Origin of the sequence: Ruegeria atlantica (assembly GCF_013032505.1) — a bacterium.
Taxonomy (GTDB): domain Bacteria; phylum Pseudomonadota; class Alphaproteobacteria; order Rhodobacterales; family Rhodobacteraceae; genus Ruegeria; species Ruegeria atlantica_F.
Genome location: NZ_WQCG01000002.1, coordinates 921,888 through 1,013,170, shown reverse-complemented (window position 1 = coordinate 1,013,170; position 91,283 = coordinate 921,888). Strand labels below are relative to the sequence as shown.

Below are 91,283 nucleotides of genomic sequence, written 5' to 3'. Positions count from 1 at the left end.
AAATCACACCCTCAATAATAACAACTCCCATCAACGCTGCAGTGAACTAGGTTGCGGACAAGGTGTTTGCATATTCACTTCACGTCGTATCGAGGAATGCTGATGCTGGGTCGTTCAGGCTGAGCGATAGGGCGCCGGGGCACATCGCACATCTGCAAAACGTAAACTACAGAACCGGATCGTATGCCTTTGATTTAGCCCGCCAGATGCCGCAATGAAGAACCTGGCTCTGGCACCTGGTTGTCCTCATACATGAAAAGGACTAATTGAAGACCTTGGCTTGGAAGGATCGCTGAAGTCGGTGATTTTCTTATTTAGGATCGGTAAAACAACATGATAGATTTAAGTAAACTCCAGCCATTGCGACAAAGCCGCAACTACGAAATTTATCAGCATCCGATGGTTGAGTCCGCGCTACTAAAAGTCAGGATCGATGAACCCGTGCGCAATCACGCGATTCCTCGCTATGCCGAGAGACGCTATGGCAACCTTCGTCAGTGGAACCGTGAAGCGAACGAATACTTGGCTGCGCTGACGCGAGGCTGTCCCGAGATTGAACGCCTTGCACAATTCATGGGATATGCTGCGACATCTCGAGGACCAGCATTGGTCGTAGAAAAGATGACCGGACCGGATGGCGATTTGGCGCCGACACTGGAGTCCGAACGGGCGGCGTTGGGCGATGACTTGTCCGAGCGCAAAAAGTTGCACGGTGAATTCATGAAGCTCATGGACGACCTTGAGCGCGGCCGGATTATCGTGGGTGACCTGAGCTTTGATAACATTGTAAGGGCACAAGAGCGCAATGGAGAACTGGTCGTAATTGATGGCTTAGGTGAAAGGGTTTTGTTTCCGCTGACGCTGGTTTCCGACCTGGCATTCCGCAACTCTATCAAGCGTCGCAGGACACGTATGGGCCGTGCATTTGGTCTGGGCTAAAACAAGCGCTCATCGACAGTGGCGTCTATTCGGCCGCTGTTTATTAGCCACCTGCTGAGTAGACGTTTTCCAAGCTGCATCAAACAAAAACCTGTTGAAACCAATCAATTCGGCTGACCAAACGTTCAAGCCCTCGCGGCGTTAATCAAATCAAAGAATTTTTTTCGAACCTGGCCGAGCTTGCGGTCATTGTAACTGCGAAGCCACCTTCTCAGCGGAATGACCTGCTTTGACCCAAAACTGTCAATCCAAACCCATCGCCCAGATCCATTGGGCCTGGTTTGATAGACAAGATTGCCTGTGTTCTTGTTGCTAATGATGACTCGTTCGTCGGACAGTTGGTCGAAGTGCTTATTTAGATCATTCAAGTGCTGAGGCGTCAGACGATCTTCGGCGATCAATTGACCCAGACTTGGTGAAAGCTGCCCATCCGGATCAGAAATGCGTTCATACACCAAAGCCAGACCCTTGTCTGTCGGTGCGGTGCCGAAAACCCTACAGACAGGCATGGACTCTGGGCTGTCCTGATGGCGGACCATCAGAAAAAAGGCTTCGTCAAACTCACGCATAAAACCCTTGAAAGCGGTCGCTCGGCGAAACGCCCGGTCATACCACTTGTCGGTTACAAGCCTAGAACCAGCAACCATCGTATGCGGCTGCGGAATCTTTAACAGTAACCCCTTGTCAAAGGGGTGTTCATACACGAATTGCCTGTTTCCCTTCGCTATGACGGGACTATTTCCAAGTTCGAGCAGATTGGGGGTTTGTTGGCAGTTCATTTTTTCTGTCTAAGTGGATTCCAGACCAAAGCAAGTCGATAATTCGCCGTTGACTATGTTTCGTTGTCCGCTGAAAGCGACTTGGACCATTACGCTTGAATTACAACTGCTCAGACGCGCTTATCTTTAGTGTTACCGTGAACCAATGGAGTCACTGCTGTATTCATCGTGTGCCATTGATTTCAGTTCAGGGATCTAGGCCTCGACCACGCCGATGATCCGGTCGATCAACGCCACGGCTTGCGCCCGGCCCTAGGGTTGCGAAAACAGCTCTGGCAGGTTTTCCACCGCGCTCTCACGGTTCAGTGTTGCGAAAAGCGAGTGTTCACGAAGCGGAGTCTGTCAGTGTTCAACCGGCAGGCCTGAAAAGGGCAAGCCCTGGGCAAAGTCTTGCGATCACCAATTCACTGTCTCAGAGCGATAGGTGTGGTTGCTGGTCTCCAGCAGGATCAATATCCGTAAAACTGCCCCAGCCAGTTCGTTATGAATATTGCAAAGTTCCCGACGAACGCACAGATCTCGCCATCATTTCATGGGATCAATTGCCTAGACAAATCTTTCTGCGCATAAGAACCTGTGCCCAAACATAAACAGGGAGAAGATTGATGAAACTGATTACTGGCTCAGCTCTGGCCTTGCTTTTCTCAACAACCTCGGTGCTGGCTGCGGGCGACGGGACCTGCGCCAATGGTAAGACCCTCACAGAGGGCACCCTAACAATTGCGACAGGTAATCCGGCCTACTATCCTTGGGTTATGAATGACGCGCCCGAAAGCGGCGAAGGGTTCGAAGCCGCCGTTGCTTATGCCATCGCCGAGAAAATGGGTTTCGGCCAGGACAATGTCACTTGGGTCCGCACCAGTTTTGACGAGGCGATTCAGCCTGGCGCGAAGAACTTTGATTTTAACATGCAGCAATACTCGATTACCCCAGAGCGGGAGGAAATGGTTGACTTCAGCCTGCCATACTACACCTCGGCCATGGCAGTGCTGACCACGCAGAACGTTGTTGATTCCGGTGCCGAAGCGACGTTGGACGGCCTCAAGGCTTTGAAATGGGGGGCTGTTGCCACGACAACTGCAATCCCGATGCTCAACGATGTGATCCGGCCTTCGGGCGAACCGCTGCTTTACAACGACAATGCCGATGTAAACGCTGCCATCATGGCAGGTCAGATTGATGCGGCACTCTATGACTTGCCAACGGCTCTCTACCTGTCGGCGGTCGTGGTCGAAAACGGTGCGCTATTGGGCCAGTTCCCTCCGGGACAATCCGAAAGCCCAGACCAGTTTGGCCTATTGATGGAAGAAGGAAACGCGTTGAAGGAGTGCGTCAACGCCGCCATCACAGAGTTGACCGAAAGCGGCGAGCTTGCGGCGATAGAAGCGAAATGGCTGGCTGAGGCTACGGGCGTTCCGGTCATCGAGTAGATGGAAGAAACGTCATTGCAAGAAGACTCGGTTAAGCACTCTGCCAAGACGCCCACACGTCGCGAAATTTATGAAGCCGAAGTAAGGCGACGCTCAAATCGCATCGCGCTGATCTCAACGGTCAGCGTGGTTCTCTCCATCGTAGTCCTAGTCCCGCTCGCCCCAGGGTGGGAGGCCGTACAGCGCTCGTTCTTCAACGGCAGGGTCTTTGCCGAAACGTTTCCCGGATTGCTCGAAGCCTTTCTTATGAACGTGATGATTTTCGCTTGGTCTGCGCCGCTGATCGCGATCACAGGCCTTGCCATCGCGCTGTGTCGGGACACGCGTACGCCTGCGCTTTTCCCGCTGCGGCTATTCGGCATTGCCTATACTGACATTTTTCGCGGCTTGCCGGTTGTTCTTGTCATCTACATCATCGGATTTGGCGTGCCCGGCTTGGGCCTGCCAAGGCCTTGGAACAGCCCTTATATCTGGGGCACGCTGGCTCTGGTTCTGGTCTATTCGGCCTATGTGGCCGAGGTTATCCGCTCGGGTATTGACTCAATCCACCAGTCGCAACGATCCGCCGCGGCCTCGCTAGGGTTGAGCAATCAGGACACCATGCGCTTTGTTGTCCTGCCGCAGGCCATTCGAAACGTCGTTCCCGCCAATATGAACCTGTTCATTGCCTTGCAGAAGGACGTGGCGCTTTTGTCCTTTATTGGCCCGGTTGAGGTCTTCAGACAGGCAGGCGTATATAAGTCGCTCTATGCCAATTTCACACCTTATGTGGGTGCCGCGCTGATCTTTCTGGCATTGACCATACCTGCTACGCGATATGCGGATTACCTTATGAACAAGCAGAACAGGGCGCGCACATGACGGCGAAGTTATCCTTACGTGGGGTGCGCAAGCGGTTCGATGATCACGAAGTATGCAAAGGCATTGATCTGGATGTGGCTGAGGGCGAGATGGTGTGCCTGATCGGCGCTTCAGGCTCTGGCAAGTCCACACTTCTGCGTTGCATGAACCTTCTTGAACCTGTCGACGATGGGACGATATGGCTGGACGGGAAGGACATTTCTGAGCCGGGGCTGGACCCCCAACCCGTGCGTCAGCAAATCGGCATCGTTTTCCAGAGCTATAACCTCTTTCCTCATATGACAGCTGCAGAGAATGTAATGCTGGCCCCTCGTCGCGTTCGTGGGCTGAGCAGAGAAGACCTGCGCCCGCGTGTGACCCGGCTTTTCACACGTTTTGGACTAGGCAACCGGATGGAGCACTATCCAGACCAACTTTCAGGCGGTCAGCAACAGCGCGTCGCAATCATTCGTGCATTGGCGATGGAGCCGCAGATCATGCTGTTCGACGAAATTACAAGCGCGCTGGACCCTGAGCTGGTTGGCGAGGTTTTGGATGTGCTGAGGGACTTGCGAAAGCAGGGCATGACTATGGTGCTTGCCACCCACGAAATGGGTTTCGCACGGGAATTGGCAGACAAGGTTTGTTTCCTTGATGCCGGCCGCATCTTGGAGCAAGGCCCCCCCGAGGTGCTTTTTTCGCAACCACGCGAACCGCGCACTAAGGCCTTCCTGTCGCGCGTGTTGTGATATCGAATGGTCTTGCGGAGGCATGTAAAGGGAACATGTTCAGTGTGGTAGCCGCAGACCAATTCGATTTTCACCTGCGTTTCCACCCCAAGTCTAACGCGTGATAGGTGGCATCACCTATCTGAATTAATCAGTCCTTATCGCTGCGCCGCGAAGGTAAAGCAACTATTGGGGACTTCGGTTTCAAAACCCTGGTAGAAACAGTTTCGCGCTTGTTTTCTGGTTCCACGATGCCGCGGCCGGTGACCGCAAGCAACGCGACACCGACATGCGGTTTTGTCGGCACCGGTCATTGCCCCTAGTTGCTGTAATAATTGTTGGCATAGCTGCCGTATGAATAGCCATAGTGTTTGGCACTGCGCGCGTTGATCTGGCCCAGAACAAGTCCGGTCAGGCGCTGGTTGTCGGTGTGGAACAGCCGCATGGCCTCGGTAACATCTTGTTCCGAGGTAGCGTTCCACTTAACCGTCAGCAACACCGCATCTGCATTTCGCGCAATCAGGCGAGCGTCAGATACCAACAGCGTCGGCGGCGTATCGATCAAAATGATGTCGTAAATCTTACGCATCTCCTCCAGAAAGAGCCGGAACCGTTCCGAAGCGATTAAGTCCGCTGCATTCGCCGAAGTCTTCTCGCCTGCCAATACGTCGCAACCCAACAGGGGATCATTAAAGATCGCCTCTTGCGCACTTACATCACCTGCCAGAACCGAAACGATCCCCTTCTTCGGCGCCGCCATCAACTGCGCAGTCATGGTCAAGCGGCGGATGTCACCTTCAACCAGCAACACCTTTTTGCCGATGCCGACAAAGTTCTGTGCCAGTGCCATCGAATTTGTCGTCTTGCCTTCCTCTGGCAACGAAGATGTCATCACAACAACCTGCGGAGGACGGTCAACATTGGACAACATCAGCGACGTGCGTAAGTTGCGTACTGCCTCAGCAGTGGCGGAAGAAGGCTTGCTGACCAGATATTCCAGAACATTGCGACGCCCGCGCACGGGGAATACCGGGATTTGACCCAAAACACTGTATCCGGTCTTACGTTCCAACTCGTGCGCCGAGCGATAGCCCTTGCGCCTTGTCTCGTTCAGCAAAACGATGGCGGCACCGAGAACAACGCCAATAATGGCTGAGAAAGCAAGGATCAGTGATTTCTGCGGTTCCGAAGGATCGCTGGGGACCACAGCGCGGGACAGTTGACGGCTGTCCGCTTTCTGAATTCCTTCCTGGGCTGCGGTCTCTTTCAGGCGTGCCAGGAAATATTCATACAGCAACCGGACCGCTTCTGCCTCGCGTCCCAGCTGCTGCAGCATGATCAAGTCAGCATTTTGTAGCGCGATACGTTCGCCCAGCTCTTTAGATGATTGCGTCAAAGCCTGAACTTGCTGGGTCGCGCGCCTCACTTCAAGTTCTGAGCGCGCAAGCAGGCGCGCAAAAGCGGTATCGAAGGCGGCTTCACCTGTGTTGGATTCGTTGATCTGCGAGAATAAACGTTTCAACTGCGGGTCTTGACTGGCTTCGACCTGGGCAGCACGGGTATCAGCGGAATCAAGTGCTTCATATCGCGCCTGAGCAGTATCTCGGCTAGCTTCAGCCGAGATGCGGCGTTCGCGAATATCCTTAAGCTGAACTTCCTGCAGCTGAAGCGCCTCGGGCGAGATCAACGCTGTCGTTGCATTGAATTCATTGAACTGCGCTTCGGCAGTTTCCAACTCAACCTGCAACTCAGCCACACGCTCAGTCAGCCACGCGGTGGCCTGTTCGGTGGCTTCGAATTTCACTTCGATTTGGTTCAGGACGTAAAGCTCAACAATAGTGTCTGCTATCAAGGCTGATTTGCGCGCCTGTTCGGTCTCGACCGTGACCGTGAAGACCAAACTTTGCCGCACGTTGCTCACTGAAACCTTTCGGAGCAAGGCCGAAATCACACCGTCCCGAGTTTGCTGCTCGGCCAGATCCGCATGGATCTGTTCACGCCCATCTCCGAGCCCCATAACGGATTTGACAAACTGCTTTACCGCGTCTAGCGCAGATACTGGTTGAAGCGCGGTGTTAAACTCGGGGTCCGATACAAGATCCAGCTTGTCTACAACCTTGCCCATCAGGCCACGCGATTGAAGAACTTGAAGTTCTGAATTGACCTCAACCGTGTCTCCGGCCAATCCGCCCACTACACTTTGCAGATCAACAACGCTGGCTTGTTCGGTTTCCAAAATGACAACTGCCGTGGACCGGTACAGCGGATCAGAGGCTATAAAAGCGTAGTACGCGCCGCACACAATTGCAGCTGCGGTGCATAGAGCAATAATCCACTTATCGCGCCAGAATATTCCCGCCAATTCACCAAGGTTGATCGTGTTTTCTTCCGACGTGTCACTTATCGGGGAACGGCCGGATATACCCACCGCATCGTGTATCGGAGTCTGCTTCATTTCGAGCTAAAAGTCCCTGATGTCAAATGTTCGCAAAGCGCGCGCGTTTTCGCTCTCTATATCTCTGCGAAGCATAAATAAAGGTGCCAAAACGCTTTACATCCCACCCTTACAAACATGGCTGAAACTGACGTCTGGGGGATGCAGAATTTAGGCTTCTCGTCCTTCAACACAGGGCGAAAGGATCACAGTGCAGCCGTCCAAACCCTGTAACGCCCCTGCCCTGTTACCTCTCGGATCAGACCCCGGCTCATGAAGCGGTCGATATTGCGTTGCACCGCAGCACGAGAGGCTTGCGTCAAGTCTTCGGCAAGTGGTGCAGACACCATGGGCCATGCGGTCAGCGCGTCAATCAAACGCGGTGGTGTGCGTCCACTCAAGTCACTTGTCGCCTCGCGGGCGCGCTGATCCCAGGCACTGACACGGTCCAGATGCAACAAAGCGGCCAGGATCGCCTGCCCCACCCCCCTGATCCAGGCCGATAGTTTTTCCTGCGGCTCACCAACACCCCGCAGCGCACCCGGACCCGATAGCGCCAGTGGCATGAAGAATGCCCCACCCCGGCCCATCGACGCGGCATGACGGGCCGCAATGATCGCGGCTTCGGTGTCCTGGCCTACACCTTCCGACAGGGCGCGCCAGGCGTGAAAGCCAACAGCGGCTTGTGTAACAGGATGCAGGCCTTCCGCGTTTTGCATAACCTCGGCCAGATCGGCGACAGCCTCTGGAGTCTCTTCGATGCCTTGTGCCATGCGATCTAGAAATGCAGTCAGGCCATTGGCCCAGCCGCCGTCGGCCGGTCCCGCCCCAGAAGTCAGACGGCGCACGGCCCAGCCTGCCCGGAACATAGCCTGGACATCATCGCCGGTCGCACCGATCCGCAACCCAACCCAGAGAGCAAGCCGGTCGACACCAATTCGATCCCCGGTCCACCAGCCCAAATCCGACACATCCATCAGCGCCAGTCGGTGTCCCCACCCGGTCGGCCCTGCGCGCAAACGTTCGTCCAGCGCTCCGAACGTGACTGCCAGTTCGGCCAATTCACAAGACAAATCGGCCTGCGCCGCGCGCCAATCCCTTGGATCGAACAACAGGCGACGATCAACCACCGGACCAGGCGGCAAAAATTCGTCCGACGCCATACCTTCATCCGGTGGGAGGAACCAAAGATCATCATCCTCGGACGGGTCGGTATCATAGATGCTGGGTGGGCCGACTGAATCGTCGTCCTCGTCCGGGTCCGGCATCACAGGTTTCATTGTCATGACCGCTATATTTCGGACATTTCGCGGGGTTCACAAGACGTATTCCGCCCTGACCGCGGTCAACCCGCGAATGTTGTGGTCAGAATGTCCAGTTGCGGCTCCAGATCGGTCTGTTCACTGCTGCCGATCAGCATATAGCCGTATCCATCTTGCGCCCATGTCGCTGTCGCGACGCCACTTATCGCCGCAAGTTTGACATCCTTCGCCGGAGCGCCCTCGCCCTGCCGGATCACGCAAAACGCCAAAGGCTGACCCTGACTATCCGAAAAAACGACCTGAATCAGAGGCTTTCCCTTAAACGACAAAACCTGAGCGCGTTTCAACTCCAACCCGGGCAAAGCCTCAAGCGCGCCCTGGTTCAGAGACCGGCCGAGCTGTTCTTCGGCCTGTGCGAACTGCGCATTAAGCGTAACCGGAGAATTGTCCAGAGACGCAATCGTGTCGGGCGAATAAAGCGACTGATAGATCGCCGCCTGCTCGGCCCATCCCATTGGCTCGGGGCGTGTGGCCCAGAATGTTGCAGATACAGCCACGACCGCCACTGACGCAGCAACTGCCATCATTCGCCATAGACCGCCCGAGGTATTGGCCGTATCAACCGGGGCCGTTTCCGGCAATTCAATCTGCGGTGCATCAGTAGGAATATTTTCGAACACCGACTGAACCACCGGTGCCAGCGGGTCCAGCGTCATCAGGCGCTGTTCCAGCGCAAGATCGGTTTCAATCGCCGCTTCGATAGCGGCGGCATCGGCCGCATCCGCATTGCCTTCCAGATACGCCTTTAGCGTTTCGTCGGAAAACTTCATTTGCCACTCCGTCGAACGGCGTCTGCCGCATCATGCTGCATCACGTTTTTCAGTTTCTGCCGGGCGTTGGACAGCCGGCTCATGATAGTCCCGATTGGCACTTCCAGCAACGCGGCGGCTTCGCGGTAGCTGTATCCTTCAACGAACACAAGCATAACTGTCTCCCGCTGCGCTTCTGGCAGCTGCATCACTTGTGTAAACACCTCAGCGGCGAAAATATTCGTTTCTGAATCCGGTCCGGCCGAAATTAATTCGGCTTCGGGTGTAACGGACAGCGCCTGCGCTTTACGCACCGAACGTGCCCGAACCTCATTCAGCCAGATGGAACGGCAGATCGTCATCAGCCAACTGTCCAGCCGATCATACGATGTGACCTGATGATGACGCTCCAACGCGCGCAAACACGTCGATTGCAATAAATCATCGGCAACATCCGACGCTCCCGAAAGTGCAAGACCAAACCGCCAGACCCGTTTGGAATGCGTCTGGATTGCGCCGCGCACGGCCTGTTCGGAGGAAATATCGGGACTCATCGAATAAATCGCGACCTGTGTGTGTTTGTCATTCACGGACCGGGCCCGCGAGGTCAGGACTGACATAACCCGAGGAGGAAAGAAATGAAACTTCTGTTGAAGGCAGTCACGATTGCGTCGGCAATTGTTGCAACCCCGGTTCTGGCGCAAACTTGGACTCTGGACCCTGAAGGCTCGCATCTGGCCTATGGTTCGATCAAAAAAGACACCGTGGGTGAGGTGAACTCTTTTACAGGTATCTCCGGTCAGGTCGGATCCGACGGGAAAGCCGATATTAAAATTGACCTGTCATCGGTGGAAACCAATATCGACGTTCGCAATGAACGGATGATCGAATACGTGTTCCAAAAGGCGGGTACGGCATCACTAACGGCACAGTTCGACATGGCAGAGCTATCGGCCCTGAGCGTTGGTGAAACCACGACTGTCGACGTCGAGGCGATGCTTTCGCTGGCAGGCGCAGATGTTGAATTCGATACCGAGATGTTTGTGGCGCGCTTGTCTGAAACTGCAGTCATGGTTTCAACAAATGACATGGTGTTCATAAGCACAGAGGACGCAGGCGTGGATGCAGGCATAGACAAGCTGATGGAGTTGGCCGACCTGCCGGGTATCACCCGGACCGTACCTGTCACAGCACGCCTGATTTTCAATCTGGACGACAAAAAAGCCGAAGCTGAACCCGCTGCTGCGGTAGCAACCGCAGCCGTTTCAGTTGAGGGTGATGTCAAAGCTGGCAAGAAAGTCTTTCGCAAATGCAGTGCATGCCACAAGCTGGACGAAGACCGTCATACAGTGGGGCCGTCGCTTTACGGCATAATCGGTGCTACGGCCGGTCAGGCCGAAGGATTTAGGTTCTCAAAACAACTGCAAGAGTCCGGTATCGTCTGGACACCGGAAACCCTGACCACCTTTTTGGCGGATCCTAAGGGCGCAGTTCCAGGCAACAAGATGCAATTTCGCGGCTTGAAAAAGGAAGCCGATATCCTGAATGTCATTGCCTATTTGCGAGCCGAAACACAGGGATGAACCTGATCCCCGAGCAAAAGCGGGTTCCCTTTACGCGCACTGCCGCGTTATCCCTTGTCTCATCTCAGACAAGGGAGACGCAGCATGGGCGACATGGTTGAACTGACATTGGATGATATCCGGAACCTTAGCCTGTCCATCTTGGCCAAATCAGGATTTGGTCCGGAACATGCGGCAGCAATTGCCGATACGTTGACAACTTGTCAGGTCGACGATTGCCAATCTCATGGGCTGTTTCGCCTGTTCATGTGCAACGACACCATGAAAGCGGGCAAGATTGACGGGCATGTGACCCCAGTCGTTGCGCCGTCCGACAATGCCATTGTTCGCGTCGACGCGCGGGGGGGGATGTCGTTGCTGGCGTTCCGCGAAGCGTTGCCTGTACTAATCGAAAAGACCCGCACCCACGGTATCGCGGCAATGGCAATCAACAGATGTTTTCACTTTTCGGCGCTCTGGCCCGAGGTGGAACAATTATCCTCCGAAGGTCTGGCTGCCATGGCGATGGTGCCCAGCCACAGCTGGGTCGCACCAGCCGGAGGAACACGGGGTAGTTTGGGTACGAACCCCTTGGCATTCAGCTGGCCGCGTTTGGGAAAAGATCCATTCACGTTTGATTTTGCAACCAGCGCCTTTGCCCGCGGTGAGATTGAACTTTATCGCCGGGCGGGGAAACCCCTGCCCGAAGGCGTCGCCATAGACAAATATGGAAATCCGACCACTGATCCGCAGACCGCGATGGAGGGCGCGATGCTCACCTTCGGCAGTTACAAGGGCTCGGCCTTGTCGATCATGATCGAGTTGTTGGCCGGTCCTTTGATCGACGACCTGACCAGCCTGGAAAGCATGGAATTTGCGGAAGGCCAAGGCGGAGCGCCCTATCATGGCGAGGTCATTCTGGCGTTTGACCCCGCACAGTTCAGCGGTGGTCGTGCCGCAGCAAATAATGAGCGCGCCGAACGCTTGTTTGACGACATCGTCGATCAAGGCGCGCGTCTGCCGTCGCAAAGACGTTTCGAGGCGCGAGCGCGCAACACGACCCGCGGTTACGTTGAGATCGCAAAATCCCTGCGCGACGATTTGCTGGTTTTGGCCGAACAGCCTTAACGACTTCGATCTTCTCTTTCCCTTGGCGGTGCGGCTGGCTAAGAAGTTCGTCCCAAGTGAATTCAGGAGGCCCCTTTGGACCGCATCGCCCGCACCATCGCCACCGAAATCAACGCCCGTCCCGAACAGGTCGGTGCAGCGGTCAAATTGTTGGACGAAGGGGCCACGGTTCCGTTCGTGGCGCGGTACCGCAAAGAGGCGACGGGTGGGTTGGATGACACGCAGCTTCGAACTCTGTCGGAGCGCCTGACTTATTTGCGCGAATTGGAAGCGCGGCGCGAGACCATCCTGAGCTCGATCAAGGATCAGGGCAAGTTGACGGATGATCTGACGAAATCCATTGCACGAGCGGACACCAAAGCGCAATTGGAAGACATCTACCTGCCCTACAAACCCAAGCGTCGCACCAAAGCGATGATCGCACGCGAAAACGGCTTAGAGCCTCTTGCCGACGCAATTCTGCAAGACCGTTCAGCTGATCCCGAAGGGCTGGCAAAAAGTTACATCGGCGATGCGGTTCCCACGACAAAAGATGCGTTGAATGGCGCGCGGGACATAATCACTGAACGGCTGACCGAAAACGCCGCACTCCTGGGTGAATTGCGCGGCTTCATGCAGCGCGAGGCGTTGCTGTCCGCAAAAGTGATCGAGGGAAAACAGCAAGAGGGTGCAAAGTTCAGTGACTACTTCGATCACTCGGAGCTTTGGTCAAAGACCCCATCGCATCGCGCGCTGGCAATGTTGCGGGCATCGAAAGAGGGTATCGTAACGCTGGACATCGCCCCCGAACCCGAGGCTGGCGCTGCTCGCGCCGAAGCCATGGTGGCCGCTCATCTTCAAACGCGCAGCGATGCGCCGGGCGACAAATGGCTGCGAAAGGTTGCCGGCTGGACCTGGCGGGTAAAGCTGTCCCTTTCAATGATGGTCGAACTGATGTCCGAATTGCGCAGCCGCGCCCAGGACGAGGCAATTCTTGTTTTCTCTCGCAATCTCAAGGACTTACTGTTCTCAGCCCCTGCCGGAGCACGAGCCACATTGGGCTTGGACCCAGGGATTCGCACAGGCGTTAAAGCCGCTGTTGTTGATGGCACGGGAAAGGTGATTGCGACGGACACCCTGCACCCATTCCAACCCAAAAATGATTTGCGCGGATCACAGGCGGCGATCCTGAACCTGATCTCAACTCACAAGATTGAACTCATCGCAATCGGCAACGGCACGGCGAGCCGCGAAACCGAAAAAATGGTTGCTGACACCCTGAAGCTGTTACCGAAAACCGTCAAAGCCCCAACCAAGGTTGTAGTTTCCGAGGCCGGAGCTTCGGTCTATTCGGCATCAGAATTAGCGGCGCGTGAATTCCCGGATCTGGATGTATCGCTGCGGGGCGCTGTTTCGATTGCCCGGCGCTTACAGGATCCTTTGGCAGAGCTGGTAAAGATCGAACCGAAGTCCATCGGCGTCGGACAATACCAGCACGATGTTGACCAGCATCGCCTGTCACAGTCGCTGGCGTCGGTGATTGAGGATGTGGTGAATGCTGTGGGCGTAGATCTGAACACGGCTTCTGCCCCCCTCCTCTCACATGTTTCAGGTCTTGGGCCCGGGCTTGCAGAAGCCATTGTCACGCATCGTGATCTGAACGGGGCATTCCAGTCCCGCAGTCAGTTGCTGAGTGTCGCGCGCCTTGGACCGCGCGCTTACGAGCAATGCGCAGGCTTTTTGCGAATTCGGGACGGTGTGGAGCCTTTGGATGCGTCCTCGGTGCATCCAGAAGCCTACGATGTTGCGAAACGGATCGTATCCGCCTGTGGCCGGGATATCCGCCAAATCATGGGACATGATGGAGCGTTGAAGGGACTGCGTGTCGAACAGTTTGTGGATGAAGATTTTGGTCTTCCGACTGTACGGGACATTTTCTCAGAGTTGGAAAAGCCTGGTCGTGATCCACGCCCCAGTTTTGTTACTGCATCATTTACCGATGGGGTCGAAGAGATAACTGATCTGAAACCCGGAATGGCGCTGGAGGGGACGGTCACCAACGTCGCCGCGTTCGGCGCCTTTGTCGATGTCGGCGTTCATCAGGACGGCCTTGTCCATGTCAGTCAGCTTGCAGATCGATTTGTTAAAGACCCGCACGAGGTTGTAAAAACGGGTCAGGTGGTTAAGGTTACAGTTGTCGAGGTGGACGCGCAGCGCAAGCGCATTGGCCTCACCATGCGTAGGGATGGCGGGGCTTCGTCGCGTCAAAGAGACGTTGCTAAGGGCTCAGACAAACACTCCCGCCGCGCAAAAGAAAATAAAGCGCAATACGCAAAATCCAGCAATAATGCGCATCACAGCGCGCTTGGTGACGCTCTAAAATCAGCGTTAAAAAGACAGTAGTCTAATAAGGGCTATTCTGAGTCACCGATTATGTAAATGCGTCTGGTTCCAGTTCCTCCCAGAATTCAAAAATCTTTGTAGCGTTCAAGCCTGATCGCCACCCGTGAGCTCGGAAATGTTCTCGGTCGAGATCATTATCCAGGCCCGACAAGAACAATCGCTTGTCGGCGTCGCGTTGCGTTGGGTTTCGCCGCGAAACCAACTCCTCGACAATTTCCAACCGCCGTGCACGTTTGGTCCGCTCTGCAGCCCTCGCTTCATATTCCTTGTCCTGTAGCTCCAGTTCGGCAGCTCTGCGTTTTGCAGCTTCGATAACCGCTGGTTCAGGATCAACTGGCATTTCTTTTTCCGACACCTGATAATTGTCCCTCAAGGCAGCGGACAGAAAACCCAGGGTCGACTTTACGCCATCCTTTCCCTTGACGTAGTTCAGCTTTTCCCGAACGTAGTCCTCGCCATGCTCGGATATCCACTGACGCGCCAACCTGTCAGATACGCCCTGCTTACGCAGTGTTTTGTAAATCGTCAGATTGCGAACGCCATCTTCGTCATCAATCTCGAACATAGCTTTTTGCGGGTTCCCCTTAATCAAGAACCTAATGTCTGTGACTGTGCGTCCCTTTTTTTGAAACTCCGGCTCAATGAGAATGTCTGAGCTTTTATTCACTTCAGCGACGGCTGGTTTGATGATCTTGGCGTTAAGATGTTTGAAGCTACCATAATAGTCACTCCCGTCGACGCCCATAAGCTTTCTGAAGACGTCCAACGCCAACCACCCCGTCGAACCTGTCCGCACAAACCGATAGCAGTTCTCATATAGCGCTAAGCCGTGCCCAGAACTGAAATTTCGTTGGATCTGAACATTTATCAGGGCATAAATTTTCGGATCATAAAGCTTCTGTGCTAGAGCTGGTGAGTAGGCATATTCGCAAATACCATTTTTAAGCTTTGCAAAACTCAACAAGGACGAAACACCCCATTCTTGGCGCCCCTGCTCGTCCAACATATCCCATTCAGCAACCGTTTCGGCCAACGCACGCAGGCTTGCTCGCAAGGTGTCAAAGTCGTTTGAGTTGTAACCGACCATCATCGCCAGCGTTCGAGCGTCAATGGTATGGGTTTGCGCGGACGTCAATGCATCATACGCGTTCAGCAGCAACACGTTCGACAACTTGCGTTGTAGCAGTGTCAACTTGCCGCTGATGTGAATCGCCGCGACGTTCTTCTTTACGGTCTCACGGCGCAACGCGCCTGTGAGGCTATCCATATCTGTCTGTGTATCCGGCATGATTCTGCCTGGCTGCTCGTTTGCTTATTGATTGCATGATAGGTACCTGCGTTGCAATCAAATTTGGGTGCCCAAATACAGGATGGGTGCAATCCCGTGAACGGGTACCTTTCTAAACGGGCCCCAGAGTTATCCACAGAAACGCGTGATCTGAGATTCTTTCGAAGCGAAGGGAACGAAAAATTCCTCGCACTACCCCTTTAATTAGAGCCGTTTTCAGCGCGATTTGCGCCGTCCTGAGAATCGGCTCCCAGAAAACCGTAGCGCGGTACTACAGAACCTGTATTTGGGCACCTATGGACCTGCAAATAGGTACCCTAGATCCTGTAAGCGGTTACCTTTTGGTATATAAGTCTTTGTAATTATTATATTTTATGGACGTAAAGATTCTAAATATTACAAATAAACTAAACGATTTGTTGCGTTCTTTTCCATTAATTGTTCGAGTTTCGTGACGAAACCAGCTGTTGGTAGCAATTTCTGTGGAAAAACCGACGCTGAGGATAGCCACCCGTGCAAATGTTCGCTACATTCCGCCATATACGCTGGCAAAGCGAACATTATATGAGGCACCGACAGTGAATAAAACCAACCAACCTCCCCTGCCCCCTTACCTTAATCTCGATCCGGAAAGTGCAGCAGCCAAGTTACCTGACCCTATCGGAACTTCACGATTCGCCAAAGCAGCGACATTCTGCGCTAAAGGCCGGGAAGATTTAGCTCGGAGAGGTTATGCGCCGGACGGCGAGAAACGGTTGCGTCGTTTCTCCATCTGGGAGATCACTAAGTACCTAATTCCGGTAGCGCCTGCTCACCTGAGACGGGTTCTCAAAGCTAACCCAGACCTTCCTCAGGGAGAAGGAGAAGCAGGATCCAAATGGTTTACTCTTGAAGAAGTACTAACCCTCCGTAAGCACTTTGCTGCGGAAGGTGTTAGCACCAAGGAGTATTTACCATATCGCCCAGATGGCCTACCTGCCAAAGTGGTCTCAGTTGCGAACTTCAAAGGGGGTGTCGGTAAGACGTCAACCGCGGCACACCTGGCTATGTCTGCAGCGTTGGATGGTTACAAAGTTCTTGTCGTCGATTTGGACAGCCAGGGTTCAATGACATCAATTCTTGGCGGTAGGGTAACAGACGAGTGGCAAACCGTGTTTCCTCTTATAGCCAAAGATTACGCGAAGGCTGTTCAAGAAGAGAACCGCGTCAGACAGGTCGGTGGTCAGGCCGAAATTCCCTTAGATGAAACGCTGCAGGAAGCTTTAAAGACAACGCCAAATGATGTTATTCAGAAAACACATTGGCCTAATATCGACCTCATCGGTGCTCAATTGAATTTATACTGGGCCGAGTTCCAGATCCCGGTGTGGCGCATGGGGCTCAGAAGTTGGCCTTTGTGGGATGGTCTTACAAATTTTCTGGAGGATGAGGGTGTCCTCAACGATTATGATATCGTTTTCGTTGATACCCCTCCTGCACTTGGGTACCTAACAATTAACGCTTTGGCTGCTGCGGACATTCTTCTGGTCCCGCTAGGTGCGTCTTTCCTAGAGTTCGACTCAACGGGCAGGTTCTTCGACATGCTCTACACGACTTTTGCAAGCATAGAAGATGGAGAAAACGCTGCGCAACGGGCGGCTGGGTTACCAGAGTTGAAGTTCGAATGGGATGTAGTGCGGGCAATTATCACACGATTTGATGCGAGCCAGCAAACGGATATGGCCAACGTCATTCAGGCATACTTCGGAGATTTCATGAACGCCTACCGGCAGGACTTCACCGCTTTGGTCGGTCAGGCTGGAGAACAGGTAAACGGGATTTACGAGGCCGACTACCGCGATTTTAACCGCGAGACCTATGTTCGTGGGCGCGAAACTTTTGATCGCACCTATGCCGAGTTCAAAGAAGTTCTAATAGGTTGCTGGTGGCGTGATGCCCAAGTGGGAGGAGAGTCGAATGGCTAAACGTAGAAGACTTGCTGTTCCAAAAACAGAAGAATTGGAAGAGTTGGAGGCGGGTTTCGCGGCGAAACCTTCATTGAACCCTTTTGAAGGCACAGCATCGGCACCACCGATTGCTCAGGTGGCCGCTGAAGCTGCCAGCTTAAGCGGAATGACAACAGTCACGGATCGGGTCGAATTGGCCAAAGATCAAAACGACGCGGCACGTTGGCGGGACGCACAGGACGCTGGTTTGGTAGCTGAAATGCTGCCAATTGACTTGATTGATGCCGAGTATATCCGTCGGGATAGGATGGTCGAAGACGAAGAAGCTATGGCTGAACTCCTAGAGTCTCTTCGAAATAACGGGCTTCGAACCCCCATTGAGGTGACACGTGAAGGCGACGGCTTTGGTCTTATCTCTGGGTTCAGGCGTTTGGATGCATTTCGTCGACTGGCCAAGACCGATAGTCAGTTCGCGTCCATTCCGGCCTTCGTGCGGGGAATAGGGTCGGGGCAGGGGGCATACGTCTCGATGGTTGAGGAAAATGAGCTGCGCTCCAACCTCAGTCCCTATGAACGCGGGCGCATCGCAGTATTGGCTGTAGGGCAGGGTATCTTCGAGTCAACAGAGGCCGCAGTCGACGTTCTATTCGCGGCAGCCTCAAAGGCCAAAAGATCGAAAGTTCGCAGCTTTGCTATGGTCCATGAAGCGCTTGGTGATTTGCTGAAACATCCTGTCGCGCTTTCAGAAAAAGCGGGTTTGAAAATCGCTTCTGCGCTACGAGGAGGTGCTCAGACTAGACTTCGCCAGGCTCTTGCAGAAGCCGATGTAATGGACCCAAAGACTGAATGGGACGTTCTTGAAAACGCGATGAACTCGTCCCCATCGCCTGCGACCAAGAAGGCCCGTGGAGGGCGTCCGCAGCAAGTCAAACCGTTGATCCCGGTTAAGTTGGCCGGAGGCGGTACCATTCAGGCCGAGCTGTCACCAGATGAAGTTCGTATTCGGGTTCGTTTACCGGGAGTTTCTGAAGAGGATGCTCAGGAACTGATCGAACAAGTCGCGCGTCACCTTAGCTAATCTTGTTGCGAAACCGAGAACAGCAGCGGTTGTTGTCGGTTTTCACTCATAGTCTCCTTGTCGACCGGGTAGAACAGCTTCATGGATATCTATGTTGTGCGCAAAAGTACCATTTAATGATCATTGCGATTTTGGAGTGCATACTTTCCAAGGTTTGGCGCAAGCTGTTGAATAGGCCAGCGCCAGCCTAATTCTGGATACCAGGCTCAGACGCAAGCTTTGAGCATTGACGCTGGGGAATTCAGAGGGAAAATAGCTGCGGGTGTATTTCCGCTGAAAGTCAGCTCATGATTTCCGTCAAAAGTGCGCAGGGACCAGAAGATGTGTTCGGAATTGCCAATTTGTTTGGTTGATCTCCGTTAGCCAAAAATTAGGACGTGAAGATACCGACCTGTATGCCGCGCCTGAAAGACTACTGCTCCCTCGCGAGATTAACGTTACGCAATCTGGCCCTGCCATCGCTTCGCCCTCAGCAAAACGGATCTTAAGTATCTCCTCTCCGAACGTGGCCTGTCAGTAAATCGCGAAACAATTCAGAAATTGGCAAATCACCTTGGCCACCATTTTCCAGTTCCATCCGGCGAAAGAGGTCCGGAGCGGTCGACAAATGGTATCTCGATGAAGTGGTCCTCCTGATCCGTGGCGGGAACTGATGGCTCTTGCGGACGGTAAGAGCAAAAGGGGATGTACTCGATGCCCCCGTTGGCCAAAGCTGAAACGCGAGAAGTCAATGAACCGCTTTAAATCACCCGTTCATGCCCAGAGATGTCTTGCCGCTCACGATCAACTCGATACAGTTTTTAGCCTCCACCGCTGCCGATCCTCTAGCATCTCCTACTGCTACACGAGGACAGATGCGCTCGGCCTCTGGGATATAGATGCACCCCAAACGGCCGCCTGAATGGATTGGCTTCTAGTCCCGCAAAATTCGTTGCACATGAAACAAAGCCGTCTTATAGTTTCGTATGCAACTAGACTCCTTTTTCCCATATCGTCTCGCCGTGGCATCTGAGGCGTTCTCAAGAAAGCTGACTGAAGTTTACCAGCGCGAGTTTGGGTTATCGCGGGAGGAGTGGCGCCTGCTGTTTCTGCTTGCCAACGCCAAAAACCTGACTTCTCTTGAACTTACCCAACGCACTACTCTGGACAAGGTTCAGGTCAGCCGTGCGGCGCAGAGGCTCGACGATAAAGGTCTGATAACCCGCGCGATATCTGAAGAAGATCGCCGGATCAGGGTCTATCACTGTACGCCGGAAGGTCTCCGACAGTTCGAAAAGCTACTGCCACAAGTCGATGCTTGCGCGCAGGGGATGCTAAATTCTATGTCAGCCGAGGATCGAGCTGCACTTGATCGAGGCGTTACTGCGCTTCTCAAAGCCGCAACGGAAACATAGTAACCCTTCAGGCTCCGCCAAGGCCGTTCTGGCGCACTTTAATCCATCCTGAGTGCGGGGTGTAACCTTCCGATGCGGGCCACATTTTACTGTCTTAAGTGCGCCGGATGAGCGCCCTAGTCGTGTCATGGGGCGTCGGGCTGGTTTTCTGGTCGGGCAGCGTCAAATGCAGGATGCGCCAGAGCGCGCTCCTCAATCTCAAGAAGCCGGGGAAATGGGTTCATGTCGACGCCCCAGCGATGTGCGTTGTACAGCTGTGCGACAAGGCAGATATCGGCCAGGTCCGGTCTTTCGCCAAAACTGAAGGTGGAGTTCTCAGCCAAAAGCGCCTGGTAGGCATGGAATCCTTCGGTCATCCAATGCCGGAACCACTCGATACCGTCCTCGGCCGTAAGCCCGTAGCGGGTCTTCAGATGCGTGGTCACCTTAAGATTGTTAACCGGATGAATGTCCATTGCGATCGTATGGACGGCAGCCTGGACCTGAGCGCGTTTGAACGGATCTGCCGGTAGGAGTGGGGGGTCGGGTATGGTGGCGTCAAGATAGTCGATGATCGCAAGCGATTGGGTAAGCACACGGCCATCCTTGAGGGCCAGCGTAGGAACGCCCTTGCCGGGATTCAGCGCGACGTAATCCGGTGCGCGCTGTTCTCCGGCAACAAGGTCGACGGGGATCGTTTCGTAGGAAAAACCTTTGAGATTCAGCACGATCCGGACCCGGTAGGAGGTCGTTGAACGCCAATAGCTGTATAGTTTCATATCGCTTTTGTTCTATTGTTGACCGGTTCAGGTCCAGTAGAAGGTCGGTCCCCACGCCGGAATACCATCCGGCGCGGGCAGCCAGTCAGGCGGTTTTGTTGAGCTCTTTTGCGTGCAACCAATCGGCGTGTTTCGGAGCTTTCTTTGTTTTTGACCAATCCTCAAGCATCAGCCATTTTACTTCGTCCATGCGTTTCAGCATCACTTCTTCTTCCGGATCTGGGCAGGCCAATTCGATACGATGGCCGGAGGGATCGAAAAAGTAGATGGAATGGAAAATCGAATGGTCGGTCACGCCGAGCACTTCGACACCGTTTGCCTCCAGATGGTCTTTGAACTGAATTAGCGTTTCGCGATCTTTTACCTTAAAAGCGATGTGCTGCACCCAGATGGGGGTATTCGGGTCCCGGCCCATCTCTGGCTTGGTCGGCAACTCAAAAAACGCGAGCACATTTCCGTCGCCGGCATCCAGAAACAGATGCATGTAGGGGTCGGGTTCGTGCGTCGAAGGGACATGATCCTCGGCGATGGCCAGTATGAAGTCCATGTTCAACATCTTTCCATACCATTCGACCGTCTCTTTCGCGTCTTTGCAGCGGTAAGCAACGTGGTGGATCTTCTCTATTTTCATCGGTTTCTCCTTTCCGAGGGAGCGGTTTTTAGGGTCGGGGCGGCGCACGGGGCAGCCGTTCACATAAGCCCCACCAACCAGAGCGAAAGCGAGGGGACCAGGATGAGCAACGTCAGCCGCAGGATGTCCGCGATCCAGAAGGGCAGCACGCCGCGGAAGATGGTTCCGAGTGAAACATCCTGCAGTACACCCTTCAGTACGAAAACATTCATGCCCACTGGTGGTGTGATCAGACTGATTTCTGTGGCCACGACGACGACAATTGCGAACCAGATCAACGCGTTTTCCGGATCGAGAAGCAGTTCGTTTGCAAACTCAAGCTCGAACATCAACGGGTAGAAGACCGGCACCGTCAGAAGGATCATCGAAAGACTTTCCAGAACGCAGCCAAGCACCATGTACGTTGCGATGATAAACAGGATCACAGCCCAGACTGGTAACTCATTATCGATGATAAAACCCGACAGTGCATCCGGCAAACCGGCATAGTTGATAAAGTTAGTGAAAAGTTCTGCGCCGATGATGACAGCAAATATCATTGCCGTCGCTCGGATCGAATCCAGCGTGGCCGTGAAAAAGCCGCGCCATGTCATTGTCCTGAGGGCCAATGCAATCAGCACGGCTGCGCCTGCGCCCATCCCGGCGGCCTCGGTCGGAGTGAAGAAGCCACCATAAATGCCGACCATGATGAAAAGGAAGAGGCCCAACACGCAAAAGACACCCACGACGTCGGACCGGCTCATCGGTTCGGTGTTCTCTTCTTCCGGAGCCAGGGCGGGGTTGATCCGTACGGCCACCATAACCGCGCCAAGATAGAGCAGGACGCCAATGATGCCGGGCACGATTCCAGCGATGAAGAGCTTTGCGATATTGGTTTCGGTAAGCAGGCCATAAATGATCAGGATCACCGAGGGAGGGATCAGAATACCCAGCGTACCACCAGCGGCGATGGAACCTGTCGCCAGCCGATCATCATAACCAAAACGGCGCATGGAAGGCATTGCCACTTTTGACATCGTCGCTGCCGTGGCCAGCGACGAGCCGCAGACCGCAGAAAAGCCTCCGCAGGAAAAGACCGAGGCCATGGCTAGCCCGCCGCGCAATCTGCCAAAAAGCCGATCAGCACCTGCAAACAGGCCGTGAGCTACGCCTGAACCGGCCAATACGTTTCCCATGAAGATGAACAGAGGTATGACCGAAAGGGAATAAGACAAGGAAGTGTCAAAGGCCACTTGACCTGTCATAGCCCAGGCCGGTTCCCAGCCGCGCATGAAGGCGAAACCGAAGCCGCCAACGGCCGCCATTGCGAATGCAATGGGTACGCGCAGGAGAATGAGACCCAGAAGGATCGCAAAGCCGATCAGAGATTCAATCATGGCGCGCTCTCCAGGTGGTCTTTGTCAGTCTTGTGCTCGACGGGTGGCTGCAATCCACGCAGAAAAGCGATGAATGCCGAAACCATGCATGAAACGCCGGCCAGGTAACCGAATGGCGCCAACGGAATCTCTAGCGCATTGGTCACCGCGCCATCATGGGCCGCTTTGGCCGCATGGGTGAAAAGACGCCAGGCGAAGGTGGCCAGCAGCGCCGCGGAAAACAGGCCCGCAAAGGCCGACATGAGACGTTGGGCCTTACCTCCAAGCGCAAGATTCAGCAGGTCTACTTCGACATGCTCGCGGCGTTCTGTTGTAAGTGGCAGAGCCAGAAAAACTAGTGCTGCCAGCAGAATTTCAGTGAGTTCGAAGGCGCCGGAAAGCGGCGCGTTGAACAGGTAGCGGCCAACCACATCCACACAAGTGATGAGGACGATGCTGAACAGGATCAGCGCAGCTCCGACACCCAGCGATCTGTCGAGCAGCAATCCGATGTCCAGCCCCTCTTCGGGGGGCTGGTCGGGGAAACGATGGCGAAGCCGCTCCATTGATCAGAAGTCCACGCCAGCTTGCTTGCGCATTTCTTCCAGTGCTGCCGCCCCGTCATAGCCGTCCGCCGAGATGGCTTCTGACCACGCTGTTTCGGCATCTGCTGCCTGGGATTTGATCGCATCAACGACTTCGGCTGGCGCTTCGTAGATTTCGATCCCGGCCTTTTCGGCCGCGGCGCTGCCTTTCTCGTCTGCACCAACCCAAGCTTCGCCAACCAGTGTGGCAAAGGCTTCGCCGGAAATCGCCTCGATGGCCGCCTGATCCTCTTCTGAGATCTCGTTCCATTTGTCTTCGTTCATGACCATGAACCAAGTGGTGTTGTAGATGCCGCCGGGGACTTGCATCGTGTACTTGACGTCTTCGGTCAGCTTGAACGCAGCCAGAGCATCGTACGGGAACGTCACGCCGTCGATCACACCGCGCGATAGCTTTTCATAGACTTCGCCCGATGACATGAACAGCGTCGTAGAGCCGAGACCGGACATGAGATCCGAGATATAGCCGCCGGGTACGCGGATCTTCAGGCCTGCGAAATCGTCCGTTGTCTCGATCTTGCGGACATTGTTGTGCAACATGCCTGGGCCGTGCACAAAAAGCCCGAGAAGCTTGGTGCCTTCATGTTCTTTCTGCGCCTCCAGTGGGCCGGAATAGACATTCCAGAACGCCTTAGACCCGGCAACAGCGTCGTCACCGATGAACGAAAACTGCCCGATCCGAGAGCGGGTGAAACGGTCGTCGGTGGTGAATGAATGAAGGCCGTAGGTGATGTCGGCAATACCTTCGGCAGCCATGTCGTAATGCGCCGGAGGCGGGCCCATGGGCTTTGCAAGAACACGTACAGTTACGCGACCATCGGTGACTTCTTCCACCTGTTTGGCCCAGGGTTTGATCGCGTCAACCACGATTGGGTGGCGTGGCGGCAGCCAACTTGAAAGCGCCAGCTTGGTTTCGGCCGCGGCCGTTGTCGCGATGGACATTGCAACGGTTGCAATGCCGGCGAGCAGCATGGTGTTGCCCTTTAGTTTGATGTTCATGGTTTCCTCCCTTGGATTACGTGATGTCTGCGGTCCTCAGCGCCTGGCTCAGGACGTCGCGATCGCCGATATGGTTGGCCAAAATCAGAATTAAACGCGCGTTGATCGCATCGCTTTCTTCCTTGCTCTTGCCCTCGTGGGTGGCCAAAAGTTCGGCGTAGAAATCGTCAGTTCCGTCAATATTGGGGGTCAGGATCAGGTCGTTCATTGGTTTGCCTCCTTGCCAATGGCCCGGCGCAAGGCCGCGCGCATAAGGGGCTCGTTGAATTCTGCTCGACGGGCCGCGACATGCTGGTCGGGGCGGATCAGGTAGACTGCAGAAGTGGCTTCGCCGAGGTAGCGTTTCTTGAGTTGACCAGTCGGGTCGTCGCGGGTCGAGAGCGCCAGCCGACGCGCGACGACCCCATCTTCTTCCAGAACGTCCGGTGCTTCTGTATCGATTGTCAAAAGAATGAACTTGTCGCCAAGTTTAGAGAGCAGGAATTCGTCGCCTACAGGCGCATCAGGGCAGGGGGCCCCTGGCTGGGTCCGCTCGGGACCGCCCGCAAGTGCATCGGCTGAATTGAGCCGTGATCCACTGTAAACACAAGGGACCGAAAGCCTGCCCGAATTCACCATCGGTCGCGCGAATTCATAGGTTCCGCTCAGGCTTAGGACCGCATCGCGGAAAATCTGGCTGGTTTCAGATTTCGGTGTGATGAAATCGGTAGAGCGGGTGGAGTTCAGGATGTTCTCATCCGCGCCATGGATGCGTTCGTCGTTGTAAGTTTCAAGCAGGCTTTCCGGCGCTTTGCCTTGAATTACCAACCCCAGTTTCCAGCCGAGGTTGTCGACATCCTGCATACCGGAATTGGCGCCGCGCGCACCAAAGGGCGAAACCTGATGCGCTGCATCGCCGGCAAAAATCACCCGACCAGAACGGAAGCTTTCCATTCGTTTGCATTGGAATGTGTAGATCGAGGACCAGACCATTTCATAGTCCACGTCCCCCAGCATCGCATCCAACCGTCGGCGGATATTCTCTTCTTTCAGTTCTTCCTTTCGGTTCACATCCCAGCCAATCTGAAAATCGATCCGCCAGACGTCGTCGGGCTGCTTGTGCAAAAGGGCAGAGGCACCCGAACCGTGTGTCGGCTCGAACCAGAACCAGCGTTCGGTGGGAAAATTCAGATCGCCTTTCAGTTTGATATCGGCGATCAGAAAGCTGTCCTCGAAGACGCGGCCGCTGAAATCAAGTCCGAGCATCCCGCGCAGCGGTGAATTTGCACCATCACAACCGATCAGCCAATCGGCTTCCAGCGTATAGAGTCCGTCTGGTGTCATCACCGTCAAAACGACGTGATCATCGAGCACCTGGACCGTGTCGACACGGTTTTTACCGCGCAACTGGATCGGGGCACCCTCGTCTTGCAACTCGCGCAGGCGGTCGATCATATATTGTTCGAAATAAGGTTGTTGAAGGTTGATGAAGGCGGGGTATTTATGCCCGCCCTCCGGCAGCAGATTGAATTCGAACACTTTATCGTCGCGGTGGAAAACCTTGCCGAGATTCCAGACGACTCCCTTGTCGAGCATCGGCTCACCACAGCCATAGCGATCCGCGACTTCCAGGCACCGCTTTGCGAAACAGATGGCCCGGCTGCCCATGCCGATACCTTCATGGTCATCAAGAACCACGACAGGAACACCCTGACGGCCGAGGTCAAGCGCGGTGGCGATCCCGATCGGCCCCCCGCCCATGATTACAACCGGGTGGCGTACCGGTACGTCCAGGTTCTGATCCGGCGACTTTTCGTATGGATAGCTTTTGTAAGCCAGCTTGTAACGGTCATCGAACATCGAAGAATCCCCTCCCTTCAGGCGCTCAACCCTGCAGTTGCTCCCACATTTCCAAGTCGCGTTGCGCCGTCCAGATGCGCGGCGTGTCGATGCCGCGCGCCTCGTCATAAGCGCGCGCTACGTTGAACGGCAGGCAGTGTTCGTAGATGGCGTAGTCCGCGAATTTCGGGTCGCAGGCGTCCCGAACAGCGTCCCAGGCCTCTTTCAGAGTTCCACCGCGCGCCGCAACTTTCGCCGCGGGAAGATAGGTGCTCTCGACGAAGTCCCGGGTGGACTCGATTGCCGCCTCAACCATGTCTTTGCCGATCAGCGCATCCCCGCGACCCGGTGCAATGGCGTCAACATCGAATGCAGCGATATTGTCGAGCGTGCCGCCCCAATCGTTGAAATGACCGTCACCGCAGTAGCAGGCCGAATGGTATTCGACGATGTCACCGGTAAACATGACATTCTGGTCAGGGACATGAATAACAATGTCACCTGCAGTGTGGGCACGTCCGAGATGCATCAGGTCAACGCGCCGGTTGCCAAGATAAACGCTCATGCGATCCCTGAAGGTGGTCGTGGGCCAAGTCAGCCCCGGAATGCTTTCATGGCCTTCGAACAGGCGCGGGAAGCGCTGAAATTCACTGTCCCAGTCTTCCTGACCACGCTCAACAACCTGTCCCCGGGATGTTTCGGACATAAGTACTTGATCCGCACCGTAGGCCGAGGCGCCAAGAACACGAACTGCGTGATAGTGGGTCAGCGCCAGGTGCGTGATCGGTTTGTCGGTTACTTCACGGACTTTCTCGATCACCTTGTTTGCCAGCCGTGGCGTTGCCTGCGCTTCGACGATCATTACGCTGTCATCACCGATGATCACGCCGGAATTGGGATCTCCTTCGGCAGTAAAGGCCCATAACCCTTCACCCACCTCGGTGAAGCTGATCGTTTTTTCAACCAAATCTCCCTGAGATGCGAATGCCTTAGCCATTGTGTTCTCCCAAAGTAATTTGCTTGCGACTCATGTCGTTTCATTTGCAACGACTATCGTTACAAATGAAACTAATGTCAATGCTGTTTCGTTTTGGAGCCATCGGTTTGAACGCCTCACTCAGAGAACATTCCAGTAGGGTTTCGCGAAGTATCTGACCGAAAAACAAGTTTTTTAGTTCGAGGTTCTTTGGAAGCCAGTCGCGCCTGGCCATTATCGAGTTTGCCAGTACGTCGAGATGGCTGAGTAGTCGGTTCTTTCCCAGTTACCCAAGGGTCTCGTGACCTGAAGATCTTCGTCGGGCAAAACCGGAATAGAAACGCCGGTGGAAAATCTATATGTTTGCACAATGTGAGTCAGAGGTTACCTCAGGGTGTCAAAGGTCTGCGTCCACCCGCATCCAGAACCCAGCAGGTGGCGCCTTCAAACACGGCAGCTGTAAGGGCGTGGCCATAGCCTGCTCCTGTATCCAGATTGATACGGTTGCCGTGATGTTCCGGCTCGGCCACATGGGTGTGGCCGTGAACCACCAGCCAGGGGTGAGGGGCCTTGAAGTCCAGAAACTCGTCGCGGATCCAAATCATGTCGTCTGGGTCCTGCTGGTTCAGCGGAACGCCGGGCCGGATGCCAGCGTGAACAAATAGCAGATTGTCCTCCAAATGGCAGGGCAGCAGCCCCTGCAGAAAGTTGATATGGGCCTGCGGAACCGTCGCTTTGGCGCGGGCGTGGATCTGAAAGATGCGATTGCCCTCGACCACGTCGACCCTATAAGACTTCAACGTTTCGACCCCGCCGATCCGTGGATGCAGCCAATGATATCCAACAAGCAGCCGTGCGTCATTGCGAGGGTATTCCTCCAGAAACATCCCGCACATCTGGTCGTGATTGCCGCGCAGGAAGATCCAGTTTCGGCCTTCCATCTTTCCCTGATTCAGTAAGTCCAGAACCCCACGGCTGTCGGGGCCCCGGTCTGTATAATCACCGATAAAGATAATTCTTGCGTCCGGGCCGCCATCCTGTTCGATCCGCGCCAGCGCATCCTGCAGCATTTCGAGCTGCCCATGTATATCTCCGATGGCATATATGGGATCGGGCATCGCGTTCTTTCCGGTTCAGAGGCTGATCTTCGGACTATCTGGCCCAGTCGATCCTGAAATCTTCGCGGAAGGCGAAACGGACCAGGTGCGCCTCGATCACTTTTTGCCATCGGGCCAAATCACCACGCGGTCCCGTTTCAGCTTCGATTGACAGGCGTTCTGCTGTGGCCGTCAACGTAACCCGATCTCCGTCGGGAAACGCAACACGGCCCTGATTGTCATCGAATGAGACCTCAGCTTTGTGGGACCAGTGTTTACACAATTGCTTCAGGTACTTGCTGGCGGCATCGGTCTGGGCAGTGCCCGATACGCTCTGATCCGGCAAAAGGGCCAGGGCTGCATCCGCCGACGCGCGGACGGTCTTTGCGAACAGGACAACGTCAATATCGGTGGCCAGAAAGGTGACGCCCAGATCCAGACACTTGCGCTGCATTGCCGGATCCATCGTCAGAATACCTGCCGCCTTGCCCGATGCGATGATCCGTTTTAGCGCGTTAAGAACAGCAGCCTCGACCTCGGGGTGGGCGGCGTTGCCGATATGCCCCATATCGGCGGCCAGATCCGAGGGGCCTATGAAAACCCCGTCTACGCCGGAAGCCAGAATATCGTCCAACGCGTCCAGCCCGGCGCGATTTTCCACTTGCACCAGCAGGCAGATCTGATCGTCCGCGGTTTTCAGGTAGTCAGGGATTGCAGCAAAGTGCGAAGCGCGCGCCAGCGCCGAGCCGACACCGCGCACCCCATGCGGCGGGTATTGCACGGCGCGCACTAGATCGTGCGCCTGATCGCCGCTTTCGACCATCGGAACCAGAATATTCTGAACGCCGGCATCCAGATACTGCTTGATCATCCAGGTCTCGCCAATCGGGAGGCGCGCGACGGGTACGCTGCCAGAGCTTTCGATAACGCGCACCTGTTCCAAAACTGTGCGTAGGTCGTTCGGCGCGTGTTCCCCATCGACCAGCAGCCAGTCGAACCGAGCGGTTGCGGCGATTTCCGCCGCGTAGGCATCGGCCATTCCAATCCAACAGCCTATCTGAGGCTGCCCGGCGGCCAGCGCGGCCTTGAACGTACTCTTTGGCGCAGGCATCAGGGCGCTCCTTCAGGCAAAGTTGATATCGACCGATCCGAACGGGCCGAAATCCGCATGAATTTCCGTACCCTGCGGGCATTCGACGGGGCGGATGAAGCTGCCCGACAGGATCACCTGACCGGGTTCGATACTCTGGCCGTATTGCGCCATACGTCGAGCCAGCCAGACTACGCTTTCCACTGGGTCATTCAGCACGCCTGCGCCCAGACCGGTCTCTTCGACCTCGCCATTGCGGAATGTCAACGCGCCGACCCAGCGAAGGTCGAACGCATCACAGGCGTGACGCTCGTTACCCAAAACAATGCCCGCATTGGCGGCATTGTCACTGATGGTGTCAAAGACAGTGCGTGTTTTGCCGGTTTCGGGGTCTACTCTCTGAATTCGGGTGTCGAGAATTTCGATGGATGGGGCGACGTAATCTGTGGCTGCGAGTATATCCTCGCGGGTGACATGTTCACCGCCCACTGCCGACTTCAAGACAAAGGCGATTTCTGCTTCGATCCGAGGCTGGATGAAACGGCCTGCAGGCACAGTACTGCCGTTGTCGAACGCCATGTCATCAAACAGAATTCCGCTGTCGGGGATGTCGATGTTCAACGCATATTGCATTGCCTTCGAGGTCAGCCCGATTTTCCAGCCAATCACTTTGCGACCTTCGGCCAGCTTTTGTCGATAGATCGCGTTCTGTACCTCATAAGCGTCATCCATCCCCATTTCGGGGTGGCGCAGGGTAAGCAGTCCGATCTGTTCGCGCGTGCGCTCGGCCTTCAGCAAGTCCATGGCGGCGCGGGCGTGATCTTCGGGCGTCATACCTGCTCATCCTCAACGGTGTTGCGCAGGGTGCCGATCCCGTTGACCGAAACCTCGACGACGTCGCCCGGAGCCAGATACCTTGGCGGATCAAACCGCGCGCCTGCGCCGGTAGGCGTTCCGGTGACGATAATGTCGCCGGGCTGCAGCGTCATGAAGGTCGAGATGTATTCGATTTCGCGCCGGATCGGAAACATCATGCGGTTCAGCGTGTCGTCTTGGCGCAGTTCGCCATTTACGTGGGTCTGTATGCGGGCATCGTCCAGTTGTGCCGCATCAGTGAACGGCACCAGCCAGGGGCCAATGGCCCCGGAGTCATCCCAGTTCTTGCCCTGCGTGACGTTAAACTTGGCGTGCCGTACCCAGTCGCGGATAGTACCCTCGTTGCACAGTGTCAGCGCTGCAATGTGGTCATAGGCATCTTGCTGCGAAATCCGACGCCCGGCCTTTCCGATCACGATGGCCACCTCGCCCTCGTAATCCAGCGTGTGGTTTTCCGGCGGACGGATCAGCGGGCGGTTGTGACCGGTGAAACCGCTCGCAAAGCGTGGGAACAGCGACATGTATTTCGGCTGTGCGCTGCCATCCTTGTATTCCGCATTGCGGTCGGGAAAGTTCACTCCGACACAAAGGATGCGGCGGACATCCGGCATTACCATTTCATACGTGAACTCCGCGTGGGTCACTTCGCGGCCCTCTGATGCCCCGGCCAGTTTGTCAAAGTCGCCTGCGGCGATCACCTCATAGAGGCTGGCCTGATCAGGGAAAGCGTCGTTCAGTGCGATTGCGCCGTCATCGGTTATGGCACCGAAATAGGTTGCTCCTTTGGCGGTGTAAGTTGCAAAACGCATCAGGCCTCCTCGGCGGCGTCAATGCCACCCATGCAAAGATATTTCAGTTCCATGAAATCCTCGAGCCCGTGGCGCGATCCCTCGCGGCCCAAGCCGGACATCTTAACGCCGCCAAATGGCGCTTCGGCGGTTGAGATCAGGCCGGTATTGATCCCGACCATGCCATATTCCAGCGCCTCAGACACGCGCCAGACGCGGGCCAGATCACGAGAATAGAAATATGAGGCGAGGCCGAATTCAGTCTTGTTGGCCGCCGCGACGACCTCAGCTTCCGCGTCGAATTTGAACAGGGGTGCAACTGGGCCAAAGGTTTCTTCTGTGGCCACGGCCATCTCCGATGTTACGCCGGTCAGAATTGTGGGTTCAAAGAAGGTGCCGCCCAATTCGTGGGCCTTGCCGCCAAGGGTTACAGTTGCGCCTTTGGCCGTGGCGTCAGCGATATGTTCGGTCACTTTTTTCACGGCGGCCTGATCGATCAGGGGACCAAAAATGATGCCTTCGTCAAACCCGTTTCCAGTTGGCAGGGTCGCCACCTTCGCGGCCAGCTTTTCGGCAAAGGCGTCATACACACCGGCCTGCACATAAATGCGGTTGGCGCAGACGCAGGTCTGACCGTTATTGCGGAACTTGGCGATAACGGCGCCTTCGACGGCGGCATCCAGATCCGCATCGTCGAACACGATGAACGGCGCGTTGCCGCCCAGCTCCAACCCCAGTTTCTTGATCGTAGGTGCACATTGCGCATAAAGCAGCGCGCCGATCTCGGTCGATCCAGTAAAGGTCAGCTTCTGTACGATCTTGCTGGAGGTCATCTCTCCACCGATCCCGCGCGCTGATCCGGTCAGGACCGAGAACAGACCGTCCGGAAGACCCGCCCGCTCGGCCAGAATGGCGAGTGCGATGGCCGAGAAGGGCGTCTGGCTGGCAGGTTTCAGAACCATCGAACAGCCTGCGGCAAGGGCCGGGCCGGCCTTGCGGGTAATCATCGCATTGGGGAAGTTCCAAGGCGTGATCGCGGCCACGACTCCAATGGGCTGTTTTATTGTGACGATCCGCTTGTCCGGCGCATGGCCGGGCGTCACGTCGCCATAAGCTCGGCGTGCCTCTTCGGCGAACCATTCGATGAAACTGGCCCCATAAGCGATCTCACCTTTGGCTTCGGCCAGTGGTTTGCCCTGCTCGGCGGTTAGTATGGCGCCCAGATCGTCCTGATTTTCCATCATCAGGTCATACCAGCGCCGCAGAATCTGACTGCGCTCTTTTGCTGTGCGCGCGGCCCACGCCTTTTGAGCGGTCTGCGCTTCGGCGATGGCGGTGGCGGTTTCCTCAGCTCCCAGATTGGGGACTTTTCCAATCACTGCACCCGTGGCCGGATTGGTGACGTCGATCGTGTCTGTAACGTCGGTAATACTAATCCATCTGGTTCCCACTTTAGCTGCCTGAGCTAGCAAAGAAGGATCGTTGAGACAAAGCTCTGTCATTCCGGTGGTTCCTGTGTTTCGGTCTTAGACCGAAAAGCTAATATTTGCCTGTCCTGTTCCGGAGCTTCCGAAATAGGGCGTGTAAATATCGATTTCGCCTTGGTAGCTGCCCCAGCCCAGAGCTCCGAACAGCAGCGCCGTGTCGTTCATCGCGCATTCGCCGGTACACTTCTTGGCGTAGTCGGGCAGGAGTTCGAGGAATTCTTCAAATCGTCCTTGCTCCCACAGCTCCAGTACACGCAAGTCCATCTGACGGTTGAACTCGCCATTGACCGCATTCAACCCATCGACTGAGCGTTCGTTTGGAGTGAAATCGTGACTAAGTGAGCCCGACGCCAGGATCGAGACATTACGATCCGAACGCCGGATGCCTTCTGCGATGGCCTCGCCCCAGACACGGTTTTCGGCAATTGAGGAAAACTGGTTGACCGCCACCGGCAGCACCCGAGCATTGACGCCGTCGTTGATGAAATGCATCGGCAGCAGCGTACCGTATTCCATGCCCAGATCGGGCTGTGCATGCCCCAGTGCGCGTTCGCCGCGTTCCTTCATCACGTCCAGAATGCTGTTCGCAAGCTCTGGGTCACCGCGATAATCGAATTCCATATCTGCCAGCATATGCGGCAGCTCGTGGCTGATAAACCGGCCTTTGTGGTGTTGCTTGGCGTTCAGGTGAAAGCCCTGATTGGTGATCCAATGCGTGTCAAAAATGATGAACGTATCAACGCTGCGGTCAATCGCGTCCTGACGCAGGCGCGCGTATCCATCAATAGCAGGTTGCCGGATGCCTTTGTACTTGGGCATTGTGTGGGACATCCAGATGCTGGGCACATGCGTAATCTTGGCCGCTTGTACAATCTTTCCCATAACAATTCCTCCTTATTAAAGGTGTCGTCTAACCGCCTCGAAGGGAGAATTGGCGGTTGGACGACATTTGGTCAGACCCAAAGCGGGTTCTCTGAACCATAGGTGTTTGCGCGTATCCTAACTTAGTTCGATGTGCGGCCCACTGTTGGGATACCGTAGCTTCTGAGTTATTTGCCCAGCTGTACGATCTTGTGTTGGCCAGTAGCAAATCCGACGTGTTTCTGCTCCATGTAAAACTCGAACGACCAGTCGCCGCCGTCACGACCGATGCCAGAGGCCTTAACGCCGCCAAAAGGTGTCGGCAGGTGGCGGACGTTTTCCGAGTTCACCCAGATCATTCCAGCTTCGAGCTTGTCTGTAAAACGCAACGCGCGGGTCAGATCGTTGGTCCAAACGTAACCGGTTAGTCCATAAGGCGTGTCATTGGCGATCTGCAAGGCTTCTTCCTCGGTCGAAAAGGGGATGGAGGTGAGAACCGGGCCAAAGATCTCCTCGCGCGCGATGCGCATCTGGTTTGTGGCATTGGTGAACAGGGTCGGGCGAACGAAGTATCCCTCGTCACCCACTTTGGCGCCGCCGGCTGCCACGGTCGCACCATCCTCTTTGGCGATGTCGAAGTAACTGGTTACCTTGTTGTAGTGTTCCTCGGTCACGAGCGGGCCGATCTCGGTCGCCGGGTCCAGCGGGTGGCCGACCTTGATGTTGTTTACCCGTTCAATCAGTTTGGCCTCGAACTCTTCCTTGATCGTGTCATGGACCAGCAGGCGTGAAGAAGAGGTGCAGCGCTCGCCGTTGATTGAGTAGATCATGAAGATCACCGCATCCAGCGCCCGATCCAGATCGGCGTCATCAAAAACGATGACCGGGTTCTTGCCGCCAAGCTCCAGATGCATACGTTTGAGCGTATCGGCACCCTGTTTGGTGATGATCGACCCGGTGCGGCTTTCGCCGACAAAAGCGATGGCCTTGATCAGGGGGTGCTCGGTTAGCGCCTTGCCCGCATCAGGGCCAAACCCGTTGACCGTATTCAGCACTCCTTTGGGCAAGCCGGCCTCTTCGGCGATTTCTACGAGCAGACGCGCAGTAAGGGGGCTGTCCTCGGCCGGTTTATGAACCACAGTGCAACCGGCAGCCAGTGCCGGAGCTATTTTCCAAGTCGACAGCATGAACGGTGTGTTCCAAGGGGTGATCACGCCCACCGGGCCGATCGGCACGCGGGTGGTTATATTCATCAGCGTAGGCGACTTCAGATGCTGGCCATCGCGGGCCTGGACCACCTGATCGGCGAAATAGCGGAAGTTCTCGGCCCCGCGCAGTGCTGCTTTGGACATGAACCGCAGGGTTTGCCCTGTATCCCAGCATTCGCACAGGGCGATTTCCTCGGCGCGCGCCTCGATGGCTTCGGCTACGTTCAATAGGATGCGGCGACGCTGGGTTGCGGGCATGTCGCGCCAGTCGGCGAACGCGGCATGGGCGGCCTTGGCCGCAGTATCGATGTCATCGGCGGTACCATGCGCGACATCGCAAATCACTGATTTGTCTACCGGCGAGGTGGACTGGAACACGCCTGCACCGCCATCCCGATCCTCACCTGCGATGCGGTTCTTGATGCCCGTCTTTTTGAACCGCGCCAAGAATCCCGCTAGTTTCTCGATATTTGTGTCCAGTGCACTCATGCTTCAGGTCTCCTGCGTGGTCGCGCTCAAGTGTTCTCGGATCGTGCCGGTCTTGGGCGATAGATCTGGGTCGATGTCGCGCATCTCAAGCGAAAGCGCGATCGAGTATTGTGACAAGGCGGGTTCAAGATAAGCTTTGACTGCCGCAAAGATGCGCTGCGTGGCATCCTGCTTGACGTCATCGGGGCGGCCGCCACGCAGACGTATCGAGATATCGATAAAGCTATGGTCTGGGTTGCCGTCGGCGATCGCATAGTGGTCAGCACGCATTGCGCGAACACGAATGCCTGGCAGGGGGAAGGTGTCAATCTCCGCCGCCGTCGCGCGAATGCACTCGCACAAGCCACTCATGTCAACACGGTCGTCCAGATTGCTGGAATATTCGACGTGAAAATGCGGCATGCTTCCTCCTTTATTGTTAACATGTTTAGTAAATTGCGCTGCGCCCGTCAAGAGCTTGCTTTGTTAATCTTTGCAATTCCCGAATTGGGGCTCTAGAAGTCGGGCATGAACACTCAAAGCCACACCCAGAGCACCTCTCGATCCCTTCCGATTGCTTTGCTGCGCGCGCGCGAAACCGTTATGGCCCCGATCCGGGATATGCTGCAGGGCATTCAGCTGACTGAACAAAAATGGCGCATCCTGCGTGTTTTGGACGAATTGGGCGAAGTCGAACAAAGTGCCATTGCCAACGAGGCGTGTCTGCTGTTGCCTAGCCTGACGCGCATTCTGCGCACGATGGAGGCCGAAGGCCAGATCACCCGCCGTCAGGACAACCAGGACAAGCGTCGAACCATGGTGAAGATCACGGATGACGGGCGCCGGATTCTTGAGGATAACCTTGCGACCTCATTGGCGATCGCCAATAATATCGAGGCGCAGATGGGGCGCGAAAAGCTGAACCACCTGCTAGACCTGCTTGAGGAGTTGCAGGCCGTAAAAGTCTGACCCCGGCCTCTAAAGCCAGAGTCAGAACTGCGATCAAAGACTTGCCAAGCCGGTGTCGAGGGCCGACAGGATCTTGGAAACATCGTCAGATGTGATGATCAGAGGCGGCGACAGGATGATGTTGTTGCCCGAGACACGGACCATCACGCCATCTTCATAGGCCGCCTTCTGAACCTGCAAAGGCAGATGCTTGGCGATCGGTGCTTTGGTGGCGCGGTCTGACACCAGTTCCAGCGCGCACATCAGACCCTCGCCGCCGCGTACATCGCCAATCGCATCGTATTTCTCGGCCAGCTTTTTCAGACCGGCGAACAATTCATCCCCACGAGCGGACGCATTTTCCCAAACCCTTAGGCGGTTGATTTCCGACAGGGCCGCCAAAGCTGCTGCGGCGCCGACCGGGTGGCCGGAATAGGTATAACCCTGATCAACTGACGCCTTGCCTGTGGTGTCACTTTCAAACACCTCGGCGACTGCGCCCGAGATCATGGCCGCACCAAACGGGAAGTAACCATTTGTGATTGCCTTGGCGGTGGTCATGATGTCGGGCTGCACGCCCCAATGCCGGGCACCACTTTCGCTGCCGGTCCGGCCAAAGGCGGTGATAATCTCGTCCGATATCAGAAGAATGCCGTGTTTCGAGCAGACGTCGCGCACCATGGGCATGAAGCTTTTGTGCGGTGGGATCACACCACCGGCGCCAAGAACGGGTTCCATGATGAAAGCGGCGACGGTGTTCGCGCCCTGGAATGTTATTTCTGCTTCCAGCGCTTTGACGCAGAGCTGCGCCAGACGTTCGGGGTCGGTCTCATCAAACGGGTTTCGGTAAGTCCACGGAGCGGGCACATGGAAACAGCCTGGCATCATCGGCTCATAAGCTGCTCGGAACTTCTGGTTTCCATTTACCGAGGCGGCGGCGAAATGGGTGCCGTGATAGCCTTGTTTCAGGCTGATGAACTTAGTGCGCCCCTCCTGACCGCGTACTTTGTGATACTGCCGCGCCAGTTTCAGCGCGATCTCAACAGAATCTGAACCACCCGAAGTAAAGAACGCACGGGTCAACCCATCGGGGGCAAAAAACTGTGCCAACTCGTATGAAAGCTCAATTGCCTTGTCGTTGCTGGTGCCGCGAAAGGTCGAGTAATAGGGCAGGGCGTTCATCTGATCGGCGATGGCCTGTTTCACCGGATCACAGGAATAGCCCAGATTGACGTTCCAAAGACCGCCTACGGCGTCGATAGCCTTGTGCCCGTCAATATCGACGATGCTGACCCCTTCGCCTCCGGTCAGGATTGTAGGCGGGTTCTTCTGGCTGTCGGCAGGGTGCGCCATTGGATGCCAGAAATGTCGAGCGTTATTTTCCTTCAGAAAGTTGGAATCTTTCATTTCGGGGTTCTCCGGGTATTGAGTCCACTGCCTGTCACGGGTGGAATTCGGTTGGAAATGTCTCGGGTATCTGGCCGCCAAAATTTGCGGTCAGCGCATGCGTTAATGTGTGAAGCGAATTGAGGATTGCGGGCAGCCGTTCACGCGTGGCACGACTTTCGGGAACGGCAATCGCTATTGTTCCAATTGCGATTTGGTCAATGCCGAAGATGGGCGAGGCAAAGCCATAAACGCCATCCTCGTAGCTGCCATTGCTGTTGGCCCATCCCGCGCGACCGACCAGCTTGACGCGTTCGCGAATTGTATCCGGGTCGGTAAGGGTCTGGTCCGTATAGCGGGTAAGCGGATCAGAACCGAGATGGTCGAAAAGAAAAGTGGGGCCAAAGCTAAGCATGCACAGGCCCGATGCCGTGGCATTTATCGGGATGATCTCGGTCGGATCCAGGCTAACTCGCACGCTATGTTGCATTGCCTCGACCACAAGGGCGGTTTTGAGCGTGTCTTTTTCAAGGAGGGATAAGTGCAGGCTTTCTCCAACGGATTGCATCGCGGATCGCATCTGTGAACGGGCACCCTCCAAGCCAGGCTTGGCAATCTCGCGCAGCGCCGCCAAGCGCAGCGCCGCGGGGCCAATCATGTAGGACTTGGACATCGGATTCTGCTCGATCAATCCAAATTCTTCCAACGCCCGCAGATGCCTGAGTGTGGTTGCCTTGTTGGCTCCTGAAAGCCGAGAAAGTTGGCTCAGGCCGATCTCTGGCCGCGAGTTCGAAAAGTATTCTAACATTTTCAGGGCGTTAAGGGCGGTCCCCATTCTTCATACCTCCTTAGGCACACCATATACTTGACAGATACAATTTAACAAAGCAAGATATTTATTGTTAACACGGTTCAATAAATGAACCACGCACTGGGAGGTGTCAATGAAGAAATTTCTAGCAACCGCCGCCTTTGTAGCTTCTGCAACAGCTGCACTGGCCGAGTATCCCGAAAAGCCGGTTTCCTTTGTAGTTCCGTGGCCTCCGGGCGATCTGGAAGATGTTCTGACGCGGATGATCGCGGACGAATTCCAAGCGATGTACGGTGTTCCTGCGGCCGTGGTGAACAAGCCCGGCGGCGGCGGCGGCCCGTTTCCCGGTGCCGTAGAAGTGGCCACGGCCCCAGCGGACGGCTACACAATCGGATCGTTCGTAATTGGTGTGCCGGTTATTGGGCCGGAAATAGGCATCCCAGAACTTGACCCGAACCCGTTTGACCCCATCGGTATCTTTCTGACCTATCCTTTCGTGATTGCAGCAAGCAAAGACGCGCCTTTTTCGAACTGGGAAGAACTCGTGGCGCATGGCAAAGAAAACGACCTGGCGCTCGGACATTTTGGTTCGGTCTTGCCCCCAACTCAGGTGACTTTTGCAGCGGCGGTCAGCAGCGGTTTCGACTTCGCCAGCGAAGCTGCATTTGACGCGTTGGATTGCAACACATTGGCCTCAGGCGATGTGGATGTAATCAACACCACGCTTCAACTGGTGCTGCCCTGTCTAGATCAGGTGAATGTTCTGGCCAGCATCGGCGGCGAACGAATTTCACTGGTGCCGGACACACCTACGATCGTCGAACTTAACCCGGACCTGCCGCTGGCGCTTTGGAACGGTTTGTTCGTTCACAAGGACACACCCCCTGAAGCCCGCGAAAAGATCACTGCCGCCGCGCAAAAGGCACTGCAATCAGACAAGGCCAAGGCACTGGCTGAAGAAACCGGAGCGCTGATCTACTGGCAGGACCCGGATGCGTCCAACGCGCAGATTGAAACTGACAAAGCGTCCTTCGCAAAAATCGAAGAGATTTTGGGCGAATAAGGCTCAAACAGGGGCGCGAGACACGGTTTCGCGCTCTTTTTTCTGGGTGGGAGGAAGATGATGATCGCTAAGACACTACAGGACATGTTCAAAAGATATCGCCGTCCGGGCGATGTTGTTTTCGCAGTGCTGTTTTTAGCCTTCGCGGTTTTTCTCTTATCCCAGCTGGGTGACCAGACCAAGGTTGTCAAAAGGACCAAATGGTTCGCGCAACCGGGTCTGTGGCCTACGATTGCTGTCTGGTGCATGGTGGTGTTCGGGTTTCTACATTGGCTCAGTTCAGCCTTGTCCGACCGGATCAGCGGGCGCTGGACCGAGGTCGGGTTTTGGGCCCGGTCGTTCGAATATGTCGTTTATTTCCTGATTTATGTCCTGTTGGTGCCGCAGCTTGGCTATCTGCCGTCGACGATGCTGTTCGCGGTCTTTTTGACCCTGCGGGCCGGGTTCCGGGGGTCAGGCGCGGTCGGCATAGCAGCGTTATTCGGCTTCGTGGTTACGATCGTTTTCCGAGGCTTTCTTCAGGTCAAAATCCCTGCCGGAGCAATCTATGAATATCTTCCCGATTCCGTGCGCGCCTTTGCGCTGACCTACCTGTAAGGAGGGCGTCATGGAAACGCTTCTGTCCGGAGTTTCTATCCTGCTGCAATGGCAGGTCATTGTCGCCCTGCTGATCGGTTCGATCGGTGGCGTCATCATCGGTGCTTTGCCCGGCGTGGGTGCTGCGGTCGCCATCGCAATCCTTTTGCCGGCCACTTTTGCCTTTGAACCAATCGTGGGTCTGATCCTGTTGTTGGGCATCTACGGCTCGTCCATGTATGGCGGAGCCATTCCCGCAATCCTGATCAACACGCCGGGCACTGCCGTCAATGCGCTTACCACGTATGATGGTTATCCCATGACGAAACGAGGGCAGGGGCATCGTGCTCTGGCGTTGGCCTATTCGGCGTCATTCTTTGGCGGCGTCTTTGCGATTATCTGCCTGATGGTGTTGTCCCCCGTGCTGGCCCTGGTAGCCCCACATTTCGGAAGTCGCGAGATTTTTCTGGCCGCGCTGTTGGGTATCGTTCTGGTGGTACTGGCCCATCGGGGGCAGATCTTTGCAGCCGGGATGCTGGCGGCCTTCGGCGTTTTTCTGAATACTGTGGGACTGGAGCCGGTGAAATATACCCGCCGGTTCACCTTTGATCAAAGCTGGCTGGCGTCAGGCATCGATCTTATCGTTGTCGTGCTGGGCCTATTCGCGATCAGTCAGGCATTTCTGCTGTTGCTGGAAAAAAACCACGCGCCGGGCGACACGCATGTAAACGGCAACATGTTTGCTGGTCTGAAAGAACTGTTGGGCATCAAGCGTATCGCCACGGTATCGTCCAGCATTGGTGTGCTCATGGGAATGGTGCCCGGCACCGGCGAATTCACATCGCAGTTCCTGTCCTACACCTATGCCCAGAAAACCTCGAAAGAGCCGGAGAAATTTGGTGACGGATCGCCCGAAGGGCTGGTGGCGTCCGAGGCGGCGAACAACGCCGTCCCAGGGGCTGCGATGATCCCACTTTTGGCGCTTGGCATCCCGGGGGAAGCACTGACCGCGATGATGCTCTCGGTGTTTTATGTTCACAACGTGATCCCCGGGCCGCAGCTGTTCGAGACCCAGATGGATTTCGTTATGGCGTTATACATGGCGCTGATCCTGCTGAACGTGATCGTTCTGGTGTTCCTGCTGTTCTCGACCAATTTGCTGCTCAAGATCATTCAGATACCGACACGGTTCCTTGGGGTAATGATCCTGATCCTGGCGTTTGTCGGGGTGTACAGCCTGCGCAACTCGATCACAGATTGCGCGATTGCCGCCGGGTTCGGGGTGTTCGGCCTGATACTCAAACGGCTGGACCTGCCGATTGTTCCAATCATTCTGGGCATGGTTCTGGGCGGTATCATGGAGACCAAGCTGCGCAGCGCCATGGCGCGGGTAAAATCGCCACTGGACTTCATCGACCGCCCCATCGCGGCCATTCTTTTCGGGCTGATTGTGCTGATTGTGATCCTGCACTTCCGCACGTTGTACTTCGAATTCAAGAACAAACTACGACCAGAACCCAATTTGCCTGCAGTGGATTCTGACCATCCGAACCAGCAAGGATAAGCGACAAATGGATCAAATTTCCATCGATGCCCTGCGCAACGAATCTGTATCTGCTCTTACGCATCTGATTGACGGACAATGGCAGGCTTCGGCCGGGGGCGAAAACCTGGATGTGATCTCTCCCATAGATGGCAGCGTGTTGACCCAAATCGCCGCAGGAACCCCCGAGGATATGGAGCGGGCCATCGCGGCTGCCCGCGCAGCGTTCGAGGACGGCCGTTGGTCGCGTCAGGCCCCTGCCGCGCGTAAGAAGGTGCTGTTGAAACTGGCTGATCTGATCGAAAAACACGCGCTGGAGCTGGCAGTTCTAGGGGTGCGGGACAACGGCACGGAAATCAATATGGCCATGAAGGCCGAGCCGATGTCGGCGGCAGGCACATTCCGCTACTACGGCGAGGCAATTGACAAAATCTATGGCCAGATTGCACCCACAGCGGAAAACGTTCTGGGGCTTGTGCATCACGCGCCGGTAGGTGTTGTGGGCGCGATTGTGCCTTGGAACATGCCGATGATGATCGGCGCGTGGAAAGTCGCGCCTGCGCTGGCAGCTGGCAATTCGGTGGTTCTGAAACCGGCGGAATCAGCGTCTTTGACCCTTCTGCGTCTGGCGGAACTGGCGCTTGAGGCAGGTGTGCCGGACGGTGTTCTGAATGTTGTCACCGGCAAGGGCGGTGTCGTGGGAGAGACGCTGGCACTTTCGATGGATGTAGACGTCATGGTTTTCACCGGGTCCGGTGCGACGGGTCGGCGGCTGCTGGAATACTCGGCGCGCTCGAACCTGAAGCGGTGCTACTTGGAATTGGGCGGCAAGTCGCCCAACATCGTCTTTAACGATGCCCCCGATCTGGCGCAGGCGGCCAAGGTCTCTGCCGCAGGTATCTTCCGTAATTCAGGACAGATTTGCGTCGCAGGATCACGCCTGCTGGTGCAGGAGGATATCCACGAAGACTTCGTTGCCGAGATTGTTAAACATGCACAGGAATTCCGGGTTGGAGACCCGTTGGATCTGAACACCCAGATCGGTGCAGTGCACTCGTTGCCGGAACTGGAAAGCAATCTGGGTTTCGTTGCCAGGGCCGAAACAGAAGGTGCCGAGCGCCGCACCGGCGGCGAGCGTATCCTGACCGAAACCGGAGGCTACTACATGTCGCCCACGGTGATGAACGGGGTCAAACCCACCGACAATCTGTTCCGCAACGAGGTATTTGGCCCGGTTCTGGCCGTCACCCCATTCAAAGATGAGGACGAGGCCCTGCACCTTGCCAATGACAGCGACTATGGTCTGGCCGCTGGTGTCTGGACCGCGAACCTGAGCCGAGCTCATCGTATGGTGGCCGGCATCCGTTCGGGCGTGGTTCACGTCAATACCTACGGCGGTGCGGACGGTACAGTGCCTCTGGGTGGTGTAAAGCAGTCGGGCAATGGCCACGACAAGTCGTTGCACGCAATTGAGAAGTACTTCGATCTGAAAACGGCCTGGTTTCAGCTGTAAGACAAAGACCTGGGAGGAGAAGATAACCATGAGCAAAAAAACGATTTTGCTGATCGGCACCTATGACACCAAAGACCCCGAGATGCGGTACATCGAAGAATGCATCAAGGCGCAGGGTGGCAATGTGCTGACCATGGATGTCTCGGTTCTTGGAGACCCGTCTGCTGCTACAGACATTTCCAAACATGATGTGGCCGCGGCCGGTGGCATGACCATAGAAGAGGTGATTGCGCTCGGCGACGAAAACAAGGCTTTTCGTGTGATGTCGCAGGGCGCGGCAGTAGTTGTGGCACAGGTCTACGCCGAAGGCAGGTTCGACGCGATGCTGGCAACTGGTGGTACGATGGGTACTGATCTGGCGCTGGATTGCGCACAGGCTTTACCGATGGGTGTGCCAAAATACATCGTCTCGACCGTCAGCTTCTCACCGTTGATCCCACCGCATCGTTTGGCACCGGATATTCAGATGATCCTGTGGGCAGGCGGGCTTTATGGTATGAACTCGGTTTGCCGTTCATCGCTGAGCCAGGCGGCAGGCGCTGTGTTGGGCGCTGCCCGGGCCGTTCAGCGCCCGCTGCGTGATCGCCCGATGATCGGAATGACCTCGTTGGGTTCATCCTGTCTGCGATACATGAAAACTCTGAAACCCGCGTTGGAAGAACGGGGTTACGAAGTGGCTGTGTTCCATTCAACGGGCATGGGCGGCATGGCCTTCGAGAAACTTGCGGGTGAGGGTGCGTTCTGCTGTGTAATGGATTTCTGCATGCAAGAATTCGCCAACATGCTGGCAGGGTCATTGGTGTCTTCGGGACAGGACAGGCTGACAAATGCCGGGCGTGCGGGTGTGCCACAGATGGTGGCACCGGGCGCGCTGGATCTTTTGGATTTTGCCGGTTGGCAGGACATCCCCGATCAATATGCCGATCGCCCGTTCCATGAACATAACCGCCTGATCAAAAGCGCGGTGTTCAACGCAGAAGAGCGACGAGCGACCATCCGGGAAGTCGCTAACCGCTTGTCAGCGTCCGCTGCTCCGGCACATTTTTTTCTGCCCCTTGAAGGCATTGAGGAATGGGACCGAGTCGGAGGAGACGCCTACGATTCCGAGGCGCGTGAAGCCATGATAGATGAAGCTCGTCTTGTCATGCCGGCCGTAACGCCGGTGACCGAAGTCACGGCTCATATCAACGACGTGGCATTCGTTGACGCAGTTTTGGGCCAGTTCGACACATGGGTTGCTGAAGGTGTTGTTGAAAAAGGCAACATTCCCGAAGCTGTTTGACCAAGGCGGACGGCGGCTTTTCTGGAAGTCAGCGGCAAACTATGACTCGACATGGTTTTGTGGCGTAAAATTTTATTGGGGATCCACTGTTTGAATACAGGGTGGTCGCTGGTGAAGATGAGCGGTTGGTCCCGGACAAACTACAACCCAGGAACTGGCCTTAGCATAACACAGTATTGAAGCCGCGCTGATCGCTGTTGCACCAGTTAAGTGGTGAGAGGTTCAGTCATGCCGCCAAATCGCGCCCAGTCTCGAACTGTATGGCAGGAAAATTTGGTGTTTCCGTAACTGATCCTCCGATCTGCCGGGCCTTCCCAGCACGATAACCAGACGTTGGCTGAAACACTTTATCAAAACATGCTGCGCTGCCTCCGAGGTCAGCAAGGAGCCCAGGGCCACAGCCAGAATCGATGTCTGCGATGTGCAGATGAGGCTTTGTCAAAGCTTCGGCATCTGAACTGCAGCACAGAACAACGTTGGCTATGCTGGGAAATAATTCTGACGATTGCATTTAAATACGAACGTATTTAAATGTCGCTTTGAGGGATCATGGACCCTGTCAGAATATGGAAAAACGATGATGCAAACGACTGACCGAGAAAAATACCGCTCCGACAAAATCAATGAAGGGCGAAGGAAGTTCTTTGAAAACACTCTGCCATTTGGGCCGTGGTAGCAGGAATTACTGCGCTACCAACCGGCGCTTCTGCTGATACACCCAACGCCTCAATTGATCGAAAGGTGATCGAGCCATTGCCTTGGCAGGCAGGTTACGGCTTTGTCACAGGCAACGTGGTGTCGGGACCGCACCGCTCATTCTACATGGCAGGACAAGGTCCGACCGATGAGAATGGAGAAGTGCAGCACCCGAACAGTATCGCCGGTCAAATCAATCAGACGCTCGACAATATGGAAAAAGCGCTGTCAGCGGCCGGCATGGATTGGAGCAATCTAATAACCTTGAATGTTTTTACCACGGATATGCAGGAGTTCTTTGAGGTCTTTGAGGAGACGATCCATCAACGCGTGACGGTTGATGGTGGTGCGCGGTTTGGAGGCGCTCTGCTACAAATCTCTGGCTTTGCATTCCCGGGCATGAAGGTTGAACTTGTCGGTCATGCGGTGGGCGCCTAAGGGTTTCCAGATCCAAGAGAGCAATCCGACCGGGGCAAGTTCGCCCCCGGTCTTTTTGTCCATCTTCTTGATGATATCCGCCTGCATTTCTGGTGACATCAATATCCCCAAAACGTTATTAAGCGGGTGTTTCTGGAGGCAATCATCAATGGCAAGGCATCAAAAACTAAACAAGGATATGCTATTGGATGCGGCCGAAAAGCTGATCTTGGAAAAAGGCACTCATGCGCTTTCTATTGCTAATGTGGCGCAGATGGCTGGTGTTTCCAAGGGCGGTATTCAATCTAACTTCGGAACACGAGACAAGCTGATCTCAGATCTGCTGGAGCGTTGGGAAGCAACACTTCAAGAAGCAGTACAGCAAGTTCGGGCAGCGTCACCCTCCTCTACGAGCGAAGTCGAAATCCAAGTTCAGGCAACTCGATTGGCGTATGAGAACAAGCCCAAACATCACAGCGCTATGATGATCCTTGTCACGCAGAGCAATGACCTCAGGGCGCGATCACGTGATTGGTTCGACGGAAAACTTGCTATGGTTCAAACGAGCGAGGAACCCGGAAAAGGTCCAGAAGTCGCTTTGCTGATCAATCAAGCGTTGATAGCAATTAGGTCGCTGGGTTTTGTGTCGCTTGCCGATAAGGAATGGGACCAGCTGTTCAAAACAATAGACAAAAGTTAATTCTGTCGCCTCAAAACCGGCACATGTTCGTTGCGTATCTTGCTGTCCACGACGAGTAACCGCACGGGCGCAATATTGGTCAACGACAAATGCCCTGATTGATCGTCTGGATGTATTTACGTCTGAAGGTCGGTGAATTCAACGAGGCCAGGCTGGCAGACACCTCAACCCGACGTTGACCGGAGCACCTAAACTCAAAGTGCTGCACCGCCTCCGAGCTCGGCTTCGAGCCCGATATTCCCGATGCTGCACCACGCAAAAATGGCGGTTTCGCAGCAGAAGAGCACATGACCGGACTAATTCACGATCCTGATAATAAAACGGCCATCATCGCGTCATTTAACAACACTTTTAAAACGTCATCATTGTCTGCCGATAGAGCATCGGCGTCCACTGAAACACGACCAACGAACATTCCTGAGACGATGCTGAGTAACATCCCAGCCTTTTGATCAGCGTCGTTGCCGCCGATCAAAGCAGCAAGTTGCTTGACCATCGGGTTACCGAGCTTGTTGCGAATAACGTCGTGCGCTTCCTCGGAGCCGGAAGACTTGATAGCGATGATCATAGGATCAAAGTCATCCTTTGGATCAGCTTTTCCCAAAGCGATGTCGGCCAAGGTCGCAACCATCTCATTTGGTGACAAACCGCTAAGGGGGGCAAGATCAATGCATTCTTCCATGACAGCTTCGAATAAGCCGATCTTCGAGCCAAAGTAACGATTGATGAGCGCAGCATTGCACCCGGCATCTGACGCGATATTGCGTGTGCTTGCCGCCTCATACCCTATCCGCTGAAATTCTGTTCGCGCTGCATCAAGCAGAGCGTCTTTGGTTGCGGCTGGGTTGCGCTTCTTCGCGCTGGACTTGGTTGGTTGGTCTATTTCAATACTCAAGTAATCACCCGTTGACTTACCGTTGCGCGTCATTGTAATCACCCGATTACAACTAAAGCCCGCCAATTCCAAGTGAGCCAGCAAGATGTCAGATGAGATAAAAATTATCGATCATAGTGATCGTGTTGAAAGCCTGTTTGCCCCTTACCGCGACATTATTGGCGACGATTACCCAGCGTATCGGGGGCACGTGTATCGTGTGATCACCTATACAATGCATTTTCTCGAAGGTGATGAAGAGGCAAGACCCTTGGTCGAGACCGTATTTGTCTATCACGACATCGGCCTTTGGACAGAAAACGAGCTTGCCTATCTGGAACCGTCAGAAGAGCATGCCTTAGCAGACAACGATAAATTTGGCTGGGGGTTCGACCCTCACTTACTGCGGGACGCGATTCACTGGCATCACAAGGTTTTCCCCTATCGCGGGCCAAATCAGCGCGTCATAGAAGCCGTTCGCAAGGGCGATTGGATCGATGCAACCGATGGCAAAATTCGGAAAGGTTTGAGCAAGGCTCAGGTTAAGGCCGTGCAAGATGCAATCCCGAACTATGATTTCGGCAATGTACTCCAGAGGTTTGCGGGTGATCTCGGCGGAAACAAACTGAGTGGCAACCTACGTGTCTTGAGGCGCGTGTTTAAGTGGTAGTTGGGCGTGGGCGTCCGTGGTGAAAAAGACCAAAGAACGCTTCACATCAAACCGCCACCTCGTAATTCATTGTTTGGCACAGCAGGAGCGTTTTCGTCAGAGTTGCGGTGCACATAGCAAAGAGCGGGGACTGGTTTGGAGGCTCAAAAAAAATTTTTGAGAATTTAAAAGAAGATCTGAGATGTCATTCGCACTTCGATGACGGACTACTTGCCTGCGATCTTCTTGCAAATTCGTATGATGTCGTCTGCCTCATGTTGAGTAAGGCCAATTCGGGAAAAGACTTCAGATGAAATTCCGCAGCTTTTTATCCAGATGCTGCGCCCCGTTTCAGTTAGAGTGACAATCTTTTGACGCTCGTTCCCGTCCCGAGTTTCACGCCGTAACAGGTCTTTTTCTTCGAGGCGCCGCAGTAACGGCGTCATCGTCGCTCCGGAAACGTCAAGCCGTTTCGCCAAAGTAGAAATGGATACACCATCTTCTTCGGACAATGCCATCAAGACCAAGTACTGGGTGTAGGTCAGCCCCTGGGCCTTTAGAAGCATCTGATAATGCTGCTCTATTTTATGCGAGGCGGCGTAGACTGCGAAACACAATTGATTGTCCAGCCGAACATCTCCGCCGGTCTCTGACTTTTTCGTCTTGGACAAGGTGGCCACTCTCATTGGTTTGATCTTGTTGACTTTAGCACATGAAGTTTTTACTTGCAAATAATTAGGTAGCTAAGTAATAGCTAGCTAATAAAACGAAAGGAGGATGCAATGATCAGACGCAGCGTATTGACTATGGGCTTATGTTTGACGGCGACGAATGTTGTTGCTGAAGAAGACTTCGACTTTGAGAAGGGTTTCGCCGCCTTCGAAAACTTGTTTGGTGTGACTGAGGGTAAACGTCGCAACCACACCAAAGGATTTTGCGTTGAGGGCACGTTTGCGCCGGTAGATCAGGCAATCAAGGCATATTCCAACAGTCCTTTGTTCACTACTGAATCTTCGGTTATTGCACGAGTGTCGCATAAAGGTGGAAGGTCAGACCCGGCGGACAACAAATACGGGCTACTTGGGTTATCGATGGAGATCACGACGCCGGATGATGACTTGCACGTGATTGCCGTGAACACCGAACACTTCTTTCCGGTGCCGACGAGCGAAGCGTTCGTCGAACTTTTGCGTGCCAAGGCCACAGGAGCGGGAGCAACCAAGGCGTTTGCAGCGGCCAATCCTTCATTGAAGACCTACAGCGAGTATCATGGCGCGTTGGATAAGTCGCTTCGACCGCATGAGGGTACAACCTACTACAGCGTGAATTCTTTCCTTCTTGTGAACGACGCTGGTCAAGAAACTGCGATGCGGTTCTATTTCCGACCATCGGGGCAGGAGGGCATCGTTGTTGACGCACACCCCGACTTCTTCATCGAAAACATGCAAGCCAATATCGCCAGCGGGGGCGTGTCTTGGGATATGGTTATCGTTCTGGCTAACGCTGATGACGATGTCGAAGATCCCTCTGTTCAGTGGATCGGCGATCACACAGAAATCGTTGCGGCGCGCTTCACAGCGAATGCTGCGATGGCCGAGGCCCACGGGCGGTGTGACGAGATCAACTTTGACCCGCTGATCTTGAGCGAAGGCTTTGCGCCATCAAGTGATCCCATGTTGCAAGCGCGGTCGTTGATCTACGCACATGGTGTGGGAACGCGGTTGTCTGAAAAAGAATAACTTCGGTTCCGCTAATCCAGTGGATCAATTGATTTCCTGTGATGCTCTGCGCTGCCGGAAATACGTATTCTCAATGAGCAAAATGCATGGGCAATACAGCCTCTTTAAGAGGGTTTTCCCTGCCTGCTCGATAACTGACCAAGGAGAACGTCATGTCACAGGCAGTAAAGCTGATCGACGCATTGAATGGAACGTTTGGCCGTCATTATGGCTATCGCGCGTCACACGCAAAGGGGTTTACAGCACAGGGACGTTTCTGTCCTGCGGCGAAAGAGTCGAGAGTTCAGATCCCGATGTTGAACAATGAATGCAAGGTTACGGCGCGTTTTTCCGTTGGAGGTGGAAAGCCCGGCATCAGTGACAAAAGCCCCACGGTGCGTGGGATCGGACTGGAGATCAGAAAAGGATCGGAAGCTTGGGTTCTGACGCTAATTTCGTGCCCGGTTTTCTTTGCCAACTCTGCTGCACAATTCCGGACTTTTCTTGCTGCGCGTATTCCTGATCCGGACACCGGTGTTCCGGATCCGAAGTTGGTAGAAGTCTTTAATGAGGCAAACCCCAATACGGTGCCGCACCAACAATATTTGAAGTCTGTTGCGCCCTGCCGCTGTTATTCGTCCGAATGCTACCATTCCGGTCATGCCTATCGGTTTGATTTGAGTGGAAGGGATATCTTTGCCCGAATTCTGCTGGAGCCCGAGAGTGGGCGATTGGGGTTGACCAAGGAAGAGATGGAAACCCTCTCGGATGAATTCCTGCATGACAGGTTCCTGGAAAAGCTCTGCGATGGACCCGCCCGCTGGTCGTTGAAGTTGGTGATCGCGAACGACTCTGACAACGTGTCTGATCCGACTGTGCCGTGGGGTGGGGCACATACCACAGTTGATCTTGGGACAATTCAGGTTGAGCTACCGGATGATCGCGCAGAAAGCACCAAAAAGGTGTTCGACCCATCTCGCATGCCGGAAGGAGTTCGAGCGCCCCTAGATGGCGTTTTTTCCTTGCGAAGTGGAGCCTACGCGGAATCTGCGGCGAGGCGATCCGTCTAAGGGGCCGGTTGGGGTTCCTCAGGTGGGCTGGCGTCTCCTTTAATAGGTATTGACAATGCCTATTAAAGGAGACAAAACAGGAGCCTGAAATGGAGTAGATTCTGATGTCAGCTGCAACGGTTTCCAAACCACAGATGTTTGAAATTTCCGCCGAAGAAATAGGGATACTGGTTTGCAGGTTTTATGTGGAGGTAAGAGCACATCCCGATTTGGGACCTGTGTTCAATGAGGTCATTCAGGATTGGCAGGCACATGAAGAAAAGATCGCTTCGTTTTGGCGCGGTGCGATCCTAAGGGAACCTGGATATTCCGGAAATCCGATGCAGGTACATCTGGCGAATTCGGATGTTCTTCCTGAGCATTTCCCCATTTGGCTCGACCTGTTTGAGAAAACCGCGCATCAGGTTTTGCAGCCAGATACCGCCCAAGCTTTTACACATTTGGCCAACCGGATCGGTAAAGGTTTGACCTTTGGGATCGAAAACTTTCGTCGCGAGGCGGGTGCCCCTCCGGTGTTGTCATGACCATTTCGTTGTATTCAAAAGCGCAGGTCATTCCCGAGCCGCCGATCCAAGTCGTGAAGCGTTGGTTGCGAGCGGGGTGGTGCGATTTCAAAGCGAACATTGTTTATTCCCTATGTTATGGCGTCGCGCTTGTTCTGTTGGGATGGGTGTGTGTCGCGGGCCTTGTATTCAGTGGTCAAGGTTGGGTTCTGCTGCCACTTTTGGCTGGTGGCATGCTTGTTGGGCCCATTGCAACCGTTGGTTTGTATTCGATCGCGAGCGGTGACACTGGACCAACTGTAGCGAAAGGTCAGATTGCTCTGGTCGGCGCGATCCTCATGGTGTTTGCCCTGACTTGGATACGTGCCGCGACAATCATGTTCGCCATCGTATATGGTCTGCGCCCGTTCTCTGGCTTCGCTGATACTGTACTGCTGATGATCAGCACACCGTCGGGCTGGGCTTTGTTGATCTCTGGATCTTTGATCGGCGGATTGTTTGCGTCCTTGGGGTTCGCTGTCTCAGCCTTTTCGCTACCGATGCTCGTAGATCGCAAGATCGATGGCTTCTCAGCGATGGGGCTGAGTTTTAATGCCACCACTCACAATTTTCGACTTTGCCTGTGTTGGGGCGGTGTGATTACCGCGCTGACTTTGTTGGGGGTTTTAACAGGTCTGATAGGACTGGCCGTAGTTTTCCCTTTGCTGGGATACTCAACCTGGCATGCCTATGCCGAGCTTTTCCATGGAGACGCGAAATGACAGAAGCCCTTCCGAAAGGCGTGGTGCACTATGCGACTTCACAATTCACACACGACACTCTGCCAGAAAAATTGCGCAAGGATCACAGCACGAAAGCCGGTGTCTGGGGTCAGTTGGCCGTGCAATCCGGCCAGCTCTTGCTGCGCCGGAACAACAAAGATGACTTGGTGTTGGCTGCGGGTGAAACGGCGGTCTTTGCGCCCCAGGAAACTCACTCCGTAAACCCCATAGGGGAGGTTGCATTCGAGGTGCGTTTTCACCGGCAGGAGAGCCCAGATGCTGAATAATAATACCGTCGAAAACGTTTTGGTCCTGTGTGCCCTTGCCATTGTTTTGGTCGGCGGAGCGGCCATTCTTGGTTGGGGTGTACCTCTTGCCTATGTGCTCCATGGTTGGATGATTGCCATCTTCGCCGGTTGGGGGTTGCTCTGGATGATCACCCGAATGAGCGAAGAAGTCCGGGACATCCCGCTTGAGTATAATGACAAGGTCACGCGTTACGGTGTCATAGCTGCGCTATTTTGGGCCTTGGTCGGTTTTACCGTCGGAGACATTCTGGCTTGGCAGCTTGCCTTTCCGGCATTGAACGGGGATGTGTTCTGGTCGAATTTTGGCCGGTTGCGTCCGGTACATACGTCTGCGGTAATCTTTGGATTTGGCGGCAACGCACTAATCGCGACTTCATTTTACGTGGTGCAGCGCACCTCTCGGGCAAGACTGGCCAGTGAAACACTGCCTTGGATGGTGTTTTGGGGCTATAACCTTTTCATGGTCCTTGCGGCGACCGGCTACCCCTTGGGGATTACCCAATCTAAGGAATATGCGGAACCGGAATGGTATGCGGATCTTTTGTTGCTGGTTGTATGGGTAGGGTACCTCGCGCTTTATCTAAAGACCCTCTCGCGCCGGGCAGAGCCGCATATCTATGTGGCCAACTGGTACTATCTGGCTTTCATCGTCGTGATCGCGATGCTGCACACGGTGAACAACCTCTCGGTCCCCGTCTCCATCGCATACCCCAAAAGTTACTCGCTTTTTTCGGGGACACAGGATGCCATGACGCAGTGGTGGTACGGGCATAACGCAGTTGGATTCCTGCTTACGGCAGGTTTCTTGGGGATGCTCTATTACTTCCTGCCCAAATCTGTGAACCGGCCGATCTATTCGTACCGCATGTCGATTGTGGGGTTTTGGGGGATCACTTTTCTGTACCTCTGGGCCGGATCGCATCACCTGCACTATACGGCCCTGCCTGACTGGGTTCAGTATCTTGGCATGACCATGTCGATCATTCTGCTGGTCCCCAGCTGGGCCTCTGTGTTCAACGGCATCCTTACGATCAACGGGGCTTGGGATAAAGTCCGGACGGACCCGGCGGTCCGGTTCATGATGGTCGCAATTTTGTTCTATGGGCTGTCGACATTTGAAGGTTCGTTTATGGCGATCCGCCCGGTAAACTCGCTAAGCCACTATACCGACTGGACGGTTGGGCACGTTCATGCCGGCGCCTTGGGTTGGGTTGCCTTCATCACCTTTGGTGCCCTGTACAAATTGGTGCCCTGGATATGGAAGCGGGAAGGCGTATATTCCTTGCGGCTGGAAGCCTGGCACTTCTGGCTCGCCCTGAGCGGAACGCTGATTTACGTCGGCGCGATGTGGAACAGCGGCATCACGCAATCGCTGATGTGGCAGACCTATGATGCGGACGGCGCTTTCCTCTATTCCTTCCTGGACAGCGTGATCGCGATGCATCCCTACTATGTCGCCCGCGCGATAGGAGGGCTGTTGTATCTGATCGGAGCCTGCATCGGTGCATACAACATCTACATGACTGTGAGCGGGCCGAAGATCGCCCAAACCCGGGCAGCTGGACCTTTGATCCAGCAGCCGGCGGAGTAAGTCCCGATGAGCACTCAGCACCAAAAACTCGAACGCCATTCACTTGGGTTTGCAACGGCAATCCTGATGGTTGCATCGATCGGTGGCATTGTCGAAATCGCGCCGTTGTTCACGATCGAAAACACAGTGGAAAAAGTCGAAGGCATGCGGCCCTACACGCCGCTGGAACTTGCCGGGCGCGATATCTATGTACGCGAGGGCTGCTATGCCTGCCACAGTCAGATGATCCGGACCCTACGGTCGGACATAGAACGTTATGGGCATTATAGCCTGGCTGCCGAAAGCATGTATGACCATCCGTTTCAATGGGGCTCGAAACGTACAGGGCCGGACTTGGCGCGCATTGGCGGCAAATACTCCGATGCATGGCATGTAGCGCATCTGGAAGCGCCGCGAGAGCTGGTCGATGGGTCGATCATGCCGGGCTATGCGTTTTTGTCCGAGACGCGCCTTGCGACTGGGCATTTACCTGCCTCGCTGACAGCGCTCAGCCGGGCTGGTGTGCCTTATACGGACGCCCAGATCGAAAACGCCGAAAAGGACGCCGAATGGCAGGCGGATGCTGAGCAGTACTTTGAAGGAGAGTTGCAGGCAAGTTACGGTGAAAACGTTCAGGTTCGGGACTATGACGGGCAACCGGGCAAGCTGACGGAAATGGATGCCCTTGTGGCCTATCTTCAGGTTCTTGGCACCTTGGCTGATCTGGACTCGTTGAACCTTGAGGAGGTCCAACGATGACACATGATACAGTTCTCGTTTTCTCTAAGACTTGGGGCGCAATCTACCTGCTGGTCGTCTTTTTAGCTGCATCGATTTGGACTTATTGGCCCTCGCGCCGGAAAGTCTACGACGATGCCGCCCAATCCCCACTCGATAGCCGGGAGGATCAGCCGTGGCGATGAAGGAAAAGGATCCCGTTTCCGGCACCGATCTGACAGGCCATGAATGGGACGGCATCAAAGAGCTGGACACACCCGTTCCCTGGGCTGCCCGATGGGCGCTTTGGATCAGTATTTTCGTAGCAGCGCTGTATTGGGTGTTTTACCCATCTTTCCCGAGTGTGCGTGACTACGCGAAGGGAATGCTTGGCTATTCCTCGCGCGCCGAAGTTATGACTGCACTTTTGCAAGCTGATGCAGATCGAGAGGTAGCGTTCGCGCCCTTCGCACTCGGGGATATTGAGGAACTGGCCGCAGACCCCGCGCTTGAGGCGCGGTATAGCGCGTCGATTTCCAAGCTTTACGCCGACAATTGTGCCGCTTGTCACCGGAATGACCTTAAAGGGCAGGTTGGCTTTCCCAATCTGGCGGACGGTCATTGGCTTTGGTCAGGCTCTCCGGAAGAGATAGAGGCGACTATTCTATATGGGATCAATGCGCAGCATGACGATACACGGATCGCACAGATGCTTGCCTTTGGTGCGGATGGGATGATCGATAAGCAGCAGGTCAAGGAGGTCACGGAATTTGTCTTGTCTCTGTCTGGACGACAGCATGATGCGACGTTGGCCGAAAATGGGAGATTGGTTTTCGAAGAAAATTGCGCGGCGTGTCACGGTGATGACGGCCGCGGGGGGTATGAAATCGGCGCGCCGGATTTGGGTGATGAAAGTTGGATCTATGGGGGCGACCGGGACGCTATCTATCACAGCATCTATTTTGGTCGACAAGGTGTGATGCCGGCGTGGGACGGGCGCTTGAGTGACGCTCAGATCCGAATGCTGACATTGTACTTACTCTGGAATTCAGAAGATGCACCAAGCTGAAGAAAACCCAAGATTCCGCAGGGCAATGTATCTGATGATCCTGCTCCTGGTGATTGGGTACATCGGATTCAAGGCATGGCATCTTTCCATGGCATTCGAGGTATGGGACGGGCAGGCGATTGAAGGTGTCGTGCCGGGCGCAGCTAAATGAAAATCGTGATTTTATACGATTTCAATTTGCGTATTAATGATCTGAAGCCAGTGCATGGCTAACTTCTAGCGCCCGGATCAAGTTTTTCATTCCGCGATTTCCTTCTAATACATCCTGCAATGTCTTGCTATCCAAGGCAGCAAAGAACGCCTCCTGAGCTTCGTTAAGAATTGGTAGCAACCCACAAGCGGGCGTCATCACACAACAGCCACCGTCTTCCTTCATGCATTCCACCAAAGGGGTTCCGCGTTCGGATTTACGCAGCAGGCCGCCAATCGATATCGCATCAGGAGGTAAGGCCATACGCATGCCCCCGTTACGTCCACGCACCGATTCTACATAGCCCTCGTGTGTGAGCCACTGGGAGATCTTGGCCAGGTGATTGAAGGGTAAGTTCTGCATCGCCGCGATTTCACGGGTCGACATTAACCCTTCTTCATGGGTGGCGAGGTGGATCAGGATGCGCAAGGCATAGTCGGAGAACTTTGTAATTTGCATAGCTATATCTCCCATAAAAAATAAGCTTTGAAAATGCCTATTTTGTTGACATCTTTTTTCAACAATTTTAATAGGTATTTTAGATACCTAATAAAGGAGATGGCTCATGCAGCCTGTTGTACTTTTGATCTCGTTGATCCTGATGGCTGCGCTGTCACTTGTCTTCTGGTTGGCTGCGCGTGCCTCGAACGGGCCGGAACCCGGACCTAATTCGAACTCGAAACGTGCAGGCTTGATCTGGGCAATGACGATTGTCGGGGTTGTCGTGGCAGTCGGCTCATTACGACCATGGCCGCATGCTTTGGCCAGTACAGACGACGCCATCACCGTTTCTATCACTAGTGGGCAGTGGTGGTGGGATATCGACATAGTTGAGATCCCTGCTGGAACGCCCATCAATTTTAGCGCCACGACCGAAGATGTTACCCACGGATTGGGGATTTACACTTCAGACCTACGCCTTCTGACGCAGGTCCAGGTGATCCCCGGTTACACAACCGAAGTTTCTTACACGTTCGAAGAACCCGGCACTTACCAAGTCCTGTGCATGGAATTCTGCGGGGTGGCGCATCAGGACATGGTCAACGAATTCGAAGTCGTCGCGGTGGAGGAATAAATGAGCGCTGTATCTGAACTTGTCGCGGACAAATCAAACGCCACTGAACCCCAGGCCGGGGCAGTTAAGCTTACCATGATCCTCTCTGGCGCGGTCTTTGCCTTGATGATGGTCTTTGGCTTGATCATGCGCGCGGCACAGGGCCAATGGATCGAAGTGGATCCGGCTTTGTTTTACCAGTTGCTGACGGCCCATGGCGCAGGGATGGTAGGAACGGCCGCACTGTCTGGCGCTGCGATCATGTGGTACTTTTGCGGACGTCACATTGTTCTGACGGCTGGAATATTCTGGGCTTTCCTTGCGCTATTTCTATTGGGCGTCGCCTTAATCCTGAGTTCGATTTTTATTGGTGGATATGGTGGCGCATGGACATTCCTGTATCCGCTACCCGCAATTTCCGGCGGAGCGTGGGAGGCGGGTGCAGCGGCTGCGTTTTTGCTTGGATATGTTTCGATCGGCGTTGGCTTTCTGTTGTACTATCTGGAGCTCGGTCGCCAGATTCATGCCCGCTATGGTAGCCTTGTACGAGCGCTGGGCTGGAACTTAATCCTTGGGCGCGAGGACAAAAACCCTCCACCACCAACGATCGTCGCAGCAGCTGCGGTGACTATTTTCAACTCGATCGGTATCATACTTGGTGCGGCAGTATTGGTGGCGAGCCTTGTCCACCTGCTGGTGCCAGGATTTGAAGTAAACGCGCTTTTGGCCAAGAACCTGATCTACTTCTTTGGCCACGTTTTCATCAATGCGTCGATCTATATGGCGGTGACCGCGGTTTATGAAATCCTGCCGGAATACACCGGCAAGCCTTGGAAATCGAACCGTCTTTTTGCGATAGCCTGGAATGCGGTACTGATCTTCGTAATGGCCGTTTACTGGCACCATCTGCTGCAAGATGTTGTCATGCCACCATGGATGCTGGTGGTTGGACAATTGGTCTCGTACTTCAGCGGCATTCCCCTCATCGCGGTCACGGCGTTCTCTACATTCCTGTACGTGCGCGGCTCGAAAATGACCTGGGATCTGACGTCCTCGCTCTTGGTTTTGTCTGTGGCAGGCTGGTCTGTAGGGTCGATCCCCGCGTCGATCGACGGGATGATCAGCGTGAACAAGGTGATGCACAATACAATGTGGGTCCCGGGACATTTCCACACCTATCTGTTGCTGGGTGAAGTGGCGATGGCTTTTGGTTTCATGGCCTGGCTGGTCCGTGGCAAAACCATCGCCCAGATGAGCGGGCTGGACCGTGTCGCATTTGTGACCTACCTCGCGGGTGCCGCAGGTTTTGTGACGGTGTTTCTGTTCTCTGGCGCGGCTTCGATCCCCCGTCGCTGGGCAGTGCACTATGAAGAATGGCTGCCCCATGACCGTATCGGCACTTTGTTCAGTGTGCTGATTGTGCTGGCAACATTGGCTTTTGTTCTGCGCTTTGTTTTGCGTCTTGATCGGAGTAACCGCTGATGTTGGTTCGTGTTCTCCCTTCTGTTCTGGTCGCGAGCATCGGTCTGGGAACTCTTTGGCATGCCACAGACAGAGGGCAGGCTTTCACCAGCGAAGCCGCACGGAGATTGGATGCGGTACGCGCACCACGTCCAGTTCCCGCCCTGCAATTGGAAGATATGTCAAGTCAGTTGGTGCCTCTGTTGCCGCAAGGTGACGAGGTGGTTCTGGTCGAGTTCATCTACACTGTCTGTGGCGACATTTGTCAGGTTGCAGCGGCGGATTTTGCCACAATCAGGGATCAATTGGAGGTGCGTGGAGTGCCCGTCCGGATGATCTCGGTCAGCTTTGATCCCGAGCGGGACACGCCGGAGCAGATGGCGATTTACGGAGAAGCCCACGAGGCGGACGGCAATATGTGGACTGTCGCCCGACCGATGTCAGAAGACCTGCCGTTGTTGTTGGAATTGTTCGACGTAACCGTCATTCCCGATGAATGGGGCGGATTTCAGCACAATGCCGCAATCCATGTGATTGACGGCGATGGACGCTTTTCGGCGGTGTTTGACACCGATGCGATCGACGCTGTTCTGGCCCATTTGGAGGAGCGCAACTCATGAAGTTGCTTGGCCTTGCCTTACTCGCGGCGGCCGAGGCCGTTGCTCTTCGGTATGCGGTTATTGAAAGCCCGATCCGGCATGTCTTGGTGCAAATGCCATTGCTGGTTCTTGCCGGGGTTTTGTTGGTCTGGAACAGGCAAATTCGGCACGACTTGGCGGTTCCATTGCTGTTTGTTGCCTTGACGGTCTTTCTATTCTGGATGCTGCCCCGAAACGTCGATTGGGCGCTGACATTACCGGGTGAAACGGTCAAATACCTGAGCTTGCCGCTAATGCTGGGCGTACCCCTGAGACTATCATGGCCCTGGTTGGGTCCGATCCTGCGGGGGTTCTTGAAGGCGAATGCGCTGTCGATGTTGGGTGTGCTGGGCTTTCTGTACACGCACGCGCCAATCAGGATTTGCAATTCTTATCTGCTTTCCGCTCAGCAGGATCTGGGCACGGCCTTTCTCTACCTCGGTGCTGGTCTGGCCTGTCTCTGGGCCATCCCAATCCTGTTTGGAAATTCATGTAGCCGCAGGTCGAATTCGACCGGCTACGCAAGCTGTGGGGTGTAAAGCGCAATGACCTATGCTGATTCAGTCATCGGATTCGCGGAACTGGCGCAAAAGAAAGGCGCCAGCCTACGGTCTGATCCAATTGCATTTCTGATCCTCGCCTTGAAAGCTGGGGCCTTTGTCGGTGCCGGTATCTTGCTGATTTTTTCTGTTGGGCAGGGCGCGGAACCATCCATCCGTCCCATCGTCATGGGGGCTAGCTTTGGCATAGCTCTGACACTTGTGGTCTTTGCCGGGGCCGAGCTGTTCACGGGCCACACCATGTACATGACGCACGGATTGCTTGCCAAAAGTACTGCGTGGTCGGACGTGCTGCGGTGCTGGTTCGTTAGTTGGGCAGGAAATCTGATCGGGGCCATATTGCTGGCATTGCTATTCGTCGCGGGCGGCGGTGGACTTATCTTGGCAGCAGGCGAAGACGCTTTGATTTACAAGGTGGCCACCAAGAAGATGCACGGCACCGAGTTGGAGCTGTTCGCCAAAGCGATCCTTTGCAATTGGCTGGTTTGTCTCGCCTTGTGGTGTTCGGCACGCGCAAATGACGACGTTACCAAATGCATCGTCATCTTCTGGTGCCTGTATGCCTTTATCGCTGCGGGGTTTGAACACAGCGTTGCTAACATGACCGTGTTTTCACTGGCGCTGCTCTCAGATCACCCCGACGGCGTCACCTTGGCCGGAGCCGCCCACAATTTGACGTATGTCACCTTGGGCAACGCATTCGCCGGCGCCGGGATCATGGGCTACGGCTACTGGCGAGCGGCGTCTAAGCCCACGGTTAAGGATGTCGCGACGCCCGCGTCAACCAAACATCCTGTCTAATGAGGGCGTGATCATGAGCGTGACACAACCTGTCAAAAACTCTGTCTCTACGAACCGACAGTCCCGTGCCGAGCATCTTTTTGAGGCCGCTCGCATTGCAATGATTGCGATTATCTATTTTTGGATGGGCGCTGCAATTAGCGGTAACTTGATAGCGGCTCCGGCCAAGTTCCAAGCCCCGTCATTGACATTGCCGGTCGCCTTGGACGTTGGGCGGATGCAGTTCATGTGGATTGGCGTATTCGAAGCGTTTTGCGCGCTGTTGATTGCAGTTCTTCTTCTGTCATTCCGACAGAAACCGTCGTTGCCATTAATTTCCGCGCTATGCGTGTTCGGATTTCAAAGGCTTTGGCTCCTACCTTTGCTGAACGCGCGGACGCTTTTGATCATCGCGGGTCAACCAGTCGAGGACAGTTCATTGCATCTGCTCTACGTCGCGTCTGAATTTCTGAAGATCGGTTTTCTTTTTTGGGCAGGCATTCGGGAAATGAGAGGCCTGTTCCGAAAAACAAGACCGACCGCAGTTTCGGTCCAAGTCTGAACTCTCAACTATCTGCAATCAAAAGGAAGGGATGATCTCATGAGAGGTGTTCTTGTGGTTATCACATTAGTGCTGGCGGGTGCTCAAAGCGTTGCCGCAGAAGGCGACGCAGCGGCAGGCGAAAAAGTCTTCAAAAAATGTGCCGCATGTCATGCAGTTGACGAAGGTAAGAAAAAAGTGGGCCCAACGATGTTTGGTGTTTGGGGCCGAGAAGCTGGCGCTGTTGAAGGTTACAAATACTCGACAGCGATCGGGGAAGCCGGATTTGTTTGGGATGAAGAACACTTATCCGGGTTTCTCGCGTCTCCCAAAAAATACCTGCCGGGCACGAAAATGTCCTTCCCCGGTATAAAGAAACCGGAGCAAATCTCAGACTTGCTGGCCTATTTGGAATCCCTGCAGTGACAGACCAACGGCGTTTCTTTGATGGCGACTTACATGCTTGCCCTCAAAGAAACGCTAAATTGCCTTCTCCGTGGTTTGGTTGGTCAGGCTCTAAGCTTTTCCGTTCAAATACCGCGACATTTCCGGGGCAGCCATAAGGGTCTGAATGAAAGTCCCGAAATGTTCAAGCGATCCCGCACGCGGATCACTATCGCGCCATGTCAGTCTGATAGAACGGCCAAACACCCCGTCCGCAATGGGATGTATTGTTGCAAGGCCGCCGAAACGGTCGGGGCCGCTCACAGACAATGCCGGAAAAAGCGCGCAACCCTCTCCCAGCGCGACCATTTGCCGGAGCATCTCAAGACTGCTGGCCACTCTTTGTCCTGGTCGGTCAATCCGGTCGCAAAACGCAACGGTCTGATCCCGTAGACAGTGTTCCTGAGAAAGAAGAACGAGCTGTGATGATAAAACCTTGGACCAGCGAACCGTTTCATTGGGTTTGAGATCCAGATCTTTGGGACAGGCAAAAACAAATGGTTCATTAAACAGCGGAAGCGAACTTAGTGCAGGCTGTTTCGGGTCGGTTGCGATCAGCGCGGCGTCCAGCGCCCGATTGGTAAGCATCTCTTCTAGAACATGCGTGGGTTCTTCGAACAGTGACAGTCTTAACTTGGGATAAGCCGATTTGAGAGACTTTAAGATGAGCGGGAGCAGGTATGGCCCAAGCGTTGGAAGCACTCCAAATTTTAGTTCACCTTCCAGATTGTCACTCAGGCTCAGCGACAATTCCAACAGTTCTCGAGCCTCTGTCAGAAGGGTTTCTGCTTTTTGTAGAACTATCCGGCCATTTTGGGTCAAAGAGACATGCCGTCCCTGACGTTCGAAAATCGAGAATCCAAGTCGGGCCTCTAGCTTCAATACCTGTTGACTGATTGCAGGTTGTGAAACCCCACAGATATCAGCCGCCCGGCCAAAATGACCTTCTTCGGCAATGCTCTGAATGTACTCAAGATCTCTGAGTGAAAGACCGGCGACTGAGGTTCTTCTGACCATGCATCACCTCTGATTATCCATCGGATAATTTATATAAGTTGGAGTAAATTGGCCGTTTTCGGTTTTGTCCTGCCAATACCAACTCAGGAGATTGACATGACGAGCAAACCGAAGCTGACCACTGCGTTTGGCGCGCCAGTGCCCAACAACCAAAACACTCTGACTGCGGGGCCGCGCGGCCCTGCGCTGCTTCAGGATGTTTGGTTCCTCGAGAAGATGGCTCATTTCGATCGCGAAGTGATCCCCGAACGCCGGATGCATGCCAAGGGGTCCGGCGCTTACGGCACATTCACTGTGACCCGCGACATCACCGGCTATACACGCGCCAAATTGTTCTCGGATGTTGGCAAGAAGACTGATCTCTTCCTGCGTTTCTCGACCGTTGCAGGAGAACGCGGCGCAGCGGATGCGGAACGGGACATCCGAGGCTTTGCGGTAAAGTTCTACACCGAAGAGGGCAATTGGGACCTGGTTGGGAATAATACTCCAGTGTTTTTCCTTCGCGATCCGCTGAAGTTTCCCGATCTTAATCATGCCGTCAAACGTGACCCGCGAACGAACATGCGTAGTGCGGATAACAATTGGGACTTCTGGACCAGCCTCCCGGAAGCTTTGCTGCAGGTAACGATTGTCATGTCTGATAGGGGGATTCCTGCAACCTACCGACACATGCACGGCTTTGGTAGCCACACATTTAGCTTTATCAACTCGGATAACGAACGTTTCTGGGTCAAGTTCCATTTCAAAACCCAGCAGGGGGTCAAAAACCTCACCGACGAGGAAGCTGCGCAGATCATTTCCGGTGACCGTGAAAGCCATCAGCGTGATCTTTACGACGCTATCGAAAACGGTGATTTTCCCAAATGGACGCTCTATGTCCAAGTCATGCCAGAGAAGGATGCGGGGACTTATCACCTCAACGCATTCGACCTGACCAAGGTTTGGCCGCATGGGGACTATCCGCTGATTGAGGTCGGCGAACTGGAATTGAACCGGAACCCCGAGAACTACTTTGCCGAGGTGGAACAGGCGGCCTTCGCACCTTCGACAATCGTGCCTGGCATCAGCTTTTCGCCGGACAAGATGTTGCAGGGGCGTCTGTTTTCCTATGGCGACACTCAGCGGTATCGGTTGGGTGTCAATCATTCCCAGATCCCGGTCAATGCGCCTCGCTGCCCGTATCATTCCTATCATCGTGATGGAGCGATGAGAGTCGACGGCAATGCCGGATCTCGGATTGGCTATGAACCCAACATGCATGGAGAATGGTCCGAGCAACCGGATTTCTCTGAACCACCTTTGTCCATCGAAGGTGCTGCGGATCACTGGAACCACCGCGAGGATGATGACTATTTCTCGCAGCCCGGTGATTTGTTCCGCCTGATGACACCGGAGCAGCAAAAAGTGCTGTTCGAAAACACCGCGCGCGCGATTGGAGCTGCTAGGAAGGAAATCCAGATCCGCCACATATCGAATTGCCTCAAGGCAGATCCCGCGTATGGCGCCGGCGTCGCAAAGGCACTTGGTTTGAGCATCGAGCGTGACCCTCCTGAGTAAAATCAATTGGCAAGTTCCCGACCTTCGGGAACTTGCGCGATGCCGTGTGGCGTTAATGAACGAACGACGCATAGCGGTTTTGGGTTTCCTGTCGCTGTGGTCGCCAAAGCCGGGTTCTTGCGACCGCCAATGGCGGGTTTTGTTCCGATGTCTGGGCACCATGGCCCGTTCAGACAATGCAGCGACCTGCTGTGTCTTCACTTTGTCCGACAGTTACGGGGCCGCTTTTGACCGATACTGCGCCTCGCGTCAGAAGGCCGCCAATCTCTGATCCCAACTGCAGTTCAGAAACCTGGCCAAGGTGATGCGCAACGATCTGCCCCGCCTGATCCAACAGGACAAGGCTTGGTGTGCCGCGCATACCAAAGCGAGACATCGTGTTTGGCAATGGTCCTGCGCCCTGTTTGTCCACGCCAACAGGGAAGTTGATGCGATACTCATGTAAGAAAGCCTTCAGAGACACCGGCGTCATAGCATCGTGATGCTCGAAAACAGTGTGCAGGCCAATCACGGCTACTTTTTCTTCAGGAAATATTTTCTGAATCGACTGTGCCAAGGGAATGCCGTGCAGGACGCATCCTGGGCATAACATTTGAAATGCCTCAAGGACGACAACCCGTCCTTTTAAGCCTTCTAAAGTCAGGGGTGTGTCTGTGTTAAACCATTCCGACACGTCTAGTTCAGTTGATTGCATTTTCCTCGTCCTCTTTAGCAAGCAGCCGCCTTGGGATCGGCGGCTGCAGTGTCGAAATTCAGTGAAGTTTGCCCGGCAGGCTCAGGTCGCCAGATGCGACGTCGAAAACATCTGTGACGCAAAGCAAGGGCGCATGGATATTCGCGTTAACCCTCAAGGCGGATGTGACGCCGTCATAAGCGACACCATCCAGCTCAACGTCGCTGGCGAAACCTGCGTTCACCACAATTTCGGGTCCGTCGAACAGCGGTGTAAACCCTGGGCTGTCCAGAAAGATCGGAAACCCTGGCCATGTCGCAGGTAGCTTGGGTGTGGAACCTTCGGGGATATCACGTACGGCAAGCGCGTCGGGTCCGCACGCTTCGGTCGGGGTCAACACAACCCAGTGGCTGTGCCATTCGATGCCATCATTGGTCGGGTCTCCGTCGCCGTTTTCGTCAAAAAGCGGTGTGTCATCAAAATCCGGATGACTGGTTGCGGCCATTGCAAGGATACCTGTGCCGCCTTCGAACCCAACGGCCGAAGGGTCCAAAGACGTAGGCCAGACATATGACCAGACGTCTGATCCACCGACCTCTCCGGTTGCCACCGGAACCGAGGCGCCAGCCGATCCATTCGTTGTCATGTGAAAAGTGATCGTGTTTCCATTGCGGTGCGCGTGTGCGGCCAGAATGTCAAAATCCGCGACTTTACTGACGTCAGCAGAAGACATGATCGCGCCCTCCTGATGAATGGCATGATCTCCCCCTGCAAGGGCGGTGCTGCCAAGTATCAACGCAAGTGTTGAAGTGAACGTGGTGAGTTTCATGGGTGCCTCCAATTAATAAGATAGCGAGTCGCTACTATATGAAAAAACACATTGCAACTATAATTTCGACTCGCTACTAAATGTGTGATGAACACAAGCCACCGCATACGCTCTCTGATCAATCGAATGGCGCGCCTCGACGCTTCGGAAGGATGGGCAGGAGATTTGAATCCGACCCAGAAGATGGCGTTGGAGTATCTGGCAGAGGCCAACATGTATTCGCGCTCGCCGTCGCACGTCGCAGAGTACATCGGTACAACCCGTGGAACGATGTCACAGACGCTCAAAGCTTTGGCGCGCAAGGGCTATGTAGAAGAGCACCGCAAAGAATATGATCAGCGGTCGATTTCCTACGATCTCACAAAAGAAGGGGCCGAGATCGTACGTCAGCCAAACCCTGTTGCTCGGGCAATTGGAGAAATGTCCAAAGAAAACCAAGCCATGCTTGAACAGGGCCTGACGCAAGGCCTCAACTTGGCCTTGCTGGCTAATGGAGGGCGATCATTCGGCCAATGCAAATCCTGCACTCATCATGACGGCACGACGAACAGCGGTTTTTGCAAGTTATTGGGCGTCTCCTTGGAGGCCGGCGAAAGAGAAAAGATCTGCATCGAGCACGAGGAAGCTAGATGAACCATCCTGAACTGTCGGCTATCATCGACGGCATTTTCCTTGGGGCCATCAGAGATCGCTGGGAAGGTAAACCACCGTCTGCCATTCAGAAAGACTGGGTGGACGCGCGGCAAGCCGTTACCTCGCTTGGATTTTCCGGGGACGCTCAGGCGGACCTAACCGTGCATGGTGGCGAAGACAAAGCCATCCATCATTATGATTTTGACCACTATTCGGCTTGGCAAGCTGAGGACCTAATGGCACCCGGCACAGTGCCCGCGGCGTTTGGCGAGAACATTTCTACGACGGGATTGACCGAAGAAAACCTTTGCATCGGGGACATCCTGTCACTCGGGACGGCGGTAGTTCAAATTAGCCAGGGGCGGCAGCCGTGCTGGAAACTAGGGCTACATACAGGACGCAAGGAAATGCCTTATCAGTTTCAGAAAACGGGCCGCACCGGATGGTACTACCGCGTGCTCGAACCTGGCGAAGTTGGCGCCGGTGATCGGATTGCCTTGGCTGAAAGGCCAAACCCCAATTGGTCTGTATTGGCTGTCACACGCGCACGGCTGACTCGTCGCATATCGCCGGAAGATGCCGAGATTTTGTCTCAGATGAAAGAACTTGCTAAAGGTTGGCGACAAGCTTTTGCCAGAATGGCTGAGGGCAATGCCAAGGAGGATACATCGGTAAGGCTTGGAGGCTCAGGATAAGACACCCAGCGGGCGTTCAGTCGTGACGTAATTTTTTCCAACTTAGTGACCATCGTAACTCCATGACGGTCAAATCCTTGTTTGTCCTTCAATAGCCGGAGCCGGCCAATAATGAGGCGTAAACTCCGGCGTCAAGGAAACGCCACTAACCGCCATGGGCTAGAAAAGTTTGACGACTGGGCCAAAATAGAATGATAGGATTCATTCATTTACTGAAGTTTTAGCTGTCGGTTAAGTGTAGTACCAGTGACTTTCCACATTTCCAGTTAAACGACGCATAGATTTGCTTTTCACGACAGCCCCTTACCAATTTCAAGGTTCATTGGTCGGCCTTCAGGCTTGTTTTTGTGTGACCCTGATAGCTCACGTGAGTAATCAAAGATGATTTGAAGGGCGGAAGCCGTCTCTCACAAAAAAGTCGAAAAACATCTGGCGCCACAACTCAAAGACAAGCCAAATAGCGTCCTTGGATCAGTACCGGGTTACGACGACTGCAACCGCGGCAAAAACCACACCAATCAAAAGAGCCTTTGTGTTCATTGACGAACGGTTGGGCAGTTTAACCCGAAGAGACAGGGCTATGATCACGCCCCCTGTCAACCCAGTCGCAATTGAATAGATCATGCTACTTTTGTCCGTGTTGAGACCGATCAATATGCCGATTGCAAGCGACGCGACAAAGTATGCGCGAAGCCATCCAGACATATGTCTTGGATGAGTTTTGTAGAGATAAATATTCACTCCAAATAAATGCAGCGAATAGGCCAACGTTCCAATGACGTACAGTTCAGGCGAAGTTGAGGTTGCTTGCATGACTGTAATGGCAAGCAAGCAGTTATAGGTTCCGAGTGCCACTGTGTCCAAGCCAAGTGACAACCTGTTATCGGTCCCCATATCGCGACGGGTTTCCAGGAAGTAATAAATGAGAAATCCTAGCAGCGAATAACCGAACAGCGAGTTTTCCCATTTCCCGTTTGCAGCTAAATCGGCCGACAATTCACCGATTTTTGGCAGCAAGAAAAGGAAAGCATAGCCAAGTCCGATCCCAGATGAAAAATCAGATAGCCAGCTTGCCCGGGCGGGGAATCTCCGGAAAAAAGACACGCAGAAAACGTGAACAGTGCCGATGACTGCAATCGATGCTATCGCGAGGTATGTCGGCGCTTCGAACACGGCTAAGATCCAATGAACACATTACAATCCGATGAGACACTCGTTGGGATCGAAAGCACAACCCAGAAAGTGAAGAAGGTGCGATAGTGGTTTTCTCAGAGTACCCACGGACTAGGCTTCTTGACTGCCAATCGTATTGAACAATCGACGGCAGCTTTTGTCCGCTTGGCAGCCAATTTTTCAAATTTACCGAACATCTGCCTAGAGCCCTTTGCGACTAATGCTGCATGGTGTGGTAGCAGAAAGCGAACATTACATTGTTGAAGGCTTGCCCTGAAGCGAACACTTATGCTGGCGGTCGTGCTAGCTAAATTGAGCCATGAACGCTCGCAAACGCATGGCTCTGGAGCCTGCGAGAAAGCCCAAACCTTGGGCTTATTTTACGAGCCTTGGCGCTATTGAACTGCATAATTACAGCTCAAAAAAATCAGTTGGCCTCAAAAACCGCTTCGCCTTCGACAAACGTCTTTAATATCTGCGCCTCACTGACTTCCGCTATCGGGATTTCAAACAGGTTGCGGTCAAGCACGATGAAATCGGCAAGCTTGCCTTTTTCGATCGATCCAAGCTCCTCGTCCGCAAAATCCAAGTATGCAGAGTTGATTGTGCGTGCATCAATTGCCTGCTTTAGCGTGATCGCTTGGCCCACCGCAGGATCGGGTGGACTCGTGTCGGCCACAGGATCGATACGGGTAACGGCCGCTTCTATCGATGCCAATGGGGTTTGCATGAACAGCGGACCATCAGACGCGATAACGACCCGTCCTCCGGCATCAGCGACCGAGCGCATTGGGAAAACCCTCTGCGCGCGTTCCGGGCCAACCACGCGGTTGACGACATCGTTGTGAGGGTTCGAAAACCATAGAACAGGCGAGAACTCCGGTGTCAGATCGAGTTCCACCAGTCTAGGCATGTCTTCTTCGGATATGAAAAACGAGTGAGCAAGCTGGTAGCGGCCTTTCAACTCACCCAGTTGATCCCGTGCGGTCTCCATTGCGTCCAGAACAAGCCGAGCGCCGCGGTCACCTACAGTGTGGAAGACCATGCCTTTCATGCCTTGTTCTTCAAACCGTATGATGTCTGCCACAAGTTCGTCTTCGGTGAAGAAGATCAGTCCGTAGTCCCCCTGACCAGAAGCAAGTGGATCATACTGTGAACCCGCGTCAGACTGGGACTGTTCCCCTTCCGAGTTGTTCGTCAGGAAAGGTTCCAGCATCGCACCGGTCTCAGTCGGGATGCCATCGATATTGACCTTTATAAAGGTTGGGTCGAGCCGCGGTGCGATAAAGTCTTGAAACTTTTCAATTGCCGCACGTTGATCTTCGACAGATTGATAGGCGCGCGTCGGAGAATCGTAGGTCCACGCCATACTAACCCTGATCGGAAGACCTTCGGATGTCGCAAGCTGATGTAGTGCCTGAACATTAATCAATTCGCTGTGCATGTTCCTGGCAGATGTCACCCCCATCGAGGCAAGCAAGTGTAACACGTCCCTTGTACCGTCAACGTGGGTTTCAAGTTCCAGACTACGAAGAAATGGCATCGCGTAGAGACCCATCGCAGCCTCTTTCATGTAGCCTGTTGCTTCTCCGGTTTCAGGGTCCCGCACGATGATCCCGTTCCGTGGGTCCGGCGTATCGGCATTAATACCGCTATCGATCATCGCCGGTGTATTCAGCACAGCCTCGTGCCCGGTTGCGGTGATAATGTAGGCCGGAATGTCAGAGACTGCCTCGTCAAGCCAGGCGGTGTCCGGTTCTCCGTCAAACAGTTCGTTGGCCAATCCATTTCCAAAAAGGAGTTCGAGGTTTGGTCGTTCAGCTACAAATTCGCGAATTAACTCTGCTGCTGTTTCCGGATCAGCATCGCCGGGCAGTGTGATTGCCTCGTCAGACAACGCTGCGGCAACATACCAATTGCGGAAATGAACATGGATGTCATAAAGGCCGGGCAAGACCATCGCACCCGCAAGGTCGATAGTTTCAGTCTCGTCCCCAGCCAGTGCAGCGACTTCTTCAGCTGAACCGACAGCAATAAAACGTCCATCCTCAATGGCAAACGCCTCGGCCCATTCTTGATCAGGGTTGACCGTATAGACCTGCGCATTGGTGTAAATGGTGTCAGCGGCTTGCGCGTTTACCGCCGTCGCCGCAAGGGCGATTGATGCAACGGACGCTGAAAGGAAGCCAAAAGAAAAGGTCATGGGTGCGATCCATTCATTGTACAAACATTTATCCTTGATAACTCAAGGATTGGCTGAACGGGTCTTTCAAGCAAGCTTCCAAGCAATGCACGCGCCCCATTTGATGCATAGCGTTGAATATCTCGATACCATTAGCAAACTAAAAAATACAATTCACCTCGGGAGTTTACACCCGCTATGTCCGCGAGTGGATCATCCAGGTCTGGGTCGACGAGGGTCAGCTTTCCTCAATCTGAACGTTTTTTTCACCTTCTGCTTTGAACTGAGAACGGACATCAAACAGTTGGTCGCTGGTGGCAGCAAAGTCCGCATGGCAGCCGTTCGTCAGATTGGATCGAATGACCGCTCCGAGCGCTTCAACCTACATAGAGTTTTTGCTTGTGCAGAAGGTTCAGAAACCGCGCATGCCAGACATTCAAAACCAGGCGGAAAATAGCAAGTGAGCGGACAAAGCTTCCGTTCGCTGCGGTGGCTCTAAGGTCCGCTCTGCTCACGTAAGTCAGCCTCAAGCAACTTTGACCAGTAGTTTCTGTGCCTCACCCCATTGCCTCGGCGATTGCCCATACATGCGCCTAAACTCGCGACTGAACTGGGACGGGCTGACGTAACCAACGTCCATTGCGGCTTCGTTCACAGGCATCCCGCCCGCGATCTTCATGGCGGCGTTGTTGAGGCGCATCGTCTTGACGAATTGGATTGGTGCCATCGTCGTGACCTGCTTGAATTTGCGATGGAAGACCGCCCGGCTCATGCCCGCTCGACTTGCCATATCCTCTATCGAGATCGGCGTATCCAGGTGTGAGGACACATGCGCAATTGAACGTGCGATAGCGTTGCCTGCACCAAATGCTTGCCGTGCGAAGGTGCCAGCTTCTCCCCTCAGGATCGCATAGAGCACCTCACGCAATCGCGCCTCACCGAGAACTGCTGTATCCGTCTCGCTGTTTCCGAGCTGCAGTAGCCGCAGCAGCGCTTCAGTGAATCCAACGTCCCATCTCGCGAGCCTAATTCCCGGCTCCCGCATTTCTCCTTCGACCGAAGGAAGAATGCCCCCGGCATTTTCCATCTCCATCACCAGTTCGGTCATAGCGCGTTGCTCAAGAGTGATCATGACCCCGTAGAGTGGGTGGTCATGCGAGGCCAAAGGCGTCCCCGCCTTGACCGGCATCGACATTGGGCAGCAGAGATATTGACTGTTGTCGTATTCGTATCTTCTGCCATCCAGTACGGCTTCCTTCACCCCACTCACGATGGCCACGATGCAGGGCTCGTAAACAGCTGGAACACAGGGGATTGAACGCGTGGCGCGAAACAGCCGTACTCCCTTGATGCCCGTCTCGGTCAAGCCGTCCGTTTCGGTTCGGCCTGCGATGATTTGCTTGATCTGATCCTTGCTCATAAGAGAGATGTAAAGGCTCCAGATCGATGCAGGCAACTACCTTGATACAATCGGGCAAGTATTTGCGATGATCTCGCCTGTTCTCGCGTTCTGGTGAGAGCTATCTGCATTTCCTAGGCGAAACACAATTCACTCGGTCCCCGCGCCAACGCAGATAGGAGACAAAAGATGCCAGATACCACATTCGGACCCAAAGGCTGGATGCCCGAGCGCCTCGATGACCTCTCCGGCAAGACCTACCTCATCACGGGTGCCAACGCCGGTGCCGGGTTTCAGGCCGCGCGGACTCTCCTAAAAAAGAACGCCAAGGTCGTGATGTTGAACCGCTCGTTTGAGAAGTCTCAGGCAGCTGTTGCGGACCTGAAAAGTGAGTTCGGAAGCAAAGCGGAAGTGAGCTTCATTCGGATGGACCTGGCCTCGCTCGCAAGCGTACGCGAAGCTGCGGAAGAAGTTTTGAATTCTGTTCCCCGGATTGATGCGCTCATCTGCAATGCCGCCATCGCGCAGGTGCCAATCCGCAAGCTGACAGAGGATGGGTTCGAGAGCCAGCTCGGCACCAACCATTACGGCCACTTCCTACTCTGTGGTCTTCTGTTTGAGCGTATCGAAGCCTCGAAAGGTCGGATCGTTGTTGTCGCAAGTCTCGGTTACAACATGGGCCTGAAGACGATCAAGTTCGACGACATGAACTGGGAAGAGGGTTACGGGCCTAACACCGCATACTCGCAAAGCAAGCTGGCACAAATGATGTTCGCTTTTGAACTACAGGACAGGCTTGCCGCCGCAAGGCGCACCGAGGTCGAAGTCTATGTCTGCCATCCCGGCTCGTCGGCAACGTCACTGATCAGCACAAGTGGCAGCCGGACGATGCGATTCATCTGGTGGCTCATGACCAAAACACCGATGGTTCAGACCGCCGAGCAAGGGTCCTATCCCGAAGTCATGTGCGCCGCCGAAAAGAATTTGACCGAACAACGCGCGCTCTACGGACCAACGGGCCGCCTTGAAGCCGTTGGCCCGGTTGGCAGGGGTACATTGAACCCACACGCGTATGACAAAACCGTCATGGCAAGGCTTTGGGAGGTCACTGAACAAGAAGTAGGCTTGAAGTGGGAGATTTGATCCAACAGGCCCCGTGCGGCTGATGATGCTTCACCCACCATCGGAAATTCGTGCACCGTGCTGAATTTAGTAGAATCGGCTCAGTGCTGCCGTTCTAGGCAGCAGTCTTTATCGACTGGTGACAGCCAGAAGCGGACACCCGCAACCTGATTTTGCACCTTCCAAAAAGCGGGACAAAACCGCCTCTCGCGGCAACCGTGCTAAGGGCCGCTAAACAATCTCGTGTTTCAATGTCGGACAGACACGAATGTTGCCTGAGTTTCGCCACCCTTCTCTTACGCCAGACTGTTGCGAAGTCTTTCTGCAAACAATTGCGCAAATTGTTTTGTTGCAGCTGATCGGAACTGCGTGGGGGGGTAGACTGCATAGATACCTCCTGTTGGAAGCACCCAGTCCGGAACAAGCTGGATCAATCCGCCGTTTTCGATCTCTTTCTTAACGAAAAAATCGGGCAGAATTGAGATTCCAGCCCCTTCCTGCACCATCGCCTTGATTGCTGGTGTTACGTCTGCCCGAAGGGCGGGGTTCATTTGAACATCAGTGGTTTCACCAGTGGCACTCAAAAACTTCCAGTTTAGTGGGTTTGGCAAGGCTCTGTGTTCAACGAACGGAAAGGCTGCCAATCCTTGCGGATGTTCCGGTTTCCCAATTTGTTCAGCCAATTTTGGCGATGCCACGACGATTTGCTGAAATCCCGACAACTTACGCGCAACGTTGGCGGAATCTGCAAGCCAGCCTACCCGATATGCAATGTCAAATCGGGCCTCGACCGGATCAAACCGCGTATCGCTGAGCGTGAGATCAATCGTGACAGCCGGATACGCGATGCGAAACTCGGCAACGACCGGCGAAACGTACGTAACACCCATGTCGAGCGGGGCTGTGATGCGCAGGTTTCCAGTCGGTTCTGCACGCCCTTGTTTTACCATTTCATATGCTTCTTCGGCTTGCGCTACTGATGCACGTGCGGCTTCAAAGAAGGATTGTCCGGTTTCCGTAAGATTCAGGTGGCGAGAGTTACGCACCACAAGAGTTGCCCCAAGCTCTTCCTCCAGAAGCTGAAGCTGCTTGCTGACAACCGCCTTGCTAATACGCATGCGATCAGCGGCCGCCGTGATGGTTCCTTCCTCGGCAATGGCAACAAAATACTCCAGCCGGTTAAGATTTGGTTTTTTCATATTCGTCATCTTTTAGCTGACAGTATGTCTATATAAGTTGTCTTTAGTCTACAATGTTGACGCCTTATTTGTGGTTCACCAAAACGGAGACTGCAATGACGCGCTTCACGTATATCTATGATAACTATTGCGGCTGGTGCTATGGCGCCGCCCCGGTGATTGATGCGCTGATTGAGAGTGGCGCTGATGTCACCGTTATGCATCGCCATTTGTTCCAGGGCGCAAATGCAGACCGAATGGGCGATGGCTTCGCGCGAATGGCTTTGCAAATTGACCGACGCATTGAACAGCTGACCAGGCAAACGTTCAGCGACGCTTATGTTCAAAACACTCTGGGAAACCCGGATGAAGTGCTGGATTCCAGCCTGACCGCATACGCCGCAGCTTTGGTTCATGACCAGGGTGCCAGCGCTGAGATGAAGCTGGCACATGTTTTGCAACAGGCACGTTATGTAGACGGCATTACTGCGGGTAACGGCGAAGCGGTCCGTAGTGCACTGATTGAATTTGGCGTGAACCGTCCGTTGGACGAAGGCAGAAACCACGCCCGGCAGATCAGTATGGACGCTGCAAATTTGCAATCACGGTTCGGTACGCAAGGTGTCCCGACACTGGTGATGCAAACCGACGGCGTAACAACCCAAGTCGACGTCTCAACCTACTACCACTTTCCTGAAGAGATCGCGGCATTAGCCGCATAAGTGCAAGGAGCACCCCTATGAAGACGATCCTCACTTCTACTGCAGCCATGCTGCTGTCCACCGCAGCCTTTGCGGCTGATCTCACCATCACCGCCTTCAGCCCGAATGAAGGCAGTCTGTTCCCGGTCTCATCGAACCTGATCGAAGGTCCGAATGAGGTGATCCTGGTGGACGCCCAGTTTGAAAAAGACGATGCACAGCAACTGGTTGATATGATCAAGGCAACCGGAAAATCCCTGACGACCGTCTTTATCAGCCACAAAGATCCTGACTTCTATTTCGGGTTGGATACGATTCGTGCAGTTTACCCGGATGTCAAAATTGTCGCGACACCTGAGACCGTCAAAGGAATCGAGAAAACGATCCAGCTCAAATATGACTTCTGGGGTCCGATCTTGGACGCGAACGCCCCATCCGATTTGATTGTACCTGACGTTCTGGAAGGCGACAGCTTGACGGTAGACGGTGAAATCGTGCAGGTGATCGGCCTCGATGGGCACGATCCGGTTCATACATTCCTGTGGGTCCCTTCGGAAAAAACCGTACTAGGAGGCGTTGTTCTTTATGAAAACGTGCATGTCTGGATGGCCGACAACCAAACTCCGGAAAGCCGCGACAGCTGGCGCGCAACGCTGGATCAGATTCTGGAATTAAACCCAAAACGGATTATTCCGGGCCACGTCATTGGCGACAGCGCAGAGAACGCAAGCATCGTTGATTTCACTAAAGAATACGTCGCCGCATTCGAGGCTGCGGCAGACAAGGCGGAAGGTTCAGCAGAACTCATCGCCGCAATGCAGGCAGCCTATCCCGACTTTGAGAACGTGAGCGATTTGGAGCTAAGCGCTCAGGTTATGGCAGGCGAGCGTTCCTGGCCGTAAGTGTAAACCGACATCAGAAGCCGTCTAGCTCGGTTGCTGTATCACAAAGGGGGTGCTGGGCCATCAAATCCAGCGCCTCATCACCAACCGCACAAAGCATAGTCCGTTGAAAGCTACACAGCATTCGCCACTAAAAAGAGAGGCAAATTATGTCTTGCAAGTTCATGGACGCCAAGAGCGCCCAGTACAACATTATTGGTGCGGCTCTGCTTGCACTCGGTTCAGCGGCACCGTTTGCGGCTAACGCCCATGAGCAAAACATGACCCCTTTGGAAATTGTCATAAGCACCTATGAAGGCGAATCCTCCGAAGAAAACGGACGCAGCCTTCAGGCGTATCTGGCTCCTGACGCCAAATGGACCGAGGCGGCGGGTTTTCCTTATGCGGGAACTTATACCGGTTTTACCGAAATCGCGGAAAACGTTTTTGCGCGATTGGCTTCCGAATGGACCGACTATCGGTTTGTCCCTGAACACTATGTAGCCGATGGCCATCGCGTCGTCGCATACGGGACCTACTATGGAATGTACAATGCAACCGGCAAGGCATTTTCGGCGCGCGTTTCACATGTCTGGCAGGTCGAAGACGGCAAGATCGTAAAATTCGAACAGTTCGTCGACAGCGCGCCTGTAAAGGAAGCGATGGAGTAATTCGCCCCATCTCCTCTGAATACCGATTTCACTCAACGTCAGTCGGCGGACTCAAAACCGCGCCGCCGATCAAATCTCGGGAATGAAGAAAATGATAGCAGCTCTGAACAAACAATCTCTGCGGGTTCTCAGCATTCTGCGGATCATGACGGGCCTTCTGTTTTTGGCTCATTGAACCCAGAAAATACTGAGCTTTCCTGCGCCGCCAGAGTGGGAAGTCGCGACATTCTCGATGCCATGGTTTGCTGGTATGCTGGAACTGTTCGGCGGCTCGCTGATCGTTCTGGGCCTGTTTACCCGTCCGGTGGCATTCCTTCTGTCCGGCTTGATGGCCAGCGCCTACTTCATTGCCCACGCTCCACAGAGCTTTTATCCGATTCTGAACAATGGCGACGCCGCAATTCTGTACTGCTTCGTTTTCCTGTACTTTGTGTTTGTAGGCCCGGGCCGCTGGAGTCTGGATGCGAAGATGGGTCGGGAATAGCTGAGGAGGAGTTTAATGACTCATTCAAGATCTCGCCGAAAAGTTCTCGCTGGAATAACTTCTGCTACAGGAAGTCTACTCCTATCCAGGACCGCGTTTGCTGCAGAGCTGACACCGCGCGCTGCAGAAGGACCATTTTATCCGACCAGATCGATGCGCAAGAGCGATATTGACAATGACTTGGTCAAGGTCGCAGGGCTTGTTCGCGAGGGAGGTGGGGAAATCATCACGCTCAAAGGCCAGATTACCGATCGCAACAGCACCCCGATAACCGGTGCGCGCATCGAAATCTGGCAATGTGATGTAAATGGAAAGTACTTGCACCCCGGCGATAATCGTCCGGTGCGCTATGACCAGGGATTTCAGGGCTTTGGCCACGATATCACGGATGACGCTGGCAATTATGCGTTCCGCACGATCAAGCCAACCAAGTATCCGGGGCGCACGCCACATATTCATGTGAAGGTCTTCGATGGACGTCGAGAGGTGCTGACCACACAGTTCTATATCGATGGTGATCCGGATAATTCAAAAGACGGGCTTTATCGCAGGATGTCGAAAGCTGAAGCCAAGGCCGTTTCTATGGCATTCACCGAAGGGCCGAAAGGCAAAGAAACCATCGTAAACATTGTTGTCTAACGGTGTCGACTGGGTCAGTAAAGGAACAGACTTTGAAAAACTCATTATCGCTGCGGCCATTGGCGCAGCCGCAGCGAAATGATGCTTTGTTCCGCGAGGTGACCTTTCATTTTTGTTCCACTGAACAGCCATCGCTCAACCAAAGATCGCTTCACAGAACACCGGTTCAGGGATGATCGCGGTTCGGTAGGATGCCAAAAAACACCCAATGGTTATGAACCCGCAATTCGAGGCGAATATCAACCTTAGCGGCCATATGGAATTACCAGCAATTCGATTGGCGGAATGTTTGGACTTTTCCCAAAAGAAGTGCGGACTGATAGAAGGGGTCGGCCGCCGACTCCAACCTTCCTGAAGTCAGCTTGTTAAGCTCATTGGAAGGTTTGGTGGATGTTTGTGGACGTCTCAAGCAGCGCTTGTTCGATGGTTGCTCTTTGCCGCGCAAATCGTGTCGTTGGCACTGGAATCGAGATCGCGTGCAGATCTCCGACCCAGTCAAAGAAAGAAAACCCGATTGCCGACACGCCGGCAGAATGCTCGTCCAAATCATAGGCAAGGCCCTGTTCGCGGACCGTATTCAGTTCGGAAAGGAACTCATTCAAATTCCTTTGGATACCATTCCGTTCCCATTCGTTCTGAATAAGCTTTGTCGCATCTCCTTCATCGAGCTGAGCGAGGCAAGCTTTCCCATTTGCAGTGGTGGTCAGCGGAAAAACCTCGCCCACTTGCGAAACGGTCGTTAATCGATAGACGCCTGGGACCTGATCTAAGAAAACCATGCCGATACCGCGCATGACGGCGAGGTCTGTGGTTTCCCCGGTCTTTTGAGTCAGTTCCGTCAAAAGCAGCCGGCAGTGTTCGACGATGCTGTACTGTGCGGCGCCCACGAGAGCGCTTAGTTCGGGGCCGAGCCTCAAGCCACCTCCGTTTGCATCTGCTATGACAAGTTTTTCTTCAGCAAGTGCGCTTGTGATTCTCTGTACCGTAGAGCGGGGCAGGTCAACACGCTCGGCAATTTTCCCCAAGCTCATTCCGGATTGATTTTCTTTCAGAACACGCAAAATCGAGGCCGCTCTGGAAATGACCTGAATGCCACCTTTACCCGCTTTTTCAGACATTTAACCTACCTCATCCTGTCCCGGCATCGTAATTTCGGATACCTGGTAATTTATTAGTGATGTACCACAATGCGGTGCAAGTCAACCGTATAGTGAGTTTTTAGTTGACCGTAATGCGGTGCGTATGCATCATCATACGGGACAGATGGGGAGGCCCCCAGACAATTGAAAAGCGAACACCGCCGCGTTGTCGGCGAACAGAGGAGATATGCCCAATGGTCGAAATCCGCGGCATTGAGTTTCAGGCAAACACCGACAATGACATGGGGCTTGAGTTTTACAACCTGAGCCACAGATACGGGTTTCAGTGCCCCAACTGGCCGTATTTCAAGGACGTCCAGATCGACCGAAAGCACTATATGGCCAAGTCCGGCGTATTGTCTCAGACGATTACCACGACGATGCACGTGACCACGCATATTGATGCGCCAGCGCATGTTGTTCAGGGAACGCCGTTCATCGACGAGGTCCCGCTTCCCCATTTCTTCGGCTCGGGTTTGGTGGTCTCTGTACCCAAAAAGAAGTGGGAGCAAATCACCGGAGATGATCTGGAGAAGGCTTGTGGTCACGCAATCCGCAAAGGCGATGTGCTGATCATCAACACCGGCTGGCACAAGCAGTATGAAGATGGCGACTACTTTGCTTATTGCCCGGGTCTCGTTCCTTCCGCTGCTGAGTGGATGATTGAGAAAGGCGTGAAAGTCGTTGGCCACGATACCCAGGCGAACGATCACCCGCTGGCAACTGCCATCGGTCCGCAGCGAAACGGTCCGATCATGCCTCATCTCGAAAAAGAGTATCTTGAATGGTCAGGCGGGACACCGTGGGAGGTTGATTTCCCCGAGTGGGAGCCAGTGCACAACATGCTGTTCTCCAAGGGTATTCTCGGAATTGAAAATGTCGGTGGTGATTTGGATGCGGTGACTGGCAAGCGTTGCACTTTCGCGTTCTTCCCGTGGAATTGGGACCGTGGCGACGGCTGTATCATCCGATTGGTGGCGATGATCGATAAGAACCAGTCGTACCGCATCGAGGCTGGCGAAGATTTCTGAACACTCACGGACCGGTCGCCGGTTCGCCGGCGGCCGCCTTTAACCTTGAGCGGAGACGGACATGCATTTGAAGCGTTTTAAAGACGCCCAACCCTACGAAGCACCGAACCATTTTGGGTGTCATGGGCTTCGTTTGCAGGGGTTTGAGGAAGGCGGGCCGACAAATCAGTGGATCGGCTTCAGTCAGTTCCTGCCGGGCGGTGGTGCAGGACCGGACTCTACGCCTTTTGAGAAAGTCTACGTGGTCTTGGAAGGCGAGATGACCGTCATCGTTGATGGCGCCGAAACCACGCTTGGTCCCATGGATAGCTGCACAATCGCGCCGGGCGAAGTGCGCAAAGTTGAAAACCGCGCCAACTACACCTGCAAAATGCTGGTGGTCATTCCGTATCCGCCAGAAAGCTAAGGACGAAAAGAATGTCTGATATACTCAAGATGTTTGACGTTAATGGAAACGTCGCGCTGATCACCGGAGCCTCGGGTGCGTTTGGAATGGTTGCTGCCCGCGTCTTGGCCGGAGCTGGTTGCAACCTCGTTCTGGCGGCGGGAAACCAAGATGCGCTCGATGAGATTGCCAAAGAGTGCAAGGCACTTGGTGCCACCGTCCTAGCAATAAACACACGTCCGACTGATGAAGCGTCATGTGAGGCATTGGTCGACGAAGCCGTCAACAACTTTGGTAAGCTCGACATTCTCGTTGTCGCGTCCGGTATGAACAAAGTTGCGCCGATCAACGAAATGGCGCCAGAAACCTTTGACGCAGTGATGGACGCCAACGTGAACCAGAGCTGGCTTTTGGCGCGCGCGGCGGCGGCACACATGAAGGTGAGCGAATATGGCAAGATCATTTTCGTCAGTTCCGCTCGTAGTATCCTGGGCCACCCAGCCGGTTACACGGCGTATTGCGCGTCAAAGGCGGCCGTGAACGGTATTACTAAAGCCTTGGGATGTGAGCTGGGTCCAACAGGGATTACCGTCAACGCGATTGCGCCTACAGTATTCCGTTCGCCTTTGACCGCTTGGATGTTCGAAGAAACCGACGAAGCGAAGGCGGTGCGCGATGGCTTCTTGACCCGGGTTCCCAAAGGACGACTAGGTGAGCCAGAAGACCTTGCAGGTCCGCTCCTTTTTCTCGCGTCGCGGGCATCTGATTTTTACACCGGGCATATCCTTCATGCCGATGGCGGATACACGGCGGGTTAAAGAATGGTGCGCAAGAAGCAGCAGATAGCGGTAATTGGTGCGGGGCTGATGGGGCATGGCATTGCCCTGACTTTGGCAAGAGCGGGCCAGTATGTCGCCATCACAGATCCGGTGCTAGAAGCCCGAGATACGGTATCAGAGCGCATTCGCTCCAGTATGACCGCGATGGGGGATGACGAAGTCACAATCACAAAGACCCTCAAGATTATTGAGATCTTTGCGACGACTGAAGGTGCGGTTCGAAATGCTGACGCTGTATTCGAAGCCGCGCCCGAAAAACTGGAGCTTAAGCAAGCGATTTTTGCTGAGATTGAAGCGCATGCACCAGAGACCTGCATTCTCGCATCAAATACTTCGGTCATGCCGATCACTCAGATCATGTCTGGGCTGCGGCTGAAAAACCGGGCCCTCGGAACACACTGGTGGAACCCGGCACACATGATCCCGTTGGTCGAAGTCATCAAGACGGAATGGACAGACCCTGAGATTGCACAGACGATGTTCGATTTGTTGAAGGATGCCGGGAAAACTCCGGTGGTGGTCGAGAAAGACGTGCCCGGCTTTATCGGCAATCGCCTACAACACGCGTTGTGGCGCGAAGCGGTCAGTCTGGTGGAAAACGGGATATGTGACGCGGAAGCGGTTGATACTGTGATCAAGTCCAGCTTTGGGCGGCGATTGGCGGTCCTCGGTCCGTTGGAAAACGCGGATCTGGTTGGCACCGATCTGACGCTCGATATCCACGAAAACGTGCTGCACGATCTTGAGGCACAAAAGGGCCCTTCATCCTACCTGAAGTCGCTTGTCGAAGCGGGTAAGCTAGGCATGAAGTCCGGCGAAGGATTCAGAACATGGGCCGAGGGCGAGGCGGATCAGGTTCGCCAGCGCGTCGCGACACATCTGAAAAATCTCGAGAAGACTTTGTAAGATCAATCAAACACTGGCGGGAGGCCGGTGAAGGGAGGACGCAATGACAAGGACTTTCAAAACGGCCACGAGGCGCGGTTTTATTGCCGGGGCTACGGCGGCAATCGCTGCTCCGGCCATCCTCCGGGCAACGCGTGCTTATGCCGCAAACCCGACGTTAAGGATTGGCAATGTGAGCCCGCGTACCGGTCCATTGGCTGGTTTCGCTGAGGCCGACGAGTATGTGCTTCAAGCCATCCAGCAGGTCTTTTCGGCCGGGTTGAATAACAACGGAAAGACCTGGAGTGTCGAGATCATCTCAAAAGACAGCCAGTCCAACCCGAACCGCGCAGCGGAGGTCGCCGCCGACCTGATCCTAGGTGACGAGGTCGATATTATCGTTGCGGCGTCAACTCCGGACACAGTGAACCCTGTCGCTGATCAGGCAGAGATCAACGAAGTTCCCTGCATCACAACAGACTGTCCTTGGCAGCCCTATTTCTTTGGTCGCAACGGCGTTCCGGGTGAGGGGTTTGAAACGACCTATCACTTCTTCTGGGGCTTGGAGGATGTGATCGCAGCATTCCTTGATATGTGGGACAAAACTGGCGTGACCAAGACAGTGGGTGGTCTTTTCCCCAACGATGCTGACGGTAATGCTTGGGGCGATGCGGAACTGGGCCTGCCTAAACCGCTCGCCGCAGCCGGCTACACGCTGACCGATCCCGGTCGCTATCAGCCTCTATCCGACGATTTCTCAAACCAGATCGCAGCGTTCAAGGCTGCTGGATGCGAAATCGTCACTGGCAACATGATCCCACCTGATTTCGCTACGTTCTGGAGCCAAGCCGCCCAACAAGGGTTCAACCCGAAGGTCGTGACCATTGGCAAGGCACTTCTGTTCCCATCCGTCATTGAATCGCTGGGCGACCGTGGTGACGGGTTGTCGACCGAGGTCTGGTGGTCACCGCATCATCCGTTCTCGTCCTCTCTCACAGGTATTTCTTCGAAAGATCTGGCAGAAGGGTACACGGCAGAATCTGGCCGACCTTGGACCCAACCCCTTGGCTTTAAACATGCCCTGTTTGAGGTCGTCGCGGATGTCGTCAAACGGGCGGATGATTTGGAAGACCCATCTTCGATCATTTCAGCAATCACGTCCACGAACCTGAACACAATTGTAGGGCCGGTAAACTGGGGTGATGGGCCGATGAACAACGTCACCAAAACGCCGCTGGTCGGTGGTCAGTGGCAGAAGTCCGGGGACACCTACGAATTGCAGATCGTAGCAAATAGCACCGCGCCCGAAGTTCCGGTGACAGCAGATATGAAACTGCTGGGCTGACCAGATGTTCGGTGCCGGTCTTGGTGCCGAACTTTCTACCAGAGAGAAGCATGTCGACAATCTTGAGACTCCAAGACCTGAGCAAGGCATTTGGCGCGGTCACTGTTGCCGATGCTATGAGCTATGAGGTCCAGCAAGGCGAAGCACTCGGGGTCATAGGTCCCAACGGTGCCGGTAAAACCTCGATGTTCAATCTGATCACCGGGACGCTCAAATCGAATTCCGGGGTGATAGAATTCAATGGGCAAAACGTGACGAAATGGAGCGCGGCAAAGCGCAGCCATGCAGGCATTGCGCGGTCATTTCAGGTCCCGCAGCCGTTTTCGGGCATGACTGTTTTCGAAAACGCAATGATCGCCGCCACGCAATCGGCCGGCTTGCATGGGCATCAGGCTGAGCGCTTTTGCCTGGAGGTTCTGGACCAAACGGAGCTGTTGCCCAAGGCAAACGTTCTAGCGGGCAGCCTGACTTTGTTGGAACGCAAACGCCTGGAACTGACACGCGCGCTCTGCGCCAAACCCAAACTGCTGTTGCTGGATGAGATTGCCGGTGGTTTGACCGAAGCTGAGTGCAAATCACTGGTTCAGACCATCAAGGACATCCACGCCTCTGGCGTCACCATAATCTGGATCGAACATGTTGTGCACGCCCTGCTGGCTGTCGTGGATCGTCTGATCGTCATCGACTTCGGAAAGAAGATCGCCGAGGGCGAGCCGCAGGCAATCATGGAAAGCGCTGAAGTCAAAGAAATCTATCTGGGGATCGAAGCCGATGCCTGATCCCATTCTTCAAACACGCGGCTTAAATTCTTACTACGGTGATTTCCAAGCGCTCTACGATGTCGAATTGGACGTTGGCGAAGGCGAAGTTCTTGCCATCATCGGTGCGAACGGCGCAGGCAAGACGACCCTGATGCGATCTATCACCGGGCTGCTGACGAACGGACCGGATCAGATTCACTACCGGGGTCAGGATATCAGCCGCCTTCGCGCAGACCAGGTTGCAGAGCTTGGCTTGGCGATGGTCCCAGAGGGTCGTCAATTGTTCCCCTCTTTGTCAGTCAAAGAAAACCTTATGATCGGGGCTCAAGTTGGTCGAGCGGGCCCTTGGGATTTGAAAGCCGTCTATGATCTATTCCCGATCCTTGAAGAGCGAAAGGATCAGGCCTCTACATCGCTGTCGGGCGGTCAACAGCAGATGGTCGCCATCGGGCGCGCATTGATGGCCAATCCCGATCTGATCCTCTTCGATGAAATCAGCCTCGGGCTCGCGCCGATCATCATTAAAGACATCTACGAGGCTCTGCCCGGCATCATCGGTGAGGGCATGAGTGCGATCATCGTCGAGCAGGACATAACCAAGGCACTGTCGGTCTCGAGCCGGGTCTACTGCCTGCAGGAGGGGCGCGTTTCGCTGGAAAGCGCGTCTGACACCGTTTCGCGTGAAGACATTTCACGCGCGTATTTCGGGATCGAATAATATGGAATGGCTGAACGCTATCGTGCAGGGAACTTTGCTGGGTGGGCTATACGCGCTGTTTGCCGCAGGCCTGTCGTTGATTTTTGGCGTCATGCGGCTCGTCAATATTGCCCATGGCGATTTGATTGTGCTGGCCGCGTACCTCGGGCTGACCGTGACGACCGCGACGGGGATGCACCCGATGGCCGCGTTGGTCATTGTCGTTCCCGCCATGGCGCTGATTGGGTATGCCCTTCAACGCGGCCTACTGAACCAAACTCTGGGCGATGATATTCTTCCACCGCTGCTTGTCACCTTCGGACTGAGCGTGATTATCCAGAACGGGTTGTTGGAGGTCTACACGGCCGACCCCCAAACATTGAATGCAGGTTCGCTGGAAACAGCCAGCGTTGCGGTAGGCGGTGTGACCCTCGGGATCTTACCGCTACTGACCTTCGGGATTGCCATCGCTGTGATCTGGGGGCTGCAATGGACCTTTTATCACACCGCGCTTGGTCGCGCGTTTCGGGCCGTGTCCGACAATCAAGACATCGCGCAGCTCATGGGCCTTAATCGTCGGCACATCTTTGGGCTGGCTATGGCTCTGGCGCTGGGCGTAACAGCAATCGCCGGTATCCTGCTTGGCATTCGGACAAGCTTTGATCCTTCCATCGGTGGCGGTCGCCTGATCTTTGGCTTTGAGGCCGTCATTATCGGTGGGCTTGGCAACCTTTGGGGCACGTTGATTGGCGGCGTCATCCTTGGGGTCGCGCAAACCATCGGAGCCAAGATTGATCCGGGCTGGCAGGTGCTTGCCGGACATATCGCTTTCCTTGTCATTCTTGCCGTTCGTCCGAACGGCCTCTTCCCGAGGATTTCCGGATGAACCTGCAGGACTACTCTGTATCTCGATCATCAAAAGCAGCACGTGTTGCAGCGATCCTGGCCGCAATCGGTTTGCTTGTTCTGATTGCAGCGCCCTGGTGGGCAGGCCGCGCCGACATGCGCCTGATGGGCGAGCTGTTTCTCTACCTGTCCCTGGCCACTCTCTGGAACCTCATGGCGGGTTATGCCGGTCTCGTCTCGGTTGGCCAGCAGGCTTACGTGGGCTTTGGCGGCTACATGCTCTTCGCACTTACGATGCTGGGCGGTCTGCACCCACTGGTTGCCATTGCAGCCGCAGGCGTGCTGGGGGCTTTGATCTCGATCCCGGTGGCTGTTCTGATCTTCAGACTTCGGGGCGCTTACTTTGCCATAGGTACCTGGGTCATCGCTGAAGTCTTTCGGCTGAGCTTCGCACAAATTTCTGCGCTTGGCGGGGGATCGGGATCTTCGCTACCCGTCGCCATTGTCAAATCTTTGGCGTCCGGTCGCGCGATGCGAGAGGCACTGAGCTATTGGCTGGCGCTCGGAGCCGCTGTGCTGGTCGTGACGGCCGTGTATCTCTTCCTGCGCTCGCGCCAAGGTTTGGCGTTGACGGCAATTCGCGACAACGAATTGGCCGCCGGTAGCCTCGGCATCGATATCTGGCGCACAAAGTTCATCGTGTACGTTGTCACATCGGCATTCACGGCAATGATCGGCGCGCTGATCTTCTTGCAAAAGCTGCGCATATCACCGGATGCGGCGTTCAGCGTCAATGACTGGACTGCTTTCGTTATCTTCATCGTGGTAATCGGCGGTATCGGAACCATCGAGGGGCCGATCATCGGCACTCTCGTCTTCTTTGCGCTCCGCGAAACTCTGGCGGACCTTGGCACTACTTACCTGATCGTGCTCGGTGTGGTCGCAATCGTTGTCATGCTCAAGGCACCGAAAGGCATCTGGGGCGTGATCCGCAGCCGCTATGATCTGCAACTATTCCCGTTGGGCTATCGCGTAAAGCACATCGGACAATCCAAGGAAAACTGAACCAATGGCCAGCCAGAAAAAAACGATCATCACATGCGCTGTGACAGGAGCAATCCACACGCCCACTATGTCGGATGCACTTCCGTACAACTATGATGACATCGCACGGCAGGCAATCGAGGCCGCCGAGGCCGGAGCGTCGATACTACATCTGCATGCCCGCAACCCCGAGAACGGTTCTCCATCGGTCGACCCGAATGACTTTGCGCCATTCCTGCCCCGCATAAAACAGGCGACTGACGCCGTTGTGAACCTATCGACCGGTGGATCGCTGACATTGTCCATTCAGGACCGGATCAACCCGGCCAAGACTTTCAGCCCCGAAATGTGCTCGATGAATATGGGCTCGATGAACTTCTCGTTTCACCCATTGGCCAACCGGTATGGCGATGACGATTGGAAATTTGATTGGGAGAAGGACTATGTCGCGAACTCCGATCAGAACATCTTTCGCAACACGTTCCGGGACATTCGCGAGGCGGCGGAAACACTTGCGCCGCATGACATCAAGTTCGAACATGAATGCTACGATGTGGGCCATTTGTATAACCTGAAATTCTGCATGGATATCGGGCTGTTCAAAGCGCCGATCTTTATTCAGTTCATCTTTGGTATACTCGGCGGCATCGGGTCCGAGGTCGACAACCTGATCTTCATGAAACGCACTGCAGATCGCCTGTTTGGCGATGACTACCGCTGGTCCGTTCTCGGAGCCGGCGGTGCGCAAATGTCGCTTGCTACCACTGCAAGTCAGATGGGCGGCAACCTTCGCGTTGGCCTGGAAGACAGCTTGTTCATCTCGCGTGGAAAGTTGGCCGAAAGCAACGCTCAGCAAGTCGCCAAAATTCGGCGTATCGTAGAAGATCTGGGCAGTCAGGTAGCGACGCCTGATGAAGCCAGGGAAATTCTTGATTTGAAGGGGGGAGACCGCGTCGCCTTCTGACGATTGGACTAACCTCCCATAGAGTGACTTATTTTTGGAATTTCGAAAATCCTTAGGAGATTGAACCATGCGATTGGTATATTTGGCAATCAGCGCGCTTTTACTGGGTTTTGTCACCGTTCAGGCTCATGCGCAAAACGAAGCCCAGGACATCACCAACCTTTTGCTCAGCAACCGATCTGGAGACTGCGCGGATTATGCAGGAGTGTATTCCGCTTCTGTGGAGGACGTCACGCGTCAACAACGGTTTAACTCCGAAATCGAAATCTCGGCAAATAGCCAGCACTGCACCCTCAAGACCAATGGCATTCCCAACCATGATTTCAACGGGCCTACAGCCAACTTCGCTAACAATGTACGCGAATTGCCTGGTACTTTTCGGATTCCCAGAAATCCGGAAAAGGCCCGCAACCAAACCGCGCTGTCGCAACGAAGTTATGATGCCATTTTGTTGAATGGCGTGCCGGTCGATTTGCTTTCGGCTGGGTGTTATCGCCCGAGCGGCTCGCGAGCAGACAAGAACGGCAATGTATTGGCGGGGTGTCGAGATACTGATCCATGGTTGCTCGATCCGCCGTCTTACGATCAGTATTTTGGTGTAGATCTACACAATGCCCATGCCCAGCCCGATGGCAGGTATCATTACCATTCCAATCCAAATGCTCTGTTTTTGGATCACGATCTTGATAAGCCGTCACCAGTTATTGGCTTCGCCGCTGACGGCTTTCCGATCTACGGGACGATATTCAAAGACAGGGATGGTACGATAAGACCTGCGATTTCCGGCTACCAACTCAAAACCACACCTCGGCCTGCACCGCCGAATGGTCCGGGTGGTACTCCGGACGGGACGTATATCGACGATTACGAGTATACCGGGACGGGAGATCTGGATGAGTGCAATGGCATGAATGTAGATGGCCAGTACGGATACTATGTCACCACAAGCTACCCGTGGGTGCTCAACTGTTTGGTCGGAAAACCTGACAGCTCATTCGACAAAAGGTGATCGCTAGCTCGTATTTTTGGAGGTGCAGTTTTGACCTATCCTGGATTGATCCAGACACTTGGTGTTTCCTCCGCGAAACTAACAATACGTCCAAATTGCTCGCAATTCTGATCTGATTGGGTTTGCCATCTGTTTAAAGCGGTCACAGTATTTCATTTAATTTGCGACTGCTGCCTTGGCACTCATATCAGGTGTTCTTTGCAAGCATGGTCAAAGGATGAATTCAGGCACGGCTAGGTGATTGTGCTGGCTATACACTGACAAGCTGACCACTCAATCAGAGAACGCTTCACATAACTCCCACAGGACGCTCGTGTTTCGGTGTTGTTCAGTAAACAGCCAGTGGTTTTGTACCCCGCCAATGAACGCTTCTATTAACGATGATGTCTTTCTTGCACCCAAGCCTTTTAGCCAAGCGTTTCTTTCAGCCTCTCTGATCATGAGAGATAGAATACTGGGGCGCCAAATGACTTGGCCCCGGTAAACTGTGGGTTGCGACGAAGCGACAAAAGCACAAGGCTCGCTTCGCCGTACGCTGTAGTTACTTCAGATAAGTGTTGAACCAATCAATGGTGCGGTCCCAGGCTAGGTTTGCCATTTCCTCGTCATAACGAGGCGTGCTGTCGTTATGAAAACCGTGGTTGGCACTTTCGTAGATGTAGGCCTCGTAAACCTTTCCGTTGGATTGAAGAGCAGCCTCAAAATCTGGCCAACCTGCGTTGATGCGCTCATCAAGCTCCCCCATCTGAATCAGCAGCGGTGCCTGAATTTTGGCTACATCTTCGGCTGCTGGCTGGCGGCCATAGAACGGCACACCCGCCGCCAGTTCCGGGTAGGCCACCGCAATTGCGCTGACCACACCACCGCCATAGCAGAAACCCACAGCGCCAACCTTCCCGGTGCAGTCTTCTCGGTTCAATAGGTATTCAAATCCATTGAAGAAATCGTTCATTAATTCGACCCGGTCCACTGTCTTTTGCAGCTCGCGCCCATCCGCGTCGTTGCCTGGGTATCCTCCCACTGACGTCAGACCGTCGGGGGCCAGTGCCATAAACCCGGCTTTTGCCAACCTGCGCGCCACATCCTCGATGTAAGGATTCAGGCCGCGGTTTTCGTGGATCACCAGCACCCCGGGCAGGGGCTCTTCAACGCCGGCGGGTCGGACAAGGTAGCCGCGAACATCACCGGTTCCATTCGGTGAAGGGTAGGTGATGTAGTCCGCGTGGATATCGGGATCGTTGAACGACACTTGCTGAGCCATCGCATAGTTCGGGCTGAGCAAGTTCAGCAGCGCGACCGCTGTCACGCCGCCGACCGCGAACTTGCCTGCGCGGTCCAGGAATTGGCGCTTGGTGATCTTGCCGTGCGCGTAAAAGTCATACAGGTCCAGAAGTTCCTGGTCGAAGTCTTTTGCCGTCATGCGAGTCATTGTGGATCTCCTGATGAGTTTGGCAGTCTGAAGGGTGGGTAGTATCCGATCTGAAGGTCTTGATTTGATTGAGCGTCTGGCTGGGCTTCCTAAGATAACGCCGGTGACCGTTCCTTGTTCGCGTACCGTTCGCGCAGCGCGTTCTTTTGAACTTTTCCCATAGTGTTTCGCGGCAACTCCTGGACGAGTTCGTAGCGGCGAGGATGTTTGAACCGCGACAGCTTGTTTCTGATGATTGACTCGATCTGTTCCACCTGAAGCTGTGCTCCAGGCTCGGCAACCAGAGCGGCAATGATTGCTTCACCGAAGTCTTTGTCGGGGACGCCGAAAACCGCCGATTCCTGAACGCCATCGACATCGTTCAAAACGTCTTCAATTTCTTTAGGGTAGACGTTGTAACCACCAGTGATGATCAGGTCTTTTGACCGACCTACAATCGACAGGTAGCCATCCTCGCTGTATTGGCCCAAATCTCCGGTGATGAAGAACCCACTCTCTCTAAGCTCTTCGGCGGTCTTTTCGGGCATCTGCCAGTAGCCTTGAAAAACATTGGGGCCACGCACTTCGATCATTCCAACCTCGCCCTGGGGCAGCGGTTCTCCAGTTTCAGGGTTGGTTACGATCACCTCGGTTCCGGGTAGAGCCATACCGACAGTTCCCGCGCGACGCTCACCGCTATAAGGGTTAGAGGTGTTCATGTTCGTTTCGGTCATACCATAGCGTTCGAGGATACGGTGGCCGGTGCGTGTTTCGAACGCCAGATGGGTTTCGGCCAGCAATGGGGCTGAACCGGAAATGAAAAGACGCATGTTCTCTGTGATCTCATCGGTGAATCCGTCATCCGCGAGCAATCTAGTGTAGAAAGTGGGGACTCCCATCAGAAGGGTCGAATGCGGCAATTCCTCCAGGATCGAGCCAACGTCGAACTTTTCCATCAGCCGCACTTTGGAACCGGCGAGTAGAGATGTGTTCATCGCCACGAAAAGCCCGTGCGTGTGAAAGATGGGCAACGCGTGAATCAAGCGATCAGAGTCGGTGATACCCCACAAATCGACAAGGGCTTGGGCGTTGGAAAGCAGGTTTCGGTGGCTGAGCATCGCTCCCTTGGACCGGCCCGTGGTACCGGATGTGTAAAGAAGCGCTGCGAGGTCGTCCGGCGCGCGATCCACGGTTTCGAATACACAAGGCTGTGCGTCCGCTTCGCGGCTCAAGCTTGGATTTTCTCCACCCAAGGTCAGCAGCTTTGCACCAGACCGGGTTGCCAATTGCTCGAATTCAACTTTGTCGTGGCTGTCGCAAACGATTAACGCAGGTTGCGCATCAGAGATGAAATAGTCCAACTCTGCCATGGTATAGGCAGTGTTTAGGGGCAGGTAGACAGCACCTGCCTGAACCGAAGCGGCATAGAGAGCAATCGTGTCGGCCAGCTTGGGCGCTTGCACAACGATGCGATCGCCGGGGGAAACTCCGCTGTTCTGCAAGACATGCGCGATCTGGGCGGTGCGCTGCAGAAACGCGTCATAAGAGACTACCTGGCCATTATCGAGTTGCAGGAATGGAGCCATGTTGCCCTCATGGCGGGCAAACAAACTGTCGTAAAGTGCATTAGTCACGCTGTATTTTCCCTAGGCTTTACCGCAAGCGTCGCAGTTGAAGCCGCGCGAATTGAACGCGAGGCTTGGATCGTGGCACGTGTCGCGAATTCTTCATGATAACGTTCTGTATTGTTCAAATCGTAAAGGTAGTTGACCATCGCGCCTCCGGACTGGACGCGTCCGTTTGGCGACTGATCTGCCTCGGCATGCAGGTCATGAAGCTCGGCGCCATTGCCCAAGTGAAAGCGCGCCACAGGATCCAGCGGCATCCCATCTTCGCGCTTGGCAAACATCAAGTACCGGGCGGCCATCGCGCGCACGTCCTGCGGTGTTGCTGTTTCTGCAAGCACGGCCTCGGCGGCATGCCCGTGTTCCGGGTGGTCTGTTTCACCGGCCAGCCAACGGTTTAGCCCGGGTATCGGGGACAATGTCACAAAGGTATCAAGCCCGCGAAGCTCTCGCGAAAGCTCGGTCACAACCTGCTTTATCAATAGATTCCCAAAGCTGATGCCCGCCAAACCCTTTTGGCAGTTTGAAATTGAATAGAACGCCGCGACCTTTGCCTGCTCGGCTTCGATCGGTTCTCGTGCTTCGGATAGAAGCGTATCTATTGCATCCGGGA

94 protein-coding genes and 1 pseudogene (1 of these 95 only partly in view) are annotated in these 91,283 nt (G+C 54.5%); 57 read left to right on the top strand and 38 right to left on the bottom strand.

Annotated features, from left to right (window positions below; genetic code table 11):
* Nucleotides 1–333 precede the first annotated feature (333 nt).
* On the top strand, nt 334–939 hold the full coding sequence (locus GOW92_RS11625; protein ID WP_170560743.1) for a YrbL family protein: 606 nt from the start codon (nt 334–336) through the stop codon (nt 937–939).
* Nucleotides 940–1,064: 125 nt separating this feature from the next.
* On the opposite strand, the gene GOW92_RS11620 is transcribed toward GOW92_RS11625, so the two are convergent.
* A complete protein-coding gene (locus tag GOW92_RS11620) occupies nt 1,065–1,718 on the bottom strand; it encodes a YrbL family protein (RefSeq protein WP_170560742.1) in 654 nt (217 codons plus the stop codon).
* Nucleotides 1,719–2,320: 602 nt separating this feature from the next.
* Between GOW92_RS11620 and GOW92_RS11615 the strand changes: the two genes are divergently transcribed.
* From GOW92_RS11615 to GOW92_RS11605, 3 genes are read left to right on the top strand one after another with little or no spacing between them, the layout of a single operon-like run.
* Nucleotides 2,321–3,148 (top strand): ABC transporter substrate-binding protein, encoded by an 828-nt coding sequence (locus tag GOW92_RS11615; protein ID WP_170560741.1) that lies wholly within the window; start codon nt 2,321–2,323, stop codon nt 3,146–3,148.
* A complete protein-coding gene (locus GOW92_RS11610; protein ID WP_170560740.1) occupies nt 3,149–4,009 on the top strand; it encodes an amino acid ABC transporter permease in 861 nt (286 codons plus the stop codon). It begins immediately after the preceding gene.
* Nucleotides 4,006–4,737: an amino acid ABC transporter ATP-binding protein gene (locus GOW92_RS11605; RefSeq protein ID WP_170560739.1), complete on the top strand. Its 732-nt coding sequence runs from the start codon at nt 4,006–4,008 to the stop codon at nt 4,735–4,737. Before GOW92_RS11610 ends, GOW92_RS11605 begins: the two co-directional genes overlap by 4 nt.
* A 298-nt stretch (nt 4,738–5,035) precedes the next feature.
* Here GOW92_RS11605 and GOW92_RS11600 read toward each other — a convergent pair whose 3' ends face one another.
* The 4 genes from GOW92_RS11600 to GOW92_RS11585 all read right to left on the bottom strand — a co-directional run bounded on the left by GOW92_RS11600 (nt 5,036) and on the right by GOW92_RS11585 (nt 9,811).
* Entirely contained in the window at nt 5,036–7,171 is a 2,136-nt protein-coding gene (locus tag GOW92_RS11600) for a GumC family protein (RefSeq protein ID WP_170560738.1), read from the bottom strand.
* Nucleotides 7,172–7,356: 185 nt separating this feature from the next.
* Nucleotides 7,357–8,436 (bottom strand): helix-turn-helix domain-containing protein, encoded by a 1,080-nt coding sequence (locus GOW92_RS11595; protein WP_170560737.1) that lies wholly within the window; start codon nt 8,434–8,436, stop codon nt 7,357–7,359.
* A 59-nt stretch (nt 8,437–8,495) separates the two neighbouring features.
* Entirely contained in the window at nt 8,496–9,242 is a 747-nt protein-coding gene (locus GOW92_RS11590) for a hypothetical protein (RefSeq protein WP_170560736.1), read from the bottom strand.
* Nucleotides 9,239–9,811, bottom strand: a complete 573-nt coding sequence (locus tag GOW92_RS11585) for an RNA polymerase sigma factor (protein ID WP_368040277.1) — start codon at nt 9,809–9,811, stop codon at nt 9,239–9,241. Before GOW92_RS11585 ends, GOW92_RS11590 begins: the two co-directional genes overlap by 4 nt.
* A 48-nt stretch (nt 9,812–9,859) precedes the next feature.
* Between GOW92_RS11585 and GOW92_RS11580 the strand changes: the two genes are divergently transcribed.
* The 3 genes from GOW92_RS11580 (at nt 9,860) to GOW92_RS11570 (ending at nt 14,293) form a co-directional block, all read left to right on the top strand.
* Nucleotides 9,860–10,804 carry a c-type cytochrome gene (locus GOW92_RS11580; protein ID WP_170560735.1) on the top strand — a complete coding sequence of 315 codons (945 nt, stop codon included), beginning with the start codon at nt 9,860–9,862 and terminating at the stop codon, nt 10,802–10,804.
* Nucleotides 10,805–10,888: 84 nt separating this feature from the next.
* Nucleotides 10,889–11,911 carry an Ldh family oxidoreductase gene (locus GOW92_RS11575; RefSeq protein WP_170560734.1) on the top strand — a complete coding sequence of 341 codons (1,023 nt, stop codon included), beginning with the start codon at nt 10,889–10,891 and terminating at the stop codon, nt 11,909–11,911.
* A 75-nt stretch (nt 11,912–11,986) separates the two neighbouring features.
* A complete protein-coding gene (locus GOW92_RS11570) occupies nt 11,987–14,293 on the top strand; it encodes a Tex family protein (RefSeq protein WP_170560733.1) in 2,307 nt (768 codons plus the stop codon).
* 28 nt (nt 14,294–14,321) lie between these two features.
* Here the strand turns inward: GOW92_RS11570 and GOW92_RS11565 are convergent, their stop codons facing one another.
* Entirely contained in the window at nt 14,322–15,581 is a 1,260-nt protein-coding gene (locus GOW92_RS11565) for a replication initiation protein (RefSeq protein ID WP_170560732.1), read from the bottom strand.
* Between the two features lie 578 nt (nt 15,582–16,159).
* Between GOW92_RS11565 and GOW92_RS11560 the strand changes: the two genes are divergently transcribed.
* The 4 genes and pseudogenes from GOW92_RS11560 to GOW92_RS11545 all read left to right on the top strand — a co-directional run bounded on the left by GOW92_RS11560 (nt 16,160) and on the right by GOW92_RS11545 (nt 19,999).
* Entirely contained in the window at nt 16,160–17,545 is a 1,386-nt protein-coding gene (locus tag GOW92_RS11560) for an AAA family ATPase (RefSeq protein ID WP_170560731.1), read from the top strand.
* Complete coding sequence (locus GOW92_RS11555; protein WP_170560730.1) at nt 17,538–18,605, top strand: ParB/RepB/Spo0J family partition protein; 1,068 nt, start codon at nt 17,538–17,540, stop codon at nt 18,603–18,605. The genes GOW92_RS11560 and GOW92_RS11555 overlap by 8 nt, the downstream gene beginning before the upstream one ends.
* A gap of 377 nt (nt 18,606–18,982) precedes the next feature.
* Nucleotides 18,983–19,506: pseudogene (locus GOW92_RS11550) on the top strand (hypothetical protein).
* A gap of 64 nt (nt 19,507–19,570) precedes the next feature.
* The gene (locus GOW92_RS11545) at nt 19,571–19,999 is read left to right on the top strand and encodes a MarR family winged helix-turn-helix transcriptional regulator (RefSeq protein ID WP_170560729.1); all 429 of its coding nucleotides are present in this window, start codon (nt 19,571–19,573) and stop codon (nt 19,997–19,999) included.
* A gap of 125 nt (nt 20,000–20,124) precedes the next feature.
* Here GOW92_RS11545 and maiA read toward each other — a convergent pair whose 3' ends face one another.
* From maiA to GOW92_RS11465, 16 genes are all read right to left on the bottom strand, one after another.
* The gene (gene maiA / locus GOW92_RS11540; protein WP_170560728.1) at nt 20,125–20,757 is read right to left on the bottom strand and encodes a maleylacetoacetate isomerase; all 633 of its coding nucleotides are present in this window, start codon (nt 20,755–20,757) and stop codon (nt 20,125–20,127) included.
* A gap of 85 nt (nt 20,758–20,842) precedes the next feature.
* Entirely contained in the window at nt 20,843–21,388 is a 546-nt protein-coding gene (locus GOW92_RS11535) for a VOC family protein (RefSeq protein ID WP_170560788.1), read from the bottom strand.
* A gap of 59 nt (nt 21,389–21,447) precedes the next feature.
* Nucleotides 21,448–22,764: a TRAP transporter large permease gene (locus GOW92_RS11530; RefSeq protein ID WP_170560727.1), complete on the bottom strand. Its 1,317-nt coding sequence runs from the start codon at nt 22,762–22,764 to the stop codon at nt 21,448–21,450.
* On the bottom strand, nt 22,761–23,309 hold the full coding sequence (locus tag GOW92_RS11525; protein ID WP_170560726.1) for a TRAP transporter small permease: 549 nt from the start codon (nt 23,307–23,309) through the stop codon (nt 22,761–22,763). Before GOW92_RS11525 ends, GOW92_RS11530 begins: the two co-directional genes overlap by 4 nt.
* Nucleotides 23,310–23,312: 3 nt before the next feature.
* Nucleotides 23,313–24,347 carry a TRAP transporter substrate-binding protein gene (locus GOW92_RS11520; RefSeq protein ID WP_170560725.1) on the bottom strand — a complete coding sequence of 345 codons (1,035 nt, stop codon included), beginning with the start codon at nt 24,345–24,347 and terminating at the stop codon, nt 23,313–23,315.
* Between the two features lie 16 nt (nt 24,348–24,363).
* A complete protein-coding gene (locus GOW92_RS11515; protein ID WP_170560724.1) occupies nt 24,364–24,555 on the bottom strand; it encodes a DUF2783 domain-containing protein in 192 nt (63 codons plus the stop codon).
* A complete protein-coding gene (locus GOW92_RS11510; protein ID WP_170560723.1) occupies nt 24,552–26,186 on the bottom strand; it encodes an FAD-dependent oxidoreductase in 1,635 nt (544 codons plus the stop codon). The genes GOW92_RS11515 and GOW92_RS11510 overlap by 4 nt, the downstream gene beginning before the upstream one ends.
* Before the next feature lie 25 nt (nt 26,187–26,211).
* Nucleotides 26,212–27,162 (bottom strand): MBL fold metallo-hydrolase, encoded by a 951-nt coding sequence (locus GOW92_RS11505; protein WP_170560722.1) that lies wholly within the window; start codon nt 27,160–27,162, stop codon nt 26,212–26,214.
* Nucleotides 27,163–27,530: 368 nt separating this feature from the next.
* Nucleotides 27,531–28,259, bottom strand: a complete 729-nt coding sequence (locus tag GOW92_RS11500) for a metallophosphoesterase family protein (protein ID WP_170560721.1) — start codon at nt 28,257–28,259, stop codon at nt 27,531–27,533.
* A 34-nt stretch (nt 28,260–28,293) separates the two neighbouring features.
* On the bottom strand, nt 28,294–29,349 hold the full coding sequence (locus tag GOW92_RS11495; RefSeq protein WP_170560720.1) for an aldolase/citrate lyase family protein: 1,056 nt from the start codon (nt 29,347–29,349) through the stop codon (nt 28,294–28,296).
* Between the two features lie 12 nt (nt 29,350–29,361).
* Entirely contained in the window at nt 29,362–30,162 is an 801-nt protein-coding gene (gene hpaH, locus GOW92_RS11490; protein ID WP_170560719.1) for a 2-oxo-hept-4-ene-1,7-dioate hydratase, read from the bottom strand.
* Nucleotides 30,159–31,013 carry a fumarylacetoacetate hydrolase family protein gene (locus GOW92_RS11485; RefSeq protein WP_170560718.1) on the bottom strand — a complete coding sequence of 285 codons (855 nt, stop codon included), beginning with the start codon at nt 31,011–31,013 and terminating at the stop codon, nt 30,159–30,161. The genes hpaH and GOW92_RS11485 overlap by 4 nt, the downstream gene beginning before the upstream one ends.
* Nucleotides 31,013–32,494: an NAD-dependent succinate-semialdehyde dehydrogenase gene (locus GOW92_RS11480; protein ID WP_170560717.1), complete on the bottom strand. Its 1,482-nt coding sequence runs from the start codon at nt 32,492–32,494 to the stop codon at nt 31,013–31,015. Before GOW92_RS11480 ends, GOW92_RS11485 begins: the two co-directional genes overlap by 1 nt.
* A gap of 24 nt (nt 32,495–32,518) precedes the next feature.
* Entirely contained in the window at nt 32,519–33,361 is an 843-nt protein-coding gene (hpaD, locus tag GOW92_RS11475) for a 3,4-dihydroxyphenylacetate 2,3-dioxygenase (RefSeq protein WP_170560716.1), read from the bottom strand.
* Nucleotides 33,362–33,528: 167 nt separating this feature from the next.
* Entirely contained in the window at nt 33,529–35,037 is a 1,509-nt protein-coding gene (gene hpaE, locus GOW92_RS11470; protein ID WP_170560715.1) for a 5-carboxymethyl-2-hydroxymuconate semialdehyde dehydrogenase, read from the bottom strand.
* A 3-nt stretch (nt 35,038–35,040) separates the two neighbouring features.
* Nucleotides 35,041–35,439, bottom strand: a complete 399-nt coding sequence (locus tag GOW92_RS11465) for a 5-carboxymethyl-2-hydroxymuconate Delta-isomerase (RefSeq protein WP_170560714.1) — start codon at nt 35,437–35,439, stop codon at nt 35,041–35,043.
* A gap of 105 nt (nt 35,440–35,544) precedes the next feature.
* Here GOW92_RS11465 and hpaR point away from each other — a divergent pair, with 105 nt between their 5' ends.
* The gene (gene hpaR / locus GOW92_RS11460) at nt 35,545–35,985 is read left to right on the top strand and encodes a homoprotocatechuate degradation operon regulator HpaR (RefSeq protein WP_170560713.1); all 441 of its coding nucleotides are present in this window, start codon (nt 35,545–35,547) and stop codon (nt 35,983–35,985) included.
* Nucleotides 35,986–36,018: 33 nt separating this feature from the next.
* On the opposite strand, the gene GOW92_RS11455 is transcribed toward hpaR, so the two are convergent.
* Entirely contained in the window at nt 36,019–37,371 is a 1,353-nt protein-coding gene (locus GOW92_RS11455; protein WP_170560712.1) for an aminotransferase class III-fold pyridoxal phosphate-dependent enzyme, read from the bottom strand.
* Nucleotides 37,372–37,405: 34 nt separating this feature from the next.
* A complete protein-coding gene (locus GOW92_RS11450; RefSeq protein WP_170560711.1) occupies nt 37,406–38,185 on the bottom strand; it encodes an IclR family transcriptional regulator in 780 nt (259 codons plus the stop codon).
* Between the two features lie 109 nt (nt 38,186–38,294).
* Between GOW92_RS11450 and GOW92_RS11445 the strand changes: the two genes are divergently transcribed.
* From GOW92_RS11445 to GOW92_RS11415, 7 genes are all read left to right on the top strand, one after another.
* A complete protein-coding gene (locus GOW92_RS11445; protein ID WP_170560710.1) occupies nt 38,295–39,224 on the top strand; it encodes a tripartite tricarboxylate transporter substrate binding protein in 930 nt (309 codons plus the stop codon).
* Between the two features lie 60 nt (nt 39,225–39,284).
* On the top strand, nt 39,285–39,821 hold the full coding sequence (locus tag GOW92_RS11440) for a tripartite tricarboxylate transporter TctB family protein (RefSeq protein WP_170560709.1): 537 nt from the start codon (nt 39,285–39,287) through the stop codon (nt 39,819–39,821).
* A gap of 10 nt (nt 39,822–39,831) precedes the next feature.
* Nucleotides 39,832–41,364 (top strand): tripartite tricarboxylate transporter permease, encoded by a 1,533-nt coding sequence (locus GOW92_RS11435; protein ID WP_170560708.1) that lies wholly within the window; start codon nt 39,832–39,834, stop codon nt 41,362–41,364.
* A gap of 7 nt (nt 41,365–41,371) precedes the next feature.
* Nucleotides 41,372–42,856: an aldehyde dehydrogenase family protein gene (locus GOW92_RS11430; RefSeq protein WP_170560707.1), complete on the top strand. Its 1,485-nt coding sequence runs from the start codon at nt 41,372–41,374 to the stop codon at nt 42,854–42,856.
* A gap of 28 nt (nt 42,857–42,884) precedes the next feature.
* Nucleotides 42,885–44,138, top strand: a complete 1,254-nt coding sequence (locus GOW92_RS11425) for a Tm-1-like ATP-binding domain-containing protein (RefSeq protein WP_170560706.1) — start codon at nt 42,885–42,887, stop codon at nt 44,136–44,138.
* A gap of 669 nt (nt 44,139–44,807) precedes the next feature.
* Nucleotides 44,808–45,272, top strand: a complete 465-nt coding sequence (locus tag GOW92_RS11420) for a RidA family protein (RefSeq protein ID WP_170560705.1) — start codon at nt 44,808–44,810, stop codon at nt 45,270–45,272.
* A 148-nt stretch (nt 45,273–45,420) separates the two neighbouring features.
* On the top strand, nt 45,421–45,951 hold the full coding sequence (locus GOW92_RS11415; RefSeq protein ID WP_170560704.1) for a TetR/AcrR family transcriptional regulator: 531 nt from the start codon (nt 45,421–45,423) through the stop codon (nt 45,949–45,951).
* A 301-nt stretch (nt 45,952–46,252) separates the two neighbouring features.
* On the opposite strand, the gene GOW92_RS11410 is transcribed toward GOW92_RS11415, so the two are convergent.
* Nucleotides 46,253–46,879, bottom strand: coding sequence for a TetR/AcrR family transcriptional regulator (locus GOW92_RS11410; RefSeq protein WP_170560703.1), 627 nt, complete (start codon nt 46,877–46,879; stop codon nt 46,253–46,255).
* 52 nt (nt 46,880–46,931) lie between these two features.
* Here GOW92_RS11410 and GOW92_RS11405 point away from each other — a divergent pair, with 52 nt between their 5' ends.
* A complete protein-coding gene (locus GOW92_RS11405; protein ID WP_170560702.1) occupies nt 46,932–47,495 on the top strand; it encodes a phosphohydrolase in 564 nt (187 codons plus the stop codon).
* Nucleotides 47,496–47,701: 206 nt separating this feature from the next.
* Here the strand turns inward: GOW92_RS11405 and GOW92_RS11400 are convergent, their stop codons facing one another.
* The gene (locus GOW92_RS11400) at nt 47,702–48,154 is read right to left on the bottom strand and encodes a MarR family winged helix-turn-helix transcriptional regulator (protein WP_368040276.1); all 453 of its coding nucleotides are present in this window, start codon (nt 48,152–48,154) and stop codon (nt 47,702–47,704) included.
* A gap of 102 nt (nt 48,155–48,256) precedes the next feature.
* Between GOW92_RS11400 and GOW92_RS11395 the strand changes: the two genes are divergently transcribed.
* The 9 genes from GOW92_RS11395 to ccoP all read left to right on the top strand — a co-directional run bounded on the left by GOW92_RS11395 (nt 48,257) and on the right by ccoP (nt 55,190).
* A complete protein-coding gene (locus tag GOW92_RS11395; RefSeq protein WP_254452981.1) occupies nt 48,257–49,213 on the top strand; it encodes a catalase in 957 nt (318 codons plus the stop codon).
* A 152-nt stretch (nt 49,214–49,365) separates the two neighbouring features.
* Nucleotides 49,366–50,262 (top strand): catalase, encoded by an 897-nt coding sequence (locus GOW92_RS11390; protein WP_170560700.1) that lies wholly within the window; start codon nt 49,366–49,368, stop codon nt 50,260–50,262.
* 104 nt (nt 50,263–50,366) lie between these two features.
* Nucleotides 50,367–50,786: a group III truncated hemoglobin gene (locus tag GOW92_RS11385; RefSeq protein ID WP_170560699.1), complete on the top strand. Its 420-nt coding sequence runs from the start codon at nt 50,367–50,369 to the stop codon at nt 50,784–50,786.
* On the top strand, nt 50,783–51,526 hold the full coding sequence (locus GOW92_RS11380) for a DUF2189 domain-containing protein (protein WP_170560698.1): 744 nt from the start codon (nt 50,783–50,785) through the stop codon (nt 51,524–51,526). Before GOW92_RS11385 ends, GOW92_RS11380 begins: the two co-directional genes overlap by 4 nt.
* Nucleotides 51,523–51,813 carry a DUF1971 domain-containing protein gene (locus GOW92_RS11375; protein ID WP_170560697.1) on the top strand — a complete coding sequence of 97 codons (291 nt, stop codon included), beginning with the start codon at nt 51,523–51,525 and terminating at the stop codon, nt 51,811–51,813. The genes GOW92_RS11380 and GOW92_RS11375 overlap by 4 nt, the downstream gene beginning before the upstream one ends.
* Nucleotides 51,803–53,425, top strand: coding sequence for a cytochrome-c oxidase, cbb3-type subunit I (gene ccoN, locus GOW92_RS11370; protein ID WP_170560696.1), 1,623 nt, complete (start codon nt 51,803–51,805; stop codon nt 53,423–53,425). The genes GOW92_RS11375 and ccoN overlap by 11 nt, the downstream gene beginning before the upstream one ends.
* Nucleotides 53,426–53,431: 6 nt before the next feature.
* Complete coding sequence (gene ccoO / locus GOW92_RS11365) at nt 53,432–54,163, top strand: cytochrome-c oxidase, cbb3-type subunit II (protein WP_170560695.1); 732 nt, start codon at nt 53,432–53,434, stop codon at nt 54,161–54,163.
* The gene (locus GOW92_RS11360; RefSeq protein WP_170560694.1) at nt 54,160–54,327 is read left to right on the top strand and encodes a cbb3-type cytochrome c oxidase subunit 3; all 168 of its coding nucleotides are present in this window, start codon (nt 54,160–54,162) and stop codon (nt 54,325–54,327) included. Before ccoO ends, GOW92_RS11360 begins: the two co-directional genes overlap by 4 nt.
* On the top strand, nt 54,324–55,190 hold the full coding sequence (ccoP, locus tag GOW92_RS11355) for a cytochrome-c oxidase, cbb3-type subunit III (protein ID WP_174822501.1): 867 nt from the start codon (nt 54,324–54,326) through the stop codon (nt 55,188–55,190). Before GOW92_RS11360 ends, ccoP begins: the two co-directional genes overlap by 4 nt.
* A 184-nt stretch (nt 55,191–55,374) precedes the next feature.
* Here the strand turns inward: ccoP and GOW92_RS11350 are convergent, their stop codons facing one another.
* Nucleotides 55,375–55,839: an RrF2 family transcriptional regulator gene (locus GOW92_RS11350; protein WP_170560692.1), complete on the bottom strand. Its 465-nt coding sequence runs from the start codon at nt 55,837–55,839 to the stop codon at nt 55,375–55,377.
* Between the two features lie 106 nt (nt 55,840–55,945).
* Between GOW92_RS11350 and GOW92_RS11345 the strand changes: the two genes are divergently transcribed.
* Genes GOW92_RS11345 through GOW92_RS11315 form a run of 7 tightly spaced genes read left to right on the top strand, consistent with a single transcriptional unit; the run spans nt 55,946 to nt 60,840 of the window.
* The gene (locus GOW92_RS11345) at nt 55,946–56,455 is read left to right on the top strand and encodes a cytochrome C oxidase subunit I (protein WP_170560691.1); all 510 of its coding nucleotides are present in this window, start codon (nt 55,946–55,948) and stop codon (nt 56,453–56,455) included.
* Nucleotides 56,456–57,916 (top strand): cbb3-type cytochrome c oxidase subunit I, encoded by a 1,461-nt coding sequence (locus GOW92_RS11340; RefSeq protein WP_170560690.1) that lies wholly within the window; start codon nt 56,456–56,458, stop codon nt 57,914–57,916.
* On the top strand, nt 57,916–58,515 hold the full coding sequence (locus GOW92_RS11335) for an SCO family protein (protein WP_170560689.1): 600 nt from the start codon (nt 57,916–57,918) through the stop codon (nt 58,513–58,515). Before GOW92_RS11340 ends, GOW92_RS11335 begins: the two co-directional genes overlap by 1 nt.
* The gene (locus tag GOW92_RS11330; RefSeq protein ID WP_170560688.1) at nt 58,512–59,072 is read left to right on the top strand and encodes a hypothetical protein; all 561 of its coding nucleotides are present in this window, start codon (nt 58,512–58,514) and stop codon (nt 59,070–59,072) included. Before GOW92_RS11335 ends, GOW92_RS11330 begins: the two co-directional genes overlap by 4 nt.
* 6 nt (nt 59,073–59,078) lie before the next feature.
* Nucleotides 59,079–59,894, top strand: a complete 816-nt coding sequence (locus GOW92_RS11325; protein ID WP_170560687.1) for a formate/nitrite transporter family protein — start codon at nt 59,079–59,081, stop codon at nt 59,892–59,894.
* A gap of 13 nt (nt 59,895–59,907) precedes the next feature.
* Nucleotides 59,908–60,435 carry a hypothetical protein gene (locus GOW92_RS11320; RefSeq protein WP_170560686.1) on the top strand — a complete coding sequence of 176 codons (528 nt, stop codon included), beginning with the start codon at nt 59,908–59,910 and terminating at the stop codon, nt 60,433–60,435.
* Between the two features lie 39 nt (nt 60,436–60,474).
* The gene (locus GOW92_RS11315; RefSeq protein ID WP_170560685.1) at nt 60,475–60,840 is read left to right on the top strand and encodes a c-type cytochrome; all 366 of its coding nucleotides are present in this window, start codon (nt 60,475–60,477) and stop codon (nt 60,838–60,840) included.
* Between the two features lie 90 nt (nt 60,841–60,930).
* On the opposite strand, the gene GOW92_RS11310 is transcribed toward GOW92_RS11315, so the two are convergent.
* Nucleotides 60,931–61,875: a hydrogen peroxide-inducible genes activator gene (locus GOW92_RS11310; protein WP_170560684.1), complete on the bottom strand. Its 945-nt coding sequence runs from the start codon at nt 61,873–61,875 to the stop codon at nt 60,931–60,933.
* 96 nt (nt 61,876–61,971) lie between these two features.
* On the opposite strand from GOW92_RS11310, the gene GOW92_RS11305 reads away from it, so the two are divergent.
* Nucleotides 61,972–63,432 carry a catalase gene (locus GOW92_RS11305; RefSeq protein ID WP_170560683.1) on the top strand — a complete coding sequence of 487 codons (1,461 nt, stop codon included), beginning with the start codon at nt 61,972–61,974 and terminating at the stop codon, nt 63,430–63,432.
* A 169-nt stretch (nt 63,433–63,601) separates the two neighbouring features.
* Here GOW92_RS11305 and GOW92_RS11300 read toward each other — a convergent pair whose 3' ends face one another.
* Together GOW92_RS11300 and GOW92_RS11295 are read right to left on the bottom strand one after the other, a co-directional pair.
* Nucleotides 63,602–64,126 carry a redoxin domain-containing protein gene (locus GOW92_RS11300; protein WP_170560682.1) on the bottom strand — a complete coding sequence of 175 codons (525 nt, stop codon included), beginning with the start codon at nt 64,124–64,126 and terminating at the stop codon, nt 63,602–63,604.
* 58 nt (nt 64,127–64,184) lie between these two features.
* Nucleotides 64,185–64,934 carry a hypothetical protein gene (locus GOW92_RS11295; protein WP_170560681.1) on the bottom strand — a complete coding sequence of 250 codons (750 nt, stop codon included), beginning with the start codon at nt 64,932–64,934 and terminating at the stop codon, nt 64,185–64,187.
* A gap of 126 nt (nt 64,935–65,060) precedes the next feature.
* Between GOW92_RS11295 and GOW92_RS11290 the strand changes: the two genes are divergently transcribed.
* Complete coding sequence (locus GOW92_RS11290; protein WP_254452980.1) at nt 65,061–65,567, top strand: MarR family winged helix-turn-helix transcriptional regulator; 507 nt, start codon at nt 65,061–65,063, stop codon at nt 65,565–65,567.
* Nucleotides 65,564–66,262: an MOSC domain-containing protein gene (locus GOW92_RS11285; protein WP_170560679.1), complete on the top strand. Its 699-nt coding sequence runs from the start codon at nt 65,564–65,566 to the stop codon at nt 66,260–66,262. Before GOW92_RS11290 ends, GOW92_RS11285 begins: the two co-directional genes overlap by 4 nt.
* A 471-nt stretch (nt 66,263–66,733) precedes the next feature.
* Here GOW92_RS11285 and GOW92_RS11280 read toward each other — a convergent pair whose 3' ends face one another.
* The gene (locus GOW92_RS11280) at nt 66,734–67,435 is read right to left on the bottom strand and encodes a hypothetical protein (protein WP_170560678.1); all 702 of its coding nucleotides are present in this window, start codon (nt 67,433–67,435) and stop codon (nt 66,734–66,736) included.
* 427 nt (nt 67,436–67,862) lie between these two features.
* Complete coding sequence (locus GOW92_RS11275; protein WP_170560677.1) at nt 67,863–69,638, bottom strand: amidohydrolase; 1,776 nt, start codon at nt 69,636–69,638, stop codon at nt 67,863–67,865.
* Between GOW92_RS11275 and GOW92_RS11270 the strand changes: the two genes are divergently transcribed.
* Nucleotides 69,637–70,074: a hypothetical protein gene (locus GOW92_RS11270; RefSeq protein WP_170560676.1), complete on the top strand. Its 438-nt coding sequence runs from the start codon at nt 69,637–69,639 to the stop codon at nt 70,072–70,074. The genes GOW92_RS11275 and GOW92_RS11270 overlap by 2 nt on opposite strands.
* Nucleotides 70,075–70,143: 69 nt before the next feature.
* On the opposite strand, the gene GOW92_RS11265 is transcribed toward GOW92_RS11270, so the two are convergent.
* Nucleotides 70,144–71,037 (bottom strand): AraC family transcriptional regulator, encoded by an 894-nt coding sequence (locus tag GOW92_RS11265; protein WP_170560675.1) that lies wholly within the window; start codon nt 71,035–71,037, stop codon nt 70,144–70,146.
* 168 nt (nt 71,038–71,205) lie between these two features.
* Between GOW92_RS11265 and GOW92_RS11260 the strand changes: the two genes are divergently transcribed.
* Nucleotides 71,206–72,159, top strand: a complete 954-nt coding sequence (locus GOW92_RS11260) for an SDR family oxidoreductase (RefSeq protein ID WP_170560674.1) — start codon at nt 71,206–71,208, stop codon at nt 72,157–72,159.
* 275 nt (nt 72,160–72,434) lie between these two features.
* Here GOW92_RS11260 and GOW92_RS11255 read toward each other — a convergent pair whose 3' ends face one another.
* Nucleotides 72,435–73,337 carry a LysR family transcriptional regulator gene (locus tag GOW92_RS11255; RefSeq protein WP_170560673.1) on the bottom strand — a complete coding sequence of 301 codons (903 nt, stop codon included), beginning with the start codon at nt 73,335–73,337 and terminating at the stop codon, nt 72,435–72,437.
* Between the two features lie 95 nt (nt 73,338–73,432).
* Between GOW92_RS11255 and GOW92_RS11250 the strand changes: the two genes are divergently transcribed.
* From GOW92_RS11250 to GOW92_RS11230, 5 genes are all read left to right on the top strand, one after another.
* Nucleotides 73,433–74,038: a DsbA family protein gene (locus GOW92_RS11250; protein WP_170560672.1), complete on the top strand. Its 606-nt coding sequence runs from the start codon at nt 73,433–73,435 to the stop codon at nt 74,036–74,038.
* A 17-nt stretch (nt 74,039–74,055) separates the two neighbouring features.
* Entirely contained in the window at nt 74,056–74,919 is an 864-nt protein-coding gene (locus GOW92_RS11245) for an MBL fold metallo-hydrolase (protein ID WP_170560671.1), read from the top strand.
* Nucleotides 74,920–75,083: 164 nt separating this feature from the next.
* On the top strand, nt 75,084–75,569 hold the full coding sequence (locus GOW92_RS11240; RefSeq protein WP_217356545.1) for a nuclear transport factor 2 family protein: 486 nt from the start codon (nt 75,084–75,086) through the stop codon (nt 75,567–75,569).
* A 232-nt stretch (nt 75,570–75,801) separates the two neighbouring features.
* Nucleotides 75,802–76,053 carry a DoxX family protein gene (locus GOW92_RS25335; protein ID WP_368040275.1) on the top strand — a complete coding sequence of 84 codons (252 nt, stop codon included), beginning with the start codon at nt 75,802–75,804 and terminating at the stop codon, nt 76,051–76,053.
* A 15-nt stretch (nt 76,054–76,068) separates the two neighbouring features.
* Entirely contained in the window at nt 76,069–76,692 is a 624-nt protein-coding gene (locus tag GOW92_RS11230; RefSeq protein WP_170560670.1) for a protocatechuate 3,4-dioxygenase, read from the top strand.
* A 371-nt stretch (nt 76,693–77,063) separates the two neighbouring features.
* On the opposite strand, the gene GOW92_RS11225 is transcribed toward GOW92_RS11230, so the two are convergent.
* Nucleotides 77,064–77,810, bottom strand: a complete 747-nt coding sequence (locus tag GOW92_RS11225; protein WP_170560669.1) for an IclR family transcriptional regulator — start codon at nt 77,808–77,810, stop codon at nt 77,064–77,066.
* Between the two features lie 215 nt (nt 77,811–78,025).
* On the opposite strand from GOW92_RS11225, the gene GOW92_RS11220 reads away from it, so the two are divergent.
* From GOW92_RS11220 to GOW92_RS11170, 11 genes are all read left to right on the top strand, one after another.
* Nucleotides 78,026–78,862: a cyclase family protein gene (locus tag GOW92_RS11220; RefSeq protein ID WP_155150267.1), complete on the top strand. Its 837-nt coding sequence runs from the start codon at nt 78,026–78,028 to the stop codon at nt 78,860–78,862.
* 61 nt (nt 78,863–78,923) lie between these two features.
* On the top strand, nt 78,924–79,268 hold the full coding sequence (locus tag GOW92_RS11215) for a cupin domain-containing protein (RefSeq protein ID WP_170560668.1): 345 nt from the start codon (nt 78,924–78,926) through the stop codon (nt 79,266–79,268).
* An 11-nt stretch (nt 79,269–79,279) separates the two neighbouring features.
* On the top strand, nt 79,280–80,065 hold the full coding sequence (locus tag GOW92_RS11210; RefSeq protein ID WP_170560667.1) for an SDR family NAD(P)-dependent oxidoreductase: 786 nt from the start codon (nt 79,280–79,282) through the stop codon (nt 80,063–80,065).
* A 3-nt stretch (nt 80,066–80,068) separates the two neighbouring features.
* Nucleotides 80,069–80,992, top strand: coding sequence for a 3-hydroxyacyl-CoA dehydrogenase family protein (locus tag GOW92_RS11205; RefSeq protein ID WP_170560666.1), 924 nt, complete (start codon nt 80,069–80,071; stop codon nt 80,990–80,992).
* 43 nt (nt 80,993–81,035) lie between these two features.
* Nucleotides 81,036–82,316 carry an ABC transporter substrate-binding protein gene (locus GOW92_RS11200; protein ID WP_170560665.1) on the top strand — a complete coding sequence of 427 codons (1,281 nt, stop codon included), beginning with the start codon at nt 81,036–81,038 and terminating at the stop codon, nt 82,314–82,316.
* Between the two features lie 50 nt (nt 82,317–82,366).
* Complete coding sequence (locus GOW92_RS11195; protein ID WP_170560664.1) at nt 82,367–83,095, top strand: ABC transporter ATP-binding protein; 729 nt, start codon at nt 82,367–82,369, stop codon at nt 83,093–83,095.
* The gene (locus GOW92_RS11190; RefSeq protein ID WP_170560663.1) at nt 83,088–83,795 is read left to right on the top strand and encodes an ABC transporter ATP-binding protein; all 708 of its coding nucleotides are present in this window, start codon (nt 83,088–83,090) and stop codon (nt 83,793–83,795) included. The genes GOW92_RS11195 and GOW92_RS11190 overlap by 8 nt, the downstream gene beginning before the upstream one ends.
* Before the next feature lies 1 nt (nt 83,796).
* A complete protein-coding gene (locus tag GOW92_RS11185) occupies nt 83,797–84,660 on the top strand; it encodes a branched-chain amino acid ABC transporter permease (RefSeq protein ID WP_170560662.1) in 864 nt (287 codons plus the stop codon).
* Nucleotides 84,657–85,685, top strand: a complete 1,029-nt coding sequence (locus GOW92_RS11180) for a branched-chain amino acid ABC transporter permease (protein WP_170560661.1) — start codon at nt 84,657–84,659, stop codon at nt 85,683–85,685. Before GOW92_RS11185 ends, GOW92_RS11180 begins: the two co-directional genes overlap by 4 nt.
* Nucleotides 85,686–85,689: 4 nt before the next feature.
* Nucleotides 85,690–86,628, top strand: coding sequence for a 3-keto-5-aminohexanoate cleavage protein (locus GOW92_RS11175; protein ID WP_170560660.1), 939 nt, complete (start codon nt 85,690–85,692; stop codon nt 86,626–86,628).
* An 82-nt stretch (nt 86,629–86,710) separates the two neighbouring features.
* Complete coding sequence (locus tag GOW92_RS11170; RefSeq protein WP_170560659.1) at nt 86,711–87,637, top strand: YHYH protein; 927 nt, start codon at nt 86,711–86,713, stop codon at nt 87,635–87,637.
* 541 nt (nt 87,638–88,178) lie between these two features.
* Here GOW92_RS11170 and yghX read toward each other — a convergent pair.
* The 3 genes from yghX to GOW92_RS11155 form a co-directional block, all read right to left on the bottom strand.
* Nucleotides 88,179–89,066, bottom strand: a complete 888-nt coding sequence (gene yghX, locus GOW92_RS11165; protein ID WP_170560658.1) for a YghX family hydrolase — start codon at nt 89,064–89,066, stop codon at nt 88,179–88,181.
* 89 nt (nt 89,067–89,155) lie between these two features.
* Nucleotides 89,156–90,679, bottom strand: coding sequence for a malonate--CoA ligase (locus GOW92_RS11160; protein WP_170560657.1), 1,524 nt, complete (start codon nt 90,677–90,679; stop codon nt 89,156–89,158).
* Nucleotides 90,676–91,283: the end of a malonyl-CoA decarboxylase gene (locus GOW92_RS11155; protein WP_170560656.1), read on the bottom strand. 691 nt of this gene lie beyond the right edge of the window; the window shows 608 of its 1,299 coding nt (coding positions 692–1,299); its start codon lies off the right edge, out of view; the stop codon is at nt 90,676–90,678. Before GOW92_RS11155 ends, GOW92_RS11160 begins: the two co-directional genes overlap by 4 nt.

Excerpts from the sequence above, each read along its gene's own strand:
- GOW92_RS11310 (WP_170560684.1), bottom strand. The coding sequence starts at position 61,875 with ATGGTCAGAAGAACCTCAGTCGCCGGTCTTTCACTCAGAGATCTTGAG.
- GOW92_RS11275 (WP_170560677.1), bottom strand. The coding sequence starts at position 69,638 with ATGACCTTTTCTTTTGGCTTCCTTTCAGCGTCCGTTGCATCAATCGCC.
- GOW92_RS11300 (WP_170560682.1), bottom strand. The coding sequence starts at position 64,126 with ATGCAATCAACTGAACTAGACGTGTCGGAATGGTTTAACACAGACACA.
- GOW92_RS11415 (WP_170560704.1), top strand. The coding sequence starts at position 45,421 with ATGGCAAGGCATCAAAAACTAAACAAGGATATGCTATTGGATGCGGCC.
- GOW92_RS11330 (WP_170560688.1), top strand. The coding sequence starts at position 58,512 with ATGAAGTTGCTTGGCCTTGCCTTACTCGCGGCGGCCGAGGCCGTTGCT.
- GOW92_RS11210 (WP_170560667.1), top strand. The coding sequence starts at position 79,280 with ATGTCTGATATACTCAAGATGTTTGACGTTAATGGAAACGTCGCGCTG.
- GOW92_RS11360 (WP_170560694.1), top strand. The coding sequence starts at position 54,160 with ATGACACATGATACAGTTCTCGTTTTCTCTAAGACTTGGGGCGCAATC.
- GOW92_RS11205 (WP_170560666.1), top strand. The coding sequence starts at position 80,069 with ATGGTGCGCAAGAAGCAGCAGATAGCGGTAATTGGTGCGGGGCTGATG.
- GOW92_RS11600 (WP_170560738.1), bottom strand. The coding sequence starts at position 7,171 with ATGAAGCAGACTCCGATACACGATGCGGTGGGTATATCCGGCCGTTCC.
- GOW92_RS11505 (WP_170560722.1), bottom strand. The coding sequence starts at position 27,162 with ATGGCTAAGGCATTCGCATCTCAGGGAGATTTGGTTGAAAAAACGATC.
- GOW92_RS11305 (WP_170560683.1), top strand. The coding sequence starts at position 61,972 with ATGACGAGCAAACCGAAGCTGACCACTGCGTTTGGCGCGCCAGTGCCC.
- GOW92_RS11410 (WP_170560703.1), bottom strand. The coding sequence starts at position 46,879 with ATGACGCGCAACGGTAAGTCAACGGGTGATTACTTGAGTATTGAAATA.
- GOW92_RS11250 (WP_170560672.1), top strand. The coding sequence starts at position 73,433 with ATGACGCGCTTCACGTATATCTATGATAACTATTGCGGCTGGTGCTAT.
- GOW92_RS11270 (WP_170560676.1), top strand. The coding sequence starts at position 69,637 with ATGGGTGCGATCCATTCATTGTACAAACATTTATCCTTGATAACTCAA.
- GOW92_RS11325 (WP_170560687.1), top strand. The coding sequence starts at position 59,079 with ATGACCTATGCTGATTCAGTCATCGGATTCGCGGAACTGGCGCAAAAG.
- GOW92_RS11285 (WP_170560679.1), top strand. The coding sequence starts at position 65,564 with ATGAACCATCCTGAACTGTCGGCTATCATCGACGGCATTTTCCTTGGG.
- GOW92_RS11525 (WP_170560726.1), bottom strand. The coding sequence starts at position 23,309 with ATGGAGCGGCTTCGCCATCGTTTCCCCGACCAGCCCCCCGAAGAGGGG.
- GOW92_RS11520 (WP_170560725.1), bottom strand. The coding sequence starts at position 24,347 with ATGAACATCAAACTAAAGGGCAACACCATGCTGCTCGCCGGCATTGCA.
- GOW92_RS11200 (WP_170560665.1), top strand. The coding sequence starts at position 81,036 with ATGACAAGGACTTTCAAAACGGCCACGAGGCGCGGTTTTATTGCCGGG.
- GOW92_RS11510 (WP_170560723.1), bottom strand. The coding sequence starts at position 26,186 with ATGTTCGATGACCGTTACAAGCTGGCTTACAAAAGCTATCCATACGAA.
- GOW92_RS11220 (WP_155150267.1), top strand. The coding sequence starts at position 78,026 with ATGGTCGAAATCCGCGGCATTGAGTTTCAGGCAAACACCGACAATGAC.
- GOW92_RS11625 (WP_170560743.1), top strand. The coding sequence starts at position 334 with ATGATAGATTTAAGTAAACTCCAGCCATTGCGACAAAGCCGCAACTAC.
- ccoP (WP_174822501.1), top strand. The coding sequence starts at position 54,324 with ATGAAGGAAAAGGATCCCGTTTCCGGCACCGATCTGACAGGCCATGAA.
- GOW92_RS11290 (WP_254452980.1), top strand. The coding sequence starts at position 65,061 with ATGGCGCGCCTCGACGCTTCGGAAGGATGGGCAGGAGATTTGAATCCG.
- GOW92_RS11555 (WP_170560730.1), top strand. The coding sequence starts at position 17,538 with ATGGCTAAACGTAGAAGACTTGCTGTTCCAAAAACAGAAGAATTGGAA.
- GOW92_RS11455 (WP_170560712.1), bottom strand. The coding sequence starts at position 37,371 with ATGAAAGATTCCAACTTTCTGAAGGAAAATAACGCTCGACATTTCTGG.
- hpaH (WP_170560719.1), bottom strand. The coding sequence starts at position 30,162 with ATGACGCCCGAAGATCACGCCCGCGCCGCCATGGACTTGCTGAAGGCC.
- GOW92_RS11225 (WP_170560669.1), bottom strand. The coding sequence starts at position 77,810 with ATGTCTGAAAAAGCGGGTAAAGGTGGCATTCAGGTCATTTCCAGAGCG.
- GOW92_RS11440 (WP_170560709.1), top strand. The coding sequence starts at position 39,285 with ATGATCGCTAAGACACTACAGGACATGTTCAAAAGATATCGCCGTCCG.
- GOW92_RS11545 (WP_170560729.1), top strand. The coding sequence starts at position 19,571 with ATGCAACTAGACTCCTTTTTCCCATATCGTCTCGCCGTGGCATCTGAG.
- ccoO (WP_170560695.1), top strand. The coding sequence starts at position 53,432 with ATGAGCACTCAGCACCAAAAACTCGAACGCCATTCACTTGGGTTTGCA.
- GOW92_RS11185 (WP_170560662.1), top strand. The coding sequence starts at position 83,797 with ATGGAATGGCTGAACGCTATCGTGCAGGGAACTTTGCTGGGTGGGCTA.
- GOW92_RS11335 (WP_170560689.1), top strand. The coding sequence starts at position 57,916 with ATGTTGGTTCGTGTTCTCCCTTCTGTTCTGGTCGCGAGCATCGGTCTG.
- hpaE (WP_170560715.1), bottom strand. The coding sequence starts at position 35,037 with ATGAGTGCACTGGACACAAATATCGAGAAACTAGCGGGATTCTTGGCG.
- GOW92_RS11295 (WP_170560681.1), bottom strand. The coding sequence starts at position 64,934 with ATGAAACTCACCACGTTCACTTCAACACTTGCGTTGATACTTGGCAGC.
- GOW92_RS11215 (WP_170560668.1), top strand. The coding sequence starts at position 78,924 with ATGCATTTGAAGCGTTTTAAAGACGCCCAACCCTACGAAGCACCGAAC.
- GOW92_RS11595 (WP_170560737.1), bottom strand. The coding sequence starts at position 8,436 with ATGACAATGAAACCTGTGATGCCGGACCCGGACGAGGACGACGATTCA.
- GOW92_RS11315 (WP_170560685.1), top strand. The coding sequence starts at position 60,475 with ATGAGAGGTGTTCTTGTGGTTATCACATTAGTGCTGGCGGGTGCTCAA.
- hpaR (WP_170560713.1), top strand. The coding sequence starts at position 35,545 with ATGAACACTCAAAGCCACACCCAGAGCACCTCTCGATCCCTTCCGATT.
- yghX (WP_170560658.1), bottom strand. The coding sequence starts at position 89,066 with ATGACTCGCATGACGGCAAAAGACTTCGACCAGGAACTTCTGGACCTG.
- GOW92_RS11590 (WP_170560736.1), bottom strand. The coding sequence starts at position 9,242 with ATGAAGTTTTCCGACGAAACGCTAAAGGCGTATCTGGAAGGCAATGCG.
- GOW92_RS11445 (WP_170560710.1), top strand. The coding sequence starts at position 38,295 with ATGAAGAAATTTCTAGCAACCGCCGCCTTTGTAGCTTCTGCAACAGCT.
- GOW92_RS11485 (WP_170560718.1), bottom strand. The coding sequence starts at position 31,013 with ATGCGTTTTGCAACTTACACCGCCAAAGGAGCAACCTATTTCGGTGCC.
- GOW92_RS11255 (WP_170560673.1), bottom strand. The coding sequence starts at position 73,337 with ATGAAAAAACCAAATCTTAACCGGCTGGAGTATTTTGTTGCCATTGCC.
- GOW92_RS11605 (WP_170560739.1), top strand. The coding sequence starts at position 4,006 with ATGACGGCGAAGTTATCCTTACGTGGGGTGCGCAAGCGGTTCGATGAT.
- GOW92_RS11580 (WP_170560735.1), top strand. The coding sequence starts at position 9,860 with ATGAAACTTCTGTTGAAGGCAGTCACGATTGCGTCGGCAATTGTTGCA.
- GOW92_RS11350 (WP_170560692.1), bottom strand. The coding sequence starts at position 55,839 with ATGCAAATTACAAAGTTCTCCGACTATGCCTTGCGCATCCTGATCCAC.
- GOW92_RS11565 (WP_170560732.1), bottom strand. The coding sequence starts at position 15,581 with ATGCCGGATACACAGACAGATATGGATAGCCTCACAGGCGCGTTGCGC.
- GOW92_RS11180 (WP_170560661.1), top strand. The coding sequence starts at position 84,657 with ATGAACCTGCAGGACTACTCTGTATCTCGATCATCAAAAGCAGCACGT.
- GOW92_RS11380 (WP_170560698.1), top strand. The coding sequence starts at position 50,783 with ATGACCATTTCGTTGTATTCAAAAGCGCAGGTCATTCCCGAGCCGCCG.
- GOW92_RS11495 (WP_170560720.1), bottom strand. The coding sequence starts at position 29,349 with ATGCCTGCGCCAAAGAGTACGTTCAAGGCCGCGCTGGCCGCCGGGCAG.
- GOW92_RS11340 (WP_170560690.1), top strand. The coding sequence starts at position 56,456 with ATGAGCGCTGTATCTGAACTTGTCGCGGACAAATCAAACGCCACTGAA.
- hpaD (WP_170560716.1), bottom strand. The coding sequence starts at position 33,361 with ATGGGAAAGATTGTACAAGCGGCCAAGATTACGCATGTGCCCAGCATC.
- GOW92_RS11425 (WP_170560706.1), top strand. The coding sequence starts at position 42,885 with ATGAGCAAAAAAACGATTTTGCTGATCGGCACCTATGACACCAAAGAC.
- GOW92_RS11515 (WP_170560724.1), bottom strand. The coding sequence starts at position 24,555 with ATGAACGACCTGATCCTGACCCCCAATATTGACGGAACTGACGATTTC.
- GOW92_RS11465 (WP_170560714.1), bottom strand. The coding sequence starts at position 35,439 with ATGCCGCATTTTCACGTCGAATATTCCAGCAATCTGGACGACCGTGTT.
- GOW92_RS11265 (WP_170560675.1), bottom strand. The coding sequence starts at position 71,037 with ATGAGCAAGGATCAGATCAAGCAAATCATCGCAGGCCGAACCGAAACG.
- GOW92_RS11535 (WP_170560788.1), bottom strand. The coding sequence starts at position 21,388 with ATGAAAATAGAGAAGATCCACCACGTTGCTTACCGCTGCAAAGACGCG.
- GOW92_RS11435 (WP_170560708.1), top strand. The coding sequence starts at position 39,832 with ATGGAAACGCTTCTGTCCGGAGTTTCTATCCTGCTGCAATGGCAGGTC.
- GOW92_RS11175 (WP_170560660.1), top strand. The coding sequence starts at position 85,690 with ATGGCCAGCCAGAAAAAAACGATCATCACATGCGCTGTGACAGGAGCA.
- GOW92_RS11575 (WP_170560734.1), top strand. The coding sequence starts at position 10,889 with ATGGGCGACATGGTTGAACTGACATTGGATGATATCCGGAACCTTAGC.
- GOW92_RS11195 (WP_170560664.1), top strand. The coding sequence starts at position 82,367 with ATGTCGACAATCTTGAGACTCCAAGACCTGAGCAAGGCATTTGGCGCG.
- GOW92_RS11430 (WP_170560707.1), top strand. The coding sequence starts at position 41,372 with ATGGATCAAATTTCCATCGATGCCCTGCGCAACGAATCTGTATCTGCT.
- GOW92_RS11245 (WP_170560671.1), top strand. The coding sequence starts at position 74,056 with ATGAAGACGATCCTCACTTCTACTGCAGCCATGCTGCTGTCCACCGCA.
- GOW92_RS11385 (WP_170560699.1), top strand. The coding sequence starts at position 50,367 with ATGTCAGCTGCAACGGTTTCCAAACCACAGATGTTTGAAATTTCCGCC.
- GOW92_RS11390 (WP_170560700.1), top strand. The coding sequence starts at position 49,366 with ATGTCACAGGCAGTAAAGCTGATCGACGCATTGAATGGAACGTTTGGC.
- GOW92_RS11240 (WP_217356545.1), top strand. The coding sequence starts at position 75,084 with ATGGACGCCAAGAGCGCCCAGTACAACATTATTGGTGCGGCTCTGCTT.
- GOW92_RS11405 (WP_170560702.1), top strand. The coding sequence starts at position 46,932 with ATGTCAGATGAGATAAAAATTATCGATCATAGTGATCGTGTTGAAAGC.
- GOW92_RS11610 (WP_170560740.1), top strand. The coding sequence starts at position 3,149 with ATGGAAGAAACGTCATTGCAAGAAGACTCGGTTAAGCACTCTGCCAAG.
- GOW92_RS11530 (WP_170560727.1), bottom strand. The coding sequence starts at position 22,764 with ATGATTGAATCTCTGATCGGCTTTGCGATCCTTCTGGGTCTCATTCTC.
- GOW92_RS11230 (WP_170560670.1), top strand. The coding sequence starts at position 76,069 with ATGACTCATTCAAGATCTCGCCGAAAAGTTCTCGCTGGAATAACTTCT.
- GOW92_RS11375 (WP_170560697.1), top strand. The coding sequence starts at position 51,523 with ATGACAGAAGCCCTTCCGAAAGGCGTGGTGCACTATGCGACTTCACAA.
- GOW92_RS11320 (WP_170560686.1), top strand. The coding sequence starts at position 59,908 with ATGAGCGTGACACAACCTGTCAAAAACTCTGTCTCTACGAACCGACAG.
- GOW92_RS11395 (WP_254452981.1), top strand. The coding sequence starts at position 48,257 with ATGATCAGACGCAGCGTATTGACTATGGGCTTATGTTTGACGGCGACG.
- GOW92_RS11480 (WP_170560717.1), bottom strand. The coding sequence starts at position 32,494 with ATGACAGAGCTTTGTCTCAACGATCCTTCTTTGCTAGCTCAGGCAGCT.
- GOW92_RS11450 (WP_170560711.1), bottom strand. The coding sequence starts at position 38,185 with ATGGGGACCGCCCTTAACGCCCTGAAAATGTTAGAATACTTTTCGAAC.
- GOW92_RS11345 (WP_170560691.1), top strand. The coding sequence starts at position 55,946 with ATGCAGCCTGTTGTACTTTTGATCTCGTTGATCCTGATGGCTGCGCTG.
- ccoN (WP_170560696.1), top strand. The coding sequence starts at position 51,803 with ATGCTGAATAATAATACCGTCGAAAACGTTTTGGTCCTGTGTGCCCTT.
- GOW92_RS11190 (WP_170560663.1), top strand. The coding sequence starts at position 83,088 with ATGCCTGATCCCATTCTTCAAACACGCGGCTTAAATTCTTACTACGGT.
- GOW92_RS25335 (WP_368040275.1), top strand. The coding sequence starts at position 75,802 with ATGCCATGGTTTGCTGGTATGCTGGAACTGTTCGGCGGCTCGCTGATC.
- GOW92_RS11620 (WP_170560742.1), bottom strand. The coding sequence starts at position 1,718 with ATGAACTGCCAACAAACCCCCAATCTGCTCGAACTTGGAAATAGTCCC.
- maiA (WP_170560728.1), bottom strand. The coding sequence starts at position 20,757 with ATGAAACTATACAGCTATTGGCGTTCAACGACCTCCTACCGGGTCCGG.
- GOW92_RS11260 (WP_170560674.1), top strand. The coding sequence starts at position 71,206 with ATGCCAGATACCACATTCGGACCCAAAGGCTGGATGCCCGAGCGCCTC.
- GOW92_RS11500 (WP_170560721.1), bottom strand. The coding sequence starts at position 28,259 with ATGCCCGATCCCATATATGCCATCGGAGATATACATGGGCAGCTCGAA.